We start from the raw sequence: 110,378 nt of genomic DNA, 5'->3' as shown, positions 1-110,378 counted from the left end.
GGCAAAACATGCTGCCCCTTTATTTTAAGAAACGACACGTTAAGAGACACTATTTTAATTTTTATTGTAAATTTCCTTAAATTACTTTATGAATTAAAAGATGTTTTGGTCGCATACGCAACGACCAAGAGGGTCTTGAAAGCCCGAAAATCTAAACATGAATTTACCCCACTTTGTGGGTATCCCGGAATTCCGGGAGTTTTTGCTATGTCCAGGTGTTTTAAGCACTAAAAGCAAAAAAAGCTGATTAGATTTCAGTACTTTCAAGCTCCCGGAATACTCATGCGAGGGCGCTCGCAACCGGCGGGGAAAAATGCAATCTCAAAATCTTAATATTGATCTTTTTATTGGCAAAAAAATTCGTTTGAGACGAAAAATGCTAAAAATGTCTCAAACAACTTTAGGACACGCTTTAGGTGTCACTTTCCAACAAATTCAAAAATATGAAAAAGGCTTAAATCGTGTCAGCGCAGGGCGATTAAAGAAAATTTCTGATATCTTAAATGTTCCTCTTTCCTTTTTTATGCGGATATCTTAACAAAACAACAGCCCCCATACCTTCATGATGAAATCGCATCAAGCACAGAAGAATATCTGCTACTCAAAAGATTTAGAGTTCTAACCTCGATAAAACAGAAAGCCATTTTACAGTTACTCGCTGATCGGAATGAGAACTTTTAACATCATGATACAGAGCACTATACTCTCTGTTCTTAATTTGCCTCCCACACCTCAAAGGACAAAAATCCCTTTCCTATCCGGTTGGTAAACAATCCTGTTTCTCAAGAACTGCTTCTTCTTAGCTTCCCATTTCATATGGTTCGTTTCACAAGATTGTATGGACAAGCCCTCTTTTAAAGATTTACCACATACTCTTATAAAAACACTATATGGTAAATTTTACACCTTACAGCACCACACCTCAAACAATAGCATTTTACAGTACAACAGGATAAGCACTCATGCGTATTTTTCAAAAAGCGCCCCTCAAAAGCAATGCTTGAAAATTTATTTGGTTGATCTGGAGCAGTGTACGCATCATTTTATAAGGATGATGAAGGATGTAATCTTAACATGTAGATGCAAAAGATTGCTTTTTTATCGCAATCACTAAAAGCAAAAGTTTATTTAAAAGAGGCACTGCAAGAAGCCTTGAAATTAAGGCTGGAACCATTATTAATTTTTTAATTACCGCTTGATTGGAAACTAACATGTTGCTAGTAAAATTATAAGCAAAGTTGCTCTTATTTCTGGTGTAGAAGCTTCGCAAAAAAGAGCAATAATAAATAAGGGGAATTAAGATGTTAAAATATTTATTGCTGTCACCTGTTGTGTTGGTGGCGGGTTGCGCATCTGTAGGGAGTTATTCATCAAATTATGTTGATCAAAGTCTTACGAAGCGTCAGGCACAATTAGTCGCTAACAAATTTATTAGCGATATCAAGAGACCTCTACCACCAGCTACAACCACACTTCTTATAAAGAAAAATAATACAGCAGACAACTTTACTCCTTTATTTATCAATCTGTTGCGACGGAATGGATATAATGTGATCTATACAGATCAACCTCAAAAGCAACAAAACATGGGTGTGAATTTGAGGTATAGAATAAGATTAAATAGTAGCACGATAGTGTCTCTTCTTCAGTATAACGTGAATGGAGAGCCACGTGCTCATATAAGTACTCAGCCCAAATGAACCCGCTATTTTATGTGGACGTTCTCTCTATTTTAGACGTAAAGACTTAAAAGCGCTTGTTAAAGAAAAGAGATTTGCACCTCAATAAAAACTCTTGTTTTTTAGCCAGAATGAACAAATTTTTCTGTATTTCATCACGATATGAGAAATAATACGTACGAGAAAATAAGTTATGACTTTAGGTTTGAGTATAAGGGAAAGAAGAGTATTAAAAAAATAATGAAAAATCCTCCACACTCTAGTGAATTATTGTGCGAAGATGTAAATGCAAAACTTGGTTTATTTAGTGATTCAAGCAGTTGAATAGTCCGCTGTTTGCAAAAAATGAGTTTTTTAAAAATAAAAGGAAAGACAATGGCAAAAAACACTGTCCAACTGCACTAATAGAAGAACCTTTTAAAATATCATAGTAATAAAAAATGGATAGTTTCCAATGTAATTTATCCACGGTGGTTTATTCAAAAGAAATTTTGTAGAAATAGGATATTTTTAACGTTTTTTGCTTCTCATTTAGTGTACCATAATTCTAGCATACCACAATTCGGAGGTTTTGTGGTTTTCATTGCTAATTGTTATGGTGCTATGATGAACGAACGGAGTTTACAACAGCTATTGCAATGCTTTGCGCTTGTGTAAAGAAAATTATAGCTGTTATTGGAGCACTTTAAAAATATCCTCCGTTAAACTTGAAAAAGCCATTGGGCTTTTAAACTTTTAAAATGGATGCTAAATCGTCGTTTTTCTCATAAACAATGGTATGCACATACTTGCCTTTCACTCCTCAAAGGAAAAAAGCTCCTACAGTTGCCGATCTGTAAAAAGTTCAGCGTCTCTTAGGACTAGTTTTCATTGCTTGATCCCTTATGCGGTTCACTTCATAGGGTTTTATGGATAAGCACCTTGAAGATTTATCACACTCACCAAAAACACTTGATATAGTAAATTTACTACGCCTTATATCACTGTCCTAAACAACAGTGTTTTAGGCAAAAACAAGATATACAACCTCTCACTTAATAAGTCATTGTAACAAAGCTGATAAAAAGCCACACTCTCACCCTCGTAATCTCCAATGAGCAAGGTGGTGGACAGAGATCTATGGAAATTTTTGCTGTTGTTCAAATGGGGAGCGATTTTTCAGCCTTTTACAACTTTAATGCGGGAGAGAAAACCGCAATATAAATTTATGTCCTTGAAGATAAGTATTTTTACGCAAGATAATTCTTTGCTCATACTTGATATGATGAAAGAAAAATGTGAAAATTCTGTTCGGTAATGAGGAGAAAACACCATGATCAAGAGAAGCGTTAAGCTGCTTATCTTAGGAATGATTGGGCTTGCAAATTCTGTTGTAAATTCTTCTGGAAATACTGAAGAATTCTCAAGTTTTGAACGTTCTTTCAATACGGTTCAAGATGCGTCAAACACACAAGAACCTTTTCAGCCTTTAAAAGCTGGAGATTATGACCAAGCCTATGACTATTACATCCAAGGTTATTATTTAAAAGCTTTTCGTGAAGCACTCCGACGTGCTGAAAAAAATGATCCTTTTGCACAAACTCTTCTTGCCCGAATTTATATGGAAGGATGCGCTGTTCCTGTTGATGGTGCGCGTGCGGCTTTATGGTTTGAGCGTGCAGCAAAACAGGGGGAACCTCAAGCACAATTACGCTATGGGCTTATGTTGTTTGATGGTCATTTTATGAAACAAAATCAAGATCTTGGTGAACAGTTTATTCGAAAAGCTGTCAATGCAGGCGTCAAGGAAGCCTATTTTTATTATGGACAACTGCTTCTTTATAAAGCCTCACGTGAAAAACAAGCTCTCCCTGGTGTTTCTTCCCAAAGTCGTGAAAATGAAGCAATAGAGCAAGCCTTAAAATGGTACTTAAAAGGTGCTGCTCTTGGGGATGCTGAAGCTGCTGTTTCTGCTGCCAAAATTCTGTCTTTAGGCACATTAAATCGACCAAAGGATGATCGTAATGCCCGTAAGCTCATGGAGGTAGCGGCTCAAAACAACCACTTAGAAGCTCAACTTCTTTTAGCGCAATGGCTTGTACAGGGACGTGGAGGAGAAACAGATTTTCACCGTGCTTTTCATTTACTTCAAAGAAATGCCGTCAACATGATTGCGCCGGCACAAATTTCCCTTGCAAGACTTTATCGAGATGGCACAGGAACAAAAGGCGATATAATCATGGCAGCAGCATGGTATATGCTCGCAAAGGAGGCAAAAATGCAAGCCCCTGATCTTGAAATAATGCTCCAAGGCATGGACAAAACACAACTAGAAAAAGCGCACAAAGAAGCAATAAAGCTCCTTCCTGTTTTTTAAATACTCCTCTCTGCTTCAAAAAGATAAAATTTATAGAAATTCCGGGAGATTTTGCTCTGTCCAGGTGCTTTAAGCACTAAAAGCAAAAAGGCTGATTCGGATTCAGTATTTTCAAGCTCCCGGAATACCAACGCGAGGGCGCTCGCACTCGGAGGGGCTTTAAAATGCGAGCCAAAAATCTTGATAATGACATTTTCATTGGTAAAGAAAACGCACTGGTATCATTTGCTTAAGCAAACAATATCCAATAAGCAAAAGAGCTAGGCTATCCCGAAAATTCCGCAAGCTCTATTTTTTCATTCTTTTTGCTTGGATGAAAAACACGCCAACTCTCATTAAAAAACTATTTTTTATTGCCAAGCCTCCGAAATTACTTTACATATTGAAAGGTGTTTTGGTCGCATACGCAACGACCAATAGGGCTCTAAAAACCCGAAACCTCGTACATAAATTTACCCCGCTTTGCGGGTATCCCGGAATTCCGGGAGATTTTGCTATGTCCAGGTGCTTTAAGCACTAAAAGCAAAATGCTGATTCGAGGTCAGTGTTTTTAGACTCCCGGAATACCAACGCGAGGGCGCTCGCAACCGGCGGGGGCTTTAAAATGCGAGCCAAAAATCTTGATAACGACATTTTCATTGGCAAAAAAATTCGTTTGAGACGAAAAATGCTAAAAATGTCTCAAAAAACATTAGGTCAACATTTAGGTGTTACTTTCCAACAAATCCAGAAATATGAAAACGGCTTAAATCGTGTCAGCGCAGGGCGTTTAAAAGAAATTGCCGATATCTTAAATGTTCCACTTGTCTTTTTCTATGCAGATATCTTAACAGAACAACAGCCTCCGTACCCTTATGATGAAGTTATATCAAGTACAGAGGAATATCTGCTGCTCAAAAAATTTAGAGTCCTAACCTCGATAAAACAGAAAGCCATTTTACAATTACTCTCTGATCAAAATGAAAGCTTTTAACATCATAATATAGGGCGCTACACTCTCTGTTCTTAACTTGCCTCCCACCCCTCAAAGGACAGAAGCCCCTTCCCTATCCAGTTGGGAAACAATCCGTCTTCTCAGAACAGAACTCTTTTAGCTTCCCATTTTATGTGGTTCATTTCACAAGATTATCCGGACAAGCTCTCCCTCAAATATTCACCACATACTCTCATAAAAACATCACATGTACAAAATTTGATGCCTTACAAACACCACACCTCAAACGATAGTATTTTACAGAAAACAGAATAAGCATTCATACGTATTAAAAAAAAGATAGCCCTCAAAAAGCAATGCTTGAAAATTTTTTTGGTCGATCTGAAACAGAACCTAACGCATCATTTTATAGATAGAGGACATGATCTTAACATGCAAACGCAAAAAATTGCTTTTTTATCATAATCACTAAAAGCAGCAGTTTATTAAAATATACGCCACCAGAAGCACTTCAAGCAGCCTTTACAGCTGAAACCACTATTCATTGATTAATTAACCTATTGATTAGATACCGATATGTTGTTAATGGCTATAAGTAAAGTTGCTCTTATTTCTGGAAGAGGAGCTTCGCAAATAAAGAGCAACAATAAGTAAGGGGAATTAAAGATGTTAAAATATTTATTGCTGTCACCGGTTGTGTTGGTGGCTGGTTGCGCATCTGTAGGCAATTATTCATCAAATTATGTTGATCAAAGTCTTACAAAGCGTCAGGCACAATTAGTTGCTAACAAATTTATTAGCTATATCAAGAGACCTCTACCACCAGCTACAACCACATTTCTTATAAAGAAAAATAATACAGCAGACAACTTTACTCCTTTATTTATCAATCTGTTGCGACGGAATGGATATAATGTGATCTATACAGATCAACCTCAAAAGCAACAAAACATGGGTGTGAATTTGAGGTATAGAATAAAATTAAATAGTAGCACTATAGTGTCTCTTTTTCAGTATAGTGTGAACGGAGAACTACGTGCTCATATAAGTACTCAGCCCAAATGAACCCGCTATTTAATGTAAACATTCTCTATATTTTACACGTAAAGACTTAAAAGCTCTTGCGAAAGGCAAAGAGATTTGCATCTCAATAAAAACCCTCATTCTAGCCAGAGTGGATAAATTTTATTATAGATTGTGACAATACAAAATAGTGTAAATTATAGCTTTAAGATTTAAGAAAAGAAGAATACTAAAAATAATGAAAAATGCCCCACACCCTAGCGAATTGTTACGCGAAGATGTAAATGCAAAACTTGGACTATCTGTGATTGAAGCAGCTGAAGAGTTTTCTATATCCCGTGTAGCATTTTCTAGGGTCTTGGTAAAAATCCTTATAACGACATTTTCAGTGGCAAATTCATTGGCAAAAAAATTCGTTTGAGACGAAAAATGCTTAAAATGTCTCAAAAAACATTAGGTCAACATTTAGGTGCCACTTTCCAACAAATCCAGAAATATGAAAACGGATTAAATCGTGTCAGCATAGGGCGTTTAAAATAAATTGCCGCTATCTCAAATGTTCCACTTCTCTTTTTCTATGCTGATATCTTAACAAAACAACTGCCCCCGTACTCTCATGATGAAATCGCATCAAGTACAAAAGAATACCTGCTGCTCAAAAGATTTAGAGTTCTAACCTCGATAAAACAAAGAGCCATTTTACAGCGGATCTCTGATCAAAACGAAAGCTAACATCATACGATAACACACCACGCTCTATCCCATGAGACACTCATACAAACTCCGTATTCACATATTCATCACATATTCTTAATTAAAAACACCTCATGGTTTTAGGGAACTTATATCATTACCATCAATTATATCATTGCCATCAATGATGATATTTTACGACACAACGGGATAAATTTTCCCAAAATCCCAAAAAATGTTTGTGTAAATTTTTAAAAAGCTTGCGTCTGAGCACTTTTTATGGTCTTGCAAAGAACTGAAAAGCAAAAATACATAAAGGTCCTTTTGTACTTTTTTCTGCAACGCCCATAAGCAAAGACAATGAAGAGCATACAAGGATTATGGAGAGAGCCGCAAGGCTAACAAGGGGGGGTAAACCCGAAAATAAAAAAAGAGCTTGACTGTTAAAGGCAGCAAAGAAAAGTGCCATAAAGACAACAAGAGAGTTCTTTTTGCAAGAATAGAATTGGATAGAAACGATGAAAATTAATGGCAATGAAATTCGTCCTGGTAATGTGATCGAACATCAAGGGAGCTTATGGGTTGCTGTTAAATGTAACGCTGTAAAACCAGGAAAAGGTGGTGCATTTAACCAAGTTGAAATGAAAAATTTGATTGATGGTACAAAACTTAATGAACGATTTCGTGCTGCTGAGACAGTTGAACGCGTGCGCCTTGAACAAAAAGATTTCACCTTTCTTTATCAACAAGGGGATGCTTTGGTCTTTATGGATTCAGAATCTTATGAACAACTTGAACTCCAAAAGGATTTTGTTGGTGAACGTGCCGCTTTTCTCCAAGATGGGATGACTGTCACAGTTGAACTTTATCAAGAAAAGCCTATCGGCATCTCACTTCCTGATCAGGTTGCTGTCACGATTGCTGAAGCCGATCCTGCACTTAAAGGACAAACAGTTACAGCTTCTTATAAACCCGCTATTCTTGAAAATGGGATTCGGATTCTTGTTCCTCCCTTTATGAATGCTGGTGAACGTATCATTGTAGACACCAATGAGTTGATTTATTTGCGTCGTGCAAATGAAAAAGATAAATAAAGGAATAAACAATGGCCCATTCTGCAGTCATGAATGTCATGGTGCAAGCTGCAATGAAAGCAGGACGCTCGTTGGTACGTGATTACGGTGAAGTGCAAAATTTGCAAGTGTCTTTGAAAGGACCTGCAGATTATGTCAGCCAAGCAGATCGCAAAGCGGAAAAAATTATTTTCAATGAACTAAGCAAAGCACGCCCCAAATTTGGTTTTCTGATGGAAGAGTCTGAGGAAATCATTGGAGAAGATTCACAACATCGTTTTATTGTTGATCCTTTAGATGGTACTACAAATTTTCTCCATGGCATTCCTTTTTTTGCTGTTTCCATTGCTTTAGAAAGCCAAGGAAAAATCGTTGCTGGTGTCATTTACAATCCCGTGAGTGATGAACTCTTCACCGCAGAACGTGGGTGTGGTGCTTTTTTTAACGACCGGCGCTGTCGCGTTTCTGCTCGACGCAGACTAGAAGATTGTGTTATTGCCACAGGCATGCCTCATTTTGGTCGCCCAAATCATGGAACCTATCTTATTGAATTACGTAATGTGATGATGGAAGTTGCTGGATTGCGCCGTTTTGGTGCTGCTGCTCTTGATTTAGCTTATGTTGCTTCTGGCCGAACCGATGGCTTTTGGGAAGATAACTTGCAAATTTGGGATATGGCTGCTGGAATACTGATGGTTCGTGAAGCCGGTGGTTTTGTCACTGATAAAGAAGGCGGCAACAATATATTCCGCAAAAAAAATATCATTGCCGGCAATGAACACATTCGCCTAAAATTAGAAAGAGTTCTCAAAAAAGGCATTTAAGCCTTAAAGAAAATCCAACAGATTACCTCAGCCAAGCAGATCGCAAAGCGGAAACAATATTATCAATGAATGAAGCAAAGCACACCCCAAATTTGGTTTTCTGATGGAAGAGTCTGAGGAAATCATTGGAGAAGATTCACAACATCGTTTTATTGTTGATCCTTTAGATGGTACTACAAATTTTCTCCATGGCATTCCTTTTTTTGCTGTTTCCATTGCTTTAGAAAGCCAAGGAAAAATCGTTGCTGGTGTCATTTACAATCCCGTGAGTGATGAACTCTTCACCGCAGAACGTGGGTGTGGTGCTTTTTTTAACGACCGGCGCTGTCGCGTTTCTGCTCGACGCAGACTAGAAGATTGTGTTATTGCCACAGGCATGCCTCATTTTGGTCGCCCAAATCATGGAACCTATCTTATTGAATTACGTAATGTGATGATGGAAGTTGCTGGATTGCGCCGTTTTGGCGCTGCTGCTCTTGATTTAGCTTATGTTGCTTCTGGCAGAACCGATGGCTTTTGGGAAGATAACTTGCAAATTTGGGATATGGCTGCTGGAATACTGATGGTTCGCAAAACCGGTGGTTTTGTCACCGATAAAGAAGGCGGTAACAATATATTCCGCAAAAAAAATATTATCGCCGGCAATAAACACATTCGCATTAAACTATAAAAAACCCTCAAAAAAGGCATTTAATTCTTACAGTTTTTTACAAAACCCTTAGAATCTTAAAAAACAACATGAAGAGAGAGTTTTAAATTTTCTTTATAGAAAACGATAGAAACTCGCGAATGAGATAGTGACAAAAAACATCACCACGAACAAAAAATGTACTTGCTATAAGCCCCCACAAAAGCAATTATCGCACCTGAGGCAAAAACACAGTCCATTTCCTCCTCAATATATGCTCTTTACAGTGCGCCATCCATTGATCTAAAAATCTTTCCTCTCTCATAAAAGCTGCCGCATATGCTTAAGAGTTTTCACTCTTTTCCACCACTGCATAATAGCAGAGATTTCAGAAAAACCACCGATTTATCCCCCCTTATTCAACCGTTTTGCAAATAGTTTATCAACTGCTGACGACATTTATAATAATGAGAATCTTTGTTTTCCAAAATTGCTTTCTGCATTTCACTTGCAAGCTGCTCTTTATCTTTTTCAACAGCCTCTTTCAGCGCCTTTACCTTCTCATCTCCAAAGATAATTTTTAATTTTTCTTTTAACTTTTTTTCCTCAACAAGCTTCTTCCAAAAGATCAATCGGTTATCACATGTCTCATTTGATGATTTCATCCACTCTTTAACGCCTAATTTGTAAGCTTCTTCAAATGTTGGATTCCCTTCAACAATGGAAAGATTTTTTGCTCTATTTGTGTCATTCTCTTTACAAGTATTGATTACATCTCTAACTGTGACAGAATGGCAACCATTATCAAAAGCAACATAGCCCTTTTTCACTGTTTTAATAAGCTTCTTATAGTAAATGAAAGTTTCTCTTGCCGCCTTATAATCACTGGAAATATCACACAACAACGACAACACATTCTTTTTACAATATAATAATAAAGTACACTCACCAGACCAAGATTCCGAAAGGTTTAGCATTTTCTCTATCTCTTTGTGTTCTGTACTCATAGATATGTTGTCCCACAAAGTATCTGTAAATTTTTTCTTTTCATCCTCCCCTGTAAAGTTTTCCTTTTGGTGCTGTTTGCATTCAGCTATAATCATATCATCAAGAACATATAACCACCAATGAAGTAATAACATCGTAGGTTGACTCCGTTTTTTGTTCGTAAGAGGATCTACAAACTTTTGCAGAGTTATTCCGTTCTTGCTCATTAATCGCACTGCTTTTAAAAAAAATTTCCTAAAATACGAGGTATCCAAGAGACTACATATTTTTTTGTAATGTTCATCAGTAAGTTTTTTTCCAAGTGCTTGCTTGTACAAGAAACGCACTTTGTGATCCCCTCGAACACAAATATCCTTTACCAATGGAAGCCGATCTCCACTGAATTTCATATCTTCCCTAGGATTTTTTATCCCCAGTGCGTCTCTTTCCCATAACCTTACTCCCTCATCCCATTGTTTCAACCATTCCTGCGATATTTTTTGAGTTTTTGCAAAAAGCCTTTGTTCCCCTTGTACAATAATATATTTATGTTCAGCGCACTCTTGCTCTTTTCGCTCAAGTTGTTCAGTCAATTGAAGACACTTCTGTTCCTCTTGTGCAATAATATCTCTATATCCAGCGCACTCTTGCTCTTTTCGCTCAAGTTGTTCAGTCAATTGAAGACACTTCTGTTCCCTTTGTGCAATAATATCTTTATGTCCAGCGCACTCTTGCTCTTTTTGCTCAAGTTGTTTAGTTAAATGCTTGTTCTGATAAATTGCCAATGCAAGCATTAAGCTTCCCCCACAACACACTATCATTGCCAAACCGAACAAAAAATCCACTGAGTATCCCAAATACCACCACCTTCCCATCAATATGATGCAGAAAATCATAACACCGCATCTTACACTCCCATATTTTTTCCCCCATTTCCACATGACCTTAATTGTAGCTATTCTGAAAGCTATTGCCAATTTTATGTCTTCTTCCATTCTTGCTCTCTTTTATTCTCACCAACATTTAACGCAGCTCTTTTATCGATCCCTCGATATTGTATCAATATGTATATATCTGATTTGAAAATAACTACATATTATATTTTAATAAAAATAATACACAAAATATAGATATTTTTATTGGTAAAATAAAACAATTTGTATTTAATTGTATTGCTCTTATGCTTTATGCACTTTAAAGAAAAGCCTTACAATTCTTAAAATGCACTCCCATAATATTGGTTCAAAGTACTCAAACGCCTAACACAGCAAAACATGGCTGCGTGCTCACCTTGTTTTGTAAAATTGATAAAAAGTGTCTCTCTGCTCATTTATCAGCTCTTTTTTAGTAAATCGGCATCATCATACACTCTCCTAACCCCTAATGTTACTACAGCCCATAAAACTTGAGACGCTTCATGAAGAGGACTTATTCTTTCTAAAGTGTTTACCTCACGCAATCTTCCCTGTTTGGTATATGCAAGAGACATGGTTTTAACTGATTCAACATAACCAAATTTGAAATACGAAAATCCTATGGTATTCATGATCTCTCATGAAAAACAATGTGTTATCATTATAAATCAACGTGACAGTGCTGTTATGAAGAGAACTCCTTGCACATCTTAATAGTCCATAGCGATTTAACTGGATATTATTTTATATTCTGTACACAAATGAAGTATTTTTATAAAAATGCTTCATCTCAGGCAGAAAAAAGAACAGCTCGTTAAAAAAGAAAAACACCTTAAAGCTTGCCTTTCTTTTTTCCATGAGAGTTTCAAATTGATAAGCCTGTCTGAAAAGAGTGCTGTTTATGCCCTTAAAGATACTGCTCTTGTATCAAGATCACTTACTCAGATGAGAATTGCAGTTTAGCCAAATGCGCATAAACATTATTTTTTATAATGAGTTGTGTGTTCCTTCTTCCACAAGAAAGCCTTTATCCATCACGAGAATGCGATCCGCTTTTAAAATTGTTGCAAAACGATAGGCAATGACCAAGGTTGTACGATTTTGCATCAACCCTTCTAAGGCATCTTGCACCAACTTTTCACTGTTTGCATCTAAAGAAAATGTTGTTTCATCAAGTAGTAACACTTTGATTTATAATAATAATTCATTGTCTTGTATGTTGAATGAGAATTCTGAATATCATAGGATTCTCTCATTTCAAATCTGTTCCATGTTGCATCAACCAAAACTATGTTTCTTGCATGTACCAAGCGGGGAAAACCCGCGTGAATAAAAAACTATTAAGAAAAGATTTAAAATGCCTCTCATGAATCGTCTCAAGTGCTAAGGGCTGTCGCAACATCCACGAGTTGGCAAAGTGTATGATAGTGCTGGCTTGCTTCTTCATAAGCGCAAATATGCAGGTGCACAATAGCTTTACCGTTATAGCATTCATGGATGCCGTCGCGAAATGGACTTGGATGCTCTTTGAGAGATGTATCTTTAAAATAAGCCCGTGAAATTGTAACAAAACGGCGTTCTGTTTTCCGTGAGGAACAAAATCCCATTAAAAAACGGAATAAACAAAAGTGTGAAGCAATAAGCAATCTCCATTATTTAAAAGATATTGCTCTGAGCTGGCAAAGTGTGTGATGGTGCTGGCTTGCAGTTAAGAGGGCTGCATTTCTTAAAATCGCCTATGCAATACCAATGCGTTGTCTTTGCCCTCCAGAAAGCATGGTACTGCGTTCTCCTCCTTGCGTATCAAAGTCGTTTGGTAAAGCTTGAATAAATTCAAGTGCATTGTCCGCTTTAGCGGCAGCAAGAATTTCTTCTTCATGGGTATTTTCAATTCAAAAAAGATGAACTGTTTGCAATCGTTTTATCTGAGATTTTTATACGCTATGAGAAGAGGTGTATGCGTGTATTTCAAAATGATTTTTGAATTTAAAAAACGCAACCACAATGATTTATAAGGGTTTAAGACCCATCTGTTTATGTCGGATGCGTTTTTGAATTAATATTTAAAGTGCACTCTTTGACAGGATAAAAAAACCATCGTTTGCAATCGTTTTGTTTAAAATTTTTGTACCTCATAAGAAGGAGGCTTTTACATGCCAATATTACCAAAACGATTTTTGAACTTAGAAAGACGACCACCACGGTCTACAAGTGTTTGGGAGCCACCTGTCCATGCTGGATGCGTTCTTGGGTCAATATCTAGATTAAGGGTATCACCTTCTTTTCCCCAAGTGGAACGCGTCGTATATTGGGTTCCATCCGTCATTACAACGGTAATTTTGTGATAGTTGGGATGAATATTCGCTTTCATGCGTCAAACCTTTTGCGTTTATAGAATGAAAGAACACTTACTCATTTTTTTAAGTGCACTTCCTTTGTCTTTTTGATACATTGATTAAAGTATTTATTTCTATAGCTGAGCACGCATCAAAAAACAAGTGTTCAAGATACATCATTGTATCAAGTGTTATAAATCATTTAATAGAGTGAGCGAAATTTTATAATGTTACATTATCATTCAGAAAAATCTACGAAATCTTCCCATAAAAAATCTTCATTCTCTTCGCTTGCAATTTTTGTTCCTTATCTTTTGCGCTATCGTTGGTTGTTTATCTTTGCCTTTATTGCTTTGTCTGTTGCTGCTCTTGTCACATTAGCTTTGCCTGTGGCTATCCGCCAAATGTTTGATCATGGGTTTTCTACTTCAAGCCATGGACATATCAATTTTTACTTTGGAATTTTGTTTATCTTAGCCTTGTTTCTCGCTTTTGCTTCAGCAGCCCGTTATTACTGTGTTATCACCTTAGGAGAACGGATTGTTGCCGATTTACGGCGTGATGTGTTTGTCCATATTATGAAACTCTCTCCTGCTTTTTTTGATCGGTCACATTCAGGAGAGATTGTTTCAAGGCTTCTAACCGATACCACACAAATAAAATTAGCTGTGGGCTCTACCGCCTCTACCGCTTTGCGTCAGCTGATTATCGTGATCGGAGCCGTCGTGATGATGGTGATCACCAATGCTAAATTATCTTTGCTGGTTCTGGCTGCTATTCCTATTGTGGCCATTCCCTTGGTGGTCTTTGGACGTAAAGTTCGCTCTCGTACCCGCGCGGCGCAAGATCGTCTCGCAGATGCTAATGCTGTCGCTACAGAGCAGGTAAGTGCTATTCGCACTGTGCAAGCTTTTACCGCTGAAAAACTCGTTACAATACGTTTTTCACAATTGATAGAACGTGCTTTTCAAACAGCACGTGCTTCTGTGATCTTGCGCTCCTTTTTTACGGGGTTTGCAATTTTTTTGGTTTTTAGCAGTGTGATTGCTGTTTTATGGATCGGATCGCGCGATGTTTTGAATGGAACGATGACAGGAGGGACATTAGGGCAATTTGTCCTTTATGCGGTTTTTGGAGCTTCTACTTTTGCGCAATTATCGGAATTGGGAGCAGAATTAATCCAAGCAGCAGGTGCTGCTGAGCGGCTTGCCGAATTGTTACAAGAACAACCTACTATTGTAGCACCTAAAAATCCTTTATCATTGGCGCAACCTGTTCGAGGTGAACTTGTTTTTGATCAAGTTGATTTTACCTATCCCTCTAGACCACAAGAGAAGGTTTTACGCTCGCTTTCATTTTCTGTAAAAGCAGGCGAAACGGTTGCTTTTGTTGGGGCTTCTGGAGCAGGAAAAAGCAGCATTTTTTCTTTGATCCTTCGTTTTTATGATCCAATAAGTGGAACAATTCGGTTGGATGGCATGGAAATTAATCGCCTTTCTTTACAAGATTTACGCAGTGCAATTTCCTATGTTCCACAAGATGTCGCCATTTTTGATGGAACATTGCGCGATAATATTATTTTTGGAACTGAAAATACCCATGAAGAGGAAATCCTTGCTGCTGCTAAAGCGGCTAATGCACTTGAATTTATTCAAGCTTTACCAGATGGCTTGGATACGCAAGTAGGAGAACGCGGTACCATGCTTTCTGGGGGGCAAAAACAACGCATTGGTATTGCGCGGGCAATTTTAAGAAATGCACCTCTCTTGCTGCTTGATGAAGCAACATCGGCTTTGGATGCAAACAGTGAAAAGTTGGTGCAAGACGCTTTAGAAGGATTGATGCAAAACCGCACAACATTGGTCATTGCGCATCGTTTGGCAACAATTTTAAAAGCAGATCGCATTCTTGTTATGGATAAAGGCGCCCTTGTGGAAGAAGGAACGCATGCCGAACTTGTGGCAAAAAATGGCGTTTATGCCTATCTCGCAAAATTGCAATTTTCACCTGAGTGAGTGATCTTGATACAAGAGCAGTACTTGGGCAGCAGTACTTGGGCGTGAATACCGCGCTTTACAGGCAGAGGATTATTAATTTAAGGGCTCATGGAAAAAAGAGGGATAAGAATTAAGATGAAAAAGAGGAGCAAGAATTGAGGCAGTTTCTTTTTGAATTACAGGTTGTTCTTTTTTCTGCATAAGGTAGATCATTTTTATAAAAACGCTTCTATGTACAGAATATAAAACGATGCCAAGTTAATCTCTATGATTAAGGTGTATAAAGAACTCTCTTCATAATAAAACCGTCATGTTGTTTATTATAAAGATAATTTATTATTTTTCGTGAGAAATCCTAATACCATAGGATTTTCTTATGCTAAACTCTCATAGTGAATCAAACAAAATCTTTTGCTTGCACATCACAAGTGGGGTTGGTGTGTGGAGTGAAACTGTACAAGAAAGGAGCAAGAACCTCTCTTGCCCCTTTAAGTTCCAAGAACTGTCACAACATTGGAGCGCTGACAAAAGAATATACGCTGGCAAAGATTAATAATGGTGCTCGCTTGCTTGAGTCCCTTATACAGCTTACTTGATAGACTCTACCCTAAAAACTTACCCCACTCTTTAAAAAAAATTAATATGAAAAATTTTTCATGCCCTCTATCTCAGCGCTCTAAACAATAGTGTTTACCGAAAATCATGACAAGCTGTAATTTATAAATACGCTTCTCTCATCTGTAAGAGTATCCTTTTATTCTCTTTTAAAAAACGAACATTTTTTGAACATTGTTTGCAGATTCTTATTATTGAAAAAGAGCAAAGATTTTTTAGCGTTTTTGGGTGTCTCTATAATTTTTGTGTGAGCGCGTATGAGCAACAGCTTTTGTAATAAACCCGCTTTTGGCAAAATTGTAAAATTTTATTAAATTTATTGTTTGTAAATATCACCACGACCACTGTCTTTTCTTGAAGACATGCAACCTAAAAACACCTTCTCTTTGTTTATAAATCGTCTCTCCAACTCTCTCTTCCAGTCATAGCCTATAAAAGTAAGGATAGAGTGCTTTGATTGTACACTATCTTCTCATCCCCTCCAAGCCCCACAATCCCATCATTTATATTTACAGCCCTCATTTTATAGCACCTCCTGTCGTGCTTTAAGAAGGCATTTTAACGATGATAGGAACGTGTACAAAAGTATCTAGAGCAATATCTTTTAAATAATGGAGATTGCTTATTGCTTCACACTTTTGTTTATTCCGTTTTTTAATGGGATTTTGTTCCTCACGGAAAACAGAACGCCCTTTTGTTGCAGTTTCATGGGCTTGTTTTAAAGATATATCTCTCAAAGAGTACCCAAATCCATTTCGCGACGGTGTCCATGAATGCTATAACGGTAAAGCTATTGAGCACCTTCATCTTTACGTTTGTGAAGAAGCAAGACGGCACCATCACACACTTTGCCAACTCGTGGATGTTGCGACAGCCTTTGGTACTAGAGAGGGGTCATAGGAGGCATTTGTAGTCTCCTTTCTTCTATAGTTTTTACTCACACACCAGCCCCGCTTGTGATGTGCAAGGGAATGGTTTTGATTGATCCAAGATAAACAGATTTGAAATGAGAAAATCTTACGTTATTCGGGCGACTAATTCAATATAAATAATGCTAAATTATCATTATAAATCAATGTATTGTGCAAATATGATATATCTTTAGGGTCTTTATGTTTTAAAGCTTGCACAAAATCATAATTTTTTTGTATAGCGAGCCAAGTGTGTGTAAAATACACACCCTAACCATTTCAAATCATTCAGCTGTTTCAAGAACAGATAAGCCAAGTTCTACGATTATATCTTCAATCACAAATTCATCGAAGTGCAGCGGATTTTCATCATTTTTTAGCGCTCCCTCTTCAGTAATCCTCTAGATAATTAACTCATTCAGCATCTATACCAGCAAAGCGAAATATTATGTGCTAATTTTTCTTTACATTCATTAACCAAGAACCCTCAAAATGACCTTTTAGCGGATAGAGCCAAAAGGATGAGTCATTCAAAAATCATTTGGTGATATAACTATATCAAGAGCACCGAGAATATGTCTTAGTTTCTAAGGATAGGCGATTTACTCCCTTTTATCGTATCAGTCTTGTCGAAGGCTTTAAGTCTTTTATGTTTAAATCAAAAAATCATAATTGGATTATATTGCATAAAGATGCTTTTTCTCATTTTTCCATTTAACACACGATAAGGTACCATTTAGGCACGATGAGAAGCTTTCCCCTTATATCATGATTTCAGAGCTGCATGAGAAGAATAAAAGATGATGTGGCTTAATAAGAGAGTTTGTTCATAAGCCGTTTGGGTGTCTTAATCAAGGATGCCGTTAGGCGCACCGCCCTTGTAAAGGGTTGCCTTGAGGCTTAAGGACCCAAGGCTTTTTAGTCCCTTCATTAAAAACGCGGGTCTGATGTCATTATTTTGGAGAGCGATTATGAAGAATTTGAGAGGCAGACAGCCTCTCATTTTGATTTGTATGCAAACGAATTGCACCCTATTTATTCAGGGAGAATAAGAACATACCCAGGAGGTGCTAAACGGAATAAGAGAGCGTCGTAACCCCACGCAGCATACAGGGAGCAAATAGAAAAAATGCCTTCACCAATTGCTAAAAGTAATGTGAGCGATATACCGGCCTCATCTGCTGTTGCTTCGCGGCGTTGTAAGTAGTATCCGACAAAAAAGAAAAAGCACGTTATTCCACTCGCACCTGCAAAGAAGCTTAGTACGGCATGAACCGGTCCACGTATGCTGAACAGGATAAGAAAAATTGTGAAAGTAAATACTGTAAAGATCCCTTCGAATACCCTACGCACCATATTGCACAATTTTCGCATCATAATTGCAGAAAAGCTCTGTTCTACGTATCGATTTTTTCTTTTGATGCTTGTATTCTTAGAAGATATACTGTTATTTTTAGAAGATATACCGTCCACAATTCCCCCCATTTTAAAGCAAAAACGCTATAAATTTAATCGCTTATAATTATATCATCACAAAAGACAAGAAAAATTTATTCATTTTAACGAAAAAATAGGTGTTTTATTGAGGAGCAAATCTATTTTCTTTCGCAAGAGTTATTCAATTCGTTCGCCAATAGAAAAACTACCCCCATTGAAGAGGAAGCTATCCTGACGCAGAAAAGCTTCATAAGCTGTATTTCAATCCGCTCAGAAATCGCAACTCTCTAATCTACCCGCTTAATCCACCTTTAAAACTGCAATCAAATAAATTCTGCTGATGACAAGTAATGATAACATGAAAAAGAAAAAATATCACAATATCAAACTCTTCAATACAGTATGAGCTTTATGATTTTCACGCAAAAAGCAAGTACCACCTCATGAACGACACCATACTAAAGTGCTGTGCATTCACAAATTTCCTAGCATTATCTCCGCTTCTCGAAATTGCACCTCTCCCGCAATCTTATCTCTCGATAGCACCCATTAAAGGCTTTTAAAAGGTCCAAGGAAAAAACTCTCTGAAAAAGCTTTCAAGCCTAAAACGCCCCCGCCATTTTTATCATGATGAGGGCACCAAAAATCACGCAGAAATATGAAAAATCTCCCCGCATTTAAGAACAGAGCTTGTGCTTCAATCGCACGCTTTTTCTTGTTCTTTTGTCCATTGTCCCAAGGCCGCAAGATGGTTCATCCGAGCCCGATGACGAAATGCCTTCTGTGCAACAGCAATATTTTCATCTTTTCCAGCCCATGCTGTTAAGGCTGCTGCTTGCAATGCGCGTCCATAGGAAAAGGTCAATTTCCAAGGCAATGAGCCTAAAGAATTCATGGCAGATAAATGCGCTGTTGCTTCCTGATCGGACTGTCCTCCAGAAAGAAAAGCAATTCCTGGAACAGCAGCAGGAACCGTTTGTTTAAGCACCTGGACGGTCTTTTCAGCAACTTCTTCAACACTAGCCTTGCGTGCATCCTTGCCATCAATCACCATATTGGGCTTTAAAATCATCCCCTCCAAAAGAATACGGGCTTCAAACAATTCTTTAAAGACAGCCTGTAAAACAGCGCGTGTCACCTCAAAGCAACGCGTAATGGAATGCCCACACGACGGTCCATCCATTAACACTTCCGGTTCAACAATGGGCACAATATTCAACTCCTGACACAAAGCAGCATAGCGTGCGAGAGCTTGTGCATTTTGTCTTATGGCCCCTCTTGTTGGCAAAGTATCGGCATTAATAGCAATTACCGCCCGCCATTTAGCAAAACGTGCTCCCAAAGCGTAATAGTCTTTTAGCCGCTCACGAAGACCATCCAACCCTTCGGTAATTGTCTCTTGCGGAAAAGCAGCCAATGGTTTGGCTCCCGTATCAACTTTAATGCCTGGCAAAGCGCCTGAATCCCGAATAAGATCCGTCAACATTTGTCCAGTTGATGCTTTTTGCCGAATGGTTTCATCAAATAAAATGACTCCAGAAATGGCATTTTCCATAGCTTCTTTTGCGCTAAAAAGCATTTCACGATAAGCACGGCGACTATCTTCATGAGATTCAACACCAATACTTTCAAAACGCTTGCCAATGGTTGCCGTACTTTCATCTGCTGCTAAAATACCTTTACCTGTATACACCAAAGAAAGTGCAATATCTTCAAGCCGTTCGTTCATAAAAAAATCCTCTTTATTTTGTCTTTAAATTTTCCAAAAGTGCGCACCACGCGCGATATACTCTACATAACAACACAGTTCTTTTTTTAGCTGCACTTTAAATAAACATTTAAGCTTGCATAAGGGCAAAAATGCCAGGTAAAATCTTACCTTCCATCCATTCCAAAAAAGCTCCTCCAGCAGTCGAGAGATAAGTAAAATCATTGGCAACACCAGCATGATTAAGAGCGAAAACCGTATCGCCTCCTCCCGCAATTGAAACCAGTTTCCCTTTTTGACTACGTTCTGCTGCATAGCGTGCCACGGCAATTGTTCCCTTATCAAAGGGAGGCATCTCAAAAACACCAAGGGGTCCATTCCACACAAGGGTAGCAGCTTCATCAATTGCAGCATTGATATGCGCAATAGAACGTGCACCAACATCCATAATCATGCCATCTTGTGGAATATCTTCAATGTCATAAAGACGATGCGGTGCATCTTTTTCAAAGCGAAATCCAACGACAGCATCCTGAGGGAGCAGAAGCTTACATTGACACTCTTGCGCTTTTTTAATGATTTTTTTAATTGTTTCCATCAATGCATGTTCACACAGTGATTTCCCTACATGGATACCTTGCGCCGCTAAAAAACTGTTGGCCATGCCCCCACCAATAATTAAGGAGTCGACTTTTTCCACCAAATGATTGAGCACAAAAAGCTTACTAGAAACCTTGGCACCTCCCACAAGAGCAATTACAGGACGTGTTGGATTGCCCAATCCTTTTTCTAATGCCTGCAACTCACCTTGCAAAGAACGCCCCGCATAGGAAGGCAACAAATGTGTTATGCCCTCTACCGAAGCATGGGCACGATGAGAAACTGAAAAAGCATCATTAACATAGAGATCGCCATTATGAGCCAAAGCTTCTGCAAAAGAACAATCATTTTTTTCTTCCCCTGAATGAAAACGAACATTTTCAAGCAGTAAAACACCACCATTTTGTAATGACTCAACTGCAACCTGCACCGCCGAACCGATACAGTCCGGAGCAAAAGCAACCGGCTGATTAATGATCTTTTCCAATACTTGTACAACAGGACGGAGTGAAAACTCTTGTTCTACCTTTCCTTTGGGGCGACCACAATGAGAAAGCAGAATAAGTTTAGCACCACGCTTTTGTAGCTCAACGAGTGTTTCTTTATGTCGTACAAGACGCGTCTCATCGCATACCTTACCTTGCGCCATAGGAACATTAAAATCTACGCGCACCAGAACACGTTTACCTAAAACATCAACATCATCAAGTGTACGAAACCCCATCACTGCTTCCTCTTCACTTTCCATTGTTTCAAATAAAAACGCATCCAACAACCCTGCCCACTTTTCTTTCCACTTATCCCCCTCTTTGCTTTTACAAGAGATCCACGACAGCCTATCTCTCACCCTTTGCTTAATAAAAATCCAAAGCTTTTATCGTCAAATGTACAAAAGCCCACCATTGCTCTTAATCTTCATATTCCATTGTGGCAAACAAATGCATTGGCTCAACTTGATCTCTATTAAAGCTTCCTTTTACTTCTAGGAAAAAGAGTTTACATCTCCTTTTTTATGACGTTTTCTCAAAAGGTATCTCGTTCAGATCTTACTTTTCAAAGTTTACTCTTTCATGCATCTTTTAAAAGCACGTATTGACACAGTATTAAAACAAAACACATCATCAATTTTTCAATAGCCTCTTCCTCTAGCGCATGAGAACAACAGCCTCTAACTGTTTTTCTCAAAATTGCACAAAAATGAGACTTTTCCCTATAAAAAGAGGACCCTGAGGTCCTCTTATATTGTCTTAGCAAAAGCCACAGCCGTATCACTCATACGGTTAGAAAAGCCCCATTCATTATCATACCAAACCAAAACGCGACAGAGCTTACCATCAATCACTTTTGTTTGATCATTGTGGAAAATAGCTGAATGAGGATTATGATTAAAATCACAACTCACGAGTTTCTCTTCTGTCGTGTCTAAAATTCCCTTCAAAGGACCTTGTGCAGCAATAGCAATGGCTGTATTAATTTCTTCGATTGTTGTGGAACGCTTAGCGATAAATGTCAAATCAACCACAGAAACATTAGGGGTCGGAACACGAATCGATACACCATCAAGCAATCCCTTTAATTCTGGCAAGACCAATCCCACAGCTTTTGCCGCTCCTGTTGAGGTAGGAATCATAGAAAGAGCTGCCGCACGTGCACGATAAAGGTCCCGATGCATTGTATCCAACACAGGTTGATCACCCGTATAAGAATGGATTGTTGTCATAAAGCCCTTTTCAATGCCCACTGTGTTGTGTAAAACTTGTGCAACAGGCGCCAAACAATTGGTTGTACAAGAAGCATTTGAAACAACGCGATGCTCGCTGCTTAAAGATTGATGATTAACCCCATAGACGACCGTAAGATCTGCTCCTTCAGAAGGCGCAGAAATAAGAACACGCTTTGCCCCCGCCTCCAAATGAGCACTTGCTTTATCACGCGCCGTAAAAATGCCCGTACATTCCAAAGCAATATCGATATCCAAATCTTTCCAAGGCAATTGAGCAGGATCACGCTCTGCGCATACCTTTATTAAACCACCTCCCACATCAATAGCATCCCCCACCACCTCAACAGTTCCAGGGAAGCGCCCATGAACTGAATCATAGCGCAACAAATGGGCATTTGTTTCCACAGATCCTAAATCATTAATTGCAACCACTTTAATATCTTGTCGTCCACTTTCTACAAGCGCACGTAAAATATTGCGTCCAATACGACCAAACCCATTAATTGCAACACGAACCGTCATTTCACATGTTTCCTCATCAATTTTTAAAAGCACACCATTTAAAACACAATAAATAGGTATTTCATCAATCCCAAATCATTAATTCCTATAACGTCAATATCTTGATTAATCACTTACTTATCCACAATAATGCACAAGATCATCCACAACACTGTACAGTATAGACGCCCTACGACCAAACCAACTCATGACAACACAAGTTGTCATTTTGTCTTTTCCTCTTTGATCTTTCCAAGCTCTTTTTCTGCGGTCGCAACGACATTTTCCCAAGTAATACCAAAATGCGCATAAAGGGTATCAATTGTTCCACTTGCCCCAAAGCCCTCCATACCAATAAACACACCATCACAGCCAATAAAACGGTCCCATCCTTGGGAGACAGCAGCTTCAATAGCAATTTTAATCGGTGCCTCTCCAATGAGAGCACGCTGATAGGAGAGAGATTGTTGAGAAAAAAGTTCAAAACAAGGAACAGAAATCACACGCGTTGGGATATTTTTTTCTTCTAAAACCGCATGTGCTTGTACCGCAATTTGCAATTCTGAACCGGAAGCAAATAAAGTCACTTGCGCTTCATCACTGGCCGTTAATAACTCATAAGCACCAAGCATACAGAGATTTTCTTCTTCATACTCTTGACGCAAAAGCGGTAGATTTTGTCGACTCAAAGCCAAGGTAGAAGGTGTTCCGCGTGCTTTCAAAGCCAATTGCCAACATTCGACTGTTTCCATGGCATCAGCAGGGCGAAATACAAGATGATTAGGCATGGAACGCAGGCAAGCCAAATGCTCCACAGGTTGATGGGTAGGACCATCCTCACCAAGACCAATAGAATCATGGGTCATGACATAAACCACCCGCAACCCCATAAGAGAAGACAAACGCATAGCGGGACGCATATAGTCAGAAAAGCATAAAAATGTTCCCCCATAAGGAATAAAGCCCCCATGAAGAGCAAGCCCATTCATTATAGCGCCCATTGCGTGTTCGCGAATTCCATAATGCAGATAGCGCCCTGAAAAATCATCTGCAGAGATACTTTTCATTTGGCTGCTTTTTGTGTTATTGGACCCTGTTAGGTCGGCAGAACCACCAATGGTTTCCGTAATGACTTCATTGATCACTTCAAGAGCCATTTCCGAAGCTTTACGCGTAGCAACAACGGGGCGCTCTTCAACCAATTTCTGTTTATAAGCATCGATAGCGCCATCAAATCCGCCCACGAGATCGCCCCGCATCAATCTTTCAAACTCCACACGCTCTGAAACAGGAAGATCAGCAAATTTTTCTTCCCATTTTTGACGTTTTTTAGCAGCATTGAGACTAGCCAAGCGCCAATTATCGAGAATATCGGCTGGAATAACGAAAGGCTCAGCATCCCACCCTAAAGCGATACGGGTTTCAGTGATTTCTCGTGCACCCAAAGGGGCACCATGAACTTTATTGGTACCCGCTTTATTGGGTGCTCCAAAACCAATTGTTGTTTTACAAGCGATCAAAGTTGGTTTATCGGAATTTTGTGCCGCCTCAATAGCTCGCGCAATTGCTGCTTGATCATGCCCATTGACTTTATGTGTCTCCCAACCAGATGCCTTAAAACGCGCAATCTGATCTGTACTATCAGCAAGGGAAATCTCTCCATCGATAGAAATATTATTATCGTCCCACAACACAATAAGCTTATTGAGTTTCAAATGACCAGCAAGGGAAAGTGCTTCTTGAGATATCCCTTCCATAAGGCATCCATCGCCCACCAACGCATAAGTGTAATGGTTGATAAGATCACCAAAACGAGCATTTTGCAAACGCTCTCCAAGAGCCATCCCCACGGCATTAGCCAATCCTTGTCCGAGAGGACCAGTCGTTGTTTCGATTCCCGCCACATGCCCATATTCTGGATGCCCAGCAAGCTTTGCTCCTAATTGGCGAAAATTTTTGAGATCTTCAATGCCAATATCTTCATAACCAGAAAGATACAAGAGAGCATAAAGCAACATAGACCCATGTCCTGCTGATAACACAAAACGATCACGGTTAGGCCAGCGAGGTTTTTTGGGGTCATGAGCAAGGAATCTTGTATAAAGAACCGTAGCAATATCGGCGGCTCCCATTGGCAAGCCTGGATGACCAGAATTTGCTTTTTCAATCGCATCAATAGCAAGAAAACGGATAGCATTGGCCATCTGATTCTGTTGGTGGGTGTTTGTCATGAATAATCGACCATTTCGTTAAATACGTTATTCTGTTGCTTTTTCCGTATTCTCTTAAAGTTCTCAAGAAATACTATTTTCTAATCCTTAGCGTGAGACTTTTTGCCACCACTTCAATAATATTAATAACATTCCCCTCACGCGTTCTGTATATCCATGTCATTTATGCCAATACGCGCAAAAAATCCAGCTTTTAATTTATATCTATCCCCTGCTTTGCTTGCTAAAATATCCTATATCCTTAAAAATAAAATGCACACAACACAAGAGTGAAAGTGATTCGTTTTTGCATAACACATTGATAAAGGATACAATTACCCAAAGGATAAAGGCAATGAACCAAGAGACTACAGTTCTACAAGATGCTTTAGAGCACCTAGAAAAGGCACTTAGAACTTTAGAGATTACCATAATAAACCGCAATGCCGTTATTGATAAAAATAACGAATGGGAAGAAGAAATCCAACGAATGAATGCTGACCGCAGCCATCTTGCCCAAGCGCTTGACAAAGCTGAAGCCCAAATTGAACGCTTAGAGTCCGTAAACAAAGAAGTTTCCAAACGTCTTATTAAAGCAATGGAAACAATTCGTGTTGTCATTGATAGATAAAGGTTTGAATGTATGGAAACTGTTTCCGTTACCATTGATGGTAAAATTTATCGCATGGCTTGTGACAAAGGACAAGAACGTCGTCTTATTGCGCTTGCTGCTCAATTGGATCAATATATCACACATTTAAAGAACAATTTTGGTGAAATTGGCGACCATCGTTTATCGGTTATGGCTGGCATAATGATTATTGATGAAATGGAAGAAATAAAACGAGAAAATAAAAAATTACAAGAAGACTACAATACTCTTTTACGACTCCACAACGAAAGAGACCGCACCATGGGGAAAATTATGCGTGACACCACACAACGCATTGAAAATCTCACCAACCAATTGCTCAAAGATGATCAAAACTGCACAAACATTCAAGAACAAGAACAGGAAGATTTCTAAAAAGTACATCAGCGCGTAATAAACCAAGATTTGACTTGCCTCTCACACCTTACAGAACAAAAATCCTAAAACCCACACCAGTGTGTAAACAGTCTGGTTTTTTATAGGAAAGATTCCAGCTACTCACGACTTATGGGATTAACTTAAACCTCAACAAGAAAGCCCTACCCTGAATATTTCACCTCCGCACAAACACTTCCTATATCAAGGAGGCTACCTTATATCACCACATTTCAAATGAGATGTCTTTTAAAAGCTCAATAAGATAACAAAACCAACATCATTGTAAAAAAAATCATATAAATGACAACAACAACAAACAAATAAAGCACCCTTCGAAAAAAAGAGCTATATTCATGTTCCCTATGAATGCATGCCAAAAAATTCTTTCCCCTAGATAATACAATATATATTAAAAAATAACCTTATCTATTATACCGTAAAACACCGCTATTTGATAATATAAGCACCATAGAGTCTTTGCGCCTGAAATGTCCATCCGATGAAACCCACCGAAAAGAACCGTATCATTTATAAACCAGCGTGAATTAAGTATTTTCATCCTTTAGAGCAGGAAAAAAGTCAAATCCAAAGAGTATGTTAATCTCATACAACCTCAAACATCATAAACAACAATAGCTCTTGAAACCATCCTCTACCGACATCTTTATCCTTATAACAAATAATCCATATTTCTCTCCCCACCCCTCAAAATCTCCAAGCTTAATAAAAGAAAGAGCAAGTCGGCATCATCATTATAGTCAGCCCTCAATATTGCAACAGCCCCCTTGGCTCTTGAAACGCTTCATAAGAAGTATGCCTTTCTTGTACAATTTTTACCCACATGTCCCACCCACTTATGACGTACAAGCAAAGAGTTATGATTAACAAAACATAAATAAATTTAAGAGAATCTTACGGTATTCGGGGTTCTAATTCAAGTTTAATAACGATAAATTATCATTATAAATCAATATGTTGCAAATGCCCCGACAAAGCATATTTAAAAACACATTCACCCATCACTTTTTCTTATAACATACCAGTACGATTTTTTAGGTACATAATTTTAACTTTATTCAATTCTGTTTGCAAAAGTTTAAAATGAGAACAATTTCAAGGCTCTCATCCAAAAAGAAAAAGAATAAATTCTCATTATCAATGAACATCTCGCTCGTATAAACATCAATAAAGCAATTCCCAATATGCCTCAATGAAATAAAAAGGGGGCTCCCATTAAATGCCCTACCGTAAAAGCAGCTTCCTCAGAACTAAAACAAAATCAAAAGACAATATCACCGGATCTGCTCCCATCACCAAACTGGACGACCTAACGCAATATCTTGCTATCTTACGATAGGAGATAAAAGAATAATGAGTCTATGGAGGCATTCACAAAAGACGAACAGCCGTTGTTTTTAAAGCCTGTTCAAAGGCGCATGAAAAAACACCATGCGTAAACGGCTCAAATCCCTTTCGTTCCATCTTGAGAGACAGAAGCAATACGCAAGAGATTTGTCGCACCAGGCGTTCCAAGGGGAACACCAGCTGTCACAAGGAAGCGATCTCCCCCTTTGCAAAAACCTTCCTGAAATGCAATGGCTGCTGCACGATCAACCATATCCTCTAAACTCCGTGCATCTTGCGTGACCACACAATGAAGCCCCCAAACGAGAGCCAAACGCCGTGTTGTTTCCACAATGGGAGATAAAGCAATAATCGGTCTATTAGGGCGTTCACGAGAGGCGCGCACCCCCGTTGTTCCTGAAGCCGTATAGGCAACGATAGCGGATAGAGCAAGTGTTTCAGCAATCTGACGCGCAGCAAGAGAAATCGCATCCGTTCCTGTTGATTCTGGTGCTGGATGTTGTGCCCAAACCTGAGCGGCATAAGTATGATCTTGTTCGATTTGCCGCGCGATTCGGTCCATCATAAGCACAGCTTCTTCAGGATAGCAACCAGAAGCAGATTCAGCAGACAACATCACCGCATCTGTTCCTGCATAAACTGCTGTAGCAACATCCGACACTTCTGCGCGTGTGGGAACAGGAGATGTGATCATTGATTCAAGCATCTGTGTTGCCACCACAACAGGCTTTCCTGCTAAACGACAAGCTTTTATCAACTCCATCTGAAGTGCAGGGACCTTTTCCAAAGGCATTTCCACTCCGAGATCACCCCGTGCAATCATAATGCCATCAGATACATCAATAATTTTCTCTATATGCTCCAAGGCTTGAGGCTTTTCGATTTTAGTCATCAAAGACACCTTACTTTTCGTCAACTGACGCACCGCCATAATATCTTCTGGACGTTGAATAAAAGAAAGAGCAACCCAATCAACAGGCTGCTGTAAAAGAGCCTGAAGATCCCCCTTATCTTTTGACGTCATCGCATCAAAAGGCAAAATTGTATCGGGAAAACTGACACCCTTTCGATCAGAAATACGGGTACCAGCAACCACGCGACACTGTACAAAGTGATCATCACAAACTTGCGCACGCAGTTCCACCCTTCCATCATCAATCAACAACCGGTCCCCTGGTTTAACAGCCGAAAATACATCCTCATGAGGGAAAAAAACACGCTGTGCATCACCAAGAACATCACGATTATCTAATGTAAAGCTTTGCCCAACACGCAAATCTTCTTGCCCCTTAGCAAAACGTCCCACACGCAGTTTTGGCCCCTGAAGATCCACCAAAATACCTATGGGGCGTCGAACTGTTTTTTCAACTTCTCGTATAGACTTGACCAAATCACCCAGCATATCACGATCAGTATGGCTCATATTAAGACGAAAAACGTCTGCCCCTGCCCTAAAAAGCTTTTCAATCATCAAACGAGAAAAAGAAGATGGACCAAGAGTTGCAATAATTTTTACTTTACGTGCACGTTTCACGGTGAAGAATTTCCTGAAAGAGAAGGTATAACTGAATTGTTTAACAAAGACTCATCCGTCAACTGTACCATCCAACTGGTTTGATTTCCGGTATCGATCTCTTTAAATTCAGCCTTTTGATATCCTCGAGGGAAACAATCATGAACCCCTTGAATAGTAAATTGGCTATCTTGTACACACATGGTCACAGAGCCTGCCCAGTTCCCTTTTTTTTGTGCCCCTTCCGCATAAAAATAATAAAACCGTGAAGCAAGAGGCCCCTCAATTAAAGTTTTACACTCCGTCACTGGCACAGTCCACCAGCCTTCACTCACCCACCCTGAAAATGTACGGTATCCAAGAGCAACCCCTACAGACTGCTGAGTTGTATTACAAACCCTAAAGTCAGCTTTTGCAAAAACAACAAGGGGAAACAAGAGCAAAATGCTCAAAAGAAAAACTTTTAATCCTTTCTGAAGCACCCAATATCGTTTTTTTAAAATCACAAAACTTCCTCTATAATGCCAAATTCTCAAAACAAATTACACATTTCTTTTTTTAAAGCTTTTCAAATCTAAAACGTATATTTTTATATTTTTCTTTTTATAGCCCTTTTATCAATGCATATATCTTAAAAATTTTACAAAATATTTAAAGTCAATTTGTAAAAAAACTGTGTAGCTTGACTTACTTTTTATTTTCAAGCTTTTTTAACATAAATTCGTCGTCGAAAAACAACTTAAAATATATAACTTGGAGAAAAATACAATGAACGATACAGTAACCGATCAAACACACGCTATATCCGTAAACCAATTACGCTCTTTTATCGAACGTATTGAACGACTAGAAGAAGAGAAAAAAACCATTTCTGATGATATTAAAGACGTTTACACTGAACTTAAAGGCTCTGGTTTTGATAGTAAAGCTGTTCGAAGCATTATACGGCTGCGTAAAAAAGAAGAGCATGAAAGAATGGAAGAAGAAGCAATCATTGAACTTTATAAAAATGCGCTTGGTATGAATTAAAACCATTGATAACATTGGAAATTTTCTTAAGAAAAGAAAATACAAAAAACAAATGGCAAAAAATAAATGAATGTATAAAAATTTCAACCAACAATAAGCAGTTTGTGTAACTTGTAACGAGACTATCGGTCACAGAATACACAATATTTGTAACAGCCCTCACATTTAAAAGGATTTATACAGAGAATTTTTATTCTTATTCTTCAATCATTTTTATCCACATAAACCCTCACTTGTATGCCAACCTATGCCAACCCAGTTTGTGATGTGCAAGAGAGGTGTTTTTATGATTAAACATCTATAGATTTTAAGTGAGAAAGTCTTCCAATATTGAGGACTCTCTTCAAATTGAAAAAAATGAATTATGATGATAAATCAATTTATTATCTACGAAAAGAAACATATGAAAGCGGTCAGCAGTTGAAATCCGCTAAACGAGAGTCTGAACTGTTTACAAAAGAAGAGGTGGTTAAGGATCTTCGTCTTTTAGGATAGGGAAAAGTGCAGCATATTTACACATTTGATAAAAAGACCCTTAACAAAACTTTATTCAAATCTATTAACGGACTCATAAAGATCATTGATTCGAGAGGTTAGAATGTGATCTCTCCATTTTCCAGAAATCATCAAATAGTCTTTAGCATAGCCTTCTTTTTCAAAATGAAGGCGTTTTAATAAACGTTCGCTTTTTATGTTCTCAGGTCTATAATTTGCCATCACTCTATGCAGATGATAAATATGAAAGATATGCCGTATTAGAGCCGATAAACTCTCAAACATGAGACCTTTTCCTTGTTGTTTTTCATCAAGAGAAAAACCAAGATGACAGGCTTGAAAAACACCCCGAACCACATTTGTAAAATTCACAACACCAATAATTGTGTTTTTATTTTTTAATCGTACGGCATATCGGTATGCTTATCCCTTTGCACTTTCACAAGCAAATGCATTGGCTCGTGTTTCCCAAGCTGTTAGGCTGTGGTAACCATCAGATCTAACAGGTTCAAAAGGACGCAGATGATTCGCATTACGGAGGAAATAAGAAGACAGTTCAGCTGCATCTTCTAAACCGATCAATGTGGAAATTGTTCGCTTTGTTTTAATTACCATCATTTTCTCCTCCTAGAAATGTTGCAATAAAACGTTGATTTATCCTGGAAAACGTTGATTTATCCTGGCAAATCATCATTTTTAAACTCAAATCATAACGTCGAATACAGTAAGCTTTTCTCATCACAACACTTCTTACGTTAGAATTAATGAGGATCATTTGCTTTTCCGTCATAAGCGGGGGTGGTATGTTTAAAGCATAAGGTAAAGACAAGGGCATATTTCTTACGAATGCTCTCAAATTCCAAAGGAGTTGCAAGCAACATTGGGGACTGGCAAGGTATGCAATGGAATTGGCGTACTTCCATATATGAAGTTTTGAAAAAGCTCCCAGCAAAGATAGTTTTGTTTCTTTGCCTTGTAAACGAAGAGCATGCTTGTTTTGCGCTATCATATCACTGTCCCCCCGTATACAAATCCCAATAACCATCGCCTTGAAGTGCTATATGTTACAGTGCAATCTAAAAAGTCTCTGCCATAACTCGTCAACAGCACTGTTCCCGCTAAATCAGCCACAAACTCTTGTAACAAATCAAAGAAAAGCGATGATGCAATACAAATCTTTTAAAATTTTAGATATTACCGTGAACACGCTTCCATTTCTTCGCGTAAAATTTCAAGTTCTAGCCATTCTTCTTGCTTTTGTGTGCAAGTATTTTTCTTTTTTTCCAATGCCGTTGATAAACGCTCAAAACATTCTTTATCGCGGCGATAAAGGGTTGGATCAGAGAGCTCTTGCTCAATTTTTTTGATTTCGTCCTGCAAAACAGCAATTTCTTCAGGCAATTTTTCCAATGCATAAACCTGCTTATAAGACAATTTACCTCGTGTTTTTTTCTCCCGCCCTACCAAGCTATGATCTGTTGATGAGTCCTGCTTTAAAAGCTCTCCCGCATGAGATTTTGAAGGTACTTTACGCTGCGATAATTCTGTTTTTTTGCGTTGTAAACGAAGAGCATGCTGGTTTTGCGCTATCATATCACTATAGCCACCCGCATACAAAACCCAATGACCATCACCTTGAGGTGCCAACATATGCGTTACAGTACGATCTAAAAAGTCTCTGTCATGACTGACCAACAATACTGTTCCCGCAAAATCAGCAATAAATTCTTGCAACAAATCCAAAGTTTCCATATCCAAATCATTGGTCGGTTCGTCAAGAATCAAAAAGTTTGCAGGACGCGAAAGAAGGCGTGCAAGCATGAGGCGTGCTCTTTCTCCCCCTGAAAATTCTTTAAGGGGAGTGCGTGCTTGTTCTGGTGAAAATAAAAAGTCTTTCATATAAGAAACGACATGCCGCTCCAGCCCGTTGATCACAAGAGTATCACCTCTTCCTCCCGTTAAATAATGCGCTAAAGTTTCTTCTTCATTTAAAATACGCTGCTGATCAAGCAATGCCATGGAGAGGTTATAGCCATGCCTCACCGTTCCGCTATCCACGGTTTCTTGCCCAATTAATGCAGAAAGGAGCGTTGTCTTTCCGATACCATTAGGTCCCACCAAACCGATTCGATCACCACGCTGAATGCGCAAAGAGAAATCTTTCACGATCATGCGCTCACCATAGGATTTTGAAATTTTCTTTGCTTCAAGCACCAATTGCCCAGACTCATGACTTTTTGCTGCTGTCAAAAGTGCATTTCCTGGCTGCCCTTTATAGGTTTGATGACGCTGTCTTAAGTCTTTTAATTCGCCTAAGCGCCGTACATTACGCTTACGCCGTGCGCTCACGCCATAACGCAACCATTGCTCTTCACGGGCAATTTGGCGCCCCAATTTATGCTGTTCGATGGCTTCTTCTTCCAGTGCTTTATCACGCCAATTTTCAAATTCTGAAAAACGCTTTTCCAGCCTTTTGGTTGTGCCACGATCAAGCCATACCGTTGACCGCGTAACATTTTCTAAAAATCGCCGATCGTGGGAAATCACCACAATCGCTGAACGCAAAGAAGACAAAACAGCTTCCAGCCATTCAATAGTTGGTAAATCAAGATGATTGGTTGGTTCATCTAAGAACAAAATATCGGGTTTTGCAGCAATGGCCCGTAACAACGAAACACGCCGCTTTTCGCCTCCCGAAAGCGTTTCCAATTTTTCCGTCCCCGAAAACCCTAAATTTGTGCGAAGCGTATTGATCCACTGGACATCAGATGTATCGTCCAGCCCCGCTTCCATATAGGCATTAATATCTTCAAATCCTGAACAATCCGGATTTTGTGAGACATAACGGAGCGTCACTCGCGGGTGGCGAAAAATTTCGCCACCATGAGGTTCTAATATTCCTGCGGCAATTTTTAACAGGGTCGATTTTCCACAACCATTACGGCCGACCAGCGCGATACGCGCCCCCTGCTCAACCGATAAAGAAGCTTGATTGAGCAAAGGTGTTGTTCCAAAATTTAAGAAAATGCGGTCAAGCCGCAGAAGCGGCACCGCCATTAACGAACGCGGCGCGGACAAGGTGCTTTATACATCACCCCTCTTGCATCACGGTAAGCACATAATTGTCTAACAGAAACTCTCTGCCCACAAGGTGCTTGGTAAACATACCCTCTACGACCACGATACGTACACAATTGTGATGCCTGTCTTTGTTGTTTTCTTTGATTTGCAGCTGCACCTGTTACTGTTCCAGCCAAAGCCCCAAATGCTGCACCGGTAAGTGCTGCTCCAGGCGTACTTCCACCAATAGCAGTTCCAGCCAAAGCACCGATTGCTGCTCCTCCTACGCCGTAACGTGCAACGCGTTCATCGTTTGTAGTACAAGCGACTGAACTGAAACCAATGGCCGAAACAACGGCCACTTTAAAAATTGATTTTAACATATCAAAACCTTTCCTTCTCAAGATCAATACATATATCGTTTATGTCGGCACTTCATCACTAGGCCCCCCTCTGCCTTATTCAAAATATATTGGAAGAGCTTTATGGAATAGGCACAGACGCTAACAATATAGCTTTTCCAGAACCTAAATGGCAAGAAAAGGTTCCACAAATACGGTTAGAAAGTGTTAAAGAAGAGCCAAATGACACATTTTTGTCACAAATTTGCCATTTTACTCCCTTAAGCGTTAAACCTTTTAAATCAGAAAAACCGATAATACTAAACAAACATCCCTTAGGCAAATCATACGAACAAGGTTTTGACAAAACCGGCCAACCTTCTTCAAAACCGCTTGTCAACAACACTGAAATACCCCTTTCAGCCATCATCAACGCTTGCGTCATATGAGAAAGGCTATGATCACTTCGCTTCCCTGCCAAAGCACCGCATAAAATAAGCTTTTTAGCGCCATTTTGCAGCGCTCTTTCACATGCCAGAGCACTATCTGTCATATCTTTATCAGAAGGAAAAACTTCACGCGGAACATGACTATATTGACGTATTAAATTCTCATCTGATGAATCAAAGTCCCCTAACCACAACTCAGGCATCACATTAAGCGCTGCCGCATGACGCATACCACCATCAGCAGCAATTACCCGACTGTTTTGAATTTGATTAAGCAAACGATCAGTGATATGAACATCCCCATTTAATAATATCGTAAATGTTGTCATGCCATACTTTGCCTTTCACAAAATTTTCTTTACAGTGCATCTTTTATAAGTGAGAGTCATTTTTTATAAACAAAAAGCGTGATATAGCCAAACGAATCCCTACTCCTAATGCCTTTCTTAAAGAAACATACGATACAAAGATACAAATGCAATTTGCCAAATTACTCCGCAGAAATAATGTGCACCATGGTCCAACGCACCCCATTTTTCACCGCAATTTTCTTTTTCGCTCATGCCTGTATAAAGCAACTTTCATAAGTTTAACACTTCTCCTTTCGGCTTGTCATACACCCCTTTCTCAAAATAACAGGCTTTCTTCCATTTCTTCTAAAACTATCAAAAGTGTCAACAATCACAATATCTATGTCACATTAAGCGCTCTGCAACACCCACGTATTTTGCAAATGTATGGTGGCGCTTATCATGATGCAAAACTTGAACACCTTTTAGCAAAGATTGTCCGTAAACTGGCAGTTGCATCCCATAGTTCTCATCAAAGCTATTCTGTAACAATTTTAAACTCAGAAACTATCAACGCTTTTGCGCTCCCCAACGGCTCGATCTACATCACTCGTGGTATGCTGGCATTAGCCAATGATTCTTCAGAAGTTGCAGCCATTTTAGCCCATGAGATAGCACATATCAGAGCCAATCATGGCATTTTACGCCTGCAAAAAGAAGCCCAATTAAAGATGACAAATCACATGTCTTCACGTCTTCTTTCTTCTATTGGCAAAAAACTTCATAACCCTATGCAAAACAAGCAACAACTCGCGCAATTTTCCCGCAATCAAGAGCTGGAAGCTGATTCCCTTGCGCTCGAAATGCTCCAACAATCAGGATATGATCCTTTTGCTTCACCGCGCTTTCTTCAAACAATGGAAGCCTATAGTGCTTTTCGTAATATTTCTGGCACCCAAAATGCCTCTCTAGATTTTCTAGCTTCTCACCCAACTACCCCTCAACGCATTCGGCTTGCGATAGAAAAAGCGCGTAAAATCAGTAAAGGGAATAATAAAATATCCGATCATGATTCTTTTCTCAAAAGCCTTGATGGCATAATTTTTGGAGGAGGCTTTTATACAGGTTTTGTAAGAGGCAACCAATTTATTCACCCACAATTGCGCATAGCTTTTTCTGTTCCAAACAATTTTACAATAGAACATTCAGCACACACTGTTTGGGCCAGTGGACCAGATAAAATTGCGATTCGTTTTGACGCTATCCCACATCCTGCTGAAATATCTGCGAGTGATTATTTGAAAAGCGGCTGGATTATCGGTCTAGATCAATCATCTATCCGCCCCATCACAATTCAAGGACTTACAAGTCAAGGTTTTCAAAGCCAAAGTTTACTTGGAGCGTGGGCCCATGCTACCAATGATCAATGGCAATTTGATGTGGTTGTCATTCCATTCAACAACCACATCTTTCGTTTTTTGACGGCCGCTCCACATAATTCTCGAAATTTTGCAGAGGTTGCCCAAAAAACGCTACAAAGCTTTCATTCTCTTTCATCTTCACAGTTAAAAAAATTGCAGCCCTTAAAAATCCGTGTTGTCCGTGTTAAACAAGGAGAAACCGTTGCCAATCTTGCAGATAAAATGCAATACACACCCTATAAAGAAAAACTCTTTCGCATCCTCAACGCCCTCTCACCAACGCAAACTTTACCCGCAGGTACAAAAGTGAAAATTATTACAGAATAAGCCTTTCTTCTCATCCGTTACAGTTTTGATTCTTTTCTGTCTGTATCACGCCCCCCCTTAAAGCATATTCGAAAATAAAGAGGAACACTTTAAAATCCAACTTCATCATGCCTTTATAGGTCTCCGTTTGATATATATTTCCTCCAAACTAACAGCCCCCTATCTTCTTCTGTTTATCAGTAGCGCTCCCAAAGAGGCATATTCCTAAACAAATATGGCCATCCCCTAAAACTGACTTTATCATATTCTCATATGCCCCCACTTAATATATTCTCTTTCCCCCCCAAAAGCCTTTCACTGCTTATATATCGTAAGCATCTTCTGAATGAAGCGTAAGGAGAGCAGAACGCAATTTTTGCAAAGCCCTAGCTTCAATTTGACGCACGCGCTCTTTCGAGATTCCTAATTTTTCACCCAAAACTTCGAGAGTCGCACCCTCTTCATTTAAGCGACGAAAGCGAATAATTTCCAACTCCCGTTCGTTGAGAATTTGCAACGCATCGTAAAGCCATTGTGTACGCCGTTGACCATCAATGACTTGCTCAATTAAAGCATCAGGAAGAGGACTCTCATCCACCAACACATCCATCTTTGCAATGGGATTATCACTGTTCTCAGAAACAGAAACACTCAAGGAATTATCAGAACTGGAAAAACGAAAATCCATGGTTTCAACATCACGCACAGAAACGCCGAGTTTTTCAGCGATTGTGCGAAAAATATCCTGTTTCGATAAAGCACTATCATCCTGCACCAGTTTTGCTCTCAAACGCCGAAGATTAAAGAAAAGTGCTTTTTGCGAAGAACTGGTTCCCCCTCGAACAATTGACCAATTTCGCAAAATATAATCTTGGATAGAAGCACGTATCCACCATGTTGCATACGTTGAAAAACGCACTTCCCGATCAGGTTCAAAACGTGCAGCTGCTTCCAATAGTCCCACATACCCTTCTTGTACCAAATCCCCCAATGGCATTTTGAAACGTTTAAAGCGATTAGCAATAGCAATCACTAAACGCATATGAGCCGCTGCAATTTGATGCATGGCATCATCATCACGTTTGTCTTTCCACCGCAGAGCCAAATCATGCTCTTTTTGTCGTTCAAGATAAGGTGCTTGCATAGCAGAACGCATCATATTACGTCCTAAGCTTTTGTCTGCATCGCTATAATTTTTGCTGCTTTTATAAACAGCATTTGAAAGATTACCCATAATAACCCCTTGCGATTAAAATTTATCAAAATTGATTTGGCAACGACATCATTGTTCTTCGCTTAAAAAGAACGCAAAAGTTGTTAACTTCTGTGACCACTACTTTAACGTGTAATTTTATAATCGCAATTGTTTTTTTTACTGTCATGGTAAAACTTCTTGTCATAAGACACAATTTCACCTGCAAAATGCCTTTACAATATGCCTTTTAGCCTATGAAATATTTGAAAAAACTTTCTCTTCACTTTTCATGACAAAACAGCAAAAAAATAAAGTGATCATGCAAAAGAAATGCCGTTTTTTGATAACCGGTTCCGTTTCCTTTTAAATTGAAGAATTTATTTATGCTTTCAGCTTTACAATACAACTAATAAGTGTAATTTGCAAATATAAAGCATCTAAACTGAATGAAAACTGAATGAAAAAAGAATCATTCAAGTTTTAAAGGCGCAAAGAAACAGCAAAAAATGACAAGAGTGATTGAAGCAAACGCAACAAACGTGTTAAAGAAAGAGCACCATTATGAAATTATCGCAAAAAGCTTTTGACCAGTGCCACACTGAGAAAGAAAATGATCATGGATAGCAAGATTGTTCAACAGAATGAGATTCTTCAAGATGATATTCTCATTGAAAAACACGGAAGGGGTAAATTTGAAGGTTTTCGTTTTTATGCCAACAAAAACAGTACCGATCAAATAGCTGGGAAGCAAATTTCGACAGAAATAGAGAATGAGAATTTGATTCTTGCTTTTTCCAAACGCGCGACACGTTTTTGTGCTTGTGCAAATGGAGATTTTACCCTCAGTTCTGATGGAATTGTGCGCTGGATTGGTCAACCCGTAGGACAACTTGTAGCAACAGAAGATTTTTTCAAACCAAAACTGATTGTTTTAGCAGATGAACAACTCACGGGAGAATCCCGCAATAACGTTGTGAAACGATTAGAACGCTTTGTCACCTTTCATTTTGAAACGACTTTAAAACCCCTGTTTGATTTGCGCAATGCTGATAATTTAACGGATTCAACAAACAGTCTTGCTTCACAACTTTTTAACTCTTTAGGGATTTTACCACGCCGCGAAGTCTTAGACATTGTCAAAAACCTTGCACAAGAATCACGTGCCGTTCTTCGGCGTCTAGGCGTGCGTTTTGGCGCTTTTCATATCTATGTTGCCGGAATGCTTAAACCTGCTCCGGTTCAAGCCATTACTCTCCTGTGGAATCTTCAAAATGCGGGACAAGATCAAACTGGTTTGGGTGAAGTTTTTTCAGCATTATCTGCTGGTCGAACCTCTTTAATTGTTGACCCTACCTATAACCGCCAATTTTATCAATTAGCCGGCTACCGAATCTTAGGACAACGTGCTGTACGGATTGATATTTTAGAACGTCTTGCCAATCTCATCCGTCCCGCACTTCATTGGAAACAAGGAAGTGATCCTAAACCCGATGGAGCCTATGATGGCAAAAGTTTTTTTGTTACACCAGCCATGATGTCCATTCTTGGGGCCAATGGAAACGATATGGAAGAAATCCTCAAAGGACTTGGTTATCAATCGTACAGCATAAGCAATACTGTTTTTGAACAAAATCTCTTTGCACACCAAGCCTCTTCCCCTGTCAATGAGACAAAGCAAGATGTTCCTGCAGCAGCATGCGTTGGAAGTCAATGGCAAACAATAAGCGATTTAGAAACAACACGAGAAGAAAAAAATACCTCATTCCCAAACACTTTATCCTCTAGTATTGAACAACATCTCCATAAAACCAATCGCTTACCAGCAGCTGAACCTGTTGGGAATTTTGCCAAATCCCCTCGCTCTACAGAAGAAGATAAAGTTATTTTATTATGGCATTATAAGCATCAATTTCCCCACCATGCACAAAAAAAACGTGATAAATTAGGAAATAAGTGGCAAAATAAATCGAAGAACGCTGTAAAAAAAGCGGAATACAAAAATGAAAATTCCCCTCAAGAAGCACCATCACAAGCAAAACGCTCTCATAAGTTCCACAAATCCCAAGGAAAACATGCAAATCATAAGCCCTTTCAAAAAGAAAAGCGCCTTAATCCTGATTCACCTTTTGCGAAACTAGCTGTACTACGCGATCAACTCACCAATCATAAAAACACGCACACACTTTCCTCTAAAGAGAATTAAAGTAACAAATGGAGTTTGATCTTGACCCACGTAGTAACCGACAACTGCATTCACTGCAAATATACGGATTGCGTTGAAGTCTGCCCAGTTGATTGTTTTTATGAAGGGGAAAATATGCTTGTTATTCACCCCGATGAATGCATCGATTGTGGTGTTTGCGTGCCAGAGTGCCCAGCAGAAGCGATTTTACCTGATACAGAACCAGGATTAGAAAAGTGGTTAGAACTCAATCTTCATTATGCAAACAAATGGCCTAATCTAACCACCAAAAAAGATCCTCTTCCTCAAGCAAAAGAAATGGATGGTGTTCCAAATAAATTAGAAAAGTATTTTTCAGAAAATCCAGGAAGTGGCGAAGAGTAATGATAAAGTGTACACTCTCCTCCTTCAACGATTGAAAGACTTCTCTTGTAAAAATAAAAAATCCTTAAGCGAAATGATTGATTCTTTTAAATTTTGATGTTAGTGTTATTTTAACATGATCATCTTTCTAAGTATTTTTCTTTGCTTGTTATAGTAAAGCGGTGTATTTTTTTTTGATTTAAAAGTACTCGGCTTTTATGCTCACTTAATTGGTACAATATACTTGGTTAAAGAAAACTCAACCCTCAGGTTTATAACCTGTTTTCCGATACATTTGTTGATCATAAGGGAGTAAACTAAAATATGGCATCCCAACATGGAACGTCTTCCAAGACCAAAGAATTTGCAACCTCTGAATATATCGTCTACCCTACGCATGGAGTAGGACAAATTATAGCGATTGAAGATCAAGAAGTTGCAGGACATAAATTAAAACTTTTTGTCATTCATTTCGCGAAAGATAAGATGGATGTCAAAGTCCCCATTGCAAAAGCCCTTTCCGTTGGAATGCGTAAATTATCTGCTAGTGATTCTGTCGAACGTGCCTTAAAAGTTTTACGTGGAAAAGCACGCGTTAAACGGACCATGTGGTCACGTCGTGCACAAGAATATGATGCTAAAATCAACTCAGGAGATCTTATTTGTATCGCCGAAGTGGTCCGTGATCTTTTCCGCTCTAATCTACAGCCTGAACAATCTTACTCTGAGCGCCAACTTTATACAGCTGCTCTTGAAAGAATGGCCCGTGAAATTGCGGTTATCAATAGTCTTTCTGAAACAGAAGCTATCAATCTCATAGAGATGCATCTCTCCAACAAGCCGGAACGCGAGTTTAAAACTGAGAGAGAAGAAACAGATGAAAACAGTAAAGCTGTCTACGCTGCATAATACACTCTTTCATCATAATGATGATATTTCGATAAAACCAGCGAAAAGCTGGTTTTATTTTTTAACATCCTCTCTGCCCTTAAGGACAAAGTTTCTTAACCAGCGCCAATCTATAAACAATCTAACTTTTCGACAAATTCCTCCTCCTTATTTTCTTTCTTCATAGATAACAAACTGATTAATCATCATAATCTAGCATTATTCATATTAAATTAGAATCTTGAATATGGTAAGATTTCTCATTTTAAATTGCTCTCATGTTGAAGCAATCAAATCACTTGCTTGTCAATCACAAGAGGAGCTGATCTGTGGGTAAAAACTGTATAAAAAGAGTGAGATACTGTCTCAAGCACCAAAGGATATACCAACATTGGAATCTGGCAAGATGTGTAAGGGCGGGGGCTTGCTTTTTTATTTAAGCGTAAAGAGCATAGTGCCGTTTATACACTACACCCGAGACTTTACCATTTACCCTTCTACAAAACCATTATAACATTCAAAAACGCCGTCATAAAATGGATGCCACAAATATTGAAAAATATTCCTTTAAAAAAAGCGTGACAGTACAACATAAGCATATTTTGTCTTGGGCGCTCTATTTTGCATGAGAAGCATTCCCCCCATTAAAGAACGCGATAAAAAAAAACATGAACTAAAACCATCATCTCCATTCTGTAAAAGGCATTCCAAATACTTTTGAAAGCAGTAAAGCTCACTTAAAAAATAACAATAAAAATGAACGTTAGCATTGCCCTTTCAATTTCATACTTTTCCCAAATGAGGTTTCTTATTTCAGAGATTAGGAGATATACGCAATATTCTTACTCCAATCGAACACAAAAAATCTAGAATGATTCATAGAACTCTTAAAAGTCTTAATCTCTGTTTCAAGCAAACCGCCAAAGATTGGATATTCTCAGCAGGAATTGTCCATATATCATCTTTAATCTGATTCACGAATATGACGCAAAGGATTAATACGAACGCCTGTCAAGATAAGCAAACGCAAAGCCAATTGTGTTATGTTTTGTGTTTTACAGAGTAACTTATAAAAGGAAAGAACATCTCTCCAATCCATGGCTGGTCTATGAGTGGTTTTATGACGTTGTTTGCCTAAGAGTGCGCGTGCTTTTTTTGCTTGTAAATCAACATCCAAACCCAAAGCAACCGCATGCTTAAGACAACGATTAAGACGCTTCAGTGCTTTATCTGCTGTTGCAGCTTTTGCATGCCAAATAGAGGCAAGGGTATTGCGTATCTCTGTTTGCGTAATCTCTGAAACGGGTAGACAGCCTAATTTGGGGAGAATATGGAGGCGTAAATGTAAAAACCAATTACAAGCTTCACCATCATTTTTTAATTCAGCTTTACGGCTTTCAAAAGCATCTAGAGCAATGTTTTTTAAATAATGGAGATTACGCATTGCCTCACACTTTTGTTTATCGCGTTCTTTAATGGGGTCACGCCCCTCACGTAAAACAGCACCCCACCCAATTGCCAATTCACGGGCTTGTTTAAAGAAACATCTCGCAACGCTCCCAAGCCCATTTCGCGGCCCCCGTGAAAGGTATAACGGTAAATCCATTGACCACCCCCATCTCTTACGTTTGTGAAGAAGCAAGCCGGTACCATCATTATATTTTCCAGCTCGTGGGTGTTACGACAGCCCTTGGCTTTTAAGACTCCTCATAAGAACCATTTTTAGTTCTTTCTTATACAAATTTTATCCACACACTCATCCCACTTGTGACGTGCAAGCAAGCGGTTTTGATTAATTTTAGATAGAGCGATTTGAAATGAGTGAATCTTACGTTATTCGGGGTTCTAATCCAATATGAAAAAACTGAATTATATATATAAATCAATATGTTGTCTAGTGATGAACAGATAACAAAAAATCATAAACTTAGGTAAGCAACACCATAAAATCATTCATAAACCAGCTATGAACTGGAAAAACGTACCGGCTTTGTAAAATACTTTGCTACCCCCACACATAACATATTTGGTTTTAAGTTTACTTATTTTTACAAGCTGTTCCCAACAAATCCCTTATATTCACAAAAATACGAAAAATATATGGAAAATTCTTAGTTCAAAAATATGAAAAGACAGCGTGATATTTATAGAAGAGTCTCATATACCTTTATCATAAAAAGCACTAAAGATTATTGAATCTGTATAGCTTTTGTCTTGTAACGGTTTTCTCTTTTCTGCTCATAAGAAAGCACGCTGATATCAGCATACACTTAACCCCAATGTTACAACAATTCTTACATTTGAAAATATTCATTATAGACATTTTTTCCTTTTTTATAGAGTTTTTACCCACATGCCAGCCCCACTTGTGACCGAAAAGCAAGTGATTGTCATTGATTCAACATAGGGAAAAATTTGAAATGAGAAAATCCTACGATAGATCTTCCATTTAAGGCGCAAAACAACAAATGATCTCTATAAATCAATGTAATGTCGATCTCTATTTTTTAAGGAGAATCACATGTCACAATATAAGTCTATAGACAAACCATTGCCTTAAATATTCTCATAAAAAACACCGTTATGCTTTATGCTTAAAGCCTTACATGGATCAACCGCCTTAAAGACGATATTTAACGGTCTAATAGGATTCTCTCTACGGTCAATAAAGATTAAGTGTGATACAAAATGATTCTATTACTGAGCTAACTTATATCAATACCCAAGCTCTTAACGAAGTCATCATAAAAGACACTGATACAAGCAATCCTTTATAGCCTCTCAAGAAAACAAGAAAATCATCTCCCACAATAGAATCATTTTTCTACAGAAAAACTTTATCCCACACATGTTTTCAAGAAAAAGTGAAAAACGCATCTTACCCAATGCATTCACTAATGAAATAAAAGAAGTTCACCAATGGAAAAGAAAGAAAACGCTAAAGTTTTAACCACTAAAACAGAACGCCCACGATACATTCCCTGTTCCACATCGATAGAAGACGACGCAAGGGAACCTCAACATTCATCTTAAAGCGAAAATGCACGCCCCAAGCGTGCATTGATCGATGAAATAAAAGAAGTTGACCTCTGGAAAAGAAAGAAAACGCTCAGTCTTTAACCACTAAAACAGAACGTCCACGATACATTCCCGTTTTCAAATCAATGTGATGAGGACGACGTAATTCACCAGAATTTTTATCTTCGATATAAGTCGGCGCCTTCAGAGCATCAGCCGAACGGCGCATGCCCCTCTTCGCTGGAGAGGTTTTTCGTTTAGGTACAGCCATAAAAAGACACTCCAAATCCATTAAAACAGAAAAAGCAATGTCAAAAATGACAATGCTTCATTTAAAACACCATAAAATTTGAGGATATTATACACTGATAAAAAAGAAGAGGCAATGTCAAAATGATCCTCCTCTTACCAAAAATGACCTTCCTGTTATCAAAAATGGTGTCACAATAATCAAATGAATATCAAAAACACTGCAAAATTTGAGAATTTTATACACCAATGAAAGCTTTTTTATAAACCCTTCATTTAATTTTTATTTGGTTTCAAAAGGGATTAGCGCATACAGTAGAGATACGGATAAAAAGAGAAGTTGATTTTTAATAAAAAATGACGCCAATTTATGAAAACAAGAAAAAGTGACAATCTTTCTCTTTAAATTTCATAATTTCATTTTTGTAAAAACAAAGGAAGCAAGAATGCACGAATTTACCACCCTTCTTGCAAAACATAGAGAAACCGTTGAAAAACGGCTTGATACCCTGTTAAGTGATCAAATCCAAAATGGTGAAATTTCACGCCCTAAAAACTTAATCAAAGCCATGCGCTATGGTGTGCTGAACGGTGGAAAACGCTTGCGTCCTTTTCTTGTAATTCAAAGTGCTACACTTTTTGACGTCCCTGTAGAACATTCTCTTGATGTTGCATGTGCCTTAGAATGTGTCCATTGTTATTCGCTCATTCATGATGATCTTCCCGCTATGGATAACGATACACTCCGGCGTGGAAAACCCACCGTCCATATAGCATTTGATGAAGCAACAGCAATTCTAGCAGGCAATGCCCTCTTAACATTTGCCTTTGAAATCATTGCTCATAAAGCTAGTACTTTATCTACAGATATTAGAATCAAGCTGATCACGTCCCTTGCACAATCGGCAGGACTTGGCGGTATGTTAGGTGGACAAATGCTAGACCTTGAAGCTGAAAAAAGACCGCAAGAAAGTACTGACATCATCACTCTACAACACATGAAAACAGCAGCCCTAATAAGCTTTGCTTGCCAAGCAGGCGCCATCATTGGCAATGCATCTAAAGAATTAACCGAAAAGCTTACTGATTTTGGTACCTATCTTGGTTTAGCCTTTCAATTAACTGATGACCTTCTTGATGTCACCGCCAACACGCAAACCCTAGGAAAAACGGCTGGGAAAGATAAAACGGCACAAAAAGCCACTTTTGTTCATCTTTACGGCATTAAAGAAACCCAAAAAAAGCGAGATACACTCATCAGTAAAGCAGAAGCATTCTTACATCCTTTTGGCGCTAAAGCACTCCCCCTCCAACAAGCAGCACACTTTAGTGCAATACGCCAAAATTAAACTTCATCCGCCCTACTTTTACACCTTCATCTTTGTTGAATGCATAATAGACTTTTCAAAGAGACTTCAATATCGTAGGTCTGCATTATAGCTCCTATCATGAAATGGATGTGCCAAATATTGAGAGGTGTTTCATTAAAACAAGCGCGCGTGAATTGATAACACAAATACATTCTAGGCATCCTATTGTGCTTGAAAAACGCCCCACTCATCAAAGAATGAAAGAAACAAAAACGGTAAAGCAATGCGTAATATTCAGGCTTTAAAAGATATCGCCATGGATGCTTTAAAGCCGAATAAAAAAACAACCGTAAAGAAAGAAACTCGTTTCTCCTTTATATCTTTAATCTTCTAACGATAAGGTAAAAAATAAACAGAATAAATATAAAACAGAGCATTTTATAAACCCGCAAAAGACAATAAAAATGCCGATTGGCTTTGTAGCCTTATCAAAATCATCTGTTGTTCATTGCCAACCGTAGAAGTACAATGCCCTCAGTAAAGAGTCGTAATTTTTATGCCTTTCCACGCTATCTTGTTGTAAAAGATCAAATATGGTTACATTCTGTAAATTCACTCGTGTATTGTTGCTCTCTAAAAACACTTTTACAAAAGTGCTGATTGTTTAGTTTAAGCATCATTTTTTTGAAACTCGTATTTAAAATATCAGAAAAAAATGAACATAATGGCTATTTTGATTTTTATGCCACCCTCAAAGAACAAAATCTTTTAACCTAATCTACTCTGTAAACAGTCTAGTGTCCTACCGAGTAGGTTTCTCTCGTTTTCCACGCATGCGATTCACTTAAACTAAAGACGCGATAAACAAGACTTAAGAATATTCACCATGCACTTCTTAAAATACTTAATGTATCAAACAGGATACCTTCACTACCCTTCAAATGACGGTATGTTACGGCATAACAGGATAAATAAAGTCATCAATTTCAATAACACGAAAAAAAAATATTATTACCGATCTCTCTTTTCTTAGCAAGAAAGATATAAAACATTTGATTTATAATGATAATTCATGTTTTTCAACTTGAATAAGAACCCTAAATACCGTAAGATTCTTTCATTTCAAATCTGTGTATATTGAATCAATCAAAATCACTTGCTTGCACCTCACAAGCGGGAAAAGCCGTGTGGAGCAAAACATCAAAGAAAGGACTAAAAAATGCCTCTTATGAACCGGCTTAAAAGCCATGGGCTGTCCACAACATTAGGAGCTAGCAAAGTGAATGATTGTGTCGGCACGCTCCTTCAAAAGCAGAAACATTTTTATTTACAAAAGTGTGTAATAACTTCAATTTAATAATAATCATGGTCACTATACAACTTTAATTCATCACGCTCTTTATCTCGTTGATTCAATTCATCACATAAAAAGAGAATTGATAAAATTAAACAGAGAATGATCATTGCAACAGAAAGATAAAAAAAGTCCTTATTATTATATATAAAAGCGCAATCTAATTTGTGATAAGTCGTTTTTTCAACCCAAGTGCAAATTTGCTCCTTTAAGTGCAGTTTTCTTATTAAGATGAAAAGCATCATTGTAAATGAACCTATACCTGTTGCCAAAGCTGGAAAATATGTCCACCTTTTGAAGCCATAATGAACAAATATGCAACATGGATAAGAAAATGCCGCGATTATTAAGACTATTATAGCCATTTAATATCCTTCGAGAGAATTTTACCCATTACCCATTAAATGTCATTTGTAAATTCTTCTTGGTTTCATCATGTCATATATCGTGTTTAGCTCTATGCAAAAACGTGCTATTTTTCTAGTATTTTCACTATGACCAGCGTTCATACTAGACACGAGATCAATAATTTGTGTTGTAGAACTGATGCCATTTCCGCTTGAAGAATTAAGAAATTTTTTCGCGTAATCAATCATGGGGTCAGTAGAATTCATAGACATATTATAGGCCCAAATAAAATCGCTTTCTCTCCAGTTATAGTCATAACGCAAACTGCTTATGACATTGGGTAACATTGCCCATGACATCTCCTCATTATAATCACCACGCAATAAATTAACAAAGCGTCCACATAAAACAATAAGTATGTGACGATGCCATATAATATCAAATTTTGGCGCTATATTCTGATAGCCACGACTATAGATGAAGTTTCTTGCTTGTTCTTGCTTTTGAAAATGTTCAAAAGTCTCGTATTTTTCACTGATATATTCTTCGTAAAGTTTATTGTACTGCTCTAGACTATCTACACGCGTACATCCTAACAATACAAATACAGAAAAAAGAGTTATAAATGTTATAATAGGCGTTATAGATAACGATTTCATCGCTTTACCTTTTAATGACTATAATTTGTAGAACTTAACAGATTTCTATTAAATATATCAATATGTGTTTATTTATTTTTGTTTATATCAAATTATACTTAACGATATTGCTGTTTTTAGTTTTATGATTTCTCCAAGAAGAAGGGATCATTCAAAATCCGTACAAATAGGTTTTCTTTACTATCTGAAAGTATTTTCTAACGTCAGAACATGCAGAGTTCACTCTGCAACCAAAGAGAAAATACCCTAAATAAGAATGAAAGATGTAAGAAAACATCTCAATAAGATGATGTGTATTTTAAAAAAAGCAATGGTAAAATCCGCTAACTATACCAACAATAAAATCGATCATGAGGAAATCCGATTAGGACAGGCTAGAATTGTCCTCCCGCTTATTAAACACTGCGTAGCAAGACATTTCCGAAAAATATAAGCGAAAACAGGAAAATTGTTGTGCACTATTACCATTCCTTAATAAGTATATAATCCGGTACAATCATGTTCTCTATCAGCTTCTCATCTTGCCAACAACTCTTAGCGTTCAAGAATATTCATGAGAAGCCTTTTTACTTCTTTTTTATGATTTTTACACTACGCCCACTTATAATGTACAAGAAACATGATTTTGATTAATATACATAGATTTGCAATAAGAAGAACGGACAATATTCAGCTTTCTCATTCAACATGAAAACAATGATAAGACTTATAAATCAAAGCCTTGATCCACTATAATGCCCGATGAGACATGCGTGATAATGATAAGTAAATATTCTCACTGAGCTTTTTTGAGATTTCCTTCTAAAAAAAATACTGCCAACAAGTAAATCAATAAATAAACAGCAAAAATATAAACGAGCGAGAAAAAGCCAAACATATCGACCATATACGCACTCATGTAAAAAAATACCAAGAGGCTCAATCTTCCAACGGTTGACAAGAAAGATTCATATGTAGCCCTGAAATGATCACTAATACTATCATGCAAAACAACTTCTACACGAAGATATGTATACTTAATGAGATAAAAAATCATACAGACTAAAATGACAGCAATTTCTTTTCTTGGTTCAAAGAAAGCAACGGTAAAAATCAGTGAAGCTGAAAGAAACAACAGTAAAATAAAATTCACTCTTTCACTTAGTTTTGTAAAGAGAAAACTAGCCAAGAGCTGAGAGAACAATATAAGTGAAAATGTCACACCAAGATCAAAATAAGTGACAATAATATTATGATCTTTAAATATCCACTGCCAATACTGCGAGAATATATTGAAAAAAATCAATGAAAAATAAAAGCATAAAGAGATATAAGGAACTTTAATAAAAATAGACAACATCTCTTTAGCATCATAAATGAGAGAATTCGCTTTATTTGGTTTTTTCTCCCCCTTCAAATCATCAAGAAAAAACAAACCAAATAGTGTTGTCATCAACATTAAAAACGCCGCGATATACCATATATATTGGCTCGAATAATCAGCAAAATAAGCACCGATCAAACTGAATATAAACATGCCGATGTAATTATATTGAGAGCTGGAACCAAGCACTTTTTTAGTGGATGTCAATTTTGCTTTTGCATATTGAACAAGTAAAGCATTATAAGCCCCCGCAATCAATGTCAACGATAAGGCATTAAAAGATTCTGCCAAAAGAAATCCATAAAAGCTTGTAGAAAATCCCATGAGACATAGCCATGTAGCAGCAAAAGCCGCTGCCAAAACAATCGATATTTTATAACTTTTTCGATCAGCAAAATATCCCAGAGGAATATCGGTAACCATCATAATAAAAGCCTGAAACGACTTAATGATCCCGATATCAATAAGCGTTAAGCCTTTTTCAAGCATATAAAAGACAATAAAGGCACCTGTTAAAATTCTTATACCGTTAAATAAAAATCCAAATGCTAATATACTGGTCATGCATTCCCCCAATAACACCCAAAAAGGCACCATATACATCATTTTATATCAATATAAAAAGCTTATATTTCACGACAAATAGGGCAATAACCGCTATAAGGATCTCCAACCCTATCAATTTGATACCCCGAAAAATTCTGGGAAAATGCCTAAAAAATCAATAAACAATGTTCTTTCTATAATTTGACATTTGTCAAAATCCGCTAAATATTTCACTGTCTCAAAAGCAGCCCAAAAACCAGCAACAACATTTACGGATCTATTAAAGTATTCATATCATTTTGCTTAATAGTCTTAACACACTCAAGCTCATTAATATCCTTCATAACCTTCTCATTCTAAAACAGGCATATCATCTGGTTTTACCTAAAATAATAAGCAACCAACAACAGTATTGACCATAGCTAAAGCAGCACACAACAGCACCCTCTTCACATTGAAGACAGCTTGTTTAAAAAAACGACACACCCTTTTTACTTCAACCTTATGCGATTTTTACCTCAACCTTGCCCAAAGCGTGTATGAATATAATCACTCAAAAGCGCTTCAAATTCTTCAGCAATGTGATCACCCCGCAAAGTTTTTACCTTTTGTCCCTCAATAAAAACAGGTGCCGCTGGACTTTCCCCCACTCCAGGCAAAGAGATTCCAATATCCGCATGTTTTGACTCCCCCGGTCCATTGACGATACATCCCATCACAGCCACCTTCAAACTTTCAACCCCAGGATATTTTTCACGCCAAACGGGCATATTTTTGTGTAAATCCGTTTCAATTTTTTGTGCCAATTGCTGAAATACTGTCGAGGTCGTGCGACCACATCCAGGACAAGCAGCAACAACAGGCAAAAATTGTCGAAACCCCATTACTTGCAAAAGTTCTTGTGCAACTTTGACTTCTCGTGTTCGATCACCACCAGGTTCAGGAGTTAATGAAATTCGTATCGTATCGCCAATCCCTTGCTGTAATAAAATGCCCAAAGCCACCGAAGAAGCCACAACCCCTTTTGTTCCCATCCCTGCTTCTGTCAAACCCAAATGGAGTGCATAATCACAACGCTCTGCCAGGGCAATATAGACAGCAATAAGATCTTGGACATCACTCACTTTAGCAGAAAGAATAATTTTATCACGTCCCAATCCTAACTCTTCTGCTAAAGCAGCCGAAAGCAAAGCCGACTGAACAACAGTTTCCCGCATCACTTCAGCCACAGATAAGGGTTTTTCTTGCTGTGCATTTTCATCCATAAGCCGTGTTAACAACGCATTATCAAGAGAACCCCAATTCACACCAATGCGAATAGGTTTATGATACCTACAAGCAATCTCTATAATTTCCGCAAATTGGCGATCTTTTTTTGCACCAAAGCCAACATTTCCAGGATTGATGCGATATTTTGCAAGCGCCTCAGCACACGCAGGATGCTCTGATAAAAGCTTATGACCAATATAATGAAAATCCCCCACCAATGGGATAAAAAAACCTAACCTCTCCAATCGCTCCCGTATTTTTGGGACAGCAGCTGCTGCTTCATCGCGATCAACAGTAATCCGAACCAATTGAGACCCAGCTTGCCAAAGAGCAGAAACCTGCGCAACAGTTGCATCAACATCCGCTGTATCTGTATTGGTCATTGACTGGACAACAATCGGGCTCTCCCCCCCAACGATCACATCACCAACAGCAACACCAACAGACCGACGACGCTCAAGTGGTTTAGATAAAGGATAGGTCGTACTCATCAAGTCCTCAAATTTTTAAAACCTGCGCTATCAATCATCGTTTATATCGACTTCCTTCGCGCTTCAAAGGACGAAAATTACACCGCCCACCAATCTTAACAGATTGCTCTCAAAAGGTTCTACCTACTAACACTGAAGCAAATCAACCCATAGGGACTCTTCATTCTATAAACACACCAGATCCGTTTCACAATTCCTGTTCAAGTTTATACTTTTACACTTGGTTGCTCCAAAAAGAAACTGAAATCAAACAGAGATAATATCGTATTTTAAGTTGCATGTTTATACTCTACATCAACATCATCGCAGAACAGTATTTTACAACACACTAGATAACGCTTATCAAAGCGCAATTTAAAAAAATGCATGAAAGACACCGCCAAATTAATCCAACATATTGATTTGTAATAATCTATTTTTTACAAATTTGAATGGCAAACCCAAATATCGTAAGATTTTCTCATTTTAAATCTTCTTAATTGAATCAATCCATGCCACTCCCTACAGCCACAAGAGAATAGATAGATAAAAATTTCTTATAAACTATTTCAAGTGCCAAAAGTTATCCCAACACTTTAAACAAACAAAAAAATGAAGACATCGCCCACCATCTTTATGAATGAACCTTACACCATTTTGTAAAAATTTTTACCTTACATCCTTAACAAACGCCATCATGCAATGAATCCGAGCCCATTAGAAAATGCCTCATTAAACCCAAACTCTTAGTTTTCATTTCATCCACAAGCCGCATAATCAATGCAACCTTTCAATTTTCAAGCCGTTATAGCAAAACCCCAAACACAATTCCAACGATCATGCAACAATTTAACATATGAAGGAGTCAATAAATGTGTCTATTTTCACCCCATAGAAAAAATGCTAAAATTAAAAAACGTATAGCACAATTAAAAAGAGAGCTGGTTCCCGTAAATTATTGGAGTTCTCAAAATGATAGCTTTGAAAACATTTCTGAGCTGTTTAACACATGGAAACAAAAAGGCCGTCACGCACTTTATCACCTCAACGAACATGCTACAGAATTAAAGAAAAAAGCGAAAGAAAATCCTAAAAAAACCCTCGCATTAGCAGCAGGAGTCGTTTTAGTAAGCTTCTTGCTGATCCGTAAAAATTAATAACACAAGCAACAACCTCCCCTTTTAATGCCCGACTCAAAACGGGCATTTTTATGGTTTACAAAATATAAACTTTACGTCTTCCTCCTAACTTTACGCCCTCTCCCAAAAGGATAAGTTTTTCATCCGCCTCATCCGTCTTTGACTTCCTCCCCACACCTCAAAGAATGGAGATTGCTACCAGTCACCGGACTGTCAACAGTCCAGCATCTCTCGGCAGGCTTCACCTGCTGACCATTTCCGCGGTTCACTTTATAGGCGCGATAGACAAGCCCTGCCCTGAATACTGATCACGATATCTAAAAAACTCTTAATATGTAAAGCTTGTCATGCCTTATATCACCGCTCTAAACAACGCTGTTTTACGGCATAACAGGATAATCCAACTTTTTATCTCGCAGACTCTTCCGCTGTCCACCCATGTGGTTCGTATCACCTCACCTCAAAGGACAATGTTGCTAGAAACTACAGGCACACAGCTTTCAATATTCCATCCCTCTACTACTGGGTTATTTCAAAAGAAATAGAAACGATTAAAAATGCATGCGCTTTAATGTTTTAAAAAGCATTATTTTACAGCATAACAAATAAGAACTTTAAGAGCTTTAAAAGATGTATCATAACAAACCAAACGAAATCTTCCAACGTGAATACCCACTTGCTATAAAAAAGTGGCATAAAAATTAAACTGAAAAAACCCAAAATTTTATCCTCCAGAATCAACTCGCTGCGAAGTATCTACATACGTAACCACGGACATCCCAGGAATGAGCTTTTCAATTCCTTCCTGCCCAGGATCTAAAGCAATCCGTACTGAAATACGTTGCGCAATTTTGATAAAATTACCTATTGTCGTATCCGTTTTTAACAATGAAAATTCTGAGCCTGTAGCAGGTGCAAAACGAACCACACGCCCTGTTAACTTTTTGTTGTTCAATGCATCAACAGAAAAAACAACTGGTTGTCCCACACGCATCTGAGAAAGCTGTGTTTCCTTATAATTAGCAATAATCCAAATATCATCAGAAATAACAGAGACCAATTGCGTACCGGGCATAACATATTGCCCTACCCGCGCTCCAACTAATCCAATATAGCCTGTTCGAGGAGATAAAATCTTTGTATGATCAAGATTAAGTTTTGCCAACTCAACACTCACCTTTGCTCCCGCAATTTCTGACTGTAAACTTTGCCGTTCAAGATTTAATTGTTTTTGCAATTGTCGTTTTGTTTCCAATGCCGTCAAGAGTTGTGAAAAAGGACGAGAAACAGAACTTTCCGTATCACCAAAACCTAACTTTTTACTTTCAGGGACAATATTGGAGAATGCTCGTGAACGCGCCAATTCAACTTCTGCAGCATTAATTTCGCCCTGCAAAAGCTGTGCTTGCAATTCAATACTTGCTAGTTTTGCATTTTTTGAATCGAGAATAGCCTGTGCCCGTGCAAGCTGCTGACGAAAAAGAGAATCATCGAGCTCAAAGAGCAACATTCCCTTTTCAACGCGTTGATAATCTTGCACATAAATCCGCGCGATCACCCCAGAGATCTGTGAACTAACCAGCGTAACATTGCCCTTAATGGAAGCATTATCCGTTATTTGGATGTGACTCACAAAAGGAGGAAGTCTCCAAGCCCATAAAATCAGTAAAACACCCGTAATACCTGATAGGAATGCAATAATTGTAGCTTTTGATCGTAATGCTTTTATCATTTTTTGCACCCCTCTTTCTATGACATTACTCTACTTTTCTAATGCTCGCAAAGAGCATGACTTAACAATCATTGTGACAAGAAAAATAACGAATGCAATCATTGAAATATAAAAATAAAGCCTAAAAACGTCATCATAAGCAAAAATATTTGCTGTTAACTTAAATTTTTCTATCAACATAGAAGTACCCTGCTCACTCCCCAAGCCATTGGGAACAGAGACACCATAAGAAGGCGAAAACAAAGTATTCATCTCACCAGAAATAAGTGGATCAGTAACAACAATATTTTGTGTTAAAGACTCAAAGTTCTTATGGGCAAAATAAAACTGTAGGCTGCCAAAAAAAGCAGACCCCATCAATCCCCCTGTCACTTGCGTTAACAAAAAAACAGCAATAAAGCTTAAAACATAACGCGGACCTCTCTCACCAGCGAGCACAAACCCTTTGAAAAGAGCAGGCGGCAAAAACAGTGCATAACTAAAACTCACCAATCCTTGGCTCAACATCATATCTTGCGGACGCGTTAAATGGTTTACACGACTATCTAAATAAGCTCCCAGCGCCAAACAACCCAAAGATAACAAATAAAAATAATCCTCACGCCCCGCTCGTAAAAAAAAGACGCAAACAGCTCCCCCTAACAAAATACCTAGTACCACAGCAAGATACATGGGCGCCATCTCACGATTAAGCAAACCAAAAAGATTAAAAAAGCCTACGGGCAAATTTGACCGTTCTAACAAGAAAACATGAAAGATAAATAAAATAAAAACAGATTGGACCATTTCCTTACTGAAAATCCACCGGAGATCAATCAACGGTTTTTCTCTATTAAGCTCAATAATAATAGCAATAGCCAATGAGAAAATGGCAAGTGCGAGCCCCCAACCAATCCATGGTGCTTCATACCACCAATACAATATGCCAACAGACATAATCACGGCATTTAATCCAAGACCAAGAGCAATCAAACCATAGCTTATCCAATCTAACTTTTGAATCACCTTACTGCGAACAACAGGCGTTAGGGGCAAAGTATAGATACAAACCAAGCTGATGAGAACCAATCCCATTTCCAGCGCGGAAAGACTGGAAAAACCACCATGTTCCAGCAAATCAGGAGAAATCAAACGTGATAAAGGTGCCGCTAAAGCAGCATTCATATAATTCAAGCTAAGACCAATAGTAAACTTCTTTGCTGGAGCAAAAGCCTCCATCATATAAAGCAGAGCAAGCGAAGCCAAAGGTGCAGCAGCAATCCCAGCAAAAAAGCGAATAATCAATGCAGAACGCAAATCCGTAACAAAGAGCTGTAAAACACAAACCAAAACGAAGCCAAGGATTGATAATTCAGCAAAAGCGCGCAACCCAAATTGATAGCGAATTTTGATCAACATAATCGCTATACTTACATTTGGCGCCATATAGGCCGCTACCAACCATGTTGTCTCGGTCAAAGTTGCGTGAAAATCACCGGTCAGATGGACAATGTTAGACTGAACAATATTAGCCCCTAAACCATAAGCCCATTGCAAAATAAGAGAAGCCAAAATATAAACAAAGCACTTTGGCAAAGGCCCTGCAAAAACACGACCAGGACGAGGAAAAGGTTTTCCGCTCCTTTTAGCAGACACAACCGTACTCTTTTTCCCGCTCATGTCACCTTTTCCTGTCTACCCTTGCTACGCCTCTATCAACGAAGAACCATCAGCTGACAATTGCTGGAAAAAAGCCTCTATTTTATGTTTATCCTCATCACTTGCTCCCCCCTTTAACATCGCTTGAACTTGCAAAATCTGCTGTTCTAATACATCAAAAGAAAGATGCTCTACAGTCACAACATGCTCTACCAATAAAGAGCAGCCTGAAAAGGTAATATTTGCAACACCTCCACATACAGCAAATAATTTCTCACCTAAAGAAGTGCGAACACGAACACTTCCCAACACAATACTTGCCACCAATGGCGCATGATGCGCCATAACTGTTAAAGAACCTGAAGCTGAAGGAAGAACAACAGACACGACCTGATCTGAAAACACAATTTTTTCAGGCGATACAAGCTCAAACAAAAAATGCTCTTCTCTATTGTTTTCCACAAAAGTCTCCACAATACCCGATATAAGGACTTTCCGTTTTTTTAACGACTCGTCCTTTTTAACGACAAAATATTCATGACAGTTTTCTTCTTAATAAGAAATTTCCTACTAAGAAGCCTCTGCCATAAGACGCTTTCCTTTTTCAAGTGCTTCATCAATCGAACCAACCATATAAAAAGCAGCTTCTGGCAAATCATCATAATCGCCAGCACAAAGACCTTTAAAACCTTTGATTGTCTCTTCTAAAGGGACGAGTTTTCCCGGTGAACCAGTAAAGGCTTCCGCCACATGGAAAGGTTGCGAAAGGAAACGTTCAATTTTACGTGCCCGTCCCACCAGCAATTTGTCGTCTTCAGAAAGTTCATCCATTCCAAGAATAGCAATAATATCCTGAAGTGCCCTATAACGTTGTAAAATAGTTTGCACTTGACAAGCAACCGTATAATGCTCTTCCCCCACAATCAATGGATCCAACATACGCGAGAAAGAGTCAAGCGGATCAACCGCTGGATAGATTCCCTTTTCAGCAATAGAGCGCGAAAGAACTGTCGTTGCATCCAAATGGGCAAAAGACGTTGCGGGTGCTGGATCTGTCAAGTCATCTGCAGGAACATAAATCGCTTGAACAGAGGTAATAGAGCCTGTTTTTGTACTGGTAATACGTTCTTGCAAAGCCCCCATATCCGTTGCCAAAGTTGGCTGATACCCCACAGCAGAAGGAATACGCCCTAAAAGAGCAGACACCTCAGCTCCTGCTTGCGTGAAACGGAAAATATTATCCACAAAGAAAAGAACATCTTGTCCTTCATCACGGAAACTTTCCGCAATTGTCAATCCTGAAAGAGCCACACGCGCACGTGCTCCTGGGGGTTCATTCATTTGCCCGTAAACAAGCGCACATTTTGATCCTTCCGTTGAACCATTATTCTCTCTTGGATTCACATTCACGCGACTTTCGATCATTTCATAATAAAGATCATTTCCTTCACGCGTACGTTCTCCCACACCAGCAAATACGGAATAACCACCGTGTGCCTTTGCAATATTGTTTATAAGTTCCATAATGAGAACGGTTTTTCCAACACCAGCACCACCAAACAAGCCAATTTTACCCCCTTTAGAATAAGGAGCTAACAAATCCACGACTTTAATACCAGTGACGAGAATTTCTGAAACCGTTGATTGCTCAACATATTCAGGCGCTTCTTGGTGAATAGAACGCGTTTTAGTTGCAGGAATTGGTCCCACATTATCCACCGGCTCTCCAATCACATTCATAATACGTCCCAATGTTGCTTCTCCTACAGGAACGCTAATTTGCGTTCCTGTATCCACAACCTTTTGGCCCCGCATCAGACCATCAGTTGTATCCATAGCAATCGTACGCACAGTATTTTCACCCAAATGCTGTGCAACTTCCAACACCAAACGATTGCCTAAATTCTCTGTTTCCAAAGCATTGAGAATATTTGGCAATGCGCCTTCAAATTGCACATCAACGACAGCACCAATAACCTGCTTGATCACACCAACAGCGCCTTTTGCCTGCTCTTCTTTTTTTGCGGATATATCTTTTTTTACAGGCGTATCTTTAGCTGCACTACGCGCAGATGCAGACGAAGCCTTAACACCCGCTTGAGATTTCGAAGCGGCTTTTTTCACGCTGGAACGAGCAACTGGTTTCTTTTTTTCACCTTTTTCTGTTCCTTTGCTTGAGGTTACTGCTTTTACCATCAATCCTTACCTTTTCCATTTAAAGCGCTTCAGCGCCCGCAATAATTTCGATCAATTCTGTCGTAATCTGTGCCTGACGCTGACGATTATAAGCCACCGTCAATTTATTAATCATTTCACCTGCATTGCGCGATGCATTGTCCATAGCCGTCATCTTTGCGCCCATTTCACCAGCAACATTTTCCAACAAAGCCCGAAAGATTTGCACTGAAAGATTGCGTGGCACAAGCGTCTCTAAAAGAGAAGCAGCATCCGGTTCATACTCATAAACAATCGATTGAGATCCCTTACTATGATCGGTTTGCTCTACAACATCTATTGCCTCAACAACTGCTTTTGGAGCAATCATTGGAATCAAACCAAAAGCTGTCGGTCGCTGATTAATGACGGAAACAAATTCAGAATAAAACAGCGTACAGACATCGAAAGCGCCATCATTGAATAAATCAACAATCCGTTGACTAATCATCACCGCCTCTGCAAAACCAATTCGCTTTACAGCATGCAAATCGATGTGACCAATTATCAAACCTTTGTAATCACGCGATAAAATATCCGCACCTTTTTTACCTACGGTAATAATTTTCACTATTTTACCAGATGCCAACAGTGCTTTAATCTGTTCACGTGCACGACGAGCAATTTGCACATTAAAAGCACCACACAAACCGCGCTCAGCAGTACATACTACCAGGAGATGCACATCATCTCGCCCTGTGCCTCGCATAAGAGCAGGTGCATCAACACCATCCACATCAGCAGCGACACTGGTCAAAATATCAGCCATTCTCTTCGCATAAGGACGAGCAGACTGCGCCGCCTCTTGTGCACGATGTAACCTTGCTGCTGCAACCATCTGCATAGCTTTAGTAATCTTTTGTGTTGCTTTAACCGAAGCGATACGGTCTCTAAGATCCTTTAGTGAGGCCATTCAAGCATTCCATTAATTCATCACGAAAAATTTTTCGCATAAGTGTTAAGAACCGTCATCAACTTATCTTTCAGCTCGTCTGTTAACTGCTTTTGCTCGGCAATTGCCTTTAAGAGATCTTGATAATCACTCCGCAAAAGCACCAAAAGCCCCTGCTCAAACCGCGCAACATCAGAAACCGCTAGAGAATCAAGATAGCCATTCACACCCGCGAAAATAACCACCACCTGTTCTTCTGTTTTGAGTGGAGAAAATTGTGGCTGCTTTAAAAGCTCAGTCAAGCGTGCTCCTCGATTCAACAGACGCTGGGTTGACGCATCCAAATCAGAGCCAAACTGCGCAAAAGCTGCCATTTCACGATATTGCGCCAATTCACCTTTAATCGAGCCGGCAACCTGTTTCATCGCCTTAATTTGTGCAGCAGAACCAACACGCGACACAGAAAGACCAACATTTACAGCGGGACGAATTCCTTGATAAAACAAATTAGTCTCCAGAAAAATTTGCCCATCCGTAATCGAAATCACATTTGTAGGGATATAGGCGGAAACATCATTTGCTTGCGTTTCAATGACTGGCAAAGCTGTCAAAGACCCAGATCCATTTTCTGCATTCAACTTCGCAGCCCGCTCTAAAAGACGCGAATGAAGATAGAAAACATCTCCCGGATAAGCTTCACGACCTGGAGGACGACGTAACAAAAGAGACATTTGACGATAAGCCACCGCCTGTTTTGACAAGTCATCATAACCGATCAAAGCATGTTGCCCATTATCACGAAAATATTCGCCCATAGCACATCCGGCAAGAGGCGCAATAAATTGCAATGGCGCTGGATCAGAAGCGGTTGCCGCCACAATAATAGAATATTCCAGTGCTCCACGTTCTTCCAAAACTTTAACGAACTGCGCCACCGTCGAACGTTTTTGACCGATAGCGACATAAATGCAATAAACTTTATCTTGCTCTCGTCCAGCCTCTTTTTCATGAAAAGGCTTTTGGTTTAAAAATGTATCGAGCAAAATCGCTGTTTTTCCTGTCTGGCGATCACCAATCACTAATTCACGCTGCCCCCGTCCAATGGGGATGAGTGCGTCAATCGCTTTCAATCCGGTCGACATCGGTTCATGCACAGACTGACGCGGAATAATTCCAGGCGCCTTAACATCAACACGACGACGTTCTGTTGCTTTAATGGGTCCCTTACCATCGATAGGATTTCCCAATGCATCAACCACACGCCCAAGCAAAGCGGGACCCACAGGAACATCCACAATAGCACCCAATCGTTTTACACAATCCCCTTCACGGATATCGCGATCTGAGCCAAAAATGACCACACCAACATTATCAATTTCCAAATTGAGAGCCATACCGCGCACACCGTTTGGAAAAGCAACCATTTCCCCTGCTTGGACATTATCCAAACCATAAACGCGGGCGATACCATCCCCAACAGAGAGAACCCAACCAATTTCTGAAACCTCAGCCTTTTGGTCAAAGTTTTTGATTTGCTCTTTTAGAATTTTTGAAATTTCAGATGGTCTAATATCCATCAGCTGACCTCTTTTTTCAATGCAAGCTTAAGCGAAGACAATTTTGTTAGAAGGGACGTATCAATTTGAGACGCCCCCACACGAACGATTAATCCACCAAGAATCGTTGGATCCACAATGATGTGTAGCAAAACTTTTCCCCCGACGACACTTTCCAAAGCCTCACACAATTCTTGTCTTTGTTGAGAACTTAAGGAGCGCGCAGAAATAATTTGTGCTGTTACTTGATTACGAGCGCGTGCAACACAACGTTGAAAAGCATGTAAAATACCAAATACGGCACTAAGCCTACGGTTTGCTGCAATAACGCGTAAAAAATTACCAATAACCTGCCCTGCGTTTTTATCAGCAAATTTGATGTTTTCACAAATAGATTGCATCACCTTAATTTGCTCTTTGACTGAAAAGAATGGACTGAGCACAAAGCGTTTTAAATCTTCATTTTGCTCCAAGACAAGCAAAATTTTTTCCACTGCCTTTTCAACCTTTTCAACGTTTCCGGCTTCTTGAACGCAATCAAAAAGCGCTTGCGCATAGCGTTGATCTACCAACGGCAGCGGTATGAGAGAAAATGAATCCGACACGAAATACCGCCTCTTTCCCTTGAGCGACTCTCTGATAGTTATCAGATGAAATGAAACAGACACTCTCCATTTTAAGAATCTTCTTCTTAAAATCTAGAATAAAAATCACTTGGTTTCTAGCATAGACATAACTGACTCGCAACACCACAAATCGCTGCTTTTTAAAAATTTTAATAAAATATTCAAAATATTTTTGAAAAGTATTTTTTTTAGATATACAGGATGGCATCACAGTTTTTTTATGCCTCTTTTTGACATTCTCTGAGCGATTTTTTTCACTCTCTTTAATTTTACTCCCAATGCTCTTTCCACCCCCAAAAAACGGTTCTTCCTTAACATTAAAGATCAGCCTCTTATCACCATAAGAGCTTTTGCGAGAAGCAACTATGCATTGCCTCACACTTTTGTTTATTGCGTTCTAGAATGGGATTACATCCCTCACGAGAACAGCACGCCATTGGGTTGCAATTTAACAGGCTTGTTTTAAAGAGACATCTCTCAAAGCTCCCAAGCCCATTTATGACAGCACCCATAAATGGTATAACAGTAAATCCATTGAGCCCCCATCTTTAAGCTTATGAAGAAACAAGCATTCCCCACACCACACACTTTGCCCAGTTCCCAATATTGCGACAGCCCTTGGCATTAGAGACGATTCATAAGAAGCACTTTTACTCCTTATCTTCTATAGTTTCACTCCACATACTCAATTCCCGCTTGTTATGTACAAGCGAATAATTTTGATTGATTTAACATACACAGGTTTGAAACGAGAGAAGCTTACGATATTCGAAACTCTCATTCAACATATAAAACAATGCATTATCCTTATAAACAAGGCTGCGACTGCAAAAATGTGTTATTTCAAACTCATAAGCAAGAAAAAATAACGGATATCCCTCTTAAAATTAAGAAAAATTTGATCTTTTTTCTTCAAATACCCACGCTTCTGAAAACATTTCACCAAATTATTTCCTTTTAAAAACACTTTTTAAATATACAACTTAAATATACAATGCATTGATTTATAATGATAATGCTTCTTTCTTCATACTGACCCCAACATCGTAAGATTCTCTCATTTCAAATCCTTTGATCAAAATCATTCTCTTGCTCCATTACAAGTAAGGAAGATGGATAAAATGATTAAAGAAAAAACATCTCTTATAAACGCTCTCAAGGACCAAGAGCTTTCGTAAGATTAAGAGCTAAAATAATATAATGGTGCCAACCAGTACTTTATAAAATAAAGGTGGTACTCCCTAACGGCTTCTGCATTCATGAAAGCCCTTACATTATATTATTCACGGATAACATCGTAAAATGAATTCGAGCGTACTGAGAAACATTTACTTAAACAAGAAATGTAACAATACAATAATATTCTGTTTTGGTTGCTCTGCTTTGCATGAAAAACGCAACCCCATTAAAAAATGAGGGTAATAAAAGCGTGAAGAACTGGAACAGCTCCATGATAAAAAATATTGCTATGAACGCTTTTAAAACGATAAAATCAAATAAAAAAGATGGTAACGATAGACGCTCATTTTTACCTTTACGCTCCAAAATGAATCTGTGTTCTCATCAAAGATAAATAAAGCAGATATAATATTTTTCACTCTAATTGGGTATAACATCAAAAACACGATCTTCATTAAATCCACACCCTTCATTTTAATATTGCGCAGGCTTTAGAAAAAGCTTTATGGATCAATATCAACTTGAACCAAAACAGAACTGGGCATTTTGAAGTATACCGCTAAGCATTGCCCCCTTATCCAAAGAATATTGCTCCTAAAATAAAAAAAGCAGCAAAAACTGAAAACGATAACGCCCCCGAACCAGAGCCAAAGGCGCTTCTGCTGGTCCCATAACAGAGATATTTTTTTCCCGTGGCGCTGCTTAATGCAATGTACATATATCATATTTTGCTGCTTGGATGCTTATTCTGAATAATAAGAAGAGTTCAAGTAAAGCACCTTAAGCAAAGAGACCTTCACTTTATGCGATACTGGTTTTAGAAAAAGCTTTGCGGATCAATATCAATTTGAACCCGAACGGAACTGGGCATTTTGGGTATACCACTAAGCATTACACGTATAAACCCTTGTATATCAAAAGAGCGCTGTCCTTTCAGCAAAAGCCGAAAACGATAACGCCCCCGAACCAAAGCCAAAGGCGCTTCTGCTGGTCCCATAACAGAGATATTTTTTTCCCGTGGCGCTGCTTGACGCAATGCGCGCGCATAATGTTCTGCTGCTTGGCGCTGTTGTGCCGACACAATCAAAGAGGCAAGCCGCCCATAGGGGGGCAAATGATAATGCTGACGTGCTGCAATCTCACGTGTGTAAAAATCTTCTGGCTGGCATGCAAGTAAGGCTTTGATGACCGGATGATCTGGTTGATAGGTTTGCAATAATCCTAAACTCTTCAATCCCACACGCCCTGCTCTTCCGGTAACTTGAGAAAGCAGCTGATAGGTACGTTCACTTGCGCGTAAATCGCCATTGGCAAGACCAAGATCAGCATCAATAACACCAACCAGAGAGAGCTTGGGAAAATGATGTCCTTTAGCGACCAGCTGTGTTCCAATAATAATGTCCACATCGCCATTGGCAATGGCTTGCAATTCGCTTCGCAACTGCCCAATCCCTCCTTTAAGATCTGTTGAAAGAATCAATGATCGCGCTTGAGGAAAAAGCATCTGTGTTTCTTCGGCAATTCTTTCCACACCCGGTCCGCAAGCCACAAGATGATCTAAGGTTCCGCATTCAGGACAGGCTTCAGGAAGTGGTTCATGATATCCACAATGATGACATTTCAGTTGCCCTTGCGCGCGATGTTCTACCAACCAACTTGAACAATCGTTACAATGAAAACGATGTCCGCAAATTCGGCATAAAGTTAAAGGTGCATAACCACGGCGATTAAGAAAAAGAAGAGCTTGTTCACCCTTATCAAGCGTTTGTTTTAAAGCTCTTTCAAGAGCAAAGGAAATAAAGCGCCCCTTTTGTACCCCTCCTTGACGCATATCAACCACCCGCAACTGTGGAAGTGCGACTTCTTTAAAACGGGATGGTAAATGCACCTTTTGATAACGCCCTTTTAAAACATTGGCTTGGCTTTCAATCGACGGTGTGGCTGAGGATAAAATAACAGGAAAATGCTCAAAAGAGCCCCGAGCAACTGCCATATCACGCGCATGATAAAAAATGCGCTCTTCTTGTTTATAAGCGCTATCATGTTCTTCATCGACAACAATTAAGCCAAGCTCAGGAAAGGGAAGAAAAAGCGCCGAACGAGCCCCAGCCACAACACGCACCCGCCCTTCTGCAACTTGCCGCCAGACGCGTTCTCTACGACGTGGCGTCAAATCAGAATGCCATTCTGCTGCCGCAGCGCCAAAGCGCGCATAAAAACGATCTAAAAACTGCTGAGTTAAAGCAATTTCCGGCAATAAAATTAAAACCTGCTTACCCCCTTTGAAGGCTTGAGCAACCGCTTCAAAATAAACTTCTGTCTTTCCAGATCCAGTCACACCATCAAGCAAAAAAACTTTAAACTGAGAAGATAAAACACCTTCCCGCAATACTGTTGCTGCTTCATTTTGCGCTCCCTGCAACTGAGGAGGACAAAAATCAGGATCAGGCATTTCCACAAGGTCAGGAGCAGGAACCATAACATCTTCGAAAACCCCTAGAGCTTTTAAACCTTCAACAACAGAAACCGAAGTTCCAGCCGCATGTGCCAGACCAGAACGTGTCCATATCTTCTCATTACGCACCAATTCCAAAATCCGCGATCGCGCTGGTGTGAGACGTTCTACATTTCCACCACAATATCGCAACCCCAGCATCTGCGCTTCCGGCTCTAAAGCAGCCGGTACAGACAAAACCAATCGCGCTACAAGACCAAAAGGTGCCATTGTATAGCGACTAACAAAACGCAAAAATGTGATCATTTCTGTCTTTAATGGGGGGCAATCAAAAACATGAAGAAGAAAGCGTAATTTTTCACGCGCCACAGGTGCAGCCCCTTGCCCATCGGCTCTCTTTTCTTCAACGTCCACAACAAAACCGCAAAGTTCACGCCCCATCACCGGAACCCGAACAAAAGACCCAACGTTCACCTCCATAGAAGATGGAACTTTATAACTATAAGGGTGAGCAACAGGAAGAGGAACCAATACGGATACAATCTTTTCCTCCATCATGTTTGAATTCATCTTTTTAACCAATCTACAACCCCTCGAGCACCAACAGGTCTATACCTATCTTTAAATACTCTTAATTAAAATTCATTGCGGGATTCAATCTTCCCCCCTATCACAGCACTTTTCTCACAAAAATTCTTTTAAACACTCATTCCATCATCAAAGCACCAACAAAAAACCAATCTCATCCTCTATAGCAAAAAAAACAGCGCCATTCTCCAGTGCAAATAAAGCCCATCTACTATAAACATTCAACATGATATCGTAAGTATCCCCCTCCACAACACTATCCCATAGTGCAACTTATTCTTAACACAAAAACTTTTATTTTTTTTGCGCCTCATGTTTCAATTTAATCCTCAATAAACTGATTCATAAAGATAATTCACTTTTTGTATGTTGAATGAAAACCCCTCAATACGATAAATTTTTCTCATTTCAAACCCATCGAGGAACATTTGTAAATCTTTATTAATGAGAGAGTACGCCATGTTTTTGAGTGCCGGTGGGATAATAGTGCGCAAAACCATCGCAATATTTGTCTTGGCAATATTTGTCTTGCTTCATGCCAAAGCGTGGAAACAATGCGTACATTTTTCAACCTAGTTGAAACTACGCAACAACAATACAAGCAATAAGCCGGTACCAACACACACCTTGCCAGCTCGTGGATGTTGCAACAAGCCCCTTGGCACTTAAAATGATTCATAAAAGGTATTTTCTCTTCTTTCTTGGACAGTTTCACTCTCCACGGCTTTTCCCGTTTGTCACCTGCAAGAAAATGATTTTTATTGATTCAACATCAAACAGGTTTAGAATGAGAGAATCTACGATATTCGGCGTTCTCATTCAACATACAAAAAGTGAATTATCTTTATAAATCAATGCAATACAGTACAAAAGTATAGGGTTAAAAAATTGTTTATACAGATTTTTATTGTCAAAAGATCTTTCCAATGAAATTTCTAAGACATTAAACGCTATTTTAGCCCATTTTTCTCATCATCTTATGGAACTTCCAATGATCATAAGTCATTGAGAGTCTTCGCCACATTTCAAAAATGAAGATTCTTAACCCCGCCGATCTATAAATAATGTCCTGTACATAATGTTTTGTAAATAATCCTGCTTCCTAAACGGACTTACAACCTCTTTATGTGGTTCATATCTCCCTCCTAAAGTAAGCTAATTTATAAGATACAGCTCCTTTCTCTAAATATTTATCAAACTCTCATACAAATCCACGCCCTTTTCGCAACGCAAACCATGAATGGTATAATGATAAATCCACTGATCACCACCATCTTTACGCTTCACAAAAGAGTAAACCAGCACCATCACACACCTTGCCAGCTCATGGATGTTACACCCCCCCCTTAGCACTTGAAACAATTCATAAGAAGCATCTTGAGTACTTTCTGAAATACTTATTCCCCGCATTCTGCCCCTCTTATGACGTGCAAACAAGTGATTTTAATTGATTCAATATAAAGCAAAATACGTGATGAGAAAATCTTTCTGTCTTTGGCGTTATAATTCAAGTTAAACAATTATTTATCATTATAAATCAATATGTTGACCATATAAAATACTTCATGCGTAAAATTTTACATGCCTTCTTCAATGGTGTTTTATTACGACACAATGAATCCATTCGTTTTCATCAAAAATAAGGTTAAACGTACCGAAGGTATCTTATGATGCACACTCAAATATCAAGAGCAATCGCAAATAAGAAATGAGCAAAGTGTGTGATAATGCTAGCCTATTTTCATAAGTATAAAAATACCGCTACGCAAAAATGTTGGTACACAATGAATTCTATACCTTATTACGAGCAACGCTATGAAATGGGTGTGAAAACGATAAATCGTATTTCTTTACCGAAAACGAGTATATGATTAACATCATAGCATTCTTGTTCTTTACACAGATATTAATTCTTTCTCTTGCTTTTGCAGTCAACAATAGCGCATAACAAAAAATAGGATAAAGCTAAAAAGAAGAGGTTAGAGATGAAATTTTTTGTGGATAGCGCCAATATTGAAGAAATTCAAGAGTTACAGAATTTAAGCCTTGTTGATGGTGTTACCACCAATCCCTCTCTTATCCTAAAATCAGGACGCAATATTCTTGATGTTACAAAAGAAATTTGTGCTCTCGTTAGCGGACCTGTTTCTGCTGAAGTTGCAGCAACTCAATTTGAAGACATGATGAAAGAAGCAGCTGTTTTAGCAAAGATTGCCGACAATATTTGTATCAAGCTTCCTTTAACATTTGATGGATTAAAAGCCTGTAAAGCCCTCACAGCAGCAGGACTAAAAACAAATCTCACCCTTTGTTTTTCTGCCAATCAAGCCTTATTAGCAGCCAAAGCAGGCGCGACATTCGTTTCACCTTTTATTGGGAGACTTGATGATTGCGGAAATAATGGAAGTGAACTGCTTCATGAAATACGCACAATTTATGATAACTATAACTTTGAAACACAAATCTTAGCCGCTTCAATCCGCACCGTTAATCATGTCAAAGAAGCAGCACTAAGCGGTGCTGACGTTGCAACAGTTCCACCAACAGTCTTAAAAGCACTGGTCAAACACCCTCTCACCGACAAAGGATTGCAAATATTCCTCGACGACTGGAAAAAAACAGGACAAAATATTGTTTAATGGCTAGAAGTTTTATTGGAAAGATCTTTTGAAAGTAACAAAAAGATCTGTTCAGCCAACTCTTCCGCGACACGTTTTTTTGCATCTTCTTCTGCTTGCAGCGTTGCATATTCTTGACGAAGGCGTTCAAAAGATGCATTCATCATTGCTGTTCCTTTTGCAACAGGCATATTTTTCATATCCTGCAAAGTGTAAGAAGCTCTGCTCATAACAGTTCCAACAGAAGGTCGTCCCTTTCTCTTTTTCTCGAAATCAACCTCTATCTGCATCGATTCTCTTGTAAAGACGGATATCTGCAATGCCAATTGATAAGCAGGTAGAGAAGGTTTACCACCATTTCCATACAAAAGAAAAAGCAGATGGTTGCGCACCATTTGACCAAAACGATCCGAAGGTTCTTCCACAACAATAGAAGCAAGCTTTTGCGCAAGCCCCAAAGAAGCTTGCCCAGAAGAAGAATTCCCATAAGAAGCAGAATTCATCGCCATTGAACTCTGCGACTCCTGACGGTAAAGCGGCTCAACTTTGCATCCACACAACAGTGTGAATACACCAGCTAAAACGACAAGCAGAAAACTTTTAAAGAACGACATTCACAATCCTTTTTGGAACAACAATGATTTTTTTCATAGGCTTTTCAATCAGCTGCGCCTGTACGAAATCTAAAGCCAAAACCGCTTCTTTAATCATCGTCTCATCGGCTGTTGCTGCAACAGTCACCTCACCACGTTTTTTACCATTAATTTGCACCGGCAAAGTGTAACATTCTTCAACAATTAATGCGGGATCATAAACAGGCCAAGCAAGCATAGACATTAAAGTTTCTTCCCCTAAAGCAGCATGACATTCCTCTGCTAAATGGGGCATCATTGGTGCAATCATGGCAAGAAAAAAATCCATGGCTTGACGTAAAGAAGCTTTCATTTCATCGTCAACACTTTCTATCCTATTTAACAACGGTGCCATAATATTCAAGAATTCATAAAGGCGTGCAATAGCCCGATTAAAAGCGAATTTTTCCAAATCATCTTCTACAGCATGGAGCGTACGATGGGCTGCTTTTGAGAGTTCCAAAGCCGCTCCCTGATGCCCTGCACAAGGGGATATATCCTTTAAAACAGAAGCACTCAAAGCCACATGGCGCCAAACACGCTGGACAAAGCGATGAGCCCCTTCAACACCAGATTCTGTCCAGATAACATCCCGCTCGGGGGGAGAATCTGACAACACAAACCAGCGCACAGTATCAGCACCATAAGATGCAATAATATCGTCAGGATCAACAACATTCTTTTTTGATTTAGACATCTTCTCAATCAAACCAATCGTCACTTCACTTTGATCGGTTAATTTATAAGCCTGACGCTTTCCATCTTTTTCAACAATCGAAATTTCTGCTGGAGAAACCCAACCCTGTTCATCCCTATAGGTTTCATGCACCACCATCCCTTGCGTAAAAAGCCCCTTAAAAGGCTCATCGACCGTCACATAACCTAACAATTTCATGGCACGCATAAAAAAGCGCGCATAAAGAAGATGCAAAATCGCGTGCTCAATTCCACCAATATATTGTTGCACAGGCAACCATTCAGCGGTTGCGTGTTTGTCAACCGGTTCTGATGCAAAAGGAGCCGTAAAGCGTGCATAATACCAAGAAGAGTCAACAAATGTATCCATGGTATCGGTTTCACGTTTGGCAGGTTGACCACAGGAAGGACAAGTAACATTTTGCCATGTTTCATGCCGTGCAAGAGGGTTACCCGGTTGATCAAAAGTAATATCATCAGGTAATACAACCGGCAAATCAGCACGCGGAACAGGAACAACCCCACAAGATGTACAATGGATCATGGGAATGGGGCACCCCCAATAACGTTGCCGCGAAATCCCCCAATCACGCAAACGAAATTGCACTGTTTTCTTCCCTTGCGGTTGCCCATTGAACATTTGTTTCTCAAGCCTTTTCGCTGCTTCTTCAAAGGCTTGTTGGGGTGTTAAACCATCCAAAAATCTAGAATTAATCATCACCCCATCACCAATATAAGGCGCTTCAGGTGTGACAAAATCTTCTTTCTCAACTCCTAAAGGCAAAACCACCGGTTTTATTGGAAGGTCATATTTACACGCAAAATCGAAATCTCTCTGATCATGAGCAGGACAACCAAAAACAACCCCTGTTCCATAGTCCATAAGCACAAAATTAGCGATATAAACGGGAATATGCACCGTTGAATCGAAAGGATGAACAGCCAAAAGGGGCGTGAGAAACCCTTGTTTTTCAGCTGTTTCAAGAGCTGCCGTTGTCGTTCCACCACACCGACAATTTTCAATAAAATCACTCAACGCTTTGTCTTTTTTTGCCAAAGCTTGTGCAATAGGATGATCAACAGACAGCGCTAAAAAGGAAGCACCAAAAAGTGTATCAGGGCGCGTTGAATAACAAACAACCTCATCAAATTTTTCACAAACATCACCAGCATCACCTGTCGACTTTAAAGCCCAACGAATCAGCAAACCTTGTGATTTTCCAATCCAATTTTTTTGCATGGTGCGAACTTTTTCAGGCCATTGGTTCAGCTCTTCAAGCCCAGCCAAGAGATCTTCACTAAAGTCGCTAATTTTGAAAAACCACTGGGTCAACTCACGTTGTTCCACCAACGCACCAGAACGCCATCCCCGTCCATCAACAACCTGTTCATTGGCCAAAACAGTATGATCAACAGGGTCCCAATTCACCTTAGCCACTTTACGTGCTACCAACCCCTTTTGATAGAAATCAAGGAACAACATTTGTTGGCGGTGGTAATATTCCACATCACAAGTTGCAAATTCACGCGCCCAATCGAGTGAGAGCCCTAATTGTTTTAATTGCCCGCGCATGACCGCAATATTTTGATAAGTCCAAGTTTTAGGATGCACTTTATTTTGCATAGCAGCATTTTCAGCCGGCATCCCAAAAGCATCCCACCCCATGGGATGAAGCACATTAAACCCCTTTGCGCGTTTATAGCGTGCAACCACATCTCCCATGGCATAATTGCGCACATGCCCCATGTGAATACGGCCAGAAGGGTAAGGAAACATCTCTAAAACATAATATTTTTCACGAGCATCTTCTTGGACAGTCTGAAAAATTTTCTTTTCATCCCAAATTTCTTGCCATTTTTTTTCTCTCGCACGTGGATTATAGCGTTCGCCTATCTTATAATGCTCAATCGTCATTCCCATTATACTCTTTTAATAAAACAGAACCAAAAACTTGTTTTATTATGCTTGATCATGGATTAACCTCATCGTCAACATTTTCGTGAAATATTTCCCTAAGTATTTTATAAAACTTTAAAAAAAACGACCAACTCTTGAACAACAACGATAAAGCATAAACATATGAAGATACAAACTCCCCTTGATGCCCCTTCCATTGAATCATGGCAAAACCTTCAAAAAGATATTGCAGCAATATGCCAAGAGTTACAACGCCCTGTAGAAGAAATTGAACTTATCGCTGTTTCAAAAACTGTTTCTGCTATTGATATACGACCCCTTTTGCAAGCAGGACAATCTTTGTTTGCAGAAAACCGTGTACAAGAAGCAGCACAAAAATGGCCTGCTTTACGTCAACAATTTGAAAATATTAAACTTCATCTCATCGGCCCCCTACAGTCCAATAAAGCTGCTGAAGCTGTAAAGATTTTTGATGTCATTCAAACGGTTGATCGTGCAAAAATAGCCAAAGTTTTGATGGAGGAAATGCAAAAGCAAAAAAGGCATCTTCCCTGCTATGTTCAGGTTAACATTGGCTTAGAATCGCAAAAAAGTGGTATCGCACCACAAGAAGCTATATCTTTTGTCAACCAATGCAAAAACAACTATGGACTTGATATCATCGGACTTATGGGCATTCCCCCTGTCGATGAAAACCCCGGCCCCTATTTCGCGCTCTTAGCAAAATTAGCAAAACAAGCAGGTCTTCCAAAGCTTTCCATGGGTATGTCCAGTGACTTCAAAACCGCTCTACAGTTTGACTCTAACGTCCTTCGCATTGGCTCTGCTTTATTTGGAAAACGCCCTGTGTAAAGCAATTTCCTCTCATATAAATTCATTCCCCCTTCATATAAATTCCCATTGAAAATTCTACGAACAAGCCCAAAACAGCAGAAATGAGAAAAAATATTTCCTTCAATATCAATAAAAGAGCAATTCTAGCAAAAAAGATTCCAGTCCCTCTTTCATCCTGTTAGCAAAATAAGCAAAAAGCTGGTCTTCTCAAATTTCTTACCGGCACATCCACAACACATACAATAGCTTCAAGATAGCGTTACAATTTGGCTCTCATATTCTCGCACATTAGCTCTACTTTACTCCCCTCTGACCGCCTCTCCAGCAAAAGCAACGTAAAAAATAAATCCTTATATAAAGGCAAAATGATAAGAGGGGCGTTGCGCATGAATGAAAAAACTGTCGCGAAATAAATAATTACAAAAGAATATTTAATAAGATCATCGCAATGATCTCCATTAAAAACCACGAATTCTCTTAACTTCCCCAACACGCGCACACAATTTCCCCATATGCCAATGGTGTAAAGTAGATAAAAAAAGCTTATGGCTGCATAATACAGTAACAAAACTCTTTCATGTAAGCCACTTGAGCAAAATAAACATCTCAAATACCCAATAGAGCACCAAGAACCGCGCTAAACAACATGATAGCAATCTATAAGGTCAACGATAGCATAGAGACTTTCTATGCTCTACAAAGCGTAAAATACGGTCAATATCCGCCTGAAAAATAAAAGAACGAATCCCACGCATGTGCGCATAACACATACACACAAAACAATAGCAACAAAGCAGATTTCAATAACGATATTCCTTTATCTTTCTCGTAAACAAATAAAAAAACTTCAACTTTTCATATGCGCAATTTTTCTGATTTTAAACTTTAATTAAGGAAAAACAGGGGATATTTCTTATATTTTAAAATATTGTAAATAATATTATTATCTTCTTAAGAAGAATATTTCATGTATACATAGTATAGATATTATTTATACAGTATTTTTATTTACATTTTTAAAATTTATATTTGATACTAATCAAAAGTGTGTGATAGCCATTTGAAATGTATCATTTTGATACTGTTTTAGACCTAGATAATTAAGGAGAATTAATATGTTTGGTTCATTCAATACATTCGGTCATATGGTGACAAAGCCTTCTTTTGGTCATTCGCACAATTCAAGACCTACTCATGGAAATGCATGTAGTCCTGGTGCTTTTATGTCTCACATGAATGCACGTGGCAGCGAAGTAGGATTTCCGGCAGGAGTAGTTGGTGCAATTCAAGGTGGTATAACTGGGGGACCAGTAGGTGCATTTACAGGTGGAATGGGAGCTTTGTCATTGGGATACATAGGAGGTGCTGCTTGGGGCTTTATAGAAAAAGGTCGTGAGTGTTGGTTCTAATTTATAGAGAATAGCGACAAAGATATCTCTGAAATTAATAGTTTTGTAAGTATACTTGAAAGAATATACCAAAGTTAAATATCTACATCTATGGATAAAATATTTTTCAGGGATATCTATTGCGGATCACCTCTTATAATCAGGATTTTGTTATAATGAATATTCTTTATGAAATCATAAGACTGTTTTGCATTCTCATTGTCGTTATCCCTATATATGCTATTGGTTTAAAAAAAATTGGTGGCTACAGTTGGAAACTATCTATAAAAATAGCCTCATTGTCAGTTATTGTGTTTTTTATTCTTGATAGTTTGTGTAGATATTTTGGTTTATATTAATATTTATTGGATGAGTTCCAAGTACACTGAAAAAATAATTTTCAGAGGTATCTATTGATATCACATACTATAACTAGGATTTTGTTATAATGGATATTCACTATGAAATTGTAAGAATGTTTTGCATGTTAATTATAATTACTCCTATAATTGCCATTTCTTTTAAAATATTCAATGGCGTAGGTTGGAGATTGTCTATTATAATGGCATTATCGTCATTTATTATGTTCTTTATTTCTAATTTTTTGCGTAGATATTTTGGTTTATATTAATATTTAGTAAATTTATTCTTTTAAAAAGCACTCTCATTCCCTCTCCATTTTTTATAGGGTATTTTTTTAATATCTTTATGCTTTTATAAAAAGCTCTTTACTACAATAGGTTCTGCCACATTTGAATATCCTAAAAGCATAAAATACTCTCTTAAAGACAAACGTATCAGATTTAAAAATTGACTATTCTAATCTTTGTCATTTAGTCTACCCTCATAATGAAAAGCTTTTGGGAAAACTCTGCCACAAATATAACCATACAAAAATACAGAGGCAGATTTTTCTAAACAATAAAATGAGGGAAACATGACTGAAAAAATTTATCCAATATCAGAAGAGATCAAAAAAAATACTTTACTCGATGAGGAAACTTATCAACAATGGTATCGAGAAAGCATCGATGATCCAGAAAGCTTCTGGGCAAAACATGGTCAACGCATTGAATGGTTTAAAGCTTTTACAAAAGTAAAAAACACTTCTTTTAACGGAGATGTATCGATTCAATGGTATGAAGATGGGATAACAAATGTAGCTTATAATTGCATTGATCGCCACCTGAAAACCCATGGAGACAAAATCGCGCTCATTTGGGAAGGGGATAATCCTTATCATGATAAAAAAATAACCTATAACGAACTTTATGAACACGTTTGTCGTTTTGCTAATCTTTTGAAAAGTCGTGGCATTAAGAAAGGCGATAAAGTAACCATTTATCTCCCCATGATACCCGAAGCAGCCTATGCCATGCTTGCCTGCGCTCGCATTGGAGCCATTCATTCGGTTATTTTTGCAGGCTTTTCTCCTGAAGCAATAGCAGGACGCCTTGTTGACTGTGAATCAACCTTTATGATTACCGCTGATCACGGCTTGCGTGGCGGCAAACGGATTAACTTAAAAGACAACGTTGACCATGCCATTGAGATAGCCGCGCGCCAAAATGTGCATGTGGACCAAGTCATGGTTATACGGCGAACTTGTGGCCCCATTCAATGGGTAGAGGGGCGTGATTTTTGGTACCACGAAGAGATAGCTCATACCCAAAGAGACTGTCCAGCAGAACCCATGAATGCTGAAGATCCACTTTTTATTCTTTATACTTCAGGCTCAACCGGCAAACCCAAAGGTGTTTTGCATACCACAGCAGGCTATCTTATTTTTGCCTCGATAACTCACCAATATGTTTTTGATTACCACCCCGATGAAGTTTACTGGTGCACAGCTGATATTGGTTGGATAACCGGTCATTCTTACTTGGTTTATGGACCTTTATGCAATGGTGCGACCACTTTAATGTTTGAAGGCACACCAACCTTTCCTGACAAAGGCAGATTCTGGGAAATTGTCGACAAGCATCAAGTCAATACACTCTATACCGCACCAACAGCTATCCGCGCCTTAATGGGAGCAGGAAATTCGTTTGTTGAACACTCAGACAGAACATCGTTGCGTCTTTTAGGCACAGTAGGAGAACCTATTAACCCAGAAGCATGGGAATGGTTTTATCATATAATTGGAAATGACCGTTGTCCGATTCTCGATACATGGTGGCAAACAGAAACAGGGGGGCATATGATCACGCCCCTGCCCGGTGCAACCCCCCTCAAAGCAGGATCGGCCACACGTCCTTTCTTTGGTGTTCAACCCCAAATTGTTGATGCCCAAGGCAATGTTTTAGAAGGTGAAGCAGAAGGCAATCTTTGTATCAGTGATTCATGGCCCGGACAAATGCGCACACTTTATAAGAATCATGAACGCTTTATTCAAACTTATTTTTCCTCCTATAAAGGAAAATATTTTTCAGGCGATAGCTGTAGGCGCGATAGTGACGGCTATTATTGGATCACAGGACGGGTTGATGACATACTCAATGTCTCGGGGCACAGGTTAGGAACCGCTGAAATTGAATCAGCCCTTGTTTCTCATCCCTCTGTATCAGAAGCAGCTATTGTGGGTTACCCGCATCCCATTAAAGGACAAGGAATTTATAGTTTTGTGACCCTCATGGAAGGAACAGCGCCAAGTGAAGAATTGCAAAAAGACCTTATCAAGCATGTGAGACAAGAAATAGGTTCTATTGCCATATTGGATAAAATTCAGTTTGCTCCGCAGCTTCCCAAAACACGATCAGGGAAAATTATGAGACGTATTTTACGAAAAATCGCTGAAAACGATTTTGATACTCTCGGAGATATTTCAACCCTTGCCGAACCACAAGTTGTTGAAGATCTGATTGCCAACCGACAAAACTAAAAAACACGACGAAATACAACATACGGTGGTTTTTGTTTTTTGCTAAAATTATCTCAGCATTATTACGAAAACCACCGAGGATAATAAAAAACAAAACAATTCATGAAAAGCTCAATCATTCTAACAACAAACGCTTTTCTTCATGAGAGGTAAGAAATAATTTAAGCCAAAACCTCAGGATTGGGATACGAACAAGAATAAGAAAGTAAGATAAAAAGAGCAATATAGCTTTTTAAAATCACCCAATGTCCACTCAGTGCAAAAAAACCTCTGAGTAAGAAGGAAAAATAGTTCTGATGTTTATGCTAGAATCACTTTGAAATTCCTGCTAAAATCATAAACAAAGCTAAAAAAAGAAAGTATAAGTGATAATATTCTTGAGCAAAAATATTTATCTATAACGAGGGTGTATAAAAAATATTGAAAACCATGAAATCTAAAATAAGCAAGCTTACAACAAAAATCTAAAGCAATGAAAGTAAGAGTTCTTAGAATAAATGATGCAATATAAAATCAGGAGTAATAATAAAAAGTGATTCATTTTGAAAATGTCGGCCTACGCTATGGAATGGGCCCTGAGGTCCTTCGTGATATTAGCTTTCATATTCCTCCTGGATCATTTCAATTTCTCACAGGTGCCTCTGGAGCAGGGAAAACGTCGCTGATGCGTCTTATGTTTTTGGCACTCAAACCCACCCGCGGTCATATTGATCTCTTTGGAACAGACACAGCATTGCTCAAACGACAAGAGCTCCCTGCGCTACGACAACGTATCGGTGTAGTTTTTCAAGATTTTCGTCTCCTTGATCACATGACCACTTATGAAAATGTTTCCTTGCCTTTACGCATAAAAGGACAAGAAGAAGCAACCTATCGCAGTGAAGTGGAAGATCTTCTCTGTTGGGTAGGTCTGGGAGATCACATTCATGTTTTACCACCGGTTCTTTCCGGCGGAGAAAAACAAAGGGTAGCTATTGCACGCGCGCTCATTGACCAGCCTGAAATCCTCCTTGCGGATGAACCAACAGGAAATGTCGATCCTCCCTTGGCAAAACGCCTACTCCGTTTGTTTATTGAATTAAATCGTTTTGGAACAGCTGTTATCATTGCCACCCATGATATTGCCTTAATGGAACAAGTTGCAGCACGGCGTATGCTTCTCCATAATGGACGGATGACGATTCATGAATAAGTCTTTCCCCATTTTTACAAGTAATAAAAAAAACACAACAGCGATTATTCCCAGTAGCAATATTTCTGGAAAAGCGCTGGTTGCAGTGATTGCAATTATGACATTTCTCTCAAGTCTCACCTTAATCGGTGTTGATTTAGTCCAACATGCCGCCCAAAATTGGAGTAATCAGATTAGCTATGAAGCAACAATACAAATACGCCCCGTTGACAATGTTGATATCAACAAAGCACTCCGTGATGCCGTACAATTGGTTAAAACATTTTCTGGTGTACAAGATGCAAAAATTGTTGACCAAAAAGCTACAGAAAAATTACTAGAGCCATGGCTTGGAACAGGCTTCAATATCAATGAACTTCCCCTTCCCCGCCTCATCATTGTGACTCTGAAAAGAGATGAAAAAATCAATTTTGCTGCCATCAATCATGCCATTAAAACTCAAATTCCAGGCGGTCAATTTGATGATCACCGTGTTTGGGTCCATCGTTTTGCGACCATGGCATACACCACGGTTTTTATCGGTTTTTCAATTTTAGCATTGGTTCTAGGCTCTCTAATCCTCACCATCATTTTTGCCACCCGCAATGCATTGGCAGAAAATACCCATATTATTAATGTGCTATATTTTCTTGGCACTGAAACCCTTTTCATTGCGCGTCAATTTGATTGGCATTTTTTTAAAACGGCACTGCGCGGTGCTTTATATGGTGGTTTCACAAGCATCTTTCTGTTTTCAGCCTTTTGTCTCTGGACAAATTATAACTTGGGAAGAGCAGAAGCCAGCCAAATAACGGCTTTATTAGGACATATTTCCATAAGTTCCGTTCCTTATGGCAAAATCACTCTGCTTATTATTTTCGTTTCTTTTCTCACCACCCTTACAAATCGCATGACTATTTTAGCGCAACTGAAAAAAATCGATCAATGTGAAAACGGTTTATTTTAATTTATGACTCACAACACTTTCAACTCATTGACGCAAAACAATTTAGAACGTCCTCTTCCAAAACGGCCCCACTATAATAGTTGGTCTCCATGGCTTTTATTTCGCTATTTTCCACCAACAACCCTTACTCTTGCAATCACTGTTTTCATTTTCTGGGGCGGTTTTATTATTTTTTCTGAAAAAACCGAACGACTTGTCCCCCCAACGCCTCTCCCCAAAGCGGATGCCATTATCGTGCTTACAGGCGGAGAAAACCGAATAGAGACAGGACTTCATCTCTTACAAAAGGGGCTTGGTTCACGACTCCTCATCAGTGGTGTAAACACCACAACCAACCTGAAGAGTTTCATGCATAACATGCATATTACCCCACGGCTTATCTCCTGTTGTATTGACATTGGGCATCAAGCGATTAACACCAGAGGAAACGCCGAAGAAAGCGCCGCTTGGATCAAAAAGCATCACTATAAAACCCTTTATATCGTCACCCATGATTACCATGTGTGGCGCTCGATGCGTGAACTTAAATATCTCATGCCTGATATCCATTTCATTGCTTATCCTGTGAAGAAGAGCAAAGCTGAAAGCACAATACAACAGATCAGGCAAGCCCGCATTCTCATATTCCAATATATTAAAACACTGCAAGTCTATATCAGAACCGCCTTCTGACCTTTATTCTTGTGACTTTAAACCTTGCCACCCTCTGACTGCTTTACCCTTCTCTCCATACCTTTCCACACGAATTACCGCCATAAAAGCACGCCAGAACTTCTCCCCATACAAAGCACAACGCCCCGATACACGTGTCACTGTCTTGCACATTCACCAAAAAACATCTCTTACATCCCAAACTTGATCTCACAACACGTGATCTATCTAATGCCATCCCCAATATAGAAGACAGCTCTTGTAAATAGAGCCCCTAGACAGCCATAGGATCTACAGACTTGTCATAAAAATCTATTTATACCACTGTCTTACCCTTCATAAAAAATGCAAACCGCCCCACCCTATATTTTGCCGCCTCTCAAGTATTACGATTGCTCTTAAACCTCTTGGGATGATTGGTAAGAGGCATACATTACGCCTTTCTTAAACACGAACATACCAACCTCATATGACATGCAAGGCAGTCATTTTAAAAGCCTAAAAGTAAGAAAATTTATGATCCTTAGAATTCTTGTTCAAGAGAGAGAACGTTAAACAGTCATTATAAACCAATATATTAAAAACAATCTCTTCATTCTACAAAGCGTCTTCATAAAAGCATTTTAGATCACAGATAGGAATAAGTTCAAAACGAACACTGCCACGAACATCCCACACTTTTTATAGCAATATATTTTGCATAAATCATTTCGCTCTCTAAGATCACCTTTTGTCTGGTTTCCTCTCCCAAAAAGAACGAAAACTTTTAAACTCTATTGATCTGTAAACAATAATAACTCAGCTTCTTGTCTAACGCGTTCCACCTGCTCACTTCAATATCAGAACACCTCAAAAGACAGATTTCATGAGAATTGTCATGTCCTCTCAACATCTCAAAAGGCGACGATTCTTATTAGCAACGATTTGTAAACAATCCACTTTCTCTGGACAGGTTCCACTCAGCTTCTCCATTTATATGGTTTACTCACATAAAGCTCGATAAGAAAACCCTGCCTGAGAATATTCATCACTGCCGCTAAAGCTCATGCGTCATAATTTTAGCGACCTCACTGCCTAAGGTGCTTTATCACATACAATATATTGATTTATAATGAAAATTTATTACGCTACAACTTGAATGAGAGCTCTCAATATCATCAGATTCTCTCATTTCAAATCTGTTCTCTATTGAATCAATCAAAACCATTTTCTTGCACATCACATAGGACTTGCACATCACAAAGGAAGAGAGCCTGCGCAGCGTAAAACTGTACAAGAAAGACATGCCTCTTATGGACGTGTCTCAAGTGCCAAGGGCTGTCGCAATACCCACGAGCTGGCAAGGTGTGTGATAGTGCCAATTTGTGACGACTCAACACTTTTTTACCGCACAATGGATAACTTAACCTTTTCAGTTTCTCTCACTTCCAATTTTGGCAGGTTGCGCACAATTTTCATTGTTTCCAAGCTTACAGTAATAACCCGCTGAAACAATTCCAATGGATAAGCTGGATTACCCACCGTTTCAACAGCATAGCGATTGGCATCATTAACAAGTCCGCTCGCTTTATCCGTTTTGACAACCTGCCGTTCCATAACCCATTCAAGAGCAGACCTGCCACTCACCACATACTCATAAGCCTCAAGAGGAATATTCTGCATCGTGATATGCGCATTATAAACCACGGTGCTTTTGTCAATAGCACCACGCTTACCAGCAAATTTCATTGCTTCAACACGATAAAAACTCTTCTCATCAGAAATCACCCAAGTTCTTGGATCACCCTGTTTATAGGTAACGGGATAGGGTTCAACCTCTTCATAATTCATATGCAAATCACCAAGCTTTCGCCCCGCTGTAACAAAAGCCCAAAAATCCTCTACCTTTTTAACTGTTGGGATACGTGGCAATTCTTTAGACAGATTATGCGCATAACGCGCACGATAATCTTCAGAATGCAAAATCCCATAAACATAATAAAACAAATCATCCTTTGTTATCATTTCGCCAGGATAAGCTGCCTTAAAATAAGCCAACCCTTCATCCGTGAGTGCATCACGCCGCTCTAAACCAGTTTCTTTGCTTTCCTCTGCAAAATTTGCAAACAAATGAACCTGATCCCCCTCCTTATTTTTCAAGGATACAATATCTTCATAAATATATCTTGGAAAACATTGGCCTTTTTCCATTGCATCATAGCTAGGTAAACTCTTAGTCATCAGAACAGAAAAGCCGCTTCTTGCTCCAGTTCCTGTAACTTGTATCACTTTATTTTCAACGGCTTTTTCCATAGGGAATATACGCGGCATTTGGTAAACGCTATCATTAAGAGCTCGATTATAATAAAGCCACTGTCGTGTAAAAGGACGATAAAGACTTTGCGTTAAACAATCTCTCTCAAAGTTAAAAGACTTTCCTTTTACTAAATTTTGTTTGAGAGAATAATTCCAGCTGATCTTTTTAGCATCTGTATCAAAAAAATCGTCTACAGCTTCTATACGTGTTTTGCGATCAGAATGTGGATGCGCAGCATTAAAACGCTCTACTTCACTATTATAGAAAGTAATCATATTGCTCATATTTTTCGCTAAAGTTTCACGACTTGAATTATATGCCCATGCATCACGACTGGTTTTAAGACCAAGAGAAAAATTTTCAAAAAGCTTTTTATCACAGCTCTTCTTGACACCTAAGGCTAAAAATTTTTCAAAATCACTATTGCGCTGATCCAGCCAATCGCCATGCTCATCTGGTGTAATTATCTGCCAGCGTTGTTCATGCTTGATCCCACCAATACTACCCAATCGCTGAACTTCAGAGAGTTTGTCTTTTGTCGAGAGATTACCACCAATATCGTAATAGTGAATTTTGCAATGCTCCATAACATTTGGATTTTTGATAAACAGTGTCACAGCAATTCCTGTCATGCTTCCACTACCAAAAACATTTTGCCCTTCTTGAGCGCACCCTTTACTCAACATATTTTTGCGAATATCACCCCGCAAATTGAAAACATAAATGCTCGAAAATTCCTCACACAAATTTTTTCTGAGTCCATCCATTGATAATTTTTCAACATAACCAGAACCAGTCACAAAACCTATAACACCACAGTCTTTTATGCGATCACTAGCCCAGCGAATGGCACGAATATAACTGTCATAAAGTTTATTAAAATTGCTCGCACTAGATTGAGCAGCATAGGTTTCACGAATACGACGATCCAATTTAGGATATCCAATATTTTTCGCATTATCATTTTCACTTTTTTGCCCTACCGAATAAGGGGGGTTGCCAACAATAACACGAATATCCAGTTCCTTCTGGCGTGACCGACGTGTGCTGTTATCCACCAGCAAATCACTGATCAGGTCTTTTTCTTGCTCATAAAGCTGGAATGTATCGGTCAAACAAATTCCCTCAAACGGAACATAATCGCCCCCCATCAGACCATGATAGGTCGTCTCAATATTAATGGCTGCAATATAATAGGCTAAAAGCACAATTTCATTGGCATGAATTTCACGACAAAATTTGTGTTTCATCTCCTCTGGTTTTATCAAACCCGATTGTAAAAGCCGTGTGATAAAAGTCCCCGTTCCAGTAAAGGGATCCATGATGTGCACACCCGATGAGCCAAGCGTTTGCCCAAATTCTTGCTCTAAGACATCATTGACAGAGTGCAAAATAAAATCCACAACCTCGACGGGGGTATAAACAATGCCTAGTTTTTCTACAGTGCGTGGAAAAGCATAACGAAAAAACTTATCATAAAGCTCTATAATCAACCTCTGTTTTGCTTTTGGATCCGTAATGCCACTGGCGCGTAATTTTACACTTGTATAAAATTTCTCGAGATCTTTGGATTCCTTATCAAGATTCGCCTCATCAAGTACATCAAGCATACGCTGCATAGCACGCGATACCGGATTCTCACGTGTGAACTGATACCCTTCAAACAACACCTGAAAGACAGGACGTGTGATAATATGCTGTGCCAACATCTCAATCGCATCAGCTTCTGTAACAGCATCATTTAAGTCATCACGCAGTTCTGCCACAAACCTGTCAAAGGCTTGACGCGCCTCAGTATTTGGCTCTGCCAGAATGCCTGTTAAGCGCGTGATATGATTCTTAGCAATTTCAGCAATATTGCTCGCCCAATCCTCCCAATAATCACGTGTCCCACACTTTTTGACAATCTTTGCCATGATGGCACGCGAAATCTCATCCACAGGGAAAGCAAGCTCCCCTTGTTCATCTGTAAAAAGGACATCACGCTCCGCTGTACCAATGCCCAATCGTGCTGGTTGTGCGCGTAGTGGAAGATTGTCTACAACAGCCGTAATAGCCTTTAATTCAGTGCTCTGTGTGACACCAATAATCTCAATCACATTGCTAATATCTTGCCCGAGGGATGCCTTATTAATCGTTGCATCAAAACGATCATCATGTGCACGCAAAGCATTTAAAATTTGCCAGATAACCCGATATTTATCATTGTTGTTCAAAGCCTGTTCCGCTGGAGTATCAAGAGGAATACCAATTGGCAAAATGACATATCCCATCTTTTTACCCTCAGAGCGACGCATCACCCGCCCAACCGCTTGCACAACATCAATCTGGCTCTTGCGTGGATTTAAAAACATGATCGCATCAAGAGCCGGAACATCCACCCCCTCAGACAAACACCTTGCATTGGTTAAAATACGACAAATATCATCCCCACTATCAGCTTTCAGCCAATCAAGTAATGCACCACGATCCTTTGCATTGAAAGTGCCATCAACATGCTCAATTTCACACTTCAGAAAATGTTCATTTTCTGTATCCTCTTTCGTATAATCAAGATATTCTCTAACAACCGCAGAAAACTCATCACGAACGAGTTTAGAACTTTGAATAGTTTTACAAAACGCTAAAGCACGATGCATAGGATATGAATCCGTACCAACATCAGCCTTCATATTTTGTTTTGTCAAAGCCTTATAACAGCCAATAATCTTCGTTGCATCATCAAGAATAAGCTCAGAATCGCTATCACTAAGGCGCTTCTGAACAGCGGAACTGACCAATTTTTCGTCCATTGCTAAGACAATAACCTTATAATCTGTTAAAAGATCATTTTGTACTGCCCATGAAAAACCCCGATAAAAAAGTGTTTTACCAAAAAGCTTTTCATCATCCATAGAAGCAAGAACAGCATTAACTTCATTCGCGCGACTTTTTGCGTTATCACCAAAAATACGTGGTGTCGCTGTCATATAAAGGCGTTTCTTGGCACGAATAACATCATTGGAATGCACCTTAACAAAATTGGATTCATCCTCGCCCACCAGCGTTGCCCCTGTTGTACGGTGCGCTTCATCACAAATGATAAGATCAAATGTTGGCAAACCATAGTTTTTCTGAGCATCAGCAATCACCTGAATAGATTGATAGGTTGCAAACACAACGGTCATCTTATCTGCAACACTCTTCCCCACCTGATCTGCAAGTTTAGCCGCATTAGTTGTCGCCGGAAAAGCAAGATCAAACACATCAATTTCAGCAACATCATCACTATTTTTACGACGCTTTCCCACTTGTGTATCAGAACAGACAGCAAAAGATCTCAATCCGATTCCTGCATCCGTTGTCCATTCACGAACCGTCTGTGACATCAGTGCCAAGGAAGGAACAAGAAACAAAACAAACTTGCCTTCACCCGCCAAATCCTCAGCAATTTTAAGACTGGTAAATGTCTTACCAGTACCACAAGCCATAATAAGCTTCCCCCGATCTGCTTGAGCAAGCCCAGCACGCACATCACGCAATGCTTCCAATTGATGTGGACGGATTTTCTTTTTATCCTCCAAAACAACTTTGCCCTGGGCTGCAAAAGTTTCCCAACGGATCGGACTTTGTTGTATATCGGAAAGATTAATCCGTATAACAGGAATATCCTGCCCCCGTATCATTATTTCAGCGTTATCACTCCAAGCACGTTCAGTACTATCTATAATAACACGCCGCTTGAACGGAGCTTTTCCTGATGCCGAAATAAAACTATCAATATCTGCTTTTCTAATTCGATATGCTGCATCATAAAATTTACATTGGATTGCTGCAAACCCCTCTTCATCACGCATCTTTGCCACAAGATCAATACCAGTATCCCGACCATCCCAACCATTTTCATGCGCCCAATCTTTAAAGGTTTGAACTTTTTCATACTGATCAAACTGAAGAGGATCATGTGTCAGATAAGCAAGAGCAAAACGCTCAAAATACGTACCTTTGTCTCGTTCAGTACGCGCTTTATCACGATAGGTCTGTAAAAGCGATTGCAGCGTCATGCTTCCCCCCCAATGAAAAATACCTTCAACTATCGAATCTAAACCAATTCGTCAATGCCTCTTGTTCTACCCAAAAAACTTAAAAAAAGCTTAAAATTGCTTGATTTTAAAACATTTCTTCTATGTTTAATTAAACCAACAAGAGAAAATCTTTTGATCCTTTTGAGTATCCCCCAAATCATATGATGCATTTACTGATGTCTATATCCCTATGGAAATAAACGGTAAGGCGTGATGATTTTGAAAATATTTTTTGCCTTTTGTTAAGAATACACAATAAAGTGCGCAATAATTTTAGGATTTAGCTTAAGAATGAGAGGAGGAAATGGATAGGACACCTGCGAACACACAAGACACCAAGGAAGAAACTCCACACACAAAACAGCGCATTTTACGAACGATCATGCATATAATTCCACTATAATACGCAAAATATTAGTCGTGATATTCAAAATATTGATTTTTGAAATATTTCTTTGTCTTTTGTTCTTTCGTAGACTAATTATTCGCTTCTTATACTTTATAGCGGGTGGTTTTAGAATTCTTTTTTATATGTATCGGACTTGTAGCAGGAGGAAGAATACCATACCAACTAGACATACCATTGCTCATCACTAGCGCCATTATGTTCTTTAGCAACATAACTGCAGCTTGGTATTACGGTGTTCTCTTACTTCATCTCACACCTGCTGAATATGAGCTTATTCTTTTTCAATAAATGAAAGCCCTTTTCATTCATACATCATTCAACATAAGAAGCCATCCGCCTCTCAAACTTTTTGTCGTCCTCACCACACTCATGAAATCAAACCCGCATCTCACGGTATTAGTTCTTAAGATCACGCCCCCTACCGAGTATCTGACGGCATCCTTACCCTAGAAACTCAAATGGCTTGTTTATCCTTCAGCTCCAAAATCATGAGATATGGCAGAAAAAAGCGATGCCTTAAACAAAATATTCTAAAGAAGCTAAGCTACTCGTATAAAGGAACAGAAAATGGCTGTATCTTAGATCACATTTTAAAACTTAAGCACGATCATAATTTATTTGCATAAACCTAAACACCTATAATTTGCACCACCCTCTGCAAAACTAAAAGTGAGAAATCCTTATAACCTCTTTTCCGAAAATCTTAAAAATACTAAACGAAACCTCTTAAACTGCTCAGCTATCTCGATACCAGTTCATTTTTTTGGAAGAACGGAGGTTTAAGCTGTTTTTGGCATCAACCTTCTTTTTTGTTCTTTTGTTTGTTAGCAGATATACTATTCATTTCCCCCGCCTCTTTTTAAATTAAATCTTAAGAATCGTCGCACCATATATTTCATTTGTCCTCCTCTTCACATTTCAGAAGAGGAGGGTTTTTAACAAAATTCAGTCTGCAAGCAATCTCGTTTTAACGGGTTCCATTTAACTTCTCCTTAATAGGATTTACTTCCATAAGACTCGACAAGAAAGATTTAAAATATTCATCATGCATTCTCAAAACATTTAATGCCTCAAGAAGGCTTATATGCCTACCATATCTCACATGATGTGGTGCGCTATAAAACGCTTACCTCTAGTGACACGCTCCACTTAATGAACAAAGCGTTTTCTAAAATAGAGCAGCAAATAATACTAAACTTTTCCCATTCATTTTTTGCTTCATAAACGCTTCATCTAAGTGTAAAGCATCTCCACAAACATGCCCAAATTAATAAAGCTTAATCGCGTGAAAGAGCGACAACAGGGTCAAGCCGTGAAGCTTGCCGCGCTGGAGAAAAGCCAAAACATATTCCTATGAGGGTTGAAAAAGTAAGAGACATAATGATCGATTCAAGTGTATAAACCAAATGGATAGGTGCCTTAAACAGAAGAAACAAGCCACCGATAGAAAGTCCAAGCAAGATTCCCAAACCACCACCAATCACACAAACCAAAATCGCCTCAATGAGAAATTGCTGTAAAATATCACTTTGTCGTGCACCAACTGCCATACGCACGCCGATTTCATTGATCCGCTCAGAAACAGTGACTAACATAATATTCATCACCCCTATACCCCCCACAACCAGGGAAATAGCTGCAATTGAAGAAATTAAAAGTGTTAAAATATTTGTACTCTCCATGATACGTTCACGGAAAAATTCAGAATTTCTAATGAAAAAATCCTCCCCGCCATGCCGCATAATGAGAAAACGTTTTATCATAGTCTCCGCTAAATGTGAATCAATATCATCAGCAATCCTAACGGTAATTGCACGAACTTCTGTTGTACCAAGAAAACGCGTCTGCACTGTTGTATAGGGTAAATAAAGCTGTAAGGTATTTGATGTATCTCCACTTGCATTATTTTGCGAATCAACAACACCAATAATACGCGCTGGAACATTACCCACATGCACCACCTTTCCAAGGGGGCTTTCATGGCTATGGGGGAAAAGAACAGACAACGCTTCTTTCTCAATCACGAGATCAACCGCCCGATCATGGACACTCTTGTGATCAAAAAACTGTCCTTTGAAAACTTTGAGCCCCTGTGTCTGAAAAAATTGTTCTCCCACCCCCGCAATGACAGCATTGACTTCAACTGCACCAAAACGTACTTTCGAGCTTGCTGAAATCTGTGGTGTTACACCAGAAACATAAGGTAATCCAGATAAAGCTTCTGCATCAGCTTCAACCAAACTGGTTATTTTTTCTGCTTGTGGATCAGAAAAACTTTTGCCAGGAAAAATGGTTAATGTATTAGCACCTAAACTTTTAAAATTTTCCAGAATTTTCTCTCGTGTACCATTCCCTAACGCTACCATAGCAATAATTGCCCCAATACCGATAATCACCCCAAGCATTGTTAGAAAAGTCCGCATGCGATGTGCATTCATTGCCAACAGAGCCATCACAAACGCCTCACGGAATCGCTCAACAAAAGAACGAAAAAAGCCCAGTTTTTGTTGGCCTTTTAGATTTTGTTGTTCCTGAAGAGATTTTCTACCAACTTTTGCTTTTCCACCCCTTGACCGCTTATCAGCAATAATTTCCCCATCACTGATTTCGATAATACGCTCTGCTCTTTCAGCTACCTGCATATCATGGGTTACAATGATAATGGTACGCCCCTCTTGATGAAGTTCATCCAAAATATGCAATACTTCTTGCCCACTCTTTTTGTCCAATGCACCAGTTGGTTCATCTGCAAGAATGACCTCCGCATTATTCATGAGCGCCCGAGCAATAGAAACACGTTGTTGCTGACCACCAGAAAGCTGATTTGGACGATGATTTATCCGATCACCCATGCCCAAACGCGTTAAAAGATCCTGTGCCCGCTGTTTCCTTGCTTCCACGGCACATCCCGCATAAATAGCCGGAATTTCAACATTACCAAGAGCTGTCAGTTCATTCAACAAATGGTAACGCTGAAAAATAAAACCAAAATGATTACGTCGCAAAGCCGACAATTCATCCGCAGAAAGGGAAGCTGTTTCTTTACCAGAGATCCAATAACGGCCAGAAGTTGGACGGTCAAGACAGCCTAAAATATTCATCAAGGTCGATTTACCTGAACCGGAAGCACCTACAATTGCCACCATTTCACCACGTTCAATGGTAAGATTGATGTTTTTCAAAACGGTAACAAACGCTTCGCCGGCAGGAAATTTGCGCACAATATTTTCCAAGACGAAGACGGCATCTGCTTGATTTGTGCTCATGCTTTAACTCTCGTCTTCGCTATGCATGTTAGAAGACTCTGGCATCACTCCATCAGACGAACTGGTGACGACGACATCACCCTCGTTAAGTCCTGAAACAATCTCTGCCATAACCTTATTATTCAACCCAACGCTCACCTGTTTAGTAACCACCTTATTTTCCCCCACTAAAACAGAAACCCATGCTTTACGCTCTCTTGTCTCATCGCGTAAAGCATCACTTGGAACCAACAAGACATTCTGCGCGCGCCCTAAGATAATATGAACTTGAGCAGTCATATAGGTTCGCAAAAAATTATCCGCATTATCAACATGTAGAATTCCATTGTAATAGATCGCCGATGATATTAAAGCACTAGAACCACTCACCATACCAGGATTAATACTCACATCAGCACGAATTGCTTCAGGAGCCGGCTCTACTTTTTCTAAAACGCCTTCATAACGACGCTGTGAATTACCTAAAACTGTAAAATAAAGTGGTTGTCCAGCTCGGACTTTAAGAATATCTGCTTCTGAGATTTGCGCCTTGATCGTCATCTTTGATAAATCACCCAAAATAACAATTGTTGGCGCCGACTGAACCGCATTCACATTCTGCCCTTCTTCCACAACTGTTGCCAAAACCGTTCCTGCTGAAGGGGCAGTGATGCGTGTATAACCTAAATTAACCTCTGCACTCTCCACATCAATTTGTGCTTGCACAATCTGTTGACGAAGTTGTTCAATTTGCGCCTCGCGTATTTTCACCTGTGTCGCAGCCTCATCGAGGTTCGCCCGTGAAATCGCTCGTGTTTCGATCATTTTTTTCTGACGCTCTAAATTTTTTTGTGCAAGAGAAAGATAGGCTTCTTGTTCTACCAAACTCGCATAATAATGCGATAATGCTGCTTTTTTTCTTTTTAAATCATTTTCCTGATCTGTAGGATCAATTTCTGCCAAGAGATCGCCTTCTTTCACAACACTCCCAGGGGAAACATGCATTGACACCACACGCCCTGTTGCTCGCGCACCAACAGCCACCAACCGGTAAGGACGTACAAGACCAGAAGCTAAAACACTTTCCTCAATATCCCCACGTTTCACCACCGCGGTTATATAAGTTGGAGTAGATGTTCCAAAAAAAACAGAACGTAACCATAACAACAAGAAAATGAGAAATATAGCAGTTAAAAAGAAGGAAAGTTTTTTGTGTTTTGTAATGAAATTTTTGAGTAAGTTTTTTTTCATTTCCCTACCTTTGCACGCGAACGAGGTGCATTATCAACGACTTCTGGACGCGATACATCAACAACGCCATCCCAGCCCCCCCCCAACGCTTTCATCAACGTGATATATTGCGTAACCAAAGAAACACGGCTATCTTTAAGCGCCATTTGTGCAGAATAATAAGAGCGATCAGCATTTAACAATTCAAGAAAACTAGTATTTCCATTCTCAAAAAGGCTCCGTGAAAGTTTTAAGGAATGAAGAGAAGCTTTATTCGCAACGATTAACTTTTCTAAGCGTTGATGTTCCTTCGTCAATCTTACAAGCGCATTTTCTACATCTTCTAAAGCCTCCAACACAGCAGCTCGATAAGTAATAAAAGCTTGATCACGCTGCGCGCGCGCTACCGCAATAGAAGCCTCGACCTGACCTCCATTAAAAAGAGGAAAACGAAGACCAGGTCCAAAAGACCAGCCAATCGTTGAATTTTTCCATAACTGATCAATTGCCGTTGCTGCTGTCGAAATATTACCTGTTAAAGTAAGTGATGGATAACGATCTGCTTCACGTTGACCAATCCGTGCTGTCGCTTGCGCATATTGACGCTCTGCCCGTCGTAAATCTGGACGTGTTAACAAAATATCGGCTGGAATTCCTGCTGGTATCGGCCAGCGTGGTTGTGGAATCTTTGCATGCTTAGCATTTTTTTGTAAAAGATCCTTCAATGCCGTAGGCACACGACCAGTTAAGACAGAAAGGCGATGAACGCTCATTGCTAAATTCGCTTCCATCTGTGATATATCTGCTTCTGTATTTGCCATTTGTGCTTGTGCATTTGAAACATCAAGCTCAGAAACATCACCAGCTGTTAATCTAGCGCGCATCAGTTCATAAGTTTTACGTTGTGATACAGCAATTTGCCGCACAATAAACAACTTTTGTTGCCAACCACGCATTTGCACATAATTTGTTGCCACATCTCCTAGTAATGTCACCATGGTAGCGCGCATATCTTCCACAGCCGCATCAAGGCCATAACGCGCTGCTTCAACCGCACGTTTATGCCCACCAAAAAAATCAAGCTCCCAGCTTGCATCAAAACCACTACTATACTGGTTGAATAATGCATCAGACTGTCCAGAACGACTACGGGTTCCTGAAATTGAATTGGACACATTTGGCAAAAGAGTTCCCACAACCTGTCCTAAACCCGCACGCGCCTCACGTACCCGAGCTTTAGCAACAGCAACATTATTATTTCCAGAAATCGCGTAATCCATTAACGCATCTAGAACAGGATCATTCAAATGCCGCCACCATCCGGCAAGCGCAACGGGCTGCCCTGCAGTCTGTGCAGATTTTTCTCCCCAAACTGCTGGAACACGAAAAGATGTTTTCTGGTAATTAGGACCAACCATACATCCTGACAAAAGCAAACACAACAAGACACTAAAAAATAATCCACGAGAAGCGCCCCATTTGAGATTTCTGATATACATCCAGTCTCCCGCATTCTTTCAGAATCATTATTTAATATTAATACTTTATTTACCTCTTATTTCAAACTTGACGTGAAAAATCAAATACAGTTTGCACAGGAATATGATCTGAAGGACGTTCCCATCCGCGCGCATCACGAAAAATCGAAAGATCTACAACAAAAGGGGCTAAATCTTGAGAAGACCAAATATGATCAAGCCGCCGCCCATAATCGGTAAATGCCCAATCGCGAGCACGATAACTCCACCATGTGTAAAGCTTGGTAGGAACAGGAATATGCAACCGCATCAGATCAACCCATCCACCTTGACAACACAAATCCTGCAAACGCTCGGTTTCAATGGGAGTATGGCTTACAACCTTCAACAATTGTTGATGAGACCAAACATCCTCTGCCAAAGGAGCAATATTCAAATCGCCCAGCAAAAGAGAAGATATCCCCTTTTCCTGATCTGCGCGGATAAGAGACATTTCCTCTAAAAAATCAAGCTTATGACGAAATTTTTCATTCACATCAGCGTCAGGAATATCTCCCCCAGCAGGAACATAAAAATTATGAATCCGCAAGCTTCTCCCATGGGCTTCCACAATAACTGAGATATAACGGCAATCTTGGTTTTGACAAAAAAAACGTTTTTCTACCTTTTTAAAAGGCAAACGAGAAACAATAGCCACCCCATTATAAGATTTTTGTCCACTCAATGCGATATGCTTATAACCCGCTGCTTCAAAAGCCTCCACTGGAAATAAAGCATCTGGACATTTTGTTTCCTGTAGACACAATACATCTGCGGAAAAGAGTTCCAAATACTGAAAAACCTGTGCAAGACGCAAACGAATAGAATTAATATTCCAAGTCGCAATACGAAAGAACATTTGTTTTAATCCCAATGACGTAACACTCTTTCTTCATTTCTTCGAAGGAAGTGTGAACATCCCATTAGCGAACCGGACGTCTGTCCGCACATTCATAATCTGCACAGTAGTTTCCAAATTTTGTTGGTCAACAATTGTCCACTGTCGCAAAGCAGAGCCTTTAGAATCAAAAACCATCCTTATTTGCCCTGCCCCAATCGTCTGATCACGCAAAACAATCGTCACGGCCCCAGGATCTTCGCGAAAGGCCAACAAACGCCCAGAAGATACATCAATTTTATCATCCAACAGAAATTTCATTGGCGTTTGCGAAAGTTGTGAAAAGTTCCAAGTATTCAAAGCTCGATTGTTAATGCCCACAAATTGACCATCTGCAATAATCTGTAAAGGCATTTTCTTGTAAATAAAACGAATTTTCCCTGGACGCTCTAGATAAAACGTTCCTTGAGACATCTTTCCCTTTGGACTAAATTGAATAAAATCACCTGTCATTGTTTTGATTGCCGCAAAGTGGTTCACAACATTCTGCGCCTTTGCCACTTTATTAGAGGCTTGCGAAAAAGCAGGAAAAGTTAAACACCAAAAGACAATAATCCCCACAAACCCAAAGACTCTTCTTTGCAACAAAAAAGACGTTTTCATAAAAAATGCTCCCAAGCAATACTTAATTGGCTTTATAATTCATAACTTAAGTAATCAACGACGAATAAATACCCTTCTTTATAAGATAAAGATATTGTTTGAAAAAAATATCAAAAGATTTTTAAAAGTATTCTTCTTCGACAATCTCCAAAACTTTTCGCTTACCCATATCATTCGCTGGACTAATAATGATGCCTTCTTCTTCTATCCTTTCGATCAATGTGGCGGTACGGTTATAACCAATGCCTAAACGACATTGAATATAAGAAGTTGAAGCCTTACGATCACGAAGCATAATAGCAACAGCTTGACAATAGGAATCATCTGCTAAAGAAAAAGCTAAAGAAACATCCTTTTTTATTTCTTGCGATATCGTTTCCAAATAATCAGTCTGCGTTTAAGTTTCCGAAAGCATCCAATTTTCCCGCTTTTCTAAACGCATAATATATTCTTTTCCACCCCTAATCTATGAAGCAACATAAATTATAGTCAAGACATAATGGATTAAGGACTAAACATATTACTCGCAAACCTGAAAGCTCTTTTAAGTATCAAAAATACTTTTTTGACTTCCTTCTCGCCCAAAAGAATAAAAAATTTCATCAGAACCGCTCTGTAAACAGTTTGGAGTTTAGCAAATTTCACTTAGCTTCCCACCCCATATAATTCATTTATATTAAGACTCGAGAGATCAGCCTTGCCCTAAATATTTAGAGCGCACTTAAAAAGACACTAAAATATCAAGTCTTACATGCTTTTACACCCCTATACTCGCAATAACATTATTTTATACCAAGATATTGATTTATAATAATTTATCTTTTTAACTTAAATCATAACGCCAAATACAATAAGATTCTTTCATCACATACTCTCTCATATTGAATCAATTCAAATCATTTTCTTGCACGTTACAAGCAAGGTTGGTGTATGGATAAAAGTTATATAAGATAAAGAATCCCCTTATAAGGAGTCTCAAGTACCAAAGAGCTATCGCAAATTGAGAGCTGGTATATGAAAATGCAGACTTTCTACGATACAATAGGATAAACACTTGTTTTACAAGGTATTATAAAAAACAACTATCAAGATTTTTCAAAAGCGCTCTTCTTCAGCAGGCACTAAAATTTCTCGTTTCCCTGCGTGATTTGCTGGACTAATGATACCTTCTTCTTCCATCCTCTCAATCAATGTCGCAGCACGGTTATAACCAATGCCTAAACGGCGTTGAATATAAGAGGTCGAGGCCTTACGATCACGAAGCACAATAGCAACAGCTTGACTATAGGGATCATCTTCTGAAGGAGAAGACAAAGAAACATCAGCACCATCCTCTTCAACTTCTTGCGTAATTGTTTCTAAATAATCAGGTCGTGCTTGCGCTTTGAGATGCGCAACAACCTGCTCCACTTCATTATCCGCAACAAAAGGCCCATGCACACGCTGAATACGTCCTCCTCCCATCATAAAGAGCATATCTCCTTGTCCCAATAATTGCTCAGCTCCCTGTTCGCCTAAAATTGTTCGGCTATCAATTTTGGAACTCACAGAAAAAGAAATGCGTGTAGGAAAATTGGCTTTGATCGTACCAGTAATAACATCGACGGAAGGACGCTGTGTCGCCATAATTACATGGATACCGGCAGCACGTGCCATTTGTGCTAAACGTTGAACCGCTCCTTCAATATCTTTCCCAGCAACCATCATCAAATCAGCCATTTCATCAATAATGACAACAATATAGGGCATAGGACTAAAATCAAGTGTTTCCGTTTCATAAAGAGGCTCACCGGTCTCGCGATCAAATCCAACTTGAATTGTCCGCACCATTGTCTCTCCCTGACTTGCAGCTTCTCTAAGACGCGCATTAAACCCATCAATATTACGAACGCCTAGTTTTGACATTTTACTATAGCGCTCTTCCATTTCACGAACAGCCCACTTTAAAGCAATGACGGCTTTTTTAGGATCTGTCACCACCGGTGTTAATAAATGAGGAATGCCATCATAAACCGAAAGTTCAAGCATTTTTGGATCCACCATAATGAGACGACATTGCTCAGGTGTCATCCGATAAAGCAGAGATAAAATCATTGTATTGATAGCAACAGACTTTCCCGATCCTGTTGTACCAGCAACCAAAAGATGAGGCATTTTTGCTAAATCTGCAATAACAGCTTCTCCCCCGATTGTCTTACCCAAAGCAAGTCCTAGCTTTGCTTTGCTGTCAATAAATTCTTGCGCCTGCAACATTTCTCGTAAATAAACCATCTCACGCTTTGCATTAGGCAGTTCTATTCCAATAACATTACGTCCTGGAACCACCGCAACACGCGCCGAAATCGCACGCATCGAGCGTGCAATATCATCTGCCAAACCAATGATACGGGAAGACTTAATGCCAGCAGCCGGTTCAAATTCATACAAAGTTACCACCGGTCCAGGACAAGCATCTATAATTTTTCCTTTTACCCCAAAATCTAACAAAACCCCTTCAAGCTCCTGAGAATTTGCTCTTAAAACAGCAGGAGAAAGTTTTGCATCCCTAACAGACGGTGGTGGAACTGAAAGATAATCTACAAGTGGAAGAACAAAGCCACCATTTGAAGAAGCTGTTAAAGACTTTCGATTTTTAACAGGAGAAACATAAGCTTTATTTTTATTTTCCTCACGCTTTACTTTTTCACCTAAAAAAGTTGGCTCAATCCGATCAAATGGCTTTCCTTGCCCTTTACTCTGAAAACGCCTTTTGAAACAGAATAAACGAAAAAAACGCGCTTGTAAAAAATAAAAAAGATGCAAAAGAGCGCCACAAGTTGTCGCAAAAAAACCATGATTTTCACGATCCTCCTCTGCGGCATATTCCGTATCTTCTTCCAACTCAAAGACTGGATTAATGATTTCGTCTTTTGGAATGTTTTTTTCTTTTCTTTTCTTTGTTCGACGCCGCCATATTACATTACCAGCAAAAGCAGCGGTGAAAAAACCTAAAAGAATAAAAACAACACTGAAAAACACCGTGTAAGGAGGAGAAAGAAAAAGAGGAAAGACTGAAGAAGCAACACTTAAAACTTTATCTCCTAAAACCCCTCCCAATCCCATTGGCAATGGCCAATAAGTAAAAGAAGCAATAGGTGACATAAGAGCAAAAGCAATTAAAAAACAAATCGTTGATAGCACCCATAAAAAAAAGCGCAAAGTCAAATTGTAGATATTCTTTTGCGCCAACAAGAGAAAAGACCAAAATAACGGTGGCAACAAAACAGAAAGACTTGCCAAGCCAAAAAACTGCATAATAAAATCTGAAAAAATTGCCCCCATCCACCCCATAAGGTTTGTAACCTCATTTGTACTTGCATGAGTTAAAGATGGGTCCGCAACATTCCACGTCGCCAAAGCAAACACACAAAAAATAATAAAGCCCAAAAGCCCGAGCCCAATAAATACTCCTATCTGACGCAAAAACATCTCAATAAGACGCGAACCTTGAGAATTTCGCACTTCTAATGAATCATAAGGAGAAGAACTTCGGTGCATCTATCAATTCCAAATACAAAACTTTCATATTTTAAAGAGTTATAACTCCCTCTCTCTCTTAAAAAAGGATGAAGCTTAAACTCTGTACCAATTTGTAAACAAATAGCCTGTAAACAATCCGACTTCTTATCTAGCGCGTTCTACCTTCTAACCACTTCATATCATTCATATACCACCACCCTAAGAGATAATCCTTCATAAGGCGCACAAAAAGCTCTCCCTGAATATTTATCACACGATCAACCAAAAAACACCTTATGTGTAAAGTGTTACATGGGTGCTATAGGCACCTTCTTAAAAAAATAATATTTTTTACGCTACATCATGATAATGGCGAAATATGAATACTGTTTTAACCATCACGAATGACCACAATTTTTATCTATTTTTATCTATCATACTAACGAAATGTCCCCCTTCAGGACAAGCATACTGAAGTAACTCACACAACTTAAAAAAATACACGACCATCTTTGTTTATTTTTAGTTTTCTTTTTTATCAACCAAGTGTAAAAAGAATTGAAGAAGATATTTAAAAAAGCTTATCCGATAAATCTGTAAGATGAATCACATAAATGATTAAGCAGAAAAACTCTGAAAAACCAATCTGTTATCAGATTGGCGTTAAAAAGAAATCTCGTTTTTGTAAAGCAGAGAGAAAAGTAAAAGTTAAGATATTTTAGGCAATGTAAAAAGATATTCTTTTTAAAAGAAAGCAAACTATAAACAATGGAAGAAGTATTGTGTGTTCTAATCGCAATAAAGATGTACAACCCAATAAAAAAATTAAATCTCATAAAACTAAACAATGTGATCTGCTCATTGCAGGAGGGGCGGCTGTCGGTTTAGCCCTAGCGATAGCACTCAAGCAAACAGCCCCTAATCTGAAAATAAAAATCGTTGATGCTGCTCCACAAGGAGATACCCCTGCTTCTAACATACGAACCATTGCCCTTGCTGCTGCTTCTATTCGTATGTTAAAACAATTACAATGTTGGAAATCTGTAAAACCCTATGCGCAACCCATTCATTCAATGATCATCACAGATACAAGCACAAATGATCCGGTCAAACCCACTCTTTTAACCTTTGAAGGCGACATTAATCCCGGTGAGCCCTTTGCTGCCATGGTAGAGCATAGAGAACTCATCAATACTTTAAAAAAACGTGTCAAAGATCTCAATATCCCTGTTATTACAAACACACGTGTCATTGATTTTCATCAAGAAGACCAACATACAACCGTCACTTTAAATAATGAAGAGGTTTGGCAAACAAAATTGCTTATTGCAGCTGACGGAGCCCATTCGAAATTACGCCAAAAAGCAGGTCTTAAAAACTTTTCTCATCCCTATAAACAAACAGCAATCATCTGCACAGTTGAACATGAAAAACCCCATAATGGTCAAGCAATTCAACATTTTTTACCTGCCGGTCCTTTTGCTCTTCTCCCTCTTAAAGGCAACCGATCCGCCATTGTGTGGAATGAAGATCATAAAACTGCGCAATATTATCTCAAAGCGGATGCACTTATTTTTGAAACAGAACTTGAAAGACGTATTGGCCATCGATTAGGCAAACTCTCTTGGAATGGCGAACGTCAAGCTTTTCCTTTGAGCCTTTCTTTAACACGTCAATGCGTTAAACCACGTTTTGCTCTCGTTGGCGATGCCGCCCATACCATCCACCCCATTGCAGGACAAGGACTCAATTTAGGATTACGCGATAGCGCTGCGCTGGCTGAAGTGATTATTGAAACAGCACGACTAGGTCTTGACATTGGCTCTCTCACAGCTTTAGAGCGCTATCAAAGCTGGAGACGTTTTGAAATTGTCCGTATGGCTTTAAGCAATGATTGGCTTAATAAACTCTTTTCTAATGATAGCCTTCTTTTACGGATGCTCCGCGATACCGGCCTTGGAATCATTAATCAAGCGCCAAAAATAAAAAAATACTTCATTCAAGAAGCTGCCGGACTCACTCCAAATGCCCCACGTCTTCTACACGGCTTCCCACTTTAAGCGAAAATTCATACTATTTCACTTTTTTTACAACCTTTGCCTTCCTCCTTTAAAGAACAAAAAATTCCTATCTCATCCAATCTGTTTACAAACCGGATTCCTGTCGAGTAATTTTTTCTTGACTTCCTCCCCCCATATTTCACTCAACATAAGACTCGACAAGCAAGCTACATTCTAAGAATATTCACCATGCACTGAAAAAAACGTTTAATGTCTCAAAGAGGTTACCTTATATCACCACTTAAAAGAAGCCATTTCACAGCATAACAAAATAAACAAGACTTTTTAGTACACAACACTTTTATTTATAATAATAAATTCATTGTTCTCATATTGAGTGAAAAGTCTAAAGATCATAAAATACCCTTGTTTCAAATCTCTCTCATGTTGAAGCAATCAAAATCATTCGCTTGCACATCACAAGTGAGAGTATCGTATAAATAAAAACAATTAAACAAAGTAATACAAAGACTCCCTCTCTCAAGGACTAAGGACTTTAGCAACATTGGAGGCGAGTAAAGCGTATAATGGCACCGGCATACACTTTTTATCGAAGTAAAAATGGTGGTGTACAATGGATTTTATATGATCATAGGGACTTTTACGTTATACTATTCAAGAAAAGCGCCATAAAATAAGCTTAATTGCATTGAAAAATTTTTCTTTTAAAAAAGCACGTAAATTGGAAACATAAATGTATTCGGTTTGGGACATTCTGCTTCTCAGACAAACTCTTTAACTTATTGTGGAATGCCACACGACTTTAGAAAAAATATTCCAATATATAAAAAGTGTTCCGTACACTATACCGTCACACACAATTGTAAACCTGCATATCACCCCCTATTTCACACCATAAAAGAAGATAAACCGCAATAGAAATGATCCAATCCTTTTATTTTCAAATACGCTCTTTATTCATTATTCATAAACGCTCATAAATGAATTTTAATCACAAACGCTCAGAAATATGTCATAAATTCTATAAAACCCATAACAGCCATAAAAATTTTCCATTTTTCTACATACTCACTCATCTCAACTAAACGAACGATAAATAAAGTAAATGCCTCATATATAATCTTACAGAAAAAGACCAAACAAAATCTATAACATCAGGCTTGTTCTAAAAAACAGTATTTCAAAAATATAAGTATGCTAATTTATTAACATATTAATTGCTAAAATTATCATTTTACATATTGAGTTAAAATCCCTATGCAATAAATTATTATCATTTCGACCATTTTTGTAAAGAATCAATAAAACTATAAAAAGAAGTAAAATATCCCGCTCTCTCAAATGCCAAAAGCAATTACAATATTCCTAATCTGGCATCATCATTATGCTTGCCAGATTATAATAACAAGACTTTTTGCATTTAAATAAACTTTTTCACGCTCCCTATCATTGTATTTTGTAACTCAATACTTTAATATATTCGTTCAGTATGTTTATACAATCAAATTACCCAAAAAAGCATACTTCTTGCATTTACATTCCTTGGTATTCCCTTATCTTGTAAATATCGCATACGTGTTACGTTACTTCGAGTTCATCAAGTGTATACCCATTCTCCAACCACTCTTTAATCCACTTAGGTCTACGTCCACGCCCATTCCATAATTCCCATTGGTTATTGGGATTTCTATAATGGCGCTCTTTGCTCACAAGATCAGCGATATCAATTCCATGGGCATTAGCAATTTCAAGAATTTTTCGTCGCGCATTTTGCTTTTCCTTTGCTTGCCGTTTTTTTAATTCCACATCGATTTGTGTACGCATCTCTTGTAGTTCATCAAAATTCATATTTTTGAGATCATTCACCTTAATTACTCCCCTTGCAAAAAAAGAATTTCTTTTTGTCATATTTTAAACACAATTATAGACAATTTCTGTCCATTTATTATCGAAATTAAAATTACGATACATATATCATTTTGACGGAGATGTGCTTTGAGCCACAAAGAACTGTTTATTGGTATATCAATTACCGCCACTGCATTTTTTTTCAGTTCAGTTGCTGGAACTACTAAATGCAGTGCTCAAACACCATCGCACCTCTCTGACTCTTATGAATCAGTAGTCAAAAGTAAATATAAATCGTCACTCTATAAGTTATGGCAATGCGCAACAAAGAACAAGCCCTCTCTGTATAATGATAGTGTAGTTCATTATGACAGGAAAACCTCCCCTCATACACAACGGCTTTTTACTTCGTATAAATTTTTTTTGAAAAGATTTTTGCAACTAGAGAATTATATAAAACAAGCAGCTTCAATACAGTATCAAAGATTATTATTTTTTAAAAGCAACGCCTTTCTTCGTGATTCCAATAATATTGGTTGGCGTAATGTGCTCTATTTTATTCCACACTTTTATCTTGTTAGTTGGATATTCGCATATATTAGAAATATTCTTAGAAGAGAACAAAGCAATAATCACAAGGAATATTCTGAGCTAAACAATCTCATTCTGCAAATTTATAAAATCAAAAGACAACGAGAAAAAGCACAACACAGAATTAGCATTTGTATTAATAAAATTCTTCATAATAAGGTGTATTGCTAATGATTGTTCCAGATTTCACATTTTTTGCTGCTGCATACATATCCAATATGCCTCCCATGACATTTTCAGTTGTTGCCGAACAAGAAACGCGGGACAATATCTATGTAACAGATGATAAAGATAACTTGTTCTATCAATCATCTCAGTTTAAGGAAACAATCGCAACAGTTAAACAGGGCGAACATAATTTTAACATAATTTTAGGGCAAATTGATGTTGGAAATGTGAAATTGTTTTCTCTTTTTGATGCGTTTGATTTTTGCAAAAATATTACAGCTGTACAAAGCGCTTTAACTTACTGCTATGAACAAACAACATCAAAGTGCATCTTTGAAAAAGCGACTTTGCAGTCTGTGCTGAATTTTTACAATACAGAAAACTCAAACCATACCCGTATGCAAAAAATTACTTCATATATTGGAGTAAAAGCTGCTGTACGAGGAAATGAAGGCTTGCAGGAGCCTATAAAGCTTAAAAAAGAAGAACCAGAACAGACAACTAAAGTAGATTCTCTTCCTCTCTCTTCAAAAGGAGAGGAAGATGCATTTACACATAAAGAAAGTAGCGCCCACGATGCTTTTTCAGCTGAAGATTTTTCTTCATCGAGAAGATCGCTGAGTGATGACTGATATTTTCACGAAACCCCAGAATTTTGATAGGATATTATAATGAAAAGTAGATAAGAAAATGTTAAAGCTCTAATTAGTAAGATTGAACAAAATCTCTTCTAATTGAGGGCAAAGATAATGAAAATGATAGAACAAAACAGCGTTGATATAGCATTTAGTCAAAAAGCAGCACGTGAGATTACAGTCGTGATGCTTTCAGAAAGAGAATGGTATTTCACGTTTATTTCCGATGATCCAATCACCGGAAAGCCAAATAAATATACGTTACTTACACAAAGAGGAAAACTAAGAACTTGGGCTGATCCAAAATATCTTTTTAAGTTTCTTCATGAACGAGGGGTCATTTGTGGGAGTTTTAATCTTAATCAGGATAAAGAACATGAAACAATTAAATATTCTTCACACAACAGCTCGTAATAAAATTGCTGCATTGTCTGCAGCTTTAACTGTATTTTTTATGACCAATCCTGTATCCGCCCAAGCAGCGGGTTTAGATCCTGCAAAAAAAGCTTTAGGACTGCTTCAAACAGATTTAAAAACGATTATCCCTATCGCTGCTGCCGTAATACTTTTGTGCTTAGCAATTGGTTATGCAGGGCGCTATATCGGAAAAGACACATTTGTACGGTGGGCAATCGGTGTCGTTATCGCTGGTTCAGCAACTGAACTTGCTAGTTTATTATTTAAACCCAGCTAATAAATCTTTTGAAACATGAAATGCTTCTTTCGTAAAAAAGAAATTTAGGTTTCTCTGCTTTTATTTCACATCAATAAAATTATTCCTTATTTCATGGAAAAACCACTTACGCCAAATGCAATTTGATAAGGTTGAACAATATGAGGACATTAATCAATTTTCAATTGAACGATAATAATAAAATTACCGCAGCCTCCGCAGCTTTAACTGTATTTTTTATGAACAATCCCGTATGGGCTCAAGCAGCACAAGGTTTGAGAAACGCAGATACAGCTTTAAAAGCGCTCCAAAACGACTTGAAAGAAATTATTCCTATCGCTGCAGCCGTGATACTTTTGTGCTTAGCAATTGCTTATGCAGGGCGCTATATCGGAAGAGATACATTTGTACGATGGGCAATTGGTGTCGTTATCGCTGGTTCAGCAACTGAACTTGCTGGTTTATTATTTAAACCTAACTGATAAATCTTATTAAACACGAAGTGTCTCTATTATAAAAAGAAACTTAGATTTCTGTATTTTTATTTAGTGAAATAACAAACTATATCAAAAAAGAGATTATTTATACCAACTGTAATCTAAATTGGAATAAGCAATATGAAACAATTAAAAACTCTTCAAACAATAATTTGGAATAAAACTACTAAAACCTCTGCAGCTTTAACTGTATTTTTTATGGCCAATCCTGTGTTAGCCCAAGCAGTAGTTTTAACTCCTGCGGACAACGCTTTAAAAGCGCTCCAAAAAGACTTGAAAGATATTATCCCCATTGCTGCTGCCGTGATACTTTTGTGCTTAGCAATTGCTTATGCAGGGCGCTACATCGGAAAAGATACATTCGTACGATGGGCAATTGGTGTCGTTATCGCGGGTTCAGCAGCTGAACTTGCAAATATGTTATTCAAAAGCGCGTAATAAAAATGACTATTAAAGTCATGCTGTATAAAATATCTTTTTATCCTAAAGCGAAATCTAAATTGAGATAAACAATATGAAACAATCAAAAGTTCTTCAAACAATAATTCGGAATAAAGCTACTAAAATCTCTGCAGCTTTAACTGTATTTTTTATGGCCAATCCTGTGTATGCTCAACAATTAACAACTGCAAAAGGTGCTTTAGAAAAACTCCGTGATGACTTAAAGTTGCTTATCCCTATTGCTGCTGCCGTGATACTTTTGTGCTTAGCAATTGCTTATGCAGGACGCTACATCGGAAAAGATACATTCGTACGATGGGCAATCGGTGTTGTTATCGCTGGTTCAGCAACCCAACTTGCAAATATGTTATTCACAGGCGCGTAATGAGAATGAATATTAAAGTCATTCAGTATAAAATATCTTTTTATTCTAAAGAGAAATCTAAATTGAGACAAACAATATGAGACAACCAAATACCCTTCAAACAATAGTTAGAAATAAAAATATTAAAATTTCTGCAACTTTAATTATATTCTTTATGAGCAATTCTGTATATGCTCAAATAAAATTAACAAATGCAAAAACTGCTTTGGAGGCTTTACAGAACGACCTCATTAAAAACATTATCCCTATTGCTGCTGCTGTTATACTTTTATGCTTAGCTATTCTCTATGCAGGGCGCTACATCGAAAAGGATACATTTATACGGTGGGCAATCGGTGTTATCATCGCTGGATCAGCAACCCAACTTGCTAAAATGCTATTTACAGGTGTTGTGTGAATAAGTATAATACAAAATGTTTTTAAGATAAAATTGCATCTAATAATTATTAATATGGCAAAATTCTATTCCATTTATGATAGAAATACAAAGCATTCATGAAACTTTAATAAGAGTAAAATATGCAAAAACTAATCAACCTTCAATCAAAAAATAACAACAGAATCATTGTAATTTCTGCGACTATAGCTGCGTTTTTTATAACGTATCCCGCATATGCAGAAATAAAGAATGCTAAAGACGCTTTAACAGCTCTACAAACAGACCTTATTACCAATATTATTCCTGTTGCTGCTGCCGTTATACTTTTGTGCTTAGCAATTGGTTACGCAGGACGTTACATTGAAAGAGATACATTTATACGATGGGCAATCGGTGTTATCATCGCTGGATCAGCAACCCAACTTGCGAAGCTGTTATTCACAGGTACAGTTAGTTAAAACTAAAGATAGCAACTATGATACAAAATGTTATCTATAACCTTAATGAGAGAAATATGCGAAAATTAATTAGCTTCCAATCAAAGAACAATAACAAAATCATCACACTTTCTGCAGCTATAACTATATTTTTTATGATACATCCTGTATGGGCCCAAGCAAAAGGTTTAGCTCCTGCAAAAAAAGCTTTAGAAGAACTCCAAAAAGATCTTAATGCTAATATTATTCCTGTCGCTGCTGCTGTTATACTTTTGTGTTTAGCAATTGCTTATGCAGGGCGCTACATTGGAAAAGATACGTTTGTACGATGGGCGATCGGCGTTGTCATCGCTGGCTCAGCAACACAGCTTTCTACACTGTTATTTACAGGTAACTAATGAACTGATATAATCCATAATGTTTTTAAATTAAGAGTTTATATTTGCTAATTGTAATATATAAAGATAGTAATTTGTTTATTTTAAAAAATATAAAATATTCATGAAAGTAAGATATGCGAAACTTAATTAATGTCCAAACACAAAATAACAACAGAATTATAGTAATTTCTACAGCTATAATTGCATTTTTTATAACACAGTCTGCATATGCAAATGCAAAATTAGCTCCTGCTGAAAAAGCTTTAAGTGCTCTAAAAACAGATCTTATTGATCACATTATTCCTGTTGCTGCTGCCGTGATACTTTTGTGCTTAGCAATTGGTTACGCAGGCCGCTACATAGGAAAAGATACGTTTGTACGGTGGGCAATCGGCGTTGTCATTGCTGGCTCGGCAACCCAACTTGCTACATTGCTATTTACAGGTCGAGCATAAATTAGTATAATACGTAATGTTTTTAATGTTCGTTGATTATAGATTTGTACCAGTAATAATATCGCTCACGCTACGAAAAAAGGAATATTATTTATAGCAATTTTAATTAAAAGGGGATAAAAGATATGAAACAATTAAATACACTTCAATCAAAAATATGTAAGATTAGTGATATTTTTATAACTTTTATTATGTTATTAATAACTCAATCTGCATATGCTCAGACGGAAACAAAGAGTCTAGATGTTTTCATAGGGATGCAATATGGATTAAGTATAATTATTCCTATTGTTGCTGCTATCATTCTTTTATTACTTTTGCTTATTTATATATTTCGCATTATCGCAAAAGCTACATTTATGCGATGGGCATTCAGTGTCATTATTGCTGGTGCAGCTTTTTATATCAGCCACATATTATTTCACCTCCAGTGACGAGAACATTTCATGAAATCGCAAGAAAAAAAAGAATTCCCCCTATTCAAGGGAGCAACACGTGTTCCAACGATATGGGGTGTCCCCATGATGCCATTTATCATTATGGTTATGGGGGTTGCTGTTATTGCTATGACAGTAAGTATCTTTTTGTGGATTATAGCACCTCCATTATGGTTTATTATGGTGCAAATTACTAAAAACGATGATAAGGCATTTCGTATCTGGTGGTTATGGATCGATACTAAATTTCGCAATCGCAACAAAAGTTTTTGGGGCGCATCAAGTTATAGTCCCTCTGATTATAGTAAAAGGAGATAAACATGACAGCTGTTGAAAGCAGCAAACGCCTTGCATCAGAGGCACCTGTAAGCCTGTTTCTGCCTTATTCACATCATATTACAGATACGATTATTTCTACTAAAAATGCGGAATATTTGTCAATTTGGAAAATTGACGGGCGTTCGCATCAAAGCGCTTCAGAAGAAGATATTTTTCAATGGATAAAAGAGCTTAACAATACTCTACGGGGGCTTGCATCGGCCAATTTATCATTTTGGGCACATATTGTGCGCCGCCGTGTTTATGAATATCCTGATTCAACATTTGATCAAATGTTTTGCTATCAGCTTGATGAAAAATATCGACAAAGCTTTACTGGTTATAATTTGATGGTCAATGATTTATATCTGACTGTCATTTTTCAACCGATAGCGGATAAAATTATGTCGTTCTTTTCTAAGCATGAACGTGAAACGCTTGATCAAAAAAAGATGCGACAAGACACATGTATAAAAGAACTCAATGACATCAATCGTACTTTAGGTCAATCTTTAAACCGTTACGGTGCAGAACTTCTTGGTGCTTATGAAAAAAATGGGCATGCTTATTCTTCTGCACTTGAATTCCTTGGAATGCTTGTCAATGGTGAATATCGCCCTATGCCAATTTGCCATGACCGTTTTGCTGACTATATGTCTGTCAATCGACCTTTTTTCTCAAAATGGGGCGCTCTTGGTGAACTGCGAACAACCAGTGGAATGCGTCGATTTGGAATGCTGGAAATTAAAGAATATGATGCAACAACCAAACCAGGACAATTGAATGTTTTGTTGGAAAGTGACTTCGAGTTCGTATTGACGCAGAGCTTTTCAGTTCTCTCCCGACATGCTGCTAAAGATTATTTACAACGGCATCAGCGTAATCTGATTGATGCACGAGATGTGGCAACGAGCCAAATTGAACAAATTGACGAAGCACTAAACCAGCTTATCAGTGGGCATTTTGTCATGGGAGAACATCACTGCACATTGACGATCTATGGTGATACAATTCAACAAGTTCGCGACCATATGGCCAAAGCAAGTGCAGCATTACTAGACGTTGCGGTACTGCCCAAACCTGTAGACTTAGCAATAGAGGCTGGCTATTGGGCACAACTTCCTGGCAATTGGAAATGGAGACCGCGTCCTGCTCCGATTACATCATTGAACTTTTTATCATTTTCATCTTTTCATAATTTTATGTCAGGAAAACCCACTGGCAACCCATGGGGACCAGCCGTCACAATTCTTAAAACAACCAGTAAAACGCCGCTTTATTTCAATTTTCATGCCTCCAAACTTGAAGAGGACTCGACAGATAAACGTTTACTTGGTAATACCGCGCTTATCGGACAATCTGGTTCGGGTAAAACCGTGTTACTCGGCTTTTTGTTAGCACAAGCACAAAAATTTAAGCCGACAACTGTTGTTTTTGATAAAGATCGTGGTATGGAAATTGCCATTCGGGCGATGGGTGGAAAATATTTAACATTCAAGCCAGGCAGAAAAAGTGGTTTCAATCCTTTCCAACTCCCACCCACACAAGAAAATCTTATTTTTCTGAAACAATTTGTTAAAAAATTGGCAGAAGCTGGTGGTGAAGTCACGCATCACGACGAAGAAGAAATTAACAAAGCAGTTATGTCTGTTATGAGTGCTAACATTGACCGATCACTCCGTCGTTTGTCCTTTCTAGTACAATTTTTACCAAATCCACGTTTAAGTGATTATAATGCTCACCCATCTGTTCATGCTCGCTTACTAAAATGGTGTGAAGGTGGTGATTATGGGTGGTTGTTTGATAATCCCCATGATGCTCTTGATCTCTCAACACATCAAATTTACGGCTTTGATATCACGGAATTCTTAGATAATTTTGAAACTCGCACTCCAGTGATGATGTATTTGCTTTACCGCACAGAAGGCATGATTAGCGGACAGCGATTTATGTATATCTTTGACGAGTTTTGGAAGCCTTTGCAAGATCCGTACTTTGAAGATTTAGCGAAAAATAAACAAAAGACTATCCGTAAACAAAATGGTATTTTTGTTTATGCAACACAAGAGCCTAGCGATGCCTTGGAAAGTAATATTGCCAAAACACTCATTCAACAGTGTGCAACTTACATTTTTCTAGCCAATCCCAAAGCAAATTATGAAGATTATACTAAAGGCTTTAAACTAACAGATGCCGAATTTGAACTCGTTAAAGGACTTGGTGAGTTTAGTCGCCAATTCCTCATTAAGCAGGGTGATCAATCTGCGCTTGCAGAACTGAATCTTGGTAAATTCCATCTGACACGCGATGGAAAAACCATCGAACACGATTTTAGTGACGAGCTCTTGGTGTTATCAGGAACGCCTGATAACGCAGAGTTAGCCGAAAGCATTATCGCAGAAGTTGGTGATGATCCAGCAATATGGTTGCCAATTTTCTTACAGCACGCAAAAAATGACAGGAGGGAAACATGAAAAAAAAGGTCATTTCAATAGTAGTTGTAATAACTTTAGGGATTTCAAACCCAGCGATGGCTTGGGTTTGGGGCGCTGGGGCGGCGGATTTGGGAGCATCAGTCCCAACGACGTGGCCCAATTTTTTTGGAAAGTCATCTTCAAATAGATCAAAGCCTAAAAAAACTCCACAGGAAAAGAAAGCGCCACCTGATGCCCAACTTCTCGATATGCTAAAAAAACAACTTGAGGAAACAAAAAAGATACACGAATCTATAACGGGAAGCCAAAAATTCGACACTAAAAAGCTTAAAAATGTACAAACAGATCACAGTAGCTTTTTTCTCAAAAATCCAGAGAATCTCTACAATAGAAATAAAACTTCTGCTCTATCTACATCACTTGAAAATATTTTAAAAGAAGAAGAAATTCCTGTAACTATCCATGAATCTAGCAGTTTTATCAACAAGCGCATCCAATATGCAGCCATCACTGATAAAGCCGTAAGTTTAAAAACTTTTCAAGAAGCAAACAATCGTTTTCAGCAAATTGAAGAACTATTAAAAGAAATCACGACAACAAAAGATCTAAAAAGTATTGCCGAGTTACAAGCACATATAATTGGAATGCTTGCTATGCTACAAAATGAAACAGCAAAACTACAAATGGTTACACATTTACGCAATGCTGAACATACACTTATCAAACAACAGAAAGATAAGCATAACATAAAAATTTTGAATAGTAAAAACACGAAAATGCCTACCATAAGATTTATTAGGTAAAGCTTTTATAATAACATTTTGTATATTATTTCCCTGTATGCTCGTAAAAAGAAAAAGTTAATGCGTAATACTCAATTCTCTCTCATAGATCAAAAAGGTCTACGAAGTTTAATTTTATCCTTAAAAAGTTCAACGAAAAATGTTTAAAAATCATATAAAAAGTTGAAAATTCATTAAAGAGGAATTCCATGAACTTCACTATGTTCACGCAACTTTTCAATAAAATTGATCAGATAACAAAAACATATGTCACAGACATTTCCTCAAAAGCAATTGTT

At 38.6% G+C, this 110,378-nt stretch carries 84 protein-coding genes and 9 pseudogenes; 46 read left to right on the top strand and 47 right to left on the bottom strand.

All coding sequences use genetic code 11. The features are described from left to right. The 11 genes and pseudogenes from ACFILZ_RS03085 to ACFILZ_RS03035 form a co-directional block, all read left to right on the top strand. A pseudogene (locus tag ACFILZ_RS03085) lies at nucleotides 1-231 on the top strand (hypothetical protein); the annotation flags it as partial. A gap of 82 nt (nucleotides 232-313) precedes the next feature. Further along, nucleotides 314-681, top strand: a pseudogene (locus ACFILZ_RS03080) (helix-turn-helix domain-containing protein). Nucleotides 682-1,301: 620 nt separating this feature from the next. Then, nucleotides 1,302-1,700 (top strand): hypothetical protein, encoded by a 399-nt coding sequence (locus ACFILZ_RS03075; protein WP_375610283.1) that lies wholly within the window; start codon nucleotides 1,302-1,304, stop codon nucleotides 1,698-1,700. A gap of 1,291 nt (nucleotides 1,701-2,991) precedes the next feature. Continuing rightward, the gene (locus tag ACFILZ_RS03070; RefSeq protein WP_375610284.1) at nucleotides 2,992-4,035 is read left to right on the top strand and encodes a tetratricopeptide repeat protein; all 1,044 of its coding nucleotides are present in this window, start codon (nucleotides 2,992-2,994) and stop codon (nucleotides 4,033-4,035) included. Nucleotides 4,036-4,639: 604 nt separating this feature from the next. Further along, entirely contained in the window at nucleotides 4,640-5,008 is a 369-nt protein-coding gene (locus ACFILZ_RS03065; protein ID WP_375610285.1) for a helix-turn-helix domain-containing protein, read from the top strand. A gap of 627 nt (nucleotides 5,009-5,635) precedes the next feature. Next, on the top strand, nucleotides 5,636-6,034 hold the full coding sequence (locus tag ACFILZ_RS03060) for a hypothetical protein (protein ID WP_375610286.1): 399 nt from the start codon (nucleotides 5,636-5,638) through the stop codon (nucleotides 6,032-6,034). Between the two features lie 196 nt (nucleotides 6,035-6,230). After that, nucleotides 6,231-6,413, top strand: a complete 183-nt coding sequence (locus tag ACFILZ_RS03055) for a hypothetical protein (RefSeq protein ID WP_375606555.1) — start codon at nucleotides 6,231-6,233, stop codon at nucleotides 6,411-6,413. Beyond that, nucleotides 6,374-6,724 (top strand): annotated as a pseudogene (locus ACFILZ_RS03050) (helix-turn-helix domain-containing protein). Before ACFILZ_RS03055 ends, ACFILZ_RS03050 begins: the two are co-directional and overlap by 40 nt. Nucleotides 6,725-7,203: 479 nt before the next feature. Continuing rightward, on the top strand, nucleotides 7,204-7,779 hold the full coding sequence (efp, locus tag ACFILZ_RS03045; RefSeq protein WP_375606557.1) for an elongation factor P: 576 nt from the start codon (nucleotides 7,204-7,206) through the stop codon (nucleotides 7,777-7,779). 11 nt (nucleotides 7,780-7,790) lie between these two features. After that, complete coding sequence (locus ACFILZ_RS03040; RefSeq protein WP_375608419.1) at nucleotides 7,791-8,582, top strand: inositol monophosphatase family protein; 792 nt, start codon at nucleotides 7,791-7,793, stop codon at nucleotides 8,580-8,582. 103 nt (nucleotides 8,583-8,685) lie between these two features. Then, a complete protein-coding gene (locus ACFILZ_RS03035; protein WP_375610287.1) occupies nucleotides 8,686-9,252 on the top strand; it encodes an inositol monophosphatase family protein in 567 nt (188 codons plus the stop codon). Nucleotides 9,253-9,629: 377 nt separating this feature from the next. On the opposite strand, the gene ACFILZ_RS03030 is transcribed toward ACFILZ_RS03035, so the two are convergent. The 4 genes and pseudogenes from ACFILZ_RS03030 to ACFILZ_RS03015 form a co-directional block, all read right to left on the bottom strand. Further along, nucleotides 9,630-10,874 (bottom strand): hypothetical protein, encoded by a 1,245-nt coding sequence (locus ACFILZ_RS03030; RefSeq protein WP_375682335.1) that lies wholly within the window; start codon nucleotides 10,872-10,874, stop codon nucleotides 9,630-9,632. Nucleotides 10,875-10,950: 76 nt separating this feature from the next. Then, the gene (locus ACFILZ_RS03025) at nucleotides 10,951-11,103 is read right to left on the bottom strand and encodes a hypothetical protein (protein WP_375682334.1); all 153 of its coding nucleotides are present in this window, start codon (nucleotides 11,101-11,103) and stop codon (nucleotides 10,951-10,953) included. Between the two features lie 427 nt (nucleotides 11,104-11,530). After that, complete coding sequence (locus tag ACFILZ_RS03020) at nucleotides 11,531-11,686, bottom strand: hypothetical protein (RefSeq protein ID WP_375682333.1); 156 nt, start codon at nucleotides 11,684-11,686, stop codon at nucleotides 11,531-11,533. 362 nt (nucleotides 11,687-12,048) lie between these two features. Continuing rightward, nucleotides 12,049-12,296 (bottom strand): annotated as a pseudogene (locus ACFILZ_RS03015) (ABC transporter); the annotation flags it as partial. Nucleotides 12,297-12,468: 172 nt separating this feature from the next. On the opposite strand from ACFILZ_RS03015, the pseudogene ACFILZ_RS03010 reads away from it, so the two are divergent. After that, a pseudogene (locus ACFILZ_RS03010) lies at nucleotides 12,469-12,785 on the top strand (integrase arm-type DNA-binding domain-containing protein); the annotation flags it as partial. A gap of 475 nt (nucleotides 12,786-13,260) precedes the next feature. On the opposite strand, the gene rpmE reads toward ACFILZ_RS03010, so the two are convergent. Beyond that, nucleotides 13,261-13,482 carry a 50S ribosomal protein L31 gene (rpmE, locus tag ACFILZ_RS03005; protein WP_005774581.1) on the bottom strand — a complete coding sequence of 74 codons (222 nt, stop codon included), beginning with the start codon at nucleotides 13,480-13,482 and terminating at the stop codon, nucleotides 13,261-13,263. Between the two features lie 189 nt (nucleotides 13,483-13,671). On the opposite strand from rpmE, the gene ACFILZ_RS03000 reads away from it, so the two are divergent. Next, the gene (locus tag ACFILZ_RS03000) at nucleotides 13,672-15,462 is read left to right on the top strand and encodes an ABC transporter transmembrane domain-containing protein (protein WP_375610338.1); all 1,791 of its coding nucleotides are present in this window, start codon (nucleotides 13,672-13,674) and stop codon (nucleotides 15,460-15,462) included. Between the two features lie 1,142 nt (nucleotides 15,463-16,604). On the opposite strand, the gene ACFILZ_RS02995 is transcribed toward ACFILZ_RS03000, so the two are convergent. From ACFILZ_RS02995 to tkt, 6 genes are all read right to left on the bottom strand, one after another. Beyond that, nucleotides 16,605-16,796, bottom strand: coding sequence for a hypothetical protein (locus tag ACFILZ_RS02995; RefSeq protein WP_375610289.1), 192 nt, complete (start codon nucleotides 16,794-16,796; stop codon nucleotides 16,605-16,607). A 1,209-nt stretch (nucleotides 16,797-18,005) separates the two neighbouring features. Beyond that, nucleotides 18,006-18,347: a hypothetical protein gene (locus ACFILZ_RS02990; RefSeq protein WP_375610290.1), complete on the bottom strand. Its 342-nt coding sequence runs from the start codon at nucleotides 18,345-18,347 to the stop codon at nucleotides 18,006-18,008. 757 nt (nucleotides 18,348-19,104) lie between these two features. Beyond that, nucleotides 19,105-20,136 carry a class I fructose-bisphosphate aldolase gene (locus tag ACFILZ_RS02985; RefSeq protein ID WP_375610291.1) on the bottom strand — a complete coding sequence of 344 codons (1,032 nt, stop codon included), beginning with the start codon at nucleotides 20,134-20,136 and terminating at the stop codon, nucleotides 19,105-19,107. A 109-nt stretch (nucleotides 20,137-20,245) separates the two neighbouring features. Next, nucleotides 20,246-21,439: a phosphoglycerate kinase gene (locus ACFILZ_RS02980; protein WP_375610339.1), complete on the bottom strand. Its 1,194-nt coding sequence runs from the start codon at nucleotides 21,437-21,439 to the stop codon at nucleotides 20,246-20,248. Nucleotides 21,440-21,952: 513 nt separating this feature from the next. After that, a complete protein-coding gene (gap, locus tag ACFILZ_RS02975) occupies nucleotides 21,953-22,960 on the bottom strand; it encodes a type I glyceraldehyde-3-phosphate dehydrogenase (protein WP_375610292.1) in 1,008 nt (335 codons plus the stop codon). A gap of 203 nt (nucleotides 22,961-23,163) precedes the next feature. Next, nucleotides 23,164-25,170, bottom strand: coding sequence for a transketolase (tkt, locus tag ACFILZ_RS02970; RefSeq protein ID WP_375610293.1), 2,007 nt, complete (start codon nucleotides 25,168-25,170; stop codon nucleotides 23,164-23,166). A 334-nt stretch (nucleotides 25,171-25,504) separates the two neighbouring features. Between tkt and ACFILZ_RS02965 the strand changes: the two genes are divergently transcribed. After that, nucleotides 25,505-25,780: a DUF4164 domain-containing protein gene (locus ACFILZ_RS02965; protein ID WP_005774573.1), complete on the top strand. Its 276-nt coding sequence runs from the start codon at nucleotides 25,505-25,507 to the stop codon at nucleotides 25,778-25,780. Between the two features lie 12 nt (nucleotides 25,781-25,792). Beyond that, entirely contained in the window at nucleotides 25,793-26,176 is a 384-nt protein-coding gene (locus tag ACFILZ_RS02960) for a cell division protein ZapA (protein ID WP_375606565.1), read from the top strand. 1,465 nt (nucleotides 26,177-27,641) lie between these two features. Here the strand turns inward: ACFILZ_RS02960 and pyk are convergent. Together pyk and ACFILZ_RS02950 are read right to left on the bottom strand one after the other, a co-directional pair. Beyond that, on the bottom strand, nucleotides 27,642-29,078 hold the full coding sequence (gene pyk / locus ACFILZ_RS02955; RefSeq protein ID WP_375610294.1) for a pyruvate kinase: 1,437 nt from the start codon (nucleotides 29,076-29,078) through the stop codon (nucleotides 27,642-27,644). Then, nucleotides 29,075-29,563 carry a DUF1036 domain-containing protein gene (locus ACFILZ_RS02950; RefSeq protein ID WP_375610295.1) on the bottom strand — a complete coding sequence of 163 codons (489 nt, stop codon included), beginning with the start codon at nucleotides 29,561-29,563 and terminating at the stop codon, nucleotides 29,075-29,077. Before ACFILZ_RS02950 ends, pyk begins: the two co-directional genes overlap by 4 nt. A 262-nt stretch (nucleotides 29,564-29,825) precedes the next feature. Here ACFILZ_RS02950 and ACFILZ_RS02945 point away from each other — a divergent pair, with 262 nt between their 5' ends. Then, nucleotides 29,826-30,086, top strand: coding sequence for a DUF2312 domain-containing protein (locus ACFILZ_RS02945; protein ID WP_005774567.1), 261 nt, complete (start codon nucleotides 29,826-29,828; stop codon nucleotides 30,084-30,086). Nucleotides 30,087-30,632: 546 nt separating this feature from the next. Here the strand turns inward: ACFILZ_RS02945 and rimJ are convergent. The 5 genes and pseudogenes from rimJ to ACFILZ_RS02920 form a co-directional block, all read right to left on the bottom strand. Continuing rightward, nucleotides 30,633-31,196 (bottom strand): annotated as a pseudogene (rimJ, locus tag ACFILZ_RS02940) (ribosomal protein S5-alanine N-acetyltransferase). Beyond that, nucleotides 31,186-31,590 carry a hypothetical protein gene (locus ACFILZ_RS02935; protein WP_375610296.1) on the bottom strand — a complete coding sequence of 135 codons (405 nt, stop codon included), beginning with the start codon at nucleotides 31,588-31,590 and terminating at the stop codon, nucleotides 31,186-31,188. The pseudogene rimJ and the gene ACFILZ_RS02935 overlap by 11 nt, the downstream one beginning before the upstream one ends. 185 nt (nucleotides 31,591-31,775) lie before the next feature. Next, complete coding sequence (locus tag ACFILZ_RS02930) at nucleotides 31,776-33,638, bottom strand: ABC-F family ATP-binding cassette domain-containing protein (protein ID WP_375610340.1); 1,863 nt, start codon at nucleotides 33,636-33,638, stop codon at nucleotides 31,776-31,778. After that, nucleotides 33,638-34,024 carry a hypothetical protein gene (locus ACFILZ_RS02925; RefSeq protein WP_375606568.1) on the bottom strand — a complete coding sequence of 129 codons (387 nt, stop codon included), beginning with the start codon at nucleotides 34,022-34,024 and terminating at the stop codon, nucleotides 33,638-33,640. Before ACFILZ_RS02925 ends, ACFILZ_RS02930 begins: the two co-directional genes overlap by 1 nt. Nucleotides 34,025-34,124: 100 nt before the next feature. Further along, nucleotides 34,125-34,760 (bottom strand): thiamine diphosphokinase, encoded by a 636-nt coding sequence (locus tag ACFILZ_RS02920; RefSeq protein ID WP_375610297.1) that lies wholly within the window; start codon nucleotides 34,758-34,760, stop codon nucleotides 34,125-34,127. A 146-nt stretch (nucleotides 34,761-34,906) separates the two neighbouring features. On the opposite strand from ACFILZ_RS02920, the gene ACFILZ_RS02915 reads away from it, so the two are divergent. After that, entirely contained in the window at nucleotides 34,907-36,469 is a 1,563-nt protein-coding gene (locus tag ACFILZ_RS02915; protein WP_375610298.1) for a M48 family metalloprotease, read from the top strand. 301 nt (nucleotides 36,470-36,770) lie between these two features. Here the strand turns inward: ACFILZ_RS02915 and ACFILZ_RS02910 are convergent, their stop codons facing one another. Further along, a complete protein-coding gene (locus ACFILZ_RS02910; protein WP_375610299.1) occupies nucleotides 36,771-37,682 on the bottom strand; it encodes an RNA polymerase factor sigma-32 in 912 nt (303 codons plus the stop codon). A 577-nt stretch (nucleotides 37,683-38,259) separates the two neighbouring features. Between ACFILZ_RS02910 and ACFILZ_RS02905 the strand changes: the two genes are divergently transcribed. From ACFILZ_RS02905 to ACFILZ_RS02895, 3 genes are all read left to right on the top strand, one after another. Further along, entirely contained in the window at nucleotides 38,260-39,846 is a 1,587-nt protein-coding gene (locus ACFILZ_RS02905; protein WP_375610300.1) for a hypothetical protein, read from the top strand. Between the two features lie 21 nt (nucleotides 39,847-39,867). After that, nucleotides 39,868-40,209 (top strand): ferredoxin FdxA, encoded by a 342-nt coding sequence (gene fdxA, locus ACFILZ_RS02900; protein WP_015856977.1) that lies wholly within the window; start codon nucleotides 39,868-39,870, stop codon nucleotides 40,207-40,209. Nucleotides 40,210-40,512: 303 nt separating this feature from the next. Beyond that, the gene (locus ACFILZ_RS02895) at nucleotides 40,513-41,097 is read left to right on the top strand and encodes a CarD family transcriptional regulator (protein ID WP_273790499.1); all 585 of its coding nucleotides are present in this window, start codon (nucleotides 40,513-40,515) and stop codon (nucleotides 41,095-41,097) included. Nucleotides 41,098-42,003: 906 nt separating this feature from the next. On the opposite strand, the pseudogene ACFILZ_RS02890 reads toward ACFILZ_RS02895, so the two are convergent. After that, nucleotides 42,004-42,745 (bottom strand): annotated as a pseudogene (locus tag ACFILZ_RS02890) (tyrosine-type recombinase/integrase); the annotation flags it as partial. A 1,440-nt stretch (nucleotides 42,746-44,185) separates the two neighbouring features. Then, the gene (gene rpmF / locus ACFILZ_RS02885) at nucleotides 44,186-44,365 is read right to left on the bottom strand and encodes a 50S ribosomal protein L32 (RefSeq protein ID WP_005774555.1); all 180 of its coding nucleotides are present in this window, start codon (nucleotides 44,363-44,365) and stop codon (nucleotides 44,186-44,188) included. Nucleotides 44,366-44,789: 424 nt separating this feature from the next. Here rpmF and ACFILZ_RS02880 point away from each other — a divergent pair, with 424 nt between their 5' ends. Continuing rightward, nucleotides 44,790-45,692 carry a polyprenyl synthetase family protein gene (locus ACFILZ_RS02880; RefSeq protein WP_375610301.1) on the top strand — a complete coding sequence of 301 codons (903 nt, stop codon included), beginning with the start codon at nucleotides 44,790-44,792 and terminating at the stop codon, nucleotides 45,690-45,692. Between the two features lie 1,722 nt (nucleotides 45,693-47,414). Here the strand turns inward: ACFILZ_RS02880 and ACFILZ_RS02875 are convergent. The 3 genes from ACFILZ_RS02875 to ispG form a co-directional block, all read right to left on the bottom strand. Then, nucleotides 47,415-48,014, bottom strand: a complete 600-nt coding sequence (locus tag ACFILZ_RS02875; protein WP_375610302.1) for a hypothetical protein — start codon at nucleotides 48,012-48,014, stop codon at nucleotides 47,415-47,417. 775 nt (nucleotides 48,015-48,789) lie between these two features. After that, nucleotides 48,790-49,941, bottom strand: coding sequence for an MFS transporter (locus ACFILZ_RS02870; RefSeq protein ID WP_375610303.1), 1,152 nt, complete (start codon nucleotides 49,939-49,941; stop codon nucleotides 48,790-48,792). A gap of 500 nt (nucleotides 49,942-50,441) precedes the next feature. Beyond that, entirely contained in the window at nucleotides 50,442-51,683 is a 1,242-nt protein-coding gene (gene ispG, locus ACFILZ_RS02865) for a flavodoxin-dependent (E)-4-hydroxy-3-methylbut-2-enyl-diphosphate synthase (protein WP_375610304.1), read from the bottom strand. 851 nt (nucleotides 51,684-52,534) lie between these two features. Here ispG and ACFILZ_RS02860 point away from each other — a divergent pair. Continuing rightward, complete coding sequence (locus ACFILZ_RS02860) at nucleotides 52,535-52,819, top strand: hypothetical protein (RefSeq protein WP_375606577.1); 285 nt, start codon at nucleotides 52,535-52,537, stop codon at nucleotides 52,817-52,819. A 706-nt stretch (nucleotides 52,820-53,525) separates the two neighbouring features. Here ACFILZ_RS02860 and ACFILZ_RS02855 read toward each other — a convergent pair. The 11 genes from ACFILZ_RS02855 to ACFILZ_RS02805 all read right to left on the bottom strand — a co-directional run bounded on the left by ACFILZ_RS02855 (nucleotide 53,526) and on the right by ACFILZ_RS02805 (nucleotide 66,989). Next, nucleotides 53,526-54,533 (bottom strand): HlyD family secretion protein, encoded by a 1,008-nt coding sequence (locus ACFILZ_RS02855; RefSeq protein ID WP_375610305.1) that lies wholly within the window; start codon nucleotides 54,531-54,533, stop codon nucleotides 53,526-53,528. Between the two features lie 30 nt (nucleotides 54,534-54,563). Then, on the bottom strand, nucleotides 54,564-56,192 hold the full coding sequence (locus tag ACFILZ_RS02850; RefSeq protein ID WP_375606579.1) for an MFS transporter: 1,629 nt from the start codon (nucleotides 56,190-56,192) through the stop codon (nucleotides 54,564-54,566). A 24-nt stretch (nucleotides 56,193-56,216) separates the two neighbouring features. After that, nucleotides 56,217-56,633 carry an ATP synthase F1 subunit epsilon gene (atpC, locus tag ACFILZ_RS02845; protein ID WP_375610306.1) on the bottom strand — a complete coding sequence of 139 codons (417 nt, stop codon included), beginning with the start codon at nucleotides 56,631-56,633 and terminating at the stop codon, nucleotides 56,217-56,219. Nucleotides 56,634-56,741: 108 nt separating this feature from the next. After that, nucleotides 56,742-58,367 carry a F0F1 ATP synthase subunit beta gene (gene atpD, locus ACFILZ_RS02840; RefSeq protein WP_375608611.1) on the bottom strand — a complete coding sequence of 542 codons (1,626 nt, stop codon included), beginning with the start codon at nucleotides 58,365-58,367 and terminating at the stop codon, nucleotides 56,742-56,744. Nucleotides 58,368-58,386: 19 nt separating this feature from the next. Then, a complete protein-coding gene (locus ACFILZ_RS02835; RefSeq protein WP_375610307.1) occupies nucleotides 58,387-59,298 on the bottom strand; it encodes a F0F1 ATP synthase subunit gamma in 912 nt (303 codons plus the stop codon). Nucleotides 59,299-59,318: 20 nt separating this feature from the next. Continuing rightward, nucleotides 59,319-60,854 (bottom strand): F0F1 ATP synthase subunit alpha, encoded by a 1,536-nt coding sequence (gene atpA, locus ACFILZ_RS02830; RefSeq protein WP_375606583.1) that lies wholly within the window; start codon nucleotides 60,852-60,854, stop codon nucleotides 59,319-59,321. Further along, a complete protein-coding gene (gene atpH / locus ACFILZ_RS02825; protein ID WP_375610308.1) occupies nucleotides 60,854-61,438 on the bottom strand; it encodes an ATP synthase F1 subunit delta in 585 nt (194 codons plus the stop codon). The genes atpA and atpH overlap by 1 nt, the downstream gene beginning before the upstream one ends. A gap of 1,794 nt (nucleotides 61,439-63,232) precedes the next feature. Beyond that, nucleotides 63,233-63,310: a hypothetical protein gene (locus ACFILZ_RS02820; RefSeq protein ID WP_375682341.1), complete on the bottom strand. Its 78-nt coding sequence runs from the start codon at nucleotides 63,308-63,310 to the stop codon at nucleotides 63,233-63,235. A gap of 145 nt (nucleotides 63,311-63,455) precedes the next feature. Further along, entirely contained in the window at nucleotides 63,456-65,663 is a 2,208-nt protein-coding gene (locus ACFILZ_RS02815; protein WP_375610341.1) for a primosomal protein N', read from the bottom strand. A 147-nt stretch (nucleotides 65,664-65,810) separates the two neighbouring features. Continuing rightward, the gene (locus ACFILZ_RS02810) at nucleotides 65,811-65,933 is read right to left on the bottom strand and encodes a hypothetical protein (protein WP_375610309.1); all 123 of its coding nucleotides are present in this window, start codon (nucleotides 65,931-65,933) and stop codon (nucleotides 65,811-65,813) included. Between the two features lie 930 nt (nucleotides 65,934-66,863). Beyond that, nucleotides 66,864-66,989 carry a hypothetical protein gene (locus tag ACFILZ_RS02805; protein WP_375610310.1) on the bottom strand — a complete coding sequence of 42 codons (126 nt, stop codon included), beginning with the start codon at nucleotides 66,987-66,989 and terminating at the stop codon, nucleotides 66,864-66,866. A 677-nt stretch (nucleotides 66,990-67,666) separates the two neighbouring features. Between ACFILZ_RS02805 and fsa the strand changes: the two genes are divergently transcribed. Next, the gene (gene fsa, locus ACFILZ_RS02800) at nucleotides 67,667-68,320 is read left to right on the top strand and encodes a fructose-6-phosphate aldolase (RefSeq protein ID WP_375610311.1); all 654 of its coding nucleotides are present in this window, start codon (nucleotides 67,667-67,669) and stop codon (nucleotides 68,318-68,320) included. On the opposite strand, the gene ACFILZ_RS02795 is transcribed toward fsa, so the two are convergent. Together ACFILZ_RS02795 and leuS are read right to left on the bottom strand one after the other, a co-directional pair. Beyond that, nucleotides 68,317-68,913 carry a hypothetical protein gene (locus ACFILZ_RS02795; protein ID WP_375610312.1) on the bottom strand — a complete coding sequence of 199 codons (597 nt, stop codon included), beginning with the start codon at nucleotides 68,911-68,913 and terminating at the stop codon, nucleotides 68,317-68,319. The genes fsa and ACFILZ_RS02795 overlap by 4 nt on opposite strands. Then, complete coding sequence (gene leuS, locus ACFILZ_RS02790; protein WP_375610313.1) at nucleotides 68,900-71,542, bottom strand: leucine--tRNA ligase; 2,643 nt, start codon at nucleotides 71,540-71,542, stop codon at nucleotides 68,900-68,902. The genes ACFILZ_RS02795 and leuS overlap by 14 nt, the downstream gene beginning before the upstream one ends. Before the next feature lie 165 nt (nucleotides 71,543-71,707). Between leuS and ACFILZ_RS02785 the strand changes: the two genes are divergently transcribed. The 6 genes from ACFILZ_RS02785 (at nucleotide 71,708) to ACFILZ_RS02760 (ending at nucleotide 79,458) form a co-directional block, all read left to right on the top strand. Then, nucleotides 71,708-72,397, top strand: coding sequence for a YggS family pyridoxal phosphate-dependent enzyme (locus tag ACFILZ_RS02785; protein ID WP_375610314.1), 690 nt, complete (start codon nucleotides 71,708-71,710; stop codon nucleotides 72,395-72,397). 1,097 nt (nucleotides 72,398-73,494) lie between these two features. Next, nucleotides 73,495-73,788: a hypothetical protein gene (locus tag ACFILZ_RS02780; protein ID WP_375610315.1), complete on the top strand. Its 294-nt coding sequence runs from the start codon at nucleotides 73,495-73,497 to the stop codon at nucleotides 73,786-73,788. Nucleotides 73,789-74,704: 916 nt separating this feature from the next. Continuing rightward, nucleotides 74,705-76,648, top strand: coding sequence for an acetate--CoA ligase (gene acs / locus ACFILZ_RS02775; protein WP_375610316.1), 1,944 nt, complete (start codon nucleotides 74,705-74,707; stop codon nucleotides 76,646-76,648). A 532-nt stretch (nucleotides 76,649-77,180) separates the two neighbouring features. After that, nucleotides 77,181-77,840: a cell division ATP-binding protein FtsE gene (gene ftsE / locus ACFILZ_RS02770; RefSeq protein WP_273723097.1), complete on the top strand. Its 660-nt coding sequence runs from the start codon at nucleotides 77,181-77,183 to the stop codon at nucleotides 77,838-77,840. Next, nucleotides 77,833-78,786 (top strand): cell division protein FtsX, encoded by a 954-nt coding sequence (locus tag ACFILZ_RS02765; protein ID WP_375606593.1) that lies wholly within the window; start codon nucleotides 77,833-77,835, stop codon nucleotides 78,784-78,786. The genes ftsE and ACFILZ_RS02765 overlap by 8 nt, the downstream gene beginning before the upstream one ends. Before the next feature lie 3 nt (nucleotides 78,787-78,789). After that, the gene (locus tag ACFILZ_RS02760) at nucleotides 78,790-79,458 is read left to right on the top strand and encodes a YdcF family protein (protein WP_375606594.1); all 669 of its coding nucleotides are present in this window, start codon (nucleotides 78,790-78,792) and stop codon (nucleotides 79,456-79,458) included. A gap of 3 nt (nucleotides 79,459-79,461) precedes the next feature. Here the strand turns inward: ACFILZ_RS02760 and ACFILZ_RS02755 are convergent, their stop codons facing one another. From ACFILZ_RS02755 to ACFILZ_RS02715, 9 genes and pseudogenes are all read right to left on the bottom strand, one after another. After that, nucleotides 79,462-79,611 carry a hypothetical protein gene (locus ACFILZ_RS02755; RefSeq protein WP_375606595.1) on the bottom strand — a complete coding sequence of 50 codons (150 nt, stop codon included), beginning with the start codon at nucleotides 79,609-79,611 and terminating at the stop codon, nucleotides 79,462-79,464. A gap of 1,209 nt (nucleotides 79,612-80,820) precedes the next feature. Next, on the bottom strand, nucleotides 80,821-85,776 hold the full coding sequence (locus ACFILZ_RS02750) for a DEAD/DEAH box helicase (protein ID WP_375610317.1): 4,956 nt from the start codon (nucleotides 85,774-85,776) through the stop codon (nucleotides 80,821-80,823). Between the two features lie 1,707 nt (nucleotides 85,777-87,483). After that, nucleotides 87,484-89,472 (bottom strand): MacB family efflux pump subunit, encoded by a 1,989-nt coding sequence (locus ACFILZ_RS02745; RefSeq protein WP_375610318.1) that lies wholly within the window; start codon nucleotides 89,470-89,472, stop codon nucleotides 87,484-87,486. A 3-nt stretch (nucleotides 89,473-89,475) separates the two neighbouring features. Beyond that, complete coding sequence (locus ACFILZ_RS02740) at nucleotides 89,476-90,702, bottom strand: efflux RND transporter periplasmic adaptor subunit (RefSeq protein WP_375606598.1); 1,227 nt, start codon at nucleotides 90,700-90,702, stop codon at nucleotides 89,476-89,478. Beyond that, the gene (locus ACFILZ_RS02735) at nucleotides 90,699-92,180 is read right to left on the bottom strand and encodes an efflux transporter outer membrane subunit (protein WP_375606599.1); all 1,482 of its coding nucleotides are present in this window, start codon (nucleotides 92,178-92,180) and stop codon (nucleotides 90,699-90,701) included. Before ACFILZ_RS02735 ends, ACFILZ_RS02740 begins: the two co-directional genes overlap by 4 nt. A gap of 61 nt (nucleotides 92,181-92,241) precedes the next feature. Next, nucleotides 92,242-93,057: an exodeoxyribonuclease III gene (locus tag ACFILZ_RS02730; protein WP_375610319.1), complete on the bottom strand. Its 816-nt coding sequence runs from the start codon at nucleotides 93,055-93,057 to the stop codon at nucleotides 92,242-92,244. Between the two features lie 33 nt (nucleotides 93,058-93,090). Next, nucleotides 93,091-93,699: an outer membrane lipoprotein carrier protein LolA gene (locus ACFILZ_RS02725; RefSeq protein ID WP_375610320.1), complete on the bottom strand. Its 609-nt coding sequence runs from the start codon at nucleotides 93,697-93,699 to the stop codon at nucleotides 93,091-93,093. Nucleotides 93,700-93,820: 121 nt separating this feature from the next. Then, a pseudogene (locus ACFILZ_RS02720) lies at nucleotides 93,821-94,087 on the bottom strand (DNA translocase FtsK); the annotation flags it as partial. Between the two features lie 707 nt (nucleotides 94,088-94,794). Then, on the bottom strand, nucleotides 94,795-97,236 hold the full coding sequence (locus ACFILZ_RS02715; RefSeq protein ID WP_375610321.1) for a DNA translocase FtsK 4TM domain-containing protein: 2,442 nt from the start codon (nucleotides 97,234-97,236) through the stop codon (nucleotides 94,795-94,797). A gap of 743 nt (nucleotides 97,237-97,979) precedes the next feature. Here ACFILZ_RS02715 and ACFILZ_RS02710 point away from each other — a divergent pair. Beyond that, complete coding sequence (locus ACFILZ_RS02710; protein WP_375610322.1) at nucleotides 97,980-99,257, top strand: ubiquinone biosynthesis hydroxylase; 1,278 nt, start codon at nucleotides 97,980-97,982, stop codon at nucleotides 99,255-99,257. Nucleotides 99,258-100,796: 1,539 nt separating this feature from the next. Here ACFILZ_RS02710 and ACFILZ_RS02705 read toward each other — a convergent pair. After that, on the bottom strand, nucleotides 100,797-101,084 hold the full coding sequence (locus ACFILZ_RS02705) for an H-NS family nucleoid-associated regulatory protein (protein WP_015857007.1): 288 nt from the start codon (nucleotides 101,082-101,084) through the stop codon (nucleotides 100,797-100,799). A 129-nt stretch (nucleotides 101,085-101,213) separates the two neighbouring features. On the opposite strand from ACFILZ_RS02705, the gene ACFILZ_RS02700 reads away from it, so the two are divergent. The 16 genes and pseudogenes from ACFILZ_RS02700 to ACFILZ_RS02625 form a co-directional block, all read left to right on the top strand. Next, entirely contained in the window at nucleotides 101,214-101,828 is a 615-nt protein-coding gene (locus ACFILZ_RS02700) for a hypothetical protein (RefSeq protein WP_375682332.1), read from the top strand. Continuing rightward, the gene (locus ACFILZ_RS02695; protein ID WP_375610323.1) at nucleotides 101,828-102,457 is read left to right on the top strand and encodes a TrwN protein; all 630 of its coding nucleotides are present in this window, start codon (nucleotides 101,828-101,830) and stop codon (nucleotides 102,455-102,457) included. Before ACFILZ_RS02700 ends, ACFILZ_RS02695 begins: the two co-directional genes overlap by 1 nt. Nucleotides 102,458-102,574: 117 nt before the next feature. Next, nucleotides 102,575-102,874 carry a KorA family transcriptional regulator gene (gene korA / locus ACFILZ_RS02690; protein ID WP_015857010.1) on the top strand — a complete coding sequence of 100 codons (300 nt, stop codon included), beginning with the start codon at nucleotides 102,575-102,577 and terminating at the stop codon, nucleotides 102,872-102,874. Next, on the top strand, nucleotides 102,837-103,154 hold the full coding sequence (trwL, locus tag ACFILZ_RS02685) for a VirB2 family type IV secretion system major pilin TrwL (RefSeq protein WP_375610324.1): 318 nt from the start codon (nucleotides 102,837-102,839) through the stop codon (nucleotides 103,152-103,154). The genes korA and trwL (ACFILZ_RS02685) overlap by 38 nt, the downstream gene beginning before the upstream one ends. A 140-nt stretch (nucleotides 103,155-103,294) precedes the next feature. Further along, nucleotides 103,295-103,615 (top strand): VirB2 family type IV secretion system major pilin TrwL, encoded by a 321-nt coding sequence (gene trwL, locus ACFILZ_RS02680; RefSeq protein ID WP_375610325.1) that lies wholly within the window; start codon nucleotides 103,295-103,297, stop codon nucleotides 103,613-103,615. A 135-nt stretch (nucleotides 103,616-103,750) separates the two neighbouring features. Beyond that, nucleotides 103,751-104,068: a VirB2 family type IV secretion system major pilin TrwL gene (trwL, locus tag ACFILZ_RS02675; RefSeq protein ID WP_375610326.1), complete on the top strand. Its 318-nt coding sequence runs from the start codon at nucleotides 103,751-103,753 to the stop codon at nucleotides 104,066-104,068. Between the two features lie 76 nt (nucleotides 104,069-104,144). Beyond that, nucleotides 104,145-104,456, top strand: coding sequence for a VirB2 family type IV secretion system major pilin TrwL (trwL, locus tag ACFILZ_RS02670; protein WP_375610327.1), 312 nt, complete (start codon nucleotides 104,145-104,147; stop codon nucleotides 104,454-104,456). Between the two features lie 76 nt (nucleotides 104,457-104,532). Then, nucleotides 104,533-104,853, top strand: a complete 321-nt coding sequence (gene trwL / locus ACFILZ_RS02665) for a VirB2 family type IV secretion system major pilin TrwL (protein WP_375610329.1) — start codon at nucleotides 104,533-104,535, stop codon at nucleotides 104,851-104,853. 122 nt (nucleotides 104,854-104,975) lie between these two features. Then, nucleotides 104,976-105,293 carry a VirB2 family type IV secretion system major pilin TrwL gene (gene trwL / locus ACFILZ_RS02660; protein ID WP_375610330.1) on the top strand — a complete coding sequence of 106 codons (318 nt, stop codon included), beginning with the start codon at nucleotides 104,976-104,978 and terminating at the stop codon, nucleotides 105,291-105,293. 56 nt (nucleotides 105,294-105,349) lie between these two features. Next, nucleotides 105,350-105,670: a VirB2 family type IV secretion system major pilin TrwL gene (gene trwL / locus ACFILZ_RS02655; protein WP_375610331.1), complete on the top strand. Its 321-nt coding sequence runs from the start codon at nucleotides 105,350-105,352 to the stop codon at nucleotides 105,668-105,670. Between the two features lie 116 nt (nucleotides 105,671-105,786). Next, the gene (trwL, locus tag ACFILZ_RS02650) at nucleotides 105,787-106,107 is read left to right on the top strand and encodes a VirB2 family type IV secretion system major pilin TrwL (RefSeq protein ID WP_375610332.1); all 321 of its coding nucleotides are present in this window, start codon (nucleotides 105,787-105,789) and stop codon (nucleotides 106,105-106,107) included. Nucleotides 106,108-106,232: 125 nt separating this feature from the next. After that, nucleotides 106,233-106,541, top strand: a complete 309-nt coding sequence (locus tag ACFILZ_RS02645) for a conjugal transfer protein (protein ID WP_375610333.1) — start codon at nucleotides 106,233-106,235, stop codon at nucleotides 106,539-106,541. A gap of 12 nt (nucleotides 106,542-106,553) precedes the next feature. Further along, on the top strand, nucleotides 106,554-106,862 hold the full coding sequence (locus ACFILZ_RS02640) for a type IV secretion system protein VirB3 (RefSeq protein ID WP_375610334.1): 309 nt from the start codon (nucleotides 106,554-106,556) through the stop codon (nucleotides 106,860-106,862). Between the two features lie 2 nt (nucleotides 106,863-106,864). Next, complete coding sequence (locus ACFILZ_RS02635) at nucleotides 106,865-109,336, top strand: VirB4 family type IV secretion/conjugal transfer ATPase (RefSeq protein WP_375610335.1); 2,472 nt, start codon at nucleotides 106,865-106,867, stop codon at nucleotides 109,334-109,336. Then, nucleotides 109,333-110,100: a type IV secretion system protein gene (locus ACFILZ_RS02630; protein WP_375606611.1), complete on the top strand. Its 768-nt coding sequence runs from the start codon at nucleotides 109,333-109,335 to the stop codon at nucleotides 110,098-110,100. Before ACFILZ_RS02635 ends, ACFILZ_RS02630 begins: the two co-directional genes overlap by 4 nt. 188 nt (nucleotides 110,101-110,288) lie before the next feature. Further along, nucleotides 110,289-110,378, top strand: a pseudogene (locus ACFILZ_RS02625) (trwi protein); the annotation flags it as partial.

Origin of the sequence: Bartonella sp. AP40SXNS, assembly GCF_042195825.1 — a bacterium.
Lineage (GTDB): Bacteria > Pseudomonadota > Alphaproteobacteria > Rhizobiales > Rhizobiaceae > Bartonella.
Note: the sequence above shows the minus strand (reverse complement) of the source record. Positions and strands in the feature narration are given on the sequence as shown.

Bases quoted from the DNA above. Each gene is read 5' to 3' on its own strand.
- ACFILZ_RS03075 (WP_375610283.1), top strand. From the start codon at position 1,302: ATGTTAAAATATTTATTGCTGTCACCTGTTGTGTTGGTGGCGGGTTGC.
- ACFILZ_RS03070 (WP_375610284.1), top strand. From the start codon at position 2,992: ATGATCAAGAGAAGCGTTAAGCTGCTTATCTTAGGAATGATTGGGCTT.
- ACFILZ_RS03065 (WP_375610285.1), top strand. From the start codon at position 4,640: ATGCGAGCCAAAAATCTTGATAACGACATTTTCATTGGCAAAAAAATT.
- ACFILZ_RS03060 (WP_375610286.1), top strand. From the start codon at position 5,636: ATGTTAAAATATTTATTGCTGTCACCGGTTGTGTTGGTGGCTGGTTGC.
- ACFILZ_RS03055 (WP_375606555.1), top strand. From the start codon at position 6,231: ATGAAAAATGCCCCACACCCTAGCGAATTGTTACGCGAAGATGTAAAT.
- efp (WP_375606557.1), top strand. From the start codon at position 7,204: ATGAAAATTAATGGCAATGAAATTCGTCCTGGTAATGTGATCGAACAT.
- ACFILZ_RS03040 (WP_375608419.1), top strand. From the start codon at position 7,791: ATGGCCCATTCTGCAGTCATGAATGTCATGGTGCAAGCTGCAATGAAA.
- ACFILZ_RS03035 (WP_375610287.1), top strand. From the start codon at position 8,686: ATGGAAGAGTCTGAGGAAATCATTGGAGAAGATTCACAACATCGTTTT.
- ACFILZ_RS03025 (WP_375682334.1), bottom strand. From the start codon at position 11,103: ATGCGGTGTTATGATTTTCTGCATCATATTGATGGGAAGGTGGTGGTA.
- ACFILZ_RS03020 (WP_375682333.1), bottom strand. From the start codon at position 11,686: ATGTCTCTTGCATATACCAAACAGGGAAGATTGCGTGAGGTAAACACT.
- rpmE (WP_005774581.1), bottom strand. From the start codon at position 13,482: ATGAAAGCGAATATTCATCCCAACTATCACAAAATTACCGTTGTAATG.
- ACFILZ_RS02990 (WP_375610290.1), bottom strand. From the start codon at position 18,347: ATGATGCGAAAATTGTGCAATATGGTGCGTAGGGTATTCGAAGGGATC.
- ACFILZ_RS02985 (WP_375610291.1), bottom strand. From the start codon at position 20,136: ATGAACGAACGGCTTGAAGATATTGCACTTTCTTTGGTGTATACAGGT.
- ACFILZ_RS02980 (WP_375610339.1), bottom strand. From the start codon at position 21,439: ATGGGGTTTCGTACACTTGATGATGTTGATGTTTTAGGTAAACGTGTT.
- gap (WP_375610292.1), bottom strand. From the start codon at position 22,960: ATGACGGTTCGTGTTGCAATTAATGGGTTTGGTCGTATTGGACGCAAT.
- tkt (WP_375610293.1), bottom strand. From the start codon at position 25,170: ATGACAAACACCCACCAACAGAATCAGATGGCCAATGCTATCCGTTTT.
- ACFILZ_RS02965 (WP_005774573.1), top strand. From the start codon at position 25,505: ATGAACCAAGAGACTACAGTTCTACAAGATGCTTTAGAGCACCTAGAA.
- ACFILZ_RS02960 (WP_375606565.1), top strand. From the start codon at position 25,793: ATGGAAACTGTTTCCGTTACCATTGATGGTAAAATTTATCGCATGGCT.
- ACFILZ_RS02945 (WP_005774567.1), top strand. From the start codon at position 29,826: ATGAACGATACAGTAACCGATCAAACACACGCTATATCCGTAAACCAA.
- ACFILZ_RS02935 (WP_375610296.1), bottom strand. From the start codon at position 31,590: ATGATAGCGCAAAACAAGCATGCTCTTCGTTTACAAGGCAAAGAAACA.
- ACFILZ_RS02930 (WP_375610340.1), bottom strand. From the start codon at position 33,638: ATGGCGGTGCCGCTTCTGCGGCTTGACCGCATTTTCTTAAATTTTGGA.
- ACFILZ_RS02925 (WP_375606568.1), bottom strand. From the start codon at position 34,024: ATGTTAAAATCAATTTTTAAAGTGGCCGTTGTTTCGGCCATTGGTTTC.
- ACFILZ_RS02920 (WP_375610297.1), bottom strand. From the start codon at position 34,760: ATGACAACATTTACGATATTATTAAATGGGGATGTTCATATCACTGAT.
- ACFILZ_RS02915 (WP_375610298.1), top strand. From the start codon at position 34,907: ATGCAATTTGCCAAATTACTCCGCAGAAATAATGTGCACCATGGTCCA.
- ACFILZ_RS02910 (WP_375610299.1), bottom strand. From the start codon at position 37,682: ATGGGTAATCTTTCAAATGCTGTTTATAAAAGCAGCAAAAATTATAGC.
- ACFILZ_RS02905 (WP_375610300.1), top strand. From the start codon at position 38,260: ATGGATAGCAAGATTGTTCAACAGAATGAGATTCTTCAAGATGATATT.
- ACFILZ_RS02895 (WP_273790499.1), top strand. From the start codon at position 40,513: ATGGCATCCCAACATGGAACGTCTTCCAAGACCAAAGAATTTGCAACC.
- rpmF (WP_005774555.1), bottom strand. From the start codon at position 44,365: ATGGCTGTACCTAAACGAAAAACCTCTCCAGCGAAGAGGGGCATGCGC.
- ACFILZ_RS02880 (WP_375610301.1), top strand. From the start codon at position 44,790: ATGCACGAATTTACCACCCTTCTTGCAAAACATAGAGAAACCGTTGAA.
- ACFILZ_RS02875 (WP_375610302.1), bottom strand. From the start codon at position 48,014: ATGAAATCGTTATCTATAACGCCTATTATAACATTTATAACTCTTTTT.
- ACFILZ_RS02870 (WP_375610303.1), bottom strand. From the start codon at position 49,941: ATGACCAGTATATTAGCATTTGGATTTTTATTTAACGGTATAAGAATT.
- ispG (WP_375610304.1), bottom strand. From the start codon at position 51,683: ATGAGTACGACCTATCCTTTATCTAAACCACTTGAGCGTCGTCGGTCT.
- ACFILZ_RS02860 (WP_375606577.1), top strand. From the start codon at position 52,535: ATGTGTCTATTTTCACCCCATAGAAAAAATGCTAAAATTAAAAAACGT.
- ACFILZ_RS02855 (WP_375610305.1), bottom strand. From the start codon at position 54,533: ATGATAAAAGCATTACGATCAAAAGCTACAATTATTGCATTCCTATCA.
- ACFILZ_RS02850 (WP_375606579.1), bottom strand. From the start codon at position 56,192: ATGAGCGGGAAAAAGAGTACGGTTGTGTCTGCTAAAAGGAGCGGAAAA.
- atpD (WP_375608611.1), bottom strand. From the start codon at position 58,367: ATGGTAAAAGCAGTAACCTCAAGCAAAGGAACAGAAAAAGGTGAAAAA.
- ACFILZ_RS02835 (WP_375610307.1), bottom strand. From the start codon at position 59,298: ATGGCCTCACTAAAGGATCTTAGAGACCGTATCGCTTCGGTTAAAGCA.
- atpA (WP_375606583.1), bottom strand. From the start codon at position 60,854: ATGGATATTAGACCATCTGAAATTTCAAAAATTCTAAAAGAGCAAATC.
- ACFILZ_RS02820 (WP_375682341.1), bottom strand. From the start codon at position 63,310: ATGGGACCAGCAGAAGCGCCTTTGGCTCTGGTTCGGGGGCGTTATCGT.
- ACFILZ_RS02815 (WP_375610341.1), bottom strand. From the start codon at position 65,663: ATGAATTCAAACATGATGGAGGAAAAGATTGTATCCGTATTGGTTCCT.
- ACFILZ_RS02805 (WP_375610310.1), bottom strand. From the start codon at position 66,989: ATGGTGCTGGTTTACTCTTTTGTGAAGCGTAAAGATGGTGGTGATCAG.
- fsa (WP_375610311.1), top strand. From the start codon at position 67,667: ATGAAATTTTTTGTGGATAGCGCCAATATTGAAGAAATTCAAGAGTTA.
- ACFILZ_RS02795 (WP_375610312.1), bottom strand. From the start codon at position 68,913: ATGTCGTTCTTTAAAAGTTTTCTGCTTGTCGTTTTAGCTGGTGTATTC.
- leuS (WP_375610313.1), bottom strand. From the start codon at position 71,542: ATGACGATTGAGCATTATAAGATAGGCGAACGCTATAATCCACGTGCG.
- ACFILZ_RS02785 (WP_375610314.1), top strand. From the start codon at position 71,708: ATGAAGATACAAACTCCCCTTGATGCCCCTTCCATTGAATCATGGCAA.
- ACFILZ_RS02780 (WP_375610315.1), top strand. From the start codon at position 73,495: ATGTTTGGTTCATTCAATACATTCGGTCATATGGTGACAAAGCCTTCT.
- acs (WP_375610316.1), top strand. From the start codon at position 74,705: ATGACTGAAAAAATTTATCCAATATCAGAAGAGATCAAAAAAAATACT.
- ACFILZ_RS02765 (WP_375606593.1), top strand. From the start codon at position 77,833: ATGAATAAGTCTTTCCCCATTTTTACAAGTAATAAAAAAAACACAACA.
- ACFILZ_RS02760 (WP_375606594.1), top strand. From the start codon at position 78,790: ATGACTCACAACACTTTCAACTCATTGACGCAAAACAATTTAGAACGT.
- ACFILZ_RS02755 (WP_375606595.1), bottom strand. From the start codon at position 79,611: ATGTGCAAGACAGTGACACGTGTATCGGGGCGTTGTGCTTTGTATGGG.
- ACFILZ_RS02750 (WP_375610317.1), bottom strand. From the start codon at position 85,776: ATGACGCTGCAATCGCTTTTACAGACCTATCGTGATAAAGCGCGTACT.
- ACFILZ_RS02745 (WP_375610318.1), bottom strand. From the start codon at position 89,472: ATGAGCACAAATCAAGCAGATGCCGTCTTCGTCTTGGAAAATATTGTG.
- ACFILZ_RS02740 (WP_375606598.1), bottom strand. From the start codon at position 90,702: ATGAAAAAAAACTTACTCAAAAATTTCATTACAAAACACAAAAAACTT.
- ACFILZ_RS02735 (WP_375606599.1), bottom strand. From the start codon at position 92,180: ATGTATATCAGAAATCTCAAATGGGGCGCTTCTCGTGGATTATTTTTT.
- ACFILZ_RS02730 (WP_375610319.1), bottom strand. From the start codon at position 93,057: ATGTTCTTTCGTATTGCGACTTGGAATATTAATTCTATTCGTTTGCGT.
- ACFILZ_RS02725 (WP_375610320.1), bottom strand. From the start codon at position 93,699: ATGAAAACGTCTTTTTTGTTGCAAAGAAGAGTCTTTGGGTTTGTGGGG.
- ACFILZ_RS02715 (WP_375610321.1), bottom strand. From the start codon at position 97,236: ATGCACCGAAGTTCTTCTCCTTATGATTCATTAGAAGTGCGAAATTCT.
- ACFILZ_RS02695 (WP_375610323.1), top strand. From the start codon at position 101,828: ATGATTGTTCCAGATTTCACATTTTTTGCTGCTGCATACATATCCAAT.
- korA (WP_015857010.1), top strand. From the start codon at position 102,575: ATGAAAATGATAGAACAAAACAGCGTTGATATAGCATTTAGTCAAAAA.
- trwL (WP_375610324.1), top strand. From the start codon at position 102,837: ATGAAACAATTAAATATTCTTCACACAACAGCTCGTAATAAAATTGCT.
- trwL (WP_375610325.1), top strand. From the start codon at position 103,295: ATGAGGACATTAATCAATTTTCAATTGAACGATAATAATAAAATTACC.
- trwL (WP_375610326.1), top strand. From the start codon at position 103,751: ATGAAACAATTAAAAACTCTTCAAACAATAATTTGGAATAAAACTACT.
- trwL (WP_375610327.1), top strand. From the start codon at position 104,145: ATGAAACAATCAAAAGTTCTTCAAACAATAATTCGGAATAAAGCTACT.
- trwL (WP_375610329.1), top strand. From the start codon at position 104,533: ATGAGACAACCAAATACCCTTCAAACAATAGTTAGAAATAAAAATATT.
- trwL (WP_375610330.1), top strand. From the start codon at position 104,976: ATGCAAAAACTAATCAACCTTCAATCAAAAAATAACAACAGAATCATT.
- trwL (WP_375610331.1), top strand. From the start codon at position 105,350: ATGCGAAAATTAATTAGCTTCCAATCAAAGAACAATAACAAAATCATC.
- trwL (WP_375610332.1), top strand. From the start codon at position 105,787: ATGCGAAACTTAATTAATGTCCAAACACAAAATAACAACAGAATTATA.
- ACFILZ_RS02645 (WP_375610333.1), top strand. From the start codon at position 106,233: ATGAAACAATTAAATACACTTCAATCAAAAATATGTAAGATTAGTGAT.
- ACFILZ_RS02640 (WP_375610334.1), top strand. From the start codon at position 106,554: ATGAAATCGCAAGAAAAAAAAGAATTCCCCCTATTCAAGGGAGCAACA.
- ACFILZ_RS02635 (WP_375610335.1), top strand. From the start codon at position 106,865: ATGACAGCTGTTGAAAGCAGCAAACGCCTTGCATCAGAGGCACCTGTA.
- ACFILZ_RS02630 (WP_375606611.1), top strand. From the start codon at position 109,333: ATGAAAAAAAAGGTCATTTCAATAGTAGTTGTAATAACTTTAGGGATT.